General features: G+C 69.2%; 95 protein-coding genes and 7 pseudogenes. 42 read left to right on the forward strand and 60 right to left on the reverse strand.

The features are described from left to right. The 10 genes and pseudogenes from ABR737_RS03495 to ABR737_RS03535 form a co-directional block, all read right to left on the reverse strand. Window positions 1-377 (reverse strand): DUF2397 family protein (locus ABR737_RS03495; protein ID WP_350248708.1); only part of this gene is annotated, 377 nt, incomplete at its 3' end. Then, window positions 296-601 carry a hypothetical protein gene (locus tag ABR737_RS43850; RefSeq protein ID WP_502964464.1) on the reverse strand — a complete coding sequence of 102 codons (306 nt, stop codon included), beginning with the start codon at window positions 599-601 and terminating at the stop codon, window positions 296-298. The genes ABR737_RS03495 and ABR737_RS43850, both read right to left, overlap by 82 nt. An 861-nt stretch (window positions 602-1,462) precedes the next feature. Beyond that, the gene (locus ABR737_RS03500) at window positions 1,463-1,672 is read right to left on the reverse strand and encodes a hypothetical protein (RefSeq protein ID WP_350257152.1); all 210 of its coding nucleotides are present in this window, start codon (window positions 1,670-1,672) and stop codon (window positions 1,463-1,465) included. A 67-nt stretch (window positions 1,673-1,739) separates the two neighbouring features. Beyond that, window positions 1,740-2,156: a GNAT family N-acetyltransferase gene (locus ABR737_RS03505; protein ID WP_350256660.1), complete on the reverse strand. Its 417-nt coding sequence runs from the start codon at window positions 2,154-2,156 to the stop codon at window positions 1,740-1,742. Beyond that, window positions 2,047-2,391 (reverse strand): annotated as a pseudogene (locus ABR737_RS03510) (GNAT family N-acetyltransferase); the annotation flags it as partial. The pseudogene ABR737_RS03510 and the gene ABR737_RS03505, both read right to left, overlap by 110 nt. Before the next feature lie 16 nt (window positions 2,392-2,407). After that, window positions 2,408-2,956: a hypothetical protein gene (locus tag ABR737_RS03515; RefSeq protein WP_350248709.1), complete on the reverse strand. Its 549-nt coding sequence runs from the start codon at window positions 2,954-2,956 to the stop codon at window positions 2,408-2,410. 386 nt (window positions 2,957-3,342) lie between these two features. Then, entirely contained in the window at window positions 3,343-3,573 is a 231-nt protein-coding gene (locus tag ABR737_RS03520; protein WP_350248710.1) for a hypothetical protein, read from the reverse strand. A gap of 121 nt (window positions 3,574-3,694) precedes the next feature. Beyond that, the gene (locus tag ABR737_RS03525; RefSeq protein WP_350248711.1) at window positions 3,695-4,198 is read right to left on the reverse strand and encodes a hypothetical protein; all 504 of its coding nucleotides are present in this window, start codon (window positions 4,196-4,198) and stop codon (window positions 3,695-3,697) included. Window positions 4,199-4,286: 88 nt separating this feature from the next. Beyond that, window positions 4,287-5,278 (reverse strand): annotated as a pseudogene (locus tag ABR737_RS03530) (IS481 family transposase). Window positions 5,279-5,360: 82 nt separating this feature from the next. After that, a pseudogene (locus ABR737_RS03535) lies at window positions 5,361-5,731 on the reverse strand (VOC family protein). Window positions 5,732-5,909: 178 nt separating this feature from the next. On the opposite strand from ABR737_RS03535, the gene ABR737_RS43855 reads away from it, so the two are divergent. The 3 genes from ABR737_RS43855 (at window position 5,910) to ABR737_RS03545 (ending at window position 7,549) form a co-directional block, all read left to right on the forward strand. Beyond that, window positions 5,910-6,401, forward strand: a complete 492-nt coding sequence (locus ABR737_RS43855; protein ID WP_502964465.1) for a helix-turn-helix transcriptional regulator — start codon at window positions 5,910-5,912, stop codon at window positions 6,399-6,401. Continuing rightward, on the forward strand, window positions 6,295-6,798 hold the full coding sequence (locus tag ABR737_RS03540) for a WYL domain-containing protein (RefSeq protein ID WP_502964466.1): 504 nt from the start codon (window positions 6,295-6,297) through the stop codon (window positions 6,796-6,798). The genes ABR737_RS43855 and ABR737_RS03540 overlap by 107 nt, the downstream gene beginning before the upstream one ends. Window positions 6,799-7,087: 289 nt before the next feature. Further along, window positions 7,088-7,549, forward strand: coding sequence for a hypothetical protein (locus ABR737_RS03545; protein ID WP_350248713.1), 462 nt, complete (start codon window positions 7,088-7,090; stop codon window positions 7,547-7,549). Between the two features lie 1,295 nt (window positions 7,550-8,844). On the opposite strand, the gene ABR737_RS03550 is transcribed toward ABR737_RS03545, so the two are convergent. Then, window positions 8,845-9,099 (reverse strand): hypothetical protein, encoded by a 255-nt coding sequence (locus ABR737_RS03550; RefSeq protein WP_350248714.1) that lies wholly within the window; start codon window positions 9,097-9,099, stop codon window positions 8,845-8,847. A gap of 503 nt (window positions 9,100-9,602) precedes the next feature. Here ABR737_RS03550 and ABR737_RS03555 point away from each other — a divergent pair. Continuing rightward, window positions 9,603-10,628: an RICIN domain-containing protein gene (locus ABR737_RS03555; protein WP_350248715.1), complete on the forward strand. Its 1,026-nt coding sequence runs from the start codon at window positions 9,603-9,605 to the stop codon at window positions 10,626-10,628. Between the two features lie 857 nt (window positions 10,629-11,485). Here the strand turns inward: ABR737_RS03555 and ABR737_RS03560 are convergent. The 10 genes from ABR737_RS03560 to ABR737_RS03605 all read right to left on the reverse strand — a co-directional run bounded on the left by ABR737_RS03560 (window position 11,486) and on the right by ABR737_RS03605 (window position 23,543). Then, entirely contained in the window at window positions 11,486-12,439 is a 954-nt protein-coding gene (locus ABR737_RS03560; protein ID WP_350248716.1) for an aldo/keto reductase, read from the reverse strand. A gap of 108 nt (window positions 12,440-12,547) precedes the next feature. Further along, complete coding sequence (locus ABR737_RS03565) at window positions 12,548-13,690, reverse strand: DegT/DnrJ/EryC1/StrS family aminotransferase (RefSeq protein ID WP_350248717.1); 1,143 nt, start codon at window positions 13,688-13,690, stop codon at window positions 12,548-12,550. A gap of 227 nt (window positions 13,691-13,917) precedes the next feature. Beyond that, entirely contained in the window at window positions 13,918-15,342 is a 1,425-nt protein-coding gene (locus tag ABR737_RS03570; RefSeq protein WP_350248718.1) for an alkaline phosphatase, read from the reverse strand. Window positions 15,343-15,410: 68 nt separating this feature from the next. Further along, complete coding sequence (locus tag ABR737_RS03575; protein ID WP_350248719.1) at window positions 15,411-16,517, reverse strand: Gfo/Idh/MocA family oxidoreductase; 1,107 nt, start codon at window positions 16,515-16,517, stop codon at window positions 15,411-15,413. A 190-nt stretch (window positions 16,518-16,707) separates the two neighbouring features. Beyond that, the gene (locus tag ABR737_RS03580) at window positions 16,708-17,865 is read right to left on the reverse strand and encodes a dTDP-dihydrostreptose--streptidine-6-phosphate dihydrostreptosyltransferase (RefSeq protein WP_350248720.1); all 1,158 of its coding nucleotides are present in this window, start codon (window positions 17,863-17,865) and stop codon (window positions 16,708-16,710) included. Between the two features lie 228 nt (window positions 17,866-18,093). Further along, window positions 18,094-18,693 (reverse strand): streptomycin biosynthesis protein StrG, encoded by a 600-nt coding sequence (locus tag ABR737_RS03585; RefSeq protein WP_350248721.1) that lies wholly within the window; start codon window positions 18,691-18,693, stop codon window positions 18,094-18,096. A gap of 8 nt (window positions 18,694-18,701) precedes the next feature. Then, window positions 18,702-19,547: a glycosyltransferase gene (locus tag ABR737_RS03590; protein ID WP_350256661.1), complete on the reverse strand. Its 846-nt coding sequence runs from the start codon at window positions 19,545-19,547 to the stop codon at window positions 18,702-18,704. Between the two features lie 82 nt (window positions 19,548-19,629). Continuing rightward, on the reverse strand, window positions 19,630-20,676 hold the full coding sequence (locus tag ABR737_RS03595) for an inosamine-phosphate amidinotransferase 1 (RefSeq protein ID WP_350248722.1): 1,047 nt from the start codon (window positions 20,674-20,676) through the stop codon (window positions 19,630-19,632). Between the two features lie 688 nt (window positions 20,677-21,364). Then, complete coding sequence (locus ABR737_RS03600) at window positions 21,365-22,288, reverse strand: APH(6)-I family aminoglycoside O-phosphotransferase (RefSeq protein ID WP_350248723.1); 924 nt, start codon at window positions 22,286-22,288, stop codon at window positions 21,365-21,367. An 85-nt stretch (window positions 22,289-22,373) separates the two neighbouring features. Continuing rightward, window positions 22,374-23,543, reverse strand: a complete 1,170-nt coding sequence (locus ABR737_RS03605) for a ParB/RepB/Spo0J family partition protein (RefSeq protein ID WP_350248724.1) — start codon at window positions 23,541-23,543, stop codon at window positions 22,374-22,376. Between the two features lie 411 nt (window positions 23,544-23,954). Between ABR737_RS03605 and ABR737_RS03610 the strand changes: the two genes are divergently transcribed. The 3 genes from ABR737_RS03610 to rfbD all read left to right on the forward strand — a co-directional run bounded on the left by ABR737_RS03610 (window position 23,955) and on the right by rfbD (window position 27,100). Then, window positions 23,955-25,022 carry a glucose-1-phosphate thymidylyltransferase gene (locus tag ABR737_RS03610; RefSeq protein ID WP_350248725.1) on the forward strand — a complete coding sequence of 356 codons (1,068 nt, stop codon included), beginning with the start codon at window positions 23,955-23,957 and terminating at the stop codon, window positions 25,020-25,022. Between the two features lie 111 nt (window positions 25,023-25,133). Further along, on the forward strand, window positions 25,134-26,123 hold the full coding sequence (rfbB, locus tag ABR737_RS03615) for a dTDP-glucose 4,6-dehydratase (RefSeq protein WP_350248726.1): 990 nt from the start codon (window positions 25,134-25,136) through the stop codon (window positions 26,121-26,123). Between the two features lie 62 nt (window positions 26,124-26,185). Then, window positions 26,186-27,100, forward strand: coding sequence for a dTDP-4-dehydrorhamnose reductase (rfbD, locus tag ABR737_RS03620; RefSeq protein WP_350248727.1), 915 nt, complete (start codon window positions 26,186-26,188; stop codon window positions 27,098-27,100). A 96-nt stretch (window positions 27,101-27,196) separates the two neighbouring features. Here rfbD and ABR737_RS03625 read toward each other — a convergent pair whose 3' ends face one another. After that, window positions 27,197-27,799 carry a dTDP-4-dehydrorhamnose 3,5-epimerase family protein gene (locus tag ABR737_RS03625; protein ID WP_350248728.1) on the reverse strand — a complete coding sequence of 201 codons (603 nt, stop codon included), beginning with the start codon at window positions 27,797-27,799 and terminating at the stop codon, window positions 27,197-27,199. 398 nt (window positions 27,800-28,197) lie between these two features. Beyond that, window positions 28,198-29,130, reverse strand: a complete 933-nt coding sequence (locus ABR737_RS03630; protein WP_350248729.1) for a phosphotransferase — start codon at window positions 29,128-29,130, stop codon at window positions 28,198-28,200. Between the two features lie 110 nt (window positions 29,131-29,240). On the opposite strand from ABR737_RS03630, the gene ABR737_RS03635 reads away from it, so the two are divergent. After that, window positions 29,241-30,017, forward strand: coding sequence for an inositol monophosphatase family protein (locus ABR737_RS03635; protein ID WP_350256662.1), 777 nt, complete (start codon window positions 29,241-29,243; stop codon window positions 30,015-30,017). Between the two features lie 170 nt (window positions 30,018-30,187). Here the strand turns inward: ABR737_RS03635 and ABR737_RS03640 are convergent, their stop codons facing one another. After that, complete coding sequence (locus ABR737_RS03640) at window positions 30,188-31,420, reverse strand: DegT/DnrJ/EryC1/StrS aminotransferase family protein (RefSeq protein WP_350248730.1); 1,233 nt, start codon at window positions 31,418-31,420, stop codon at window positions 30,188-30,190. A 114-nt stretch (window positions 31,421-31,534) separates the two neighbouring features. Continuing rightward, window positions 31,535-33,055 (reverse strand): GMC family oxidoreductase, encoded by a 1,521-nt coding sequence (locus ABR737_RS03645; RefSeq protein WP_350248731.1) that lies wholly within the window; start codon window positions 33,053-33,055, stop codon window positions 31,535-31,537. A 225-nt stretch (window positions 33,056-33,280) separates the two neighbouring features. On the opposite strand from ABR737_RS03645, the gene ABR737_RS03650 reads away from it, so the two are divergent. Further along, window positions 33,281-34,555: a DegT/DnrJ/EryC1/StrS aminotransferase family protein gene (locus ABR737_RS03650; RefSeq protein ID WP_350248732.1), complete on the forward strand. Its 1,275-nt coding sequence runs from the start codon at window positions 33,281-33,283 to the stop codon at window positions 34,553-34,555. Between the two features lie 6 nt (window positions 34,556-34,561). Here ABR737_RS03650 and ABR737_RS03655 read toward each other — a convergent pair whose 3' ends face one another. The 6 genes from ABR737_RS03655 to ABR737_RS03680 all read right to left on the reverse strand — a co-directional run bounded on the left by ABR737_RS03655 (window position 34,562) and on the right by ABR737_RS03680 (window position 41,235). Continuing rightward, on the reverse strand, window positions 34,562-35,206 hold the full coding sequence (locus ABR737_RS03655; RefSeq protein WP_350248733.1) for an HAD family hydrolase: 645 nt from the start codon (window positions 35,204-35,206) through the stop codon (window positions 34,562-34,564). Between the two features lie 41 nt (window positions 35,207-35,247). Further along, complete coding sequence (locus tag ABR737_RS03660) at window positions 35,248-36,240, reverse strand: phosphotransferase family protein (protein WP_350248734.1); 993 nt, start codon at window positions 36,238-36,240, stop codon at window positions 35,248-35,250. Then, window positions 36,237-36,926: a StsF protein gene (locus tag ABR737_RS03665; RefSeq protein WP_350248735.1), complete on the reverse strand. Its 690-nt coding sequence runs from the start codon at window positions 36,924-36,926 to the stop codon at window positions 36,237-36,239. The genes ABR737_RS03660 and ABR737_RS03665 overlap by 4 nt, the downstream gene beginning before the upstream one ends. A 75-nt stretch (window positions 36,927-37,001) precedes the next feature. Then, on the reverse strand, window positions 37,002-37,742 hold the full coding sequence (locus ABR737_RS03670; protein ID WP_350248736.1) for an SAM-dependent methyltransferase: 741 nt from the start codon (window positions 37,740-37,742) through the stop codon (window positions 37,002-37,004). An 86-nt stretch (window positions 37,743-37,828) separates the two neighbouring features. Continuing rightward, the gene (locus ABR737_RS03675; RefSeq protein ID WP_350248737.1) at window positions 37,829-39,571 is read right to left on the reverse strand and encodes an ABC transporter ATP-binding protein; all 1,743 of its coding nucleotides are present in this window, start codon (window positions 39,569-39,571) and stop codon (window positions 37,829-37,831) included. Then, entirely contained in the window at window positions 39,568-41,235 is a 1,668-nt protein-coding gene (locus tag ABR737_RS03680) for an ABC transporter ATP-binding protein (protein WP_350248738.1), read from the reverse strand. Before ABR737_RS03680 ends, ABR737_RS03675 begins: the two co-directional genes overlap by 4 nt. Window positions 41,236-41,808: 573 nt before the next feature. Between ABR737_RS03680 and ABR737_RS03685 the strand changes: the two genes are divergently transcribed. Further along, the gene (locus ABR737_RS03685; RefSeq protein WP_350248739.1) at window positions 41,809-43,170 is read left to right on the forward strand and encodes an NAD(P)H-dependent oxidoreductase; all 1,362 of its coding nucleotides are present in this window, start codon (window positions 41,809-41,811) and stop codon (window positions 43,168-43,170) included. 626 nt (window positions 43,171-43,796) lie between these two features. On the opposite strand, the gene ABR737_RS03690 is transcribed toward ABR737_RS03685, so the two are convergent. Then, window positions 43,797-44,786, reverse strand: a complete 990-nt coding sequence (locus ABR737_RS03690) for a ParB/RepB/Spo0J family partition protein (protein WP_350248740.1) — start codon at window positions 44,784-44,786, stop codon at window positions 43,797-43,799. Window positions 44,787-45,625: 839 nt separating this feature from the next. On the opposite strand from ABR737_RS03690, the gene ABR737_RS03695 reads away from it, so the two are divergent. The 5 genes from ABR737_RS03695 to ABR737_RS03715 all read left to right on the forward strand — a co-directional run bounded on the left by ABR737_RS03695 (window position 45,626) and on the right by ABR737_RS03715 (window position 48,877). Continuing rightward, window positions 45,626-46,105 carry a helix-turn-helix domain-containing protein gene (locus ABR737_RS03695; RefSeq protein WP_350248741.1) on the forward strand — a complete coding sequence of 160 codons (480 nt, stop codon included), beginning with the start codon at window positions 45,626-45,628 and terminating at the stop codon, window positions 46,103-46,105. 95 nt (window positions 46,106-46,200) lie between these two features. Then, window positions 46,201-46,719: a hypothetical protein gene (locus ABR737_RS03700; protein WP_350248742.1), complete on the forward strand. Its 519-nt coding sequence runs from the start codon at window positions 46,201-46,203 to the stop codon at window positions 46,717-46,719. Continuing rightward, window positions 46,704-47,843 (forward strand): MAB_1171c family putative transporter, encoded by a 1,140-nt coding sequence (locus ABR737_RS03705; protein WP_350248743.1) that lies wholly within the window; start codon window positions 46,704-46,706, stop codon window positions 47,841-47,843. Before ABR737_RS03700 ends, ABR737_RS03705 begins: the two co-directional genes overlap by 16 nt. A 17-nt stretch (window positions 47,844-47,860) precedes the next feature. After that, the gene (locus ABR737_RS03710) at window positions 47,861-48,184 is read left to right on the forward strand and encodes a thiamine-binding protein (protein WP_350248744.1); all 324 of its coding nucleotides are present in this window, start codon (window positions 47,861-47,863) and stop codon (window positions 48,182-48,184) included. A gap of 543 nt (window positions 48,185-48,727) precedes the next feature. Continuing rightward, window positions 48,728-48,877, forward strand: coding sequence for a hypothetical protein (locus ABR737_RS03715; RefSeq protein ID WP_350248745.1), 150 nt, complete (start codon window positions 48,728-48,730; stop codon window positions 48,875-48,877). Between the two features lie 14 nt (window positions 48,878-48,891). Here the strand turns inward: ABR737_RS03715 and ABR737_RS03720 are convergent. Continuing rightward, a protein-coding gene (locus ABR737_RS03720; RefSeq protein ID WP_190842255.1) for an IS5 family transposase occupies window positions 48,892-49,706 on the reverse strand; the annotation gives its coding sequence in 2 pieces (ribosomal slippage) (window positions 48,892-49,349 and window positions 49,349-49,706; 816 coding nt in all). Window positions 49,707-49,810: 104 nt separating this feature from the next. On the opposite strand from ABR737_RS03720, the pseudogene ABR737_RS03725 reads away from it, so the two are divergent. After that, a pseudogene (locus ABR737_RS03725) lies at window positions 49,811-50,541 on the forward strand (Type 1 glutamine amidotransferase-like domain-containing protein). A 32-nt stretch (window positions 50,542-50,573) separates the two neighbouring features. On the opposite strand, the gene ABR737_RS03730 reads toward ABR737_RS03725, so the two are convergent. Further along, a complete protein-coding gene (locus ABR737_RS03730; RefSeq protein WP_350248746.1) occupies window positions 50,574-50,777 on the reverse strand; it encodes a hypothetical protein in 204 nt (67 codons plus the stop codon). 231 nt (window positions 50,778-51,008) lie between these two features. Between ABR737_RS03730 and ABR737_RS03735 the strand changes: the two genes are divergently transcribed. After that, a complete protein-coding gene (locus tag ABR737_RS03735; RefSeq protein WP_350248747.1) occupies window positions 51,009-51,473 on the forward strand; it encodes a hypothetical protein in 465 nt (154 codons plus the stop codon). Between the two features lie 2,257 nt (window positions 51,474-53,730). Here ABR737_RS03735 and ABR737_RS03740 read toward each other — a convergent pair. Further along, window positions 53,731-54,189: an SRPBCC family protein gene (locus ABR737_RS03740; RefSeq protein WP_350248748.1), complete on the reverse strand. Its 459-nt coding sequence runs from the start codon at window positions 54,187-54,189 to the stop codon at window positions 53,731-53,733. A 533-nt stretch (window positions 54,190-54,722) separates the two neighbouring features. Here ABR737_RS03740 and ABR737_RS03745 point away from each other — a divergent pair. Further along, window positions 54,723-55,241: an NUDIX hydrolase gene (locus ABR737_RS03745; RefSeq protein WP_350248749.1), complete on the forward strand. Its 519-nt coding sequence runs from the start codon at window positions 54,723-54,725 to the stop codon at window positions 55,239-55,241. Between the two features lie 402 nt (window positions 55,242-55,643). Here the strand turns inward: ABR737_RS03745 and ABR737_RS03750 are convergent, their stop codons facing one another. The 4 genes and pseudogenes from ABR737_RS03750 to ABR737_RS03765 form a co-directional block, all read right to left on the reverse strand. Further along, window positions 55,644-56,195, reverse strand: coding sequence for an HAD domain-containing protein (locus tag ABR737_RS03750; protein WP_350248750.1), 552 nt, complete (start codon window positions 56,193-56,195; stop codon window positions 55,644-55,646). A 322-nt stretch (window positions 56,196-56,517) separates the two neighbouring features. Continuing rightward, window positions 56,518-56,709: pseudogene (locus tag ABR737_RS03755) on the reverse strand (Imm49 family immunity protein); the annotation flags it as partial. Continuing rightward, window positions 56,627-57,106, reverse strand: coding sequence for a hypothetical protein (locus ABR737_RS03760; protein ID WP_350257153.1), 480 nt, complete (start codon window positions 57,104-57,106; stop codon window positions 56,627-56,629). The pseudogene ABR737_RS03755 and the gene ABR737_RS03760, both read right to left, overlap by 83 nt. A 119-nt stretch (window positions 57,107-57,225) precedes the next feature. Then, a pseudogene (locus ABR737_RS03765) lies at window positions 57,226-57,537 on the reverse strand (restriction endonuclease); the annotation flags it as partial. Between the two features lie 501 nt (window positions 57,538-58,038). Between ABR737_RS03765 and ABR737_RS03770 the strand changes: the two are divergent. From ABR737_RS03770 to ABR737_RS03780, 3 genes are all read left to right on the forward strand, one after another. Continuing rightward, the gene (locus ABR737_RS03770) at window positions 58,039-67,719 is read left to right on the forward strand and encodes an Ig-like domain repeat protein (protein WP_350248751.1); all 9,681 of its coding nucleotides are present in this window, start codon (window positions 58,039-58,041) and stop codon (window positions 67,717-67,719) included. Between the two features lie 375 nt (window positions 67,720-68,094). Then, the gene (locus ABR737_RS03775; RefSeq protein ID WP_350248752.1) at window positions 68,095-69,798 is read left to right on the forward strand and encodes an APC family permease; all 1,704 of its coding nucleotides are present in this window, start codon (window positions 68,095-68,097) and stop codon (window positions 69,796-69,798) included. Window positions 69,799-69,942: 144 nt separating this feature from the next. Further along, a complete protein-coding gene (locus tag ABR737_RS03780) occupies window positions 69,943-71,115 on the forward strand; it encodes an FAD-dependent oxidoreductase (protein WP_350248753.1) in 1,173 nt (390 codons plus the stop codon). 158 nt (window positions 71,116-71,273) lie between these two features. On the opposite strand, the gene ABR737_RS03785 is transcribed toward ABR737_RS03780, so the two are convergent. Beyond that, window positions 71,274-72,017 carry an alpha/beta fold hydrolase gene (locus ABR737_RS03785; RefSeq protein ID WP_350248754.1) on the reverse strand — a complete coding sequence of 248 codons (744 nt, stop codon included), beginning with the start codon at window positions 72,015-72,017 and terminating at the stop codon, window positions 71,274-71,276. Between the two features lie 83 nt (window positions 72,018-72,100). Between ABR737_RS03785 and ABR737_RS03790 the strand changes: the two genes are divergently transcribed. Continuing rightward, window positions 72,101-73,069 carry a helix-turn-helix transcriptional regulator gene (locus ABR737_RS03790; protein ID WP_350248755.1) on the forward strand — a complete coding sequence of 323 codons (969 nt, stop codon included), beginning with the start codon at window positions 72,101-72,103 and terminating at the stop codon, window positions 73,067-73,069. 128 nt (window positions 73,070-73,197) lie between these two features. On the opposite strand, the gene ABR737_RS03795 is transcribed toward ABR737_RS03790, so the two are convergent. Together ABR737_RS03795 and ABR737_RS03800 are read right to left on the reverse strand one after the other, a co-directional pair. Then, entirely contained in the window at window positions 73,198-73,386 is a 189-nt protein-coding gene (locus tag ABR737_RS03795; RefSeq protein ID WP_350248756.1) for a hypothetical protein, read from the reverse strand. 157 nt (window positions 73,387-73,543) lie between these two features. Continuing rightward, window positions 73,544-74,398 (reverse strand): alpha/beta fold hydrolase, encoded by an 855-nt coding sequence (locus tag ABR737_RS03800; protein WP_350248757.1) that lies wholly within the window; start codon window positions 74,396-74,398, stop codon window positions 73,544-73,546. A gap of 344 nt (window positions 74,399-74,742) precedes the next feature. On the opposite strand from ABR737_RS03800, the gene ABR737_RS03805 reads away from it, so the two are divergent. The 7 genes from ABR737_RS03805 (at window position 74,743) to ABR737_RS03835 (ending at window position 83,568) form a co-directional block, all read left to right on the forward strand. Beyond that, window positions 74,743-75,429 (forward strand): maleate cis-trans isomerase family protein, encoded by a 687-nt coding sequence (locus ABR737_RS03805; protein ID WP_350248758.1) that lies wholly within the window; start codon window positions 74,743-74,745, stop codon window positions 75,427-75,429. Window positions 75,430-75,656: 227 nt separating this feature from the next. After that, window positions 75,657-76,469 (forward strand): class I SAM-dependent methyltransferase, encoded by an 813-nt coding sequence (locus tag ABR737_RS03810; protein WP_350248759.1) that lies wholly within the window; start codon window positions 75,657-75,659, stop codon window positions 76,467-76,469. A gap of 113 nt (window positions 76,470-76,582) precedes the next feature. After that, window positions 76,583-79,585: a SpoIIE family protein phosphatase gene (locus ABR737_RS03815; protein WP_350248760.1), complete on the forward strand. Its 3,003-nt coding sequence runs from the start codon at window positions 76,583-76,585 to the stop codon at window positions 79,583-79,585. 517 nt (window positions 79,586-80,102) lie between these two features. After that, window positions 80,103-81,251: an ABC transporter substrate-binding protein gene (locus ABR737_RS03820; protein ID WP_502964270.1), complete on the forward strand. Its 1,149-nt coding sequence runs from the start codon at window positions 80,103-80,105 to the stop codon at window positions 81,249-81,251. A gap of 120 nt (window positions 81,252-81,371) precedes the next feature. Continuing rightward, on the forward strand, window positions 81,372-82,304 hold the full coding sequence (locus ABR737_RS03825) for an aldo/keto reductase (protein ID WP_350248761.1): 933 nt from the start codon (window positions 81,372-81,374) through the stop codon (window positions 82,302-82,304). A gap of 258 nt (window positions 82,305-82,562) precedes the next feature. After that, the gene (locus ABR737_RS03830) at window positions 82,563-82,907 is read left to right on the forward strand and encodes an STAS domain-containing protein (protein ID WP_350248762.1); all 345 of its coding nucleotides are present in this window, start codon (window positions 82,563-82,565) and stop codon (window positions 82,905-82,907) included. A 190-nt stretch (window positions 82,908-83,097) separates the two neighbouring features. Next, window positions 83,098-83,568, forward strand: coding sequence for a pyridoxamine 5'-phosphate oxidase family protein (locus tag ABR737_RS03835; protein WP_350248763.1), 471 nt, complete (start codon window positions 83,098-83,100; stop codon window positions 83,566-83,568). Between the two features lie 197 nt (window positions 83,569-83,765). Here ABR737_RS03835 and ABR737_RS03840 read toward each other — a convergent pair whose 3' ends face one another. Beyond that, entirely contained in the window at window positions 83,766-85,094 is a 1,329-nt protein-coding gene (locus ABR737_RS03840; RefSeq protein ID WP_350248764.1) for a DUF1254 domain-containing protein, read from the reverse strand. Window positions 85,095-85,339: 245 nt separating this feature from the next. Between ABR737_RS03840 and ABR737_RS03845 the strand changes: the two genes are divergently transcribed. Further along, window positions 85,340-86,404, forward strand: a complete 1,065-nt coding sequence (locus ABR737_RS03845) for an AraC family transcriptional regulator (RefSeq protein WP_350248765.1) — start codon at window positions 85,340-85,342, stop codon at window positions 86,402-86,404. 75 nt (window positions 86,405-86,479) lie between these two features. Here the strand turns inward: ABR737_RS03845 and ABR737_RS03850 are convergent, their stop codons facing one another. Beyond that, window positions 86,480-86,995, reverse strand: a complete 516-nt coding sequence (locus ABR737_RS03850) for an SMI1/KNR4 family protein (protein WP_350248766.1) — start codon at window positions 86,993-86,995, stop codon at window positions 86,480-86,482. Window positions 86,996-87,275: 280 nt separating this feature from the next. Beyond that, window positions 87,276-89,126 (reverse strand): glycoside hydrolase family 35 protein, encoded by a 1,851-nt coding sequence (locus tag ABR737_RS03855; protein WP_350248767.1) that lies wholly within the window; start codon window positions 89,124-89,126, stop codon window positions 87,276-87,278. A 349-nt stretch (window positions 89,127-89,475) separates the two neighbouring features. Between ABR737_RS03855 and ABR737_RS03860 the strand changes: the two genes are divergently transcribed. Both ABR737_RS03860 and ABR737_RS03865 read left to right on the forward strand, forming a co-directional pair. Next, the gene (locus ABR737_RS03860; RefSeq protein ID WP_350248768.1) at window positions 89,476-89,739 is read left to right on the forward strand and encodes a hypothetical protein; all 264 of its coding nucleotides are present in this window, start codon (window positions 89,476-89,478) and stop codon (window positions 89,737-89,739) included. Window positions 89,740-90,015: 276 nt separating this feature from the next. Further along, window positions 90,016-91,845 (forward strand): hypothetical protein, encoded by a 1,830-nt coding sequence (locus ABR737_RS03865; protein WP_350248769.1) that lies wholly within the window; start codon window positions 90,016-90,018, stop codon window positions 91,843-91,845. A 146-nt stretch (window positions 91,846-91,991) separates the two neighbouring features. On the opposite strand, the gene ABR737_RS03870 is transcribed toward ABR737_RS03865, so the two are convergent. Both ABR737_RS03870 and ABR737_RS03875 read right to left on the reverse strand, forming a co-directional pair. Then, window positions 91,992-92,474 carry an SDR family oxidoreductase gene (locus tag ABR737_RS03870; protein ID WP_350248770.1) on the reverse strand — a complete coding sequence of 161 codons (483 nt, stop codon included), beginning with the start codon at window positions 92,472-92,474 and terminating at the stop codon, window positions 91,992-91,994. Window positions 92,475-92,503: 29 nt separating this feature from the next. After that, the gene (locus ABR737_RS03875) at window positions 92,504-92,719 is read right to left on the reverse strand and encodes an SDR family NAD(P)-dependent oxidoreductase (RefSeq protein WP_350248771.1); all 216 of its coding nucleotides are present in this window, start codon (window positions 92,717-92,719) and stop codon (window positions 92,504-92,506) included. 153 nt (window positions 92,720-92,872) lie between these two features. Here ABR737_RS03875 and ABR737_RS03880 point away from each other — a divergent pair, with 153 nt between their 5' ends. The 4 genes and pseudogenes from ABR737_RS03880 (at window position 92,873) to ABR737_RS03900 (ending at window position 96,374) form a co-directional block, all read left to right on the forward strand. After that, a complete protein-coding gene (locus tag ABR737_RS03880) occupies window positions 92,873-93,319 on the forward strand; it encodes a winged helix-turn-helix transcriptional regulator (protein WP_502964271.1) in 447 nt (148 codons plus the stop codon). Between the two features lie 625 nt (window positions 93,320-93,944). Next, window positions 93,945-94,328, forward strand: a complete 384-nt coding sequence (locus ABR737_RS03885) for a transposase family protein (protein ID WP_350256665.1) — start codon at window positions 93,945-93,947, stop codon at window positions 94,326-94,328. Window positions 94,329-94,348: 20 nt separating this feature from the next. Beyond that, window positions 94,349-95,435, forward strand: a pseudogene (locus ABR737_RS03890) (ISL3 family transposase); the annotation flags it as partial. A 306-nt stretch (window positions 95,436-95,741) separates the two neighbouring features. Next, window positions 95,742-96,374: a LysE family transporter gene (locus ABR737_RS03900; protein ID WP_350248774.1), complete on the forward strand. Its 633-nt coding sequence runs from the start codon at window positions 95,742-95,744 to the stop codon at window positions 96,372-96,374. A gap of 63 nt (window positions 96,375-96,437) precedes the next feature. On the opposite strand, the gene ABR737_RS03905 is transcribed toward ABR737_RS03900, so the two are convergent. The 5 genes from ABR737_RS03905 to ABR737_RS03925 form a co-directional block, all read right to left on the reverse strand. Then, entirely contained in the window at window positions 96,438-97,223 is a 786-nt protein-coding gene (locus tag ABR737_RS03905) for a GNAT family N-acetyltransferase (RefSeq protein WP_350248775.1), read from the reverse strand. A 220-nt stretch (window positions 97,224-97,443) separates the two neighbouring features. Continuing rightward, entirely contained in the window at window positions 97,444-98,613 is a 1,170-nt protein-coding gene (locus tag ABR737_RS03910) for an IS110 family RNA-guided transposase (RefSeq protein WP_350248776.1), read from the reverse strand. A 384-nt stretch (window positions 98,614-98,997) separates the two neighbouring features. Further along, on the reverse strand, window positions 98,998-100,161 hold the full coding sequence (locus tag ABR737_RS03915; RefSeq protein ID WP_350248777.1) for an IS4 family transposase: 1,164 nt from the start codon (window positions 100,159-100,161) through the stop codon (window positions 98,998-99,000). A 141-nt stretch (window positions 100,162-100,302) separates the two neighbouring features. Then, on the reverse strand, window positions 100,303-101,058 hold the full coding sequence (locus tag ABR737_RS03920; RefSeq protein WP_350248778.1) for an SOS response-associated peptidase: 756 nt from the start codon (window positions 101,056-101,058) through the stop codon (window positions 100,303-100,305). Between the two features lie 277 nt (window positions 101,059-101,335). Then, a complete protein-coding gene (locus ABR737_RS03925; RefSeq protein WP_350248779.1) occupies window positions 101,336-102,286 on the reverse strand; it encodes a hypothetical protein in 951 nt (316 codons plus the stop codon). Between the two features lie 308 nt (window positions 102,287-102,594). On the opposite strand from ABR737_RS03925, the gene ABR737_RS03930 reads away from it, so the two are divergent. After that, on the forward strand, window positions 102,595-103,725 hold the full coding sequence (locus tag ABR737_RS03930; RefSeq protein ID WP_350248780.1) for a DUF4419 domain-containing protein: 1,131 nt from the start codon (window positions 102,595-102,597) through the stop codon (window positions 103,723-103,725). Window positions 103,726-103,810: 85 nt separating this feature from the next. Here ABR737_RS03930 and ABR737_RS03935 read toward each other — a convergent pair whose 3' ends face one another. The 5 genes from ABR737_RS03935 to ABR737_RS03955 form a co-directional block, all read right to left on the reverse strand. Continuing rightward, a complete protein-coding gene (locus ABR737_RS03935; RefSeq protein WP_350248781.1) occupies window positions 103,811-104,317 on the reverse strand; it encodes a hypothetical protein in 507 nt (168 codons plus the stop codon). Window positions 104,318-104,663: 346 nt separating this feature from the next. Next, window positions 104,664-105,074 carry a PPOX class F420-dependent oxidoreductase gene (locus tag ABR737_RS03940; protein ID WP_350248782.1) on the reverse strand — a complete coding sequence of 137 codons (411 nt, stop codon included), beginning with the start codon at window positions 105,072-105,074 and terminating at the stop codon, window positions 104,664-104,666. A gap of 296 nt (window positions 105,075-105,370) precedes the next feature. Further along, window positions 105,371-105,880 (reverse strand): VOC family protein, encoded by a 510-nt coding sequence (locus tag ABR737_RS03945; RefSeq protein WP_350248783.1) that lies wholly within the window; start codon window positions 105,878-105,880, stop codon window positions 105,371-105,373. 245 nt (window positions 105,881-106,125) lie between these two features. Next, entirely contained in the window at window positions 106,126-106,998 is an 873-nt protein-coding gene (locus ABR737_RS03950; RefSeq protein WP_350248784.1) for an IS3 family transposase, read from the reverse strand. Then, the gene (locus tag ABR737_RS03955; protein ID WP_502964272.1) at window positions 106,995-107,303 is read right to left on the reverse strand and encodes a transposase; all 309 of its coding nucleotides are present in this window, start codon (window positions 107,301-107,303) and stop codon (window positions 106,995-106,997) included. Before ABR737_RS03955 ends, ABR737_RS03950 begins: the two co-directional genes overlap by 4 nt. A gap of 116 nt (window positions 107,304-107,419) precedes the next feature. Here ABR737_RS03955 and ABR737_RS03960 point away from each other — a divergent pair, with 116 nt between their 5' ends. After that, complete coding sequence (locus ABR737_RS03960; RefSeq protein WP_350248785.1) at window positions 107,420-107,710, forward strand: putative quinol monooxygenase; 291 nt, start codon at window positions 107,420-107,422, stop codon at window positions 107,708-107,710. 265 nt (window positions 107,711-107,975) lie between these two features. Here the strand turns inward: ABR737_RS03960 and ABR737_RS03965 are convergent, their stop codons facing one another. Further along, the gene (locus ABR737_RS03965) at window positions 107,976-108,524 is read right to left on the reverse strand and encodes a GNAT family N-acetyltransferase (RefSeq protein ID WP_350248786.1); all 549 of its coding nucleotides are present in this window, start codon (window positions 108,522-108,524) and stop codon (window positions 107,976-107,978) included. Window positions 108,525-108,589: 65 nt separating this feature from the next. Here ABR737_RS03965 and ABR737_RS43860 point away from each other — a divergent pair, with 65 nt between their 5' ends. The 4 genes from ABR737_RS43860 to ABR737_RS03980 all read left to right on the forward strand — a co-directional run bounded on the left by ABR737_RS43860 (window position 108,590) and on the right by ABR737_RS03980 (window position 111,800). After that, on the forward strand, window positions 108,590-108,820 hold the full coding sequence (locus ABR737_RS43860; RefSeq protein WP_502964273.1) for a transposase: 231 nt from the start codon (window positions 108,590-108,592) through the stop codon (window positions 108,818-108,820). Then, window positions 108,817-109,269 carry a transposase family protein gene (locus tag ABR737_RS43865; RefSeq protein ID WP_502964274.1) on the forward strand — a complete coding sequence of 151 codons (453 nt, stop codon included), beginning with the start codon at window positions 108,817-108,819 and terminating at the stop codon, window positions 109,267-109,269. Before ABR737_RS43860 ends, ABR737_RS43865 begins: the two co-directional genes overlap by 4 nt. Before the next feature lie 392 nt (window positions 109,270-109,661). Continuing rightward, window positions 109,662-110,945 carry an MFS transporter gene (locus ABR737_RS03975; RefSeq protein WP_350248787.1) on the forward strand — a complete coding sequence of 428 codons (1,284 nt, stop codon included), beginning with the start codon at window positions 109,662-109,664 and terminating at the stop codon, window positions 110,943-110,945. 285 nt (window positions 110,946-111,230) lie between these two features. Continuing rightward, window positions 111,231-111,800 carry a S1 RNA-binding domain-containing protein gene (locus ABR737_RS03980; RefSeq protein WP_350248788.1) on the forward strand — a complete coding sequence of 190 codons (570 nt, stop codon included), beginning with the start codon at window positions 111,231-111,233 and terminating at the stop codon, window positions 111,798-111,800. Between the two features lie 164 nt (window positions 111,801-111,964). Here ABR737_RS03980 and ABR737_RS03985 read toward each other — a convergent pair whose 3' ends face one another. Further along, entirely contained in the window at window positions 111,965-113,908 is a 1,944-nt protein-coding gene (locus ABR737_RS03985; protein ID WP_350248789.1) for a YhgE/Pip family protein, read from the reverse strand. After that, complete coding sequence (locus tag ABR737_RS03990; RefSeq protein WP_350248790.1) at window positions 113,905-114,612, reverse strand: ATP-binding cassette domain-containing protein; 708 nt, start codon at window positions 114,610-114,612, stop codon at window positions 113,905-113,907. Before ABR737_RS03990 ends, ABR737_RS03985 begins: the two co-directional genes overlap by 4 nt. Window positions 114,613-115,343: the final 731 nt, after the last annotated feature.

A 115,343-nucleotide genomic window follows, 5' to 3' on the forward strand; every position in this document is an offset into this window, starting at 1 on the left:
AACCATGGCCGCAACACCGTCAGTGCCGCTGCCGCTCGCGCCGAGCCGGAGTTGAGTTCGGCGGCGACGCGGGTGGCATAGTCGACCAGCAGGCCCTTGATGTTCTTGGCGCGTTCCTCGTCCAGGTTGAACCGGTCGGCCAAGCTCATCAGCGCATCCTCGGCACCGACCAGGGCCGCGTCCAGGTCATCGTGACTGGTGAACACGGCGCTCACTGCATCGACGCCTGCGGCCTCCAGATGACCGGCGGCCGGCTCCCTCGTGCCCAGCGACTCGGCGAGCTTCTCAAGGTGGGTCACGATGCGGCTGAGCGACACGATCGGGATCTCCCGCACGGTCGGCGTGCCGGCCAGGACCTGCCGGTAGAAGCGCTGCACGTGGCGGCCCGCAGGACTGGCGGTGTAGCGCCGGTGCCGTCGAGGATCTCGGCATACCGCCGCGCCCGGCTGGTGTCCGACCGTACTGAGACCGCTCCCATGTCCTTCAGGGCATCCAAGCGTGTTTCGACCAGCCGCGCTTCCATACCGAGCCGGGTGACCGACAGCGCTGCTGCGACTTCGGTAACTGTCATGTCGGTCACCGACCCCTCAAGCACATCCATGATCGCGATGTAGTCAGCAGATTCCGGACGCACCAGATACCCCACGACCTGCCGGGCGTCGCCCACGCCATCAACCGCAGCACGGTCCGACTCTTCCGCCACCACTCCCCCTTCCGCGCGCCCCTGGCCCAGCCTGTTGTGGGCCTTGTTTTGGAAAGTAGATGCAGCCACTGACAACGCCGCCGAGAATCGGCAAATTCGAGTAACTTTCTCCCGCACCCCACATGACTCGAATCCACCACCGCAACCAGCCGCAAGTCGCAGACGACGAACCGATACTGCCCGTGTCAACACCTCATTCCATGACCGAGGCCGCAGGCCTCAAAAGCTGGTTTGATCTGCAGCTTTGGGATCCCGAGCAGACGTCTCGATCGCTGGCGAGGCCTTCCGAGGCACAATGAAACCGAGGCGGCGCACGCTGCACCCAGCGGGCGGCATTCGGCCAGATTGATGCCCGAAGCCGCAAGCACCGAATGCGCGGACCCCACCGCCGTCTCCCCACTCAAACAATTCGCCAATTCGTTCGATAATCGGGGTATCCAAGACCCACGACTAATCCAAGGACGGCGCAGGCCCTATTCAGCGTCAGAACGAAGCCTGCGGTGGCTGCCGAAGCGGCCAAGGCCCAGCTCCAGAAACAGCCTCAGAGCGGTGCCGCTGTTCCAAAGCTCATCATGTTGACGTCGATCAAGCACAGGCTCGTCGTGCGGCGAAAGCGCGGGGCCGGGAAGCACCGGCCGTCGGTCGACGGCATGACCCGGAACTGCATACCGGCTCGTCGCAGCTGTCCGGATCGCGTTGTTCGCCGCTCCGGCGGCAGCGGGCGTTGTGCTAATGCTCTGGCAGTCCGTTGCCGACGGCTCACCGCGACAGTACGACGTGATGCCAGGGAGACGTCATGTCAAGGGAGTTGCAGGTCCTCCACTTCGACACCAACGAGGTGCGCCGGACCCCAGCGACCAGGTCGGGGTGGTCTCGGAACTGCTGCTCGCGTGCCCAATCGGCGAGGTCGGCTTTGTGAGCAGCCCGCACGGCGTCGGGGCTGATGCCGGTGAGGGTGGCGATGCCCATGTTGATGTCGTCGAGGCCGTGGTATCGGTTGGCGGGCGCGTAGATGCCAGCGGCGTCGGCGGCGTACTCACATCCGGCCGCGGCGAATTTCTCGAACAGCCATCGCCGGAAGGGTGTCCTGGGGTTCCCCAGGCGGAGTCGTAGTTGTCGACTCGGGGTCGTCGTAGCCGGGACCGATGATGGGCATGAGGTCTGATTTCCCGTCGGTGATCAGCAGTAATGGAGTGGAGCTCCGGGCAACGGCAGTGCATACACCTGGTACGGCACGGCGGTTGCGTCGTCGGCGGGCCGGTCGGAAGTGCCGGTGCGGGTGAACCGGCTTTGGCCAGGACTCGGCCGGAGGCCGGATTGTCGGGGTGTGCATGGCCTCCCGGCGCTCCAGGCCGGCGGTGGCGATGGCGAAGGCGGTGACGTGCTCGACCGCTTCGGTGGCGTAGCCGTTGCCCCAGGTGTCCTCGCGGAGGATGTAGCTGAGGGTGCCCAGGGACGGGGCCCGTCGCCGCAGGGCGACTCAGGCCGATCATCTCGTCGGTGGCGAGGATGCCCCAGCTCCACTGTGCGCGCGGTGTCTCGGCGGCTCTGGCGAGGGCTGTGCGGATCTTCTCGTGGGCCTGGTCGAGGGTAAGGGGCTTGCCGGTGGTGTGCCGGATGGAGGCGCCGCTGTAGATGCGGGTGAGAGCTGGTGCATCGTCGGGGCCCAGGGCGCGCAGGGTCACCATGAGGCAGTCAGCTCCTTCACGGTGGGGCGGTCGGCGGGGTCGGGGCCAGGCACGCGGTGATGGCGTCCTCGGGGTTCGGGAACGGGCCGCGGCCGGACGTCGCGCAGCGCTGTGGTGGTGCCCTTGGCGATGGCGGCCGGCTTCTCCAGCCGGTCGGTGGTGTCGTCGTAGGCGACGCGGCGGTGGCCGGTCCAGCACCAGAACAGGGAGGCGCCCAGGCTCCAGATGCCGGCGGGCGGCTGGGCGGGAATGTGGGTGTCGGCGGGGGTGGAGAGGATCGCGGTGGCGACTCGGGGCGGTGGTGCGGGTGGAGGGCGCCCCGGTAGGGGACGCGGCGGTCGGTGGCGGGGCCGCAGGCGAGGGCGTAGTCGATGACGGCGGCGTGGCCGTCGTGGGTGACGAGGGTGTCGGCGGGCTGGACGTCGGCGTGGGCCCAGCCGGCGGCGTGCAGGCGGGCGAGGCGCTCGGTCCAGGTGCGTGCGATGCCCGCGAGCCAGGGGCGGACTGCGGCACGGTCTCCTTCGGGGCCGCGGGCGAGGGTGAGGGCCCGCCACAGGGGTCGCATCCAGGCCACGGCCAGCCACCGGCCGCCCTTCCTCGACGCTCCCGGCGCTCACCCGGTAGTCGGGGCTGAGGGCGCCGGTGGCGGCGAGGCGAAGGAGGTGGTCGTCCTCCTGGGCCATCTCGGCGGCCTTGTCGCGGGCGCCGTCGCCGTCGGGGTCGTTGGCTTTCCACGCGACGGCTCCCTGGGCCTTGGATTTTCCAGGCCGGGAGCCGCGCCGATCGCTCAAAGGATCAGCGCAGCACAAGAGCGCCGGCACCTGTCGAAGTCCCGACCAACCAGTCGAAGACCGTCGGACCCTCGCCGGCACGCGCCGCGGCAAGATCTTTGCGGGACTGTCGGTCGGATGGTCGGCGACCGGAGCGAATTGGTCTTCCCAGTGCGGGGGATCAGCTGCTGAGGTCGAACACGCCCCACGTGGTGAACGGGTCGGCCTGGACGTAGATCCTGCTTCCTCTGCTGACAACCCGCCGGCGGCCGGGGGCGGCGCCCTCGGGCAGGGTGAGCAGGCCGACGTCCGTTGGCTCGACTGATGTTTCGGTGAGCTCTCCGCGGGCGAGTCGGTCCCGCTCCTCGCCGCAGCCGCCGACGAAGGCGACCTGCTCGCCGTGGACAGCCACCGCATGGGCGCCCCGTACGCGGTTCGCCCACACTCTCACGGGCCGGTCACGGCGGTCGGGGCACATCTCGACGAGTGGGAAGCCGTGTACGGGCACGCCCAGGCGGCGGTGCCCGACACGTTCAGGGCGTAGCAGTCGAAGAGACCGGGGATGGGGGCGCCGTTCTACGTCCAGGTAAGCGGCCCGTGGCGCTCCAGCGGCGGATTCCGGCCGGGTTCTCGTCGAAGTGCCCGACCCAGATATGGCCGGACTCGTCCACGAGCAGGTGCTCGATGGCGTCCCCGACGGAGAAGGACGAGGTCTCGCGGCCGAGCGCGTGAAGACCTTGGACTTCGCCCTTGTACTGGGGGGCGAGACCAGCGACGACGAACCCGCCGTCGGGCAGGCGGTCCAGGTGCGGCCAGCGGGCCCGTACGGCGCTCAGCTCGGTGAGTTCGACGTTGCCGCCCGGATCGACGGAAACGACCAGCGCGTTGAAGGGCAGGACATCGCCGCCGGGCTGCGGAGCGCGTTCGGCGAGCAGCCAGTGGGCGGCGCCGAAGACGTCGGCGGTACTGGTCAGGACGTGGCGGTCGTGGTGCGCTCGGGGCAGGTGGGCGTAGGGAACGAGGGCGGTCTTCTGCACGGGCGGGCTCTCCTGGGGTGGGCGGTCACGGCCATCGGGCACTGCGGCAGTCGGTGGCGCGCGAGCGGTGGAGAGCGGAGCAGGGCGCCTAGATGTACTGATCGGGGAGGTTGATCAACCGTGAGAACGGGGGCTGGTTGCCGCAAGCGCTGTGCGGACGGTGCTGGTTGTACTGGTGCAGCCACGGTGGCAGAGCGTCTCGGCGTTGTCGCTCGCTGGTGTAGCAGCGGGCGTAGGCCCAGCCGTCGGCCATGGTGCGGTGGAAGCGTTCGACCTTGCCGTTGGTCTGCGGACGGTAAGGGCGCGTGTACTTCGGTGTGATCGAGAGGGTGTCGCACGTGTCGCGCCACAGGTAGGACCGGTAGGCGCCGCCGTTGTCGGAGAGAATCCTCTCGATGGTGACGCCGCGCTCGGCGAACCACTCCACCGCGCGATGCAGCACGCCGACTGCGGTCACGGCCGTCTCGTCATCGTGGACCTCGGTGTAGGCGACGCGGGAGTGGTCGTCGATGACGGTGTGCACGAACGCACTATCCGAGCTTCGGGCCGCCGTAGGCGTTGCGTGACTTGCCCGGTGTCGCGACGCGGTGCTTCTCGCCTTGGCGGCGACCGACGTACCGCCAACCGCCTCCATCGGGGATGTTCCCGAGCTTCTTCACATCCACGTGCACGAGCGATCCCGGGTGGTCGTGCACGTACCGGCGGACGGGTTCACCTGTCGCTCGATCGACGTAGGCGAGTCGGGCTCCAGTCGGACCCGATCGCAGGATTCGGTGCACTGTCGACGGGGCGATGTCGAGTCTCGCGGCGAGCTGGACGGGCCCTTCTCGCAGGCGCAGTCGCAGGCTGACGCATCACTTCGTCACGTTCTTGGGTATTTTGGTCGGAGATCTCCGGGGTCGTGAGGATCGGTCCTGCATGGACTCGCCTGCAAGGTAGCGATCGGCCCAGCGCTGTACGGTTGGCCAGGACACCTGGAATCGGGCCGCGACTTCGCTGGTCGGCCAGCCGTCGTCAACGACGAGTCGAGCGACTTTCAGAACGGTGGCGCGGGGTGAGGACGGCGTTCGGATGTGACATGTCTGAGCTCCTGGACAGCCTGAAGGGCCGACCATGGGGTGCGGGCGGCCCTTCGACAACGTGTGGGTAGAGGGCGTGAAGATCAGTCCACCGGGGAGACCCGGATGAGGTTGCCGTCGGGGTCCGTGATGACGAACGTGCGACCGAAGACAGCGTCGTGTGGCTCCTCCGCGACATGGACTCCCTTCGAGACCCAGCTCGTGAAGATCTCGTCAATCCCGGTCGCTCCTCCTCCTGGGACCATCAGTCCGACTTCGCTCGTTCGAGGGGTGTTCGGGACCAGCGCCGCTCGCTGTAGCCCGTCCACAGCGCGAACAGGACGCCGGGAGCAACCTCGAAAGCTACGTAGTGGGGACTGATGAAGGTCGGTTCGATCTCGAACAGGTCGCTGTAGAAGGCGGTAGCGGTCTCGGCGTCGCGGACGCCGATCAGGAACAGGTTGGGTGCGGGCATAGTGCGCTCCTCAGATCGTTGAATTCTCGGTACTGCTCCAGTTGACCGCCGCATCGCGACAGAACCTGTCACCTTTTCTGCAAAGGTTGGTCAGTATGAAGGCTTCGAGGCTGTTGCATTCTCTCTGCTGCTCCTGCAGGCCCGTCAGCGCATCACCACCACCGAGCTCGCCGGACGTCTGGAAGTGTCTCGGCGGACCGTGCTGCGGGATGTCGAGGCGCTCTCGACAGCAGGTGTGCCTGTCTATGCCGAACGCGGGCGGAACGGCGGGATCGTCTTGCTCCCCAGTGCGCGGCTCAACGCATCGCATCTGGAACCATCAGAGCTGGAGGCACTCTCCGTAGCCGGTTTGGACAGCGCGCAACTTGAGCGTATGGGTCTGTCTGCGGTGTGGGAGTCGGCCGCGCGCAAGATCGCCGCTCGGCAGGCTGCAGCACCTGGATCGCCGAGCCTGCTGCAACTGGCGGACCTGGTGCTGGTAGACAGCACCGCGTGGTTTGCTGACTCAGAGGCAGGGGTCGACGTATCGGATCTGGCCTCGGCACTGCGACACCGCCCGCCGGCTGCGAATCCAATACCGGCGCAGCGCCGAGAATCAGGCCTCAACGCGGGTGGTCGACCCGTACGGGATCGTCGCGAAATCCGGTCGCTGGTATCTCATCGCCGATGACCAGGGGAACGGTCGGCCTGCTCCCGCTCTGGAACGACTCTCGTCCTACGAACAACTCGACGCGCCAGCTGCTCTCCGACCAAGCGAAACCCTCCGCACCAGATGGGCCGCGTTGAAGGAACGCACAGAGGGGCAAGGTCGCGTGAGCGTGACCGTCCGCCTGCCAGAAAATGGACTCGACCTGGCGCGGCGCATCCTCGGCAACCGCATCCACGACGTCTCCGACGCGGAAAACGGCTGGTGCACCGTCGTCGTCCGCTACCCCGACATCGAGTCAGTGCGTCAGCTCCTCCAGTTCGGCGACCACATCGAGATACTCACCCCAGAGACAGCCCGCGAACGCATCAGTCAGCTCGCCAGAGACCTGGTTGAAAGGCACTCAACCCCGGCCTCGTGACTGCCGAGCGGAACGCCCTGCTCTCAATCAACGTCTCCGGTCAGTACACCGGCATGGCCCTTTCTGGTCGTCATGAGGTGATCAACGTCGACATCCGACCTCGTGACAAACCTTTTCGGCGCGCCACCCCAACCGAGACCACCTCCCTCTGGAGGGGACGTCGAGCTGAGCTCTCGATCTACCGGGCAGTCCCAACTGCAGTGCTCAGTCACAGCGGTTACCGTGACTGAGCACTCCAGCCGGCCGGCGCAGGGCGAGGGGCGCGCGGGACTTACGGCAGAATCACGCTGTGACGTCCATGGGGCTCCTGGCCGAGCTGGAAGCCGGCATGGCAGAGCTGTCCACACCGATGCGGGTGTACGTGGCCGCGGGACGCTTCACCGAGCCGGAAGCCGACCTGCCACAGTTGGCGGCCCGGATCCGCACACTGCTGGTCGCGATCACGACGGACGAGGCCTGGCGGCGCTTCCTACCCGGGTACGCCCCACCGTCCGTCCCTGAGATCTGCGCTGCTCTGGAACCGGTGGACACGCACAGGGCCGCCCCGTTCCTGGCCCAGGTCGCGGCCGTCGACCTGCTCTGGCCGAGCCACCGGCACCTGCCCGCCGAGAGCGCCGAACCCGCGGCGGACCGAGTGGTGTCCCTGCTCGGATCAAAGGCCAGCTGGTGGACCAGACCACGACGCCGAATGCGGCGCAGTGAACGGGCTCACCCCTCTGTTCGACAGTCTGCTCGCAGGAACGGACGGTGAGCACTTCGCGCTGGCCCTGCAGATCGCCGACGACTGAGCGCCCCATCTGGGCGGGCGCACGGCCAACCGTCAACAATGCCCGCATTCCTCCTCATCGACGCCGCAGCGCACTCAGCCCAGCTGGCGACTCGCCGCAGCCGTTCGCCTCACCGATCCCAATCCCTGCATCCGCCAAACGGGTCGGGTGGCCTGGTGATGAGCCGCGGTTCAGGCGTCGTCGGCTGCCTCGGCAAGAAGACCTGAGCCGTGTTCCGCACGCTGTTGACCGCGCTGGACACCGCGCTGGCGCGATCACTGTGCGGGCTAGTTGGTGCAGGTGTCGAGCATGGAGGTCAGCGCGGTCTTCTCGCTGTCGGTGGTGGTGAGTTTGCACACGGACTTCACATGGGTGCAGTCCTCGGCGTAGGTGCACCACAAGGCGTGCTTGGCCGGCTTCCAGTCGGCTGGGCCGCTGTCGCTCTTGGAGCTGTTGGAGGACTCGGAGGCGACGACGAGCTGGGGTCTTCGAGGTCGTTGCCGAAGGCTTCGCGCTGGTCCGTGGTCCAGGCGTCGGCGCCGGAGCGCCGGGCTTTGGGCGAGGGGACCATGTGGTCGATGGTGGCCTGGGCGACGTTGGTGACGGTGGCGTCGTCGTATACGGAGTACCACTTGCCACTGGCCAGCTGACGACACTTGTCGGACTCGTCGACGACCTCCTTGCCGCCGCGGGCGGCGTCAGCCCCCTGGGTCCACCCGCAGCGCCGGGCACATCATCCTTGGGCCGGTGACCGGTCCCCTTCTGCCGCAGTCGGTGCGGAGCCCGGCTCATGGCGTTCGTGTCTGTCCGAGGCCAGGTCTGAGGTGCGGCGGTGAGCTTGTCGAGGACGTGCGGGAGCAGGGCGTTGGCGTAGGCGCGGTGTGGCAGGTCGTGGATGGTGATGCGGCTCGAATGGGTGGAGAGCGGACGGTGGCGTCGTCGGCGGCTTCGCGGACATTGGCCAGGCGTTGAACGGAGGCCCTGTCCGTCTTCCCCAGGACGTCCTTCGACCACGTGGTCGAAGGACCGGTGCCCGAAGGCCGGTGGGATATGGCCGAGGATCGCGCGCAGCAGCATGTGGCAGGCGTAGGTGCGCTGTGCGGTGTAGTTGGCGTTGAGCTCGCGGGCGAGGCGGGCAGCTTGTCCAGCTGCCCGGTGGTGCGGGCGGCTTCGAGGCCGCCGATCAGGCCTTCGTCGATGTAGGGCCGAAGGCGGGCTCGGCAGCCGGGCGGCGGTCCGCCCCTTCTTACGGAGGGACGGACCGTTTGAAGTACCTGGATCAGCGCAGCAGCAGGTACAGGTGGAAACTCCTGGACGAGGTCCAGTCGCAGCGCCACCGTATGACGTTGGTGTGGTTGTCCTTCCACCACTGACCGCTGCGCTCGCACGCGGCGCTCTTGTTGAATGTCTCTTTGGTGTCGTACCAGGACGAAGAGACCGTTGACGGAGCAGCAGTCGCCGTCGCTGGCACGGCGACAGCGGCAGTAGCAGTAGCACCCAGAACAGCCGCCGCGACGGCCAAACGCATTCTCATAGGTGGACTCCCCTTGCAGTGAGGGACGTGGGACGGTTACCCGTGCTCGGGATTCCCGTCGGGCCGGATGTTGCGAGCTTGCTCCCTCGGTCTGGGGATGTCAGCACACAACCTGTCCGGGACATGTTCGGAACAGGTGCCGGACATGTCCGGGCTGATCAGCCGGGCAAGTCGGACTGTTGTCCGCGTTCACTGTCGACGACCGGCGCGTCGGCACAGTCCCCACCGCTCCTGTTCTTCACCATCCGTACGCCGGTCCAGTGGTCACCCGTCTTGCGGTTGACACCGACGTCTCGGCACGCGGCGAGAGGGCGCAAACCAGAGAATCTTCCCTCAGGCGTCGAAGACCGCCCCTGCGGTCCCAGTACGGGCAACCCACCCTCCCCGCCCCGATTTGCGATCCCGCGCCCCGAACAGCTCGATTTGCTCTTGTGTGTCCAGCTCACGCTTGCGAGCCTGTCCGGTGTTCCGAACACGGGGGAAAGCGGAGGGAGTGGGCGGACATGCCCGACGAGCAGCCACCCGATCCCCGGCGAGCCAGGACTCCGGCGGAGTTCGTCGTGGTGATGCGGCTCATGAAGGACCGTTCAGGCCTGACGTACCGGCAGCTGGCCGTGCACGCCGAAGAACGCGGGGACGCGCTCCCGGCCAGCACCCTTGCCGGTACCCTCAGCCGCGGTTCCCTTCCCCGCCCCGAGGTCGTGGAGGCTTTCGTCCGCGCCTGCGGTGGTTCTCCGCGCGACGTTGAACGCTGGCTGAGGGCCCACCGCGACCTGACCCGCAGCAGCCCCCATACCACCGCCCCCGAGGACACCACGGCGGCGGGCGACACCGACACAAGCGGCACTCACCAGGGAAAGCCGTCCCCTGAACAGGGGACGACTCCGGGACCGAGGAGGCCGGCACACGGTCGCCTCATCGGCAGCGTCTCCTTGGCCCTGCTGGCCGTGACCGGCGGCTCCCTGGCGCTCACGCGCCTCACCCGGGAGGAAACAGCCCCGGCACATATCATCGGTGCGGCTCCGGCCTCCGCCACGCCCCGCGCCGCGCTCCCCGGACCCCAGCCGGGCATCTACCGCATCCGTTCCGCTGCCTCGTCGCTCTGCCTGTCCGAACGAGAAGAGGAGAGCAGCGGCCGCATCTACCAGGCCACCTGCGCCAAAGCCGTCCCGGTCTACTCCGTCGAGCCGATGGAAGACGGCACCTACCGGCTCCGCTCCCTCCACCCGGTCTTCGGCAACGGCTGCCTCGGCGTGACGGGCGGGAGCACACACACAGGCGCCCAACTGACGAACGACTACTGCGGCCACCGCGGAAACGCCGAACACTTCCAGCTCCAACCCGCCGGCCACGCCCGCTACCGACTCGTCCCCACCCACACCGGCGCCTGCACCTCGATCCACGGAAGCCCACCGACGCAATGGACCCCCGTGATCCAGCTTCCCTGCCGCACAAAGGACCCAAAGCAGCTTTTCCTCCTCGACAGCCGCCCCCCACCGACACCCGCACCCTCCATCACCAACAACTGACCCAACCGCACCAACCCCACCACAACGCCACAGCGCCACAGCGCCACAGGCACCACAAAACAGCCAAAAACAGTTGCGGTCACCCACTGCGCCCGCCGGTCCCCGCCGAACTCCCGGGCCAGCAGCGCGGCCAGCACGATCCCTGTCGCGGTGGCCAGGATCGCCGGGAGTCGCAGCCCGCACAGTGTCCCCGGAGCGAGGGTGTCGGCCAGCAGCGCCAGCAGCGGCACGCCGGGGGCTGGTCGGCATACCCCCAATCCAGGTGGCGGCCGGCCGTGATGAAGTACAGCTCGTCGCCGTCGTAGCCGTAGCGGCCGGCCAGCACGAGCAGCAGCACCGTGGTGCCGGACGCGATGCCCAGTACCGGTAACAGCGCCAGTGGCGCCAACGGCCGGCCCGTGCACGGGTCGGCCGGTGATCCTTGGCAGGTCCCTCTCCCCGACGGTGGCAGGGGGCGGGACCGCAGGGGCAGCGGCAGTTTGCCGATTCCGCGCAGCGCACGCGAGGGCGGTCGAGCCCCGTGAAACGGAGTCGTCACGATTGCTCCCTCAAGGAAGGGAATCCTGCAGACAGTTGCGCGATGAACGTGCTGAAAATCGCTCCAGAGTTCGCTTTCTTCCGGTAGTGATCCAGTGTTCAACCGCGTACGACGTCAGCCCGAATGCCCCGGCCTTCCCCGCACATCCGATGTGGGAGGAAAACGGCGGGCGGATTTCGGATGCGCCCTGTCGCATGCAGGAATTGCACAGGGAACCGGGGGTTGCGAGGTTTCAGCCGCCAGGTCCTGGTCGACGCCGACGGCCGTGGGCCGCCTGCCGGCGATGCGCCGGATCGCCGGCAGGCCGGTGTTGCGGAGGTCAGCTGGTGGGGAGGTCATCCCCGCCGGTCTCCAGCCAGTCACGCTCGGCGTCGGTGAGCCGATGTGCCGCGGCGGCCAGTGAGTCACGGACCTCTTCGGGCTGCCGGGGCCCGATGAGAGCGACGACCGGGAAGGGCTGGGAAAGCGTCCAGGCGAGGGCGATGCCGGTGGCGGATATGCCGGTGCGCTCGGCCAGCAGACGGGCGCGGTGGATCCGGGCGGCGTTGGTCCGGCTGTACCAGCTCTCCGCGAGCGGACCGGTGCGCAGCTCATCGGGGTGAGCGAGGGCGTGTGCACCGCGGCCCTGGCTCGCCCAGGGGTACAGCCGGACGCTGCCCTCGGCCAGCCAGGCGCGCCAGACGGGGTCGTTGGAGGTCTCGGTGCCCGGATAGATGGGGTGGACCATGTTGATCAGGCTGTACTGGTTGCTGATGCCGGCGGGCAGCGGCAGACCGTGTGCGCGGGCGTAGGCGAGGGCCTCGGTGACGCGTTCGAGGGTCCAGTTGGACATGCCGTACGCGCCAATGAGGCCGCGGTCCACGAGGTCGGCGAGGACGGTGACGAACTCGCCGACGGGGATGTCGGTGTTGTCGCGGTGAAGCATGTAGAGCGCGGCAGCGTCCCGGCCCATCCGCTCGAAGCTCTCGGTGAGCTGGCGCTCGACCCGGTCAGGCAGGCATTCCGGGGTGTGTGCGCCCTTGGCCAGTACCCAGACGTCCTTGTCAACGCCGCGCGACTGGGCCCAGGCGCCGAAGGTGCGTTCGCAACACCCGGGGCCGTAGGCGTGGCCGTAGAGCCAGGCGGTGTCGAAGGCCCGGCCGCCGCCCTCCCAGTAGGCGTCGAACACGGGGAAGCCGAGTTCGTTCTGGCCGAAGGCTGAGGTACCGAGGAGCAGCGGGGGGCCCTCGGGACCGGGTGGCAGGGCGGGGGCGGGCAGCGGGGCGGGGGTCATAGCGGCCCTCCTGGTGGTGTGGGCTGGTCGGGAGGAGCGGGCTCCGCGTTCCGGTCGTGTGTGACCGGTGCGCGGTGCCCCTGTGTCAGGCGTGGTGCAGGAGGCGCGTCATGCGGTGACGGCGACGGCCCTGCGGAACTCGTCGGCGATGTGGTCCAGATGGCCCTTCGTGAGCCCCGGGTGCGACGGCAGCGCCAGCAGCTCCTGGGACAGCCGCTCGGCGACCGGCAGGCACGCCCCCTGGTGCTCGGCGAACGCGGGCTGCTTGTGCAGCGGGAACGGGTAGCGCAGCAGCACCGGGACGCCCCGCGAACGCAGGTCGGCGGCGATGTCCGCGGCCGGGCGGCGACCGCCGCCCGGCACCACGCGCACCGCGTACTTCCAAAACGCGTGGGTGGTGCCCGGCGGCTCCACCGGCAGTTCCAGTCCCTCGGCACCGGCCAGTCGCTGTGAGAGGTGGGCGGCGTTGCGGCGGCGGGCCTCGACCATCTCGCCGAGCCGCTTGTGCTGGGCGATGCCGATGGCCGCCTGGACCGAGGTGAGGCGGTAGTTGTAACCGACCTCGTGCGCCCAGATCATCCCGGGGCTACCCACGACGGGGCCTTCGCCGTGGCTGCGCAGTCGGCGCACCCGCTCCGCGTAGACCGGGTTGTTGGTGAGCACGGCGCCGCCCTCGCCGCCGGAGGTGATCACTTTCTGCTCGAAGAGGCTGACGCAGGCCAGGTCCCCGAAGCTGCCGACGGGCAGGCCGCCGATCTCGGTGCCCAGCGCTTGCGCTGCGTCCTCGATGACCGGGACGCCCGCCTCGGCGGCGACGGTGGTCAGGGCGGCCATGTCGGCGGCGATGCCGTTGATGTGGACCGCCACGATGGCCTTGGTGCGCTGCGTGATCAGTGACTTGACCGAGACGGGGTCCAGGCAGTGGGTGTCCCGTGTGACGTCGGCGAAGACCGGCCGGGCGCCGAGGTACACAACGGGGCTCGCCGAGCCGATGAACGTGTGGGTGGGCACGATGACCTCGTCGCCCGGGCCGACGTCGAGGGCGTGCAGTGCCAGGTGTACCGCCGCCGTGCCGGTGGACACGGCGACCGCGTGCTCGACTCCCTGGCCGGCGGCGAGCACTGCCTCGAACTCTTCGATAGTGCTGTTCCCGTGCCCCACCAGTCGGTTGGAGCGCAGGGCCGCGACCGCCGCCTCGATGTCGTCTTCCGTCAGCTGGGGCCACCGCGGTAATTCCTGGGAGGAGTTCAACTCTTCACGCCTTTCAACTCGGTGGATGCATTTATGGGTTCTTGGGGAGCGGGGATCGGCGTATGGCGATCCGCTTTCTGTCGGGCCATGCTGGGGGGCGGCCCGAAATTCTTCAACGGCCGCCCCGGAACACCCTGGAACGCTCCGGATCATGTCCGGGATGCCTGGAATTCTCCGGGGCCGGGGAATTCCCAGGAGGTTCGGGGCACGACCGTAGCGGCGGCGGTTCAGCGCAGTCCGAGGGCCGCTCTCACTGTGCCGAACAGGTCGGTGTTCTCGCGGACTCCGAGTACCCGGCGCGCGAGCGGCCCTTGGGCAGCAACCGGTACCGGGGCCCCGGTGTGGTCCTGCATCTCGCCGGGCATGGCCGTGGCGTATCCGAGCTGCACGCGGCCGCCCTCGTCGGTGACGAGCGTGGCGGACAGCCCTGCCGGTCGGGCGTCCTCGGGCAGTACCTGGGTCGCGTGGCCGTGGTCGGCGGTGACGATCACGAGAGTGCGGGGGTGTTGTTCGGCGTACGCGAGGGCGGTGGCCACTGCCCGGTCGAAGGCCACGGTCTCGCCGATCTGGCCACACGGGTCGGCTTCGTGTGCCCGGTCGTCGATGGAGGCACCCTCAACCTGCAGGAAGAATCCCTTGCCAGTCGCCCTTGCCCGGTCGCGCCGGGCTGTCAGCAGGTCGAGTGCGGCGCGGGTGGACTCGGCCAGGGTGGGCGTGCCGGCGGGCCGGGCGGGGTTGTGGGAGGCGCACCGCCGGGGCGTGGTCCCGCCGGGTGCGGCCAGTGTTCCAGTCCATTCCACGGGTATCTGGTCGGGGGCGAACAGCCCGAGCACGGGCCGGTCGGGGCGGGCCGCTGTCAGCTCCGCTTGGTCGCGCACCACCTGGTAGCCGGTGGCGCGGGCCTGTTCCAGCACCGTTCGGCCGCGGTGCGGGCCGTCCGTGACCGTCTGTGCGAAGTGGTCGGCCCCGCCGCCGAGCAGGACGTCGGGGCGGGCGGTGACCGTCTGCTCCACGATGGAGCCCGCGCCGCCCGCGGTCCGGGCGTCGGCCGGGCATGCGGCCATGTCCGCGGGGCCTTTGCAGGACCGGTCCGTGACGTGCGACGTCAATGCGGCGGGGGTCGCGTCGGCGATCGAGGCCGTGGTGACGCTGCCGGTCGCGTAGCCCTGGTGGTGGGCTTTCTCCAGCAGAGTGGGCAATGGCTGGTTGGTGCCGGGGGTTTTGGAGACCCGTCCGTTGACCGTGCGCCGGCCCGTCGCCCAGGCGGTGGCGCCTGCTGCGGAGTCGGTGACGTATACCGGTCGGCCCCGCCCGTCCACCGAGAACGTGGTGCGCCGGCCCTCTGCGTCCAGGGTGTCCATGGCCAGTCTGCCGGCCGCGCCCACGGAGTAGTTGCGTGCTGCGGTGATCTCCGCGTCGCCCATGCCGTCGCCGATCAGCAGGATGACGTTGTCCGCCGGACCTGGGTCCGGTGCGCCCGCTCCGGTCGCGGTGCCGGCGGCGGGCCCTGTGGCGAGGGCCAGCAGGACGGTGCCCACAACGGCGTGCCGCCGCGGGGCGGGTCTGTTTCTGCCGAGGTGGCGGCGGGTCCCGGTCGTCCGTTCTGGGGCCGTGTACCGCGTGCCGTCGGTCCGGTGGCCGGTGTCGTTCATGGTTAGTCGGATCGTCACGTTCCTCGCCCGGTTCACGTCGGTCTCGTTCGGTTCGTTCGGTCCGCTGTTCAGGCGTGCGGCGCGCCCTGTGCGAGGGTGCCGTGCTGTGCTTGGTGTGCCGTCACCGCGTCCGGTCGGGCCCGGCTGCGCGCGGGTGTTACGGGGGCGCCGGACGGGGCCGGGCCGAGTTGGACGTGGCTGCCGGTGCGGGCGGCGTGGCCTGCGGCTGCGGCTACTTCCTGCGCACGCAGCGCCTCCTGTGCGGTGCAGGGGCTGGGGGCATCCTGTGTCACCATGCGGAGGAATGCGTGGATCTCCTGCCGGTAGGCGGTCGCGAAGCGGTCGGTGAAGTCCTGGTAGGGGTGCTGCCGGGGAGCGGGCGGGAAGCTTGTGCCGTCCTGGCCGAGCAGGCGCAGCGGGGTTCGTGCGTCGAGCCCCACCGAGAGTGAGCTCTTGGTGCCCAGCACCTCGATGCGGTGGTCGTATCCGTGCGGGTCGAGCCGGGAGGCGCAGAGCACTGCTCGCGCTCCGTCGGTGAGGGTGAGGACGGCGGTGGCCACGTCGTACCCGGCGCCGCCGAGCAATCGCGCCCCGTTCGCCTGGACGGCGATCGTGCGCTGTCCGGTCAGCCAGTGCACGGCGTCGATATCGTGGATGAGGCAGTCCGTGAAGATGTCGCCCGCCGTCTGTTCGTACGCGTCGGCCGGCGGCTCGTGGTCGAAGGCGGTGCACCGCACCAGCAGGATCCGGCCGAGTCCGCCCGAGAGGATTCGTTCGCGCAGCCCCCGGTACTCGGTGTCGCAGCGCCGTTGGAAGCCGACGTGTATGCGCGTGTGTGCCAGTGCCTCGGCCAGTTCGCGGGCTTCGGTGTCGTCGGAGGTCAGCGGTTTCTCGCAGAACACCGGCAAAGACGTCTGTGCGGCGGCCAGCAGCGGGGCTCGCCGCTGCGTCGCGGGGGTGGCCACGATGAGCGCGTCCACCTCGGCGACAACGTCGGTGAGCGCTTGGCGGGCCGTCACATCGGCGCCGGTTTCAGCCGCCAGGGCGCCGGCCAGACGATCTGCGGCGTCGAGGTCGACATCGTGCACCACCAAGGCGGGTGGGTCCGGTAGTTCGAGCAGTGTGCGCGCGTGCAGTCGGCCCATGCGGCCGGCCCCGACGATTCCCACTCTCATCGAAAGTCTCCGTAATTGCCTGTCGGCGCCGCTCGGGGCGCCGGGATGAGGTCGTCCCGCGGTGCGTGATGGCCGGGCCCGGGCCCGACTGTCGCCTGCGGTTGCCATGGCGGTGTGTGGTGGGTCGTGCGTGGTGGTGCGGAGCGTTGGGGTTGTCCCAGCGGGCCGGCCGACGGGGGCTGCCGGATCGTCAGCTGAGGATGACGGCCCACCGGGGGTCGGTCACGTCCACTCCGGAGGAGATGAGCTTGGTGCGCAGCTCGTCGCGCAGCTGGGCCAGGTCCACTTTGGACTGGCGCAGATTCGCGGTGAGCCGGGTGCTGCGGGTGCGGTAGCTGGCGGGGGTGTCCGGCCGCTTGTTGAAGTCCTCCAGCAGCAACGCGTCGATATGCGCCGACCAGGGCAGTTCATGGATTCCGGCGGCGATCTCGCTGGGGCGCAGCCGGTGCCAGTACGAGATGCCGCCCGCGTGGACCAGCTGCGGGGCGAAGACCTTGGTGCCGGGGAACCTGTGGAAGTGGGAGATCCGTAGCCCCGCCGCGAGCGCCATCAGCTGATAGAGCATCAGGCCGTCGAAGACAACTCGGATCACCTCGTTGCCGTTGTGGAGGTGGTGGTAGCGCTCGTGGCTGCGTACCTCGCGGCCGTCGTCGAGTATGTCCACCAGTCCGCCTTGGGGGAACGGCAGTTGCGGGCCCTCCAGCGTCATCACGCGGGCCAGTGCCTGTTCGTGGTGCGGTTCGATGAGCCGCACCATGGCTGCGTCGATCTCCTTCTCCGGCCCGGGAGGGGTGTAGGAGTAGGCGGCGGGGGTGACGGGGCCGCCGATGGCGCGCTCGATGCCGGGACGTACCCGCGGGTCGAGGGCCAGGAGCGGCGGTGCGGCCAGTGGGATCGGGCCGTAGCTGAGCGGGCCGCTGACGGCCGCGCCCGGCTCCAGGCCGTCTGTGCAGCGGTCGAACCAGTCGGTGTCGGTCACGAAGCAGTCGACGTCGACGATGCCGAACGGCTGGTCCAGGTTGCGCATCAGGAACTCGAAGATCTCGTGGCTGCCGACCCGGTCGTCCATGTCGAAGGCGGGCAGCTTGCCGGTCATATGGTCCCGTAGCGCGGTCTCCTGTGCGTTCAGTCCGGAGCAGATGAACACACAGTTCAGCGGCTCGGGAACAAATCGCAGGAAGTGGTGGAGAACATGCAGCAGCCCGGATGAGAAGAAGCAGAACCACGTGGGGCGGTCTGCCAGCAGGCCCGCCAGGAATTGTTGGAATCGGTTGTCGAGGTGCAGCAGGGGTTCGTCAGGCTGTCGGTCGCCCGGGGGCTTCTTGGTCGGACCGGAGGTCATCATCATGTCGAGGCCGTTTCCGTGCTAGCCGCCGTGTCGCCGGGGGCGTGGCTGTTCTTTGTGGCTCGCCCGCTGCGCCGCGCGTTCTTCGGGAGCTGTCCCGGGTTCTTCCCTCGGGGTTTTCGGCGTGCTCTCGGGGGGCTGTCGCGCGGGCTTGGTGGGCCGGGTGCCGGCACGCGGGCGGCGGGGCGTTCGCGCCGCGCCGCCCGTCGTGGCGCGGATGCCGGCAGGGGTTCAGACGGTGTCCCAGTACTCGCCGAGCAGGAAGGGCAGTCCGTAGGAGACCGACGTCCTGTCGTTGGGTCGGTAGGCGGCCCGGGGCAGGGTGCGGAAATCGATGCTGACCCGGCTGATTTCGGTGTCATTGACAACGTTTCCGTGCCAGGAGTTCGCACCGTCGAACACGATGACCTCTCCGTACTCGGCGTGCACCGGTTCCTTGTCGATCCACAACGTGTTGTTGCCGAATGCCCGGGTGAGCGGGACCCAGTAGTTGACCTCGGCGGGGTCGTGCCCGAAGTCACGGTCACGGTGCCAGGAGCCCACGGCGACGGAGTTGCGCAGGTGCACCCGGAAGGTGGGGATGCGCTGGAGGTAGACGTCGTCGGCCGTGTCGCCGAGCAGGTGCCGTACCAGCGTGCGGTACGCGGGCGAGATGACGTCGATGTTGTCGTAGAACCGCTTGTGATAGGGCGTGCTCTGATCGGTCTCCCGGGTGGCGAGCCACTCGCTGGCTGCCAGACCCTCCAGGTCGTCCACGTCCATCACCTCGCGTACGAGGTCGGCGAGGGGGACCTTGGCCACGTCATAGCGCAGCCTTGTGTATGTCGTCATGTGTCTCCTCACACCAGCATGCGGCCGCGCAGGCGCTTGCACCGCCGGTACCAGCCGCCGACCAGCTCGTCGATCACCGGGTCGCCCGTCTCCCCGTCGCTGACCTGGTGGGCCCGGCCGGCTGCGCGCATCGCCAGCCGTCGGGCGGCAAGCCGCAGCGGGACGGTGGGGACGGTGAGGCGCTCCAGATGGTTGCCCACTCGCTCCAGCGGGCTGAGGTCGAAGTACTCGCGCTGCCAGCGCAGTTCGTTGTGGCGCCAGTCCTTCAGGCCGTTGAAGCCGCGGCCGTCGTTGTGGTGCATGACGTCCTGCAGGTCCTGGACCAGCACGCGTTTGCCGGCGGCGCGCACCAGGGTGGCGAGGATGACGCCGAGCCCCTCGAAGCCGCGGTAGTGCCCCTCGGGAAAGCGGACGTTCTCGATGGTCCAGCGGTTCACGCACAGGATGACGTCGTCCACGGCATGTACCTCGTAGCGGTCCGAGCCGTAGTCGTGCACCTTGTCGTAGTCGGTGACCCGGCCGCGCCTGGTCTCCTTCTCGTTCCACCAGGCCAGCGACACGGTGTCGGAGCCGCCGACCGAGCCGAGCATGCCCACGGAGTCGTCCTCGAACACCGCCTGTGCCACTTCGGCCGGGTTCTTCCGCAGCTCGACGTCGTCGTGAAGCATCACGAGGCCGGTGATGTCGGAGTTGGCGGCCGCCTGGTCGAACATGGCGTTGTACGCCGAGAACAGCGAACGCTGGTTGCGCATGGTGAACACCGGGCTTCCCGGTGTCCGGACGCGCTCGATGCCCGGCAGGCACGTGCGCTCGAACAATGTGTTCGGGCCGACGCAAACGCCGTAACCTATCACGTGGGACAACCTCCCGTAATGGTTGTGGACTTGGACGCGACTGCGCGGCGGTTGCAGGCCGTCGCGCGGCGGGCGAGGCCCGTCAGAACTGGTAGGTCTGCAGGGTGCCGGTGCGCCGGACGTCGAGCGTGGCGCAGTGGAAGCCGCCGCCGAGGGTGCGCGAGTGGGTCAGCTGGAGCGGCAGCACGTTCATCCCGTGCTTCTCCAGCAGCTTGATCAGCTCGGTCTGCCGGCGGTCCACCACGGCCAGGTCCGGTCGGACCACCAGCAGGTTCATGCCGATCCACACCGAGCAGTGCGGCTTGTCGCCGGTGAAGCCGATGTCCACCAACTCGGGGCAGGTGATGGTCTTCCACGAACGCAGGAAGTCGGGCATGTTCCGGTCGTTCACCCGTGAGGGGTTGGTCAGTACGAGGCCGGGCCGCAGCGGCACGATGGTGGAGTCCACGTGGGTGGAGGCGTACAGCCTGCGGCACGGGTGCACGGTGTAGGTGTCGCCGACCGCCGACTGCAGCCACTTGGCGCCGAGTTCATTGCCGCTGTCGGATACCAGGTACAGCAGGTCGGTGCCGAAACGCAGAATGTTGGCGGCGTCGAAGACCGGTTCCATGTCGGTCAGTCGCTCACCGGCCGGGGCGTGCGGGGCATAGGAGGCGTCGGTCAGTTGCGGCTTGGGCGCGGACAGCCATCGGGAGCCGCTGTCGAAGTACTCCAGCAGGATGTCCTTATAGGCGAGCGACTCCAGGGAGCGGGCTCGCAACGCCATCGGGGTCTCGATGATGGTCTGCCCGATGGACAGCAGCCCGTCGCGCGGGCAGTAGTCGTGGAACCCGTCCGTCTCCCAGTCCGGGGTCTTGATCAGGGCTGCGTTGTCGCGGGTCCTGGGCCGACGGACCGTGACCCCGAGCTTGGTCAGCTCCTCCGCCAGTACGTGGAGTTCCTCCTCGGTCTCCTTGACCACCCGGTCGGGGTAGGCGCCGGAAGGTATCTGGTCCTGGCTGTCGTAATCCCCCGCGTACTCCACGGCGAAGACGCTGCGGTCGGCGCGGGGTACCCGGGCACCTACCGCTGTGCCGATGATGATCTCCTCCAGCGGGTCCCATTCGTTGTGCACGTTGACAAGGCTCATGGTTCTCCTTATGAGAGTGGGCTGTGGTCGACGGCCGGGGCGCTGCAGCGGGCCGGCCGTGACGGGTGTCGCCGGGCTCAGTGGGCGAGGCGGTGGACGCGTCCGCCGCTGCGGGCGGGCACGTCGGCTACGGGGCCGGATGTGCCGTCCGCCGCGAAGGGACTCGGCAGGCTCGCGGTGTACGACGCGGCGGTGCGGGCACCGGGCGTACCGGACGGGTGCTCGGGTGGGGCGCGGCGGATCCCGGTGTGCGCACTGGAATCCGACGGCCTGGACCACATACGAAGGGACAGGAAGGGCAGGACGACCTGGACGACGCCGGTGGGCTGCAGGGACTCCGGTCCTGGCCCGGCGCACTGCCCGGATCTCCGGTTCGACCCTGCGGACCCGTGTGGTCCCGGACCGCCGGAGTCCCGGCCGGACGGTGGAGGCGCGGGACGGGACTTTCGGTGCTTCGTCGTTGCCTGTGCCCCGGACCCACTGAACGTTAGCAGCGCTGCCTCGCTCCGCGCATGCGTCTGTCGTCGCGGTCCACCGTGCCACCAGCGCTTTCACGCCCGGTCGCCGGCTGCCGTGGAGGATGACGGCTCCGGGGCCGGTGTCAGACCGTTCGACTGCGTGCGGTGGACAGTCGAACGTCCTCGGACGGGTCGTACGGGACGGCTCTGTATGGGGTAGGTGCCACGCGTCAGCGCTCCAGCAGCGCGTCAGCCACAGCGATCTGGGACGGGGCGATCGTGGTCCGCCCGTCCTCGATGTCCCAGAGTGTGTTCTGCAGCAGCCGGCCCAGGGTCCAGCCGGTCGCGCGCCCACGGTCCAGCTCCAGCGCCTCGGTCAGCAGATCGAAGCGCCGCCGGACCACCCGCAGGGCGTCACCGGTCGCTGCGATCTGCTCCCAGCCGGTGTCCAGGGCGGGCCACAGGTCGAAACCCGGGTCACCGACCAGTGGTTCGGGGTCAATGGCCACCCACGGTTCGCGCTCGGCGGCCAGCACGTTGTCGTAGTGCAGGTCCCAGTGCAGCATCCGGTCACCGGGCTCACCCGCCAGCTCGTCGACGGCCGACGCCCACCTGTGCAGCCGCTGTCGGTCGGTCGGGTCCGTCAACGAGGCGACGGCCTGCGGCACCTCCTTCAGCATGTCGCCCGCGATGTCACCGAGGCCGCGCAGTCCCCCGGGTACCGGGACGGAGTGCAGCCGGGCCAACAGCCCGGCCAGGATGCACATGGCCACATCGTCGTCCTCGACGGACGCCAGGGTGCGCGAACCGTCCAGGCGTTCCAGCAGCATGGTGCTGCTCTCCGGGTCGTGATCGAGCAGCCGCACCATGCCGTTCCCGTTCCAGGTGCGCAGCCCGATCAGCGCGGCGGTTGTCTCCTCCCGGGGTCTTTGGAGCTTGAGCACGGCCCGGGTGCCGTCCACGCGCACCACCGGCACCACGAGCGAGGCCTCACCGGAGCTGAGGTCGCCGTCCCGCTTCAGTTCCCAGCGGTCGAGGAACTCCGTGACCAGTGCGGGCAGTCCTGCGACCCAGGCCTGTTCCTCTTCACCACCGTTCCTCGTGTACGACCGGGCCAGGGCGTCGGGGATGTCGATTCTTTCCGACGGACTCATGGGGGCTTTCCTTCAGGGAGTGGAGTTTCCCGCCGCGGCCGGCCGCCGGGACCCGAACGGGCCCGGCCGGCGAGGCCGGGCGGCCTTACCAGGGTTGAGCGGCCTTGCCGAGCTCGTGCAGGGTCCGCTCGTCCGGCCGGGCGACCGGAACATCGACGGCACGCCTCAGGCCCGACCGCAGAGCGGCCCGGTGCGGTGGCGCGTCGGCGTCGTGCAGGGCCTGACCGTCCGACTCGTCGGCGTCGGCCTGCCCCAGTTGCTCGGCCACCCGCTGCCATATCTCGGCGCAGCCACGGGCGAGTTCGGCGATGACCTGGACACGATGCGGCGGCACGTTGCCCAGCAGCCGGTCCCATTCCTGGCTGCGCACGGCCACCACGTTGAGCCAGCGCAGCAGCACCCGGCCGTCCTCGGTGAGCCGTACGGAGGGGTCGCGGCTGAGGTGACGCAGCATCATGGCGCGTGACGGGCCGTTCGCCTCCGCCCGGTCGGCACGGACCCGTGATTGTTGGGCGGTCGTCGGCTGCCCCTGTTCGCGGCCGCGTTCGGGCAGCGGGCTTTCGCCATGACGCAGCCGCTTGCGGACGTCGGAGGCGGTACTCAGGGACACCCCGGCCTGTGCGGCGATCTGGCGCAGCGATGCCGAGGGGTTCTCCTGGATCAGACGTCCTGCCAGCTTTCGCCCCTCGGTGGGGTCCAAAGGCCGGGCCCGCCCGTCGCGGCCGATGCGCACGTTCGACTGCGTATGCCCCGCAGTCGAACAGGACCGCAGGGTTCTGACCGTCTTCGCCGAGATTCCGGTCGCCAGTCCGACGGCCCGGTCGGACCAGAGCGGATGGCTGTCGAGGACACGGGTCGCCGCGGCCTTGCGGTCGTCGAGGGAGAGCGGCAGGCCATGGGTGATGTTGGATTTCACCGCGAAGACGAATGCCTCCTTCTCCTCGCCCTCGAAGTACCGGACCGCGATCTCGGGGGCACCGCGGAGTTCGGTGGCTCGCAGTCTGTGCATTCCGTCGATGACGCGCTTCGTGGAAGACATCACGACAATGGGTGGAAGTTCCGCTTCGGATTCCGCGAGAGTACGGATGTGCTCGGCGTCCTCACCGGCGCTTCGTGGGGAGTCTGATGGCAGCAGCGAACCTATCGGCACCATGATCACGTCCGACAATTTCAAGTTGCCCTCGTCCGATTCCCCCGGGCACTCCATTGGCCGCTCGAGAGCTTCAACGGGACTATTACCTAAATTGGGCTCCATTACCTACCCTTCGGTCATCAGACATTCATGGCAGCACAGAGCGGTTCCTTAACATTTGCATCTGTCATATGCTTAGCATCCATGAGCGCTTAAGTAAAGCGACTGAAAAGCGATCCTAAAAACAGAATGAGTGTCCGGTTCTTCCCGGCCGCCATGGGGGCGGGGAAGGCAGAAGAGGCGGTACCGGGCGAGTTCGTGAAGCCGGCTGCGCCCTGCGGCGCCCCTTTCCGGCCACTGCGGACAATCAATTGACCGTCGGGGCCTCACGCTTCATAAACGAACGGATCGGCCGCGCGGCGGGAACGCGCCACACACCGGCCGGATGGCTTCCACCGAGCCAGCCTGCGGCACGGCCGCCCCCTCCCCCGCAGCCCGACGCCCGTGTTTCCGAGACCACGCAGGGAGAACGACATGAAAGCGCTTGTATTAGCAGGCGGCGCGGGCACTCGCCTCAGGCCCATCACACATACGTCCGCAAAGCAACTGGTCCCGGTCGCCAACAAACCCGTCCTGTTCTATGGACTGGAGGCGATCGCCGCAGCCGGCATCACCGATGTCGGTATCGTCGTCGGCGATACTTTCGGCGAAATCAGCGAGGCCGTGGGGGACGGCTCGAAATTCGGTCTCGATGTGAGTTACATCCCGCAGCCGAAACCACTGGGACTCGCACACGCCGTGCTGGTCGCCCGCGATTTCCTGGGCGAGGACGACTTCATCATGTACCTCGGTGACAACTTCGTGGTGGGGGGCATCGAGGGCCCCATACGGGAGTTCCGCGCCGTCCGGCCGGACGCGCATCTGCTGCTCACCCATGTGTCCGACCCCCGGTCCTTCGGCGTGGCCGAACTGGGCGCGTCGGGCCGGGTGCGTGGGCTGGAGGAGAAGCCCACCCACCCGAAGAGCGACCTTGCCCTGGTCGGGGTGTACCTCTTCTCCTCCGCGATCCACGAGGCCGTGCGGGCCGTCAAGCCTTCCTGGCGCGGGGAGCTGGAGATCACCGACGCGGTGCAGTGGCTGATCGACACCGATCGGGACGTACGCTCCACACAGATCACCGGCTACTGGAAGGACACCGGCAATGTGGCCGACATGCTGGAGGTGAACCGACTCGTGCTGGAGGCCGTCGAGCCGCGCTGCGACGGCCTGGTGGACGAGCACAGCGACCTGATCGGCCGGGTCCGGATCGAGGAGGGCGCCGAGGTGCGCAACTCCCGTGTGGTGGGCCCCGCGGTGATCGGTGCGGGCGCGGTCGTGACCGGCTCCTACGTGGGGCCGTTCACCTCCATCGCCGAGGAGTGCCTCGTCGAGGACAGCGAGGTCGAGTTCTCCATCGTGCTGCGCGGCTCCTCGATCCGCGGGGTGCGGCGTATCGAAGCGTCGCTCATCGGCCGGCACGTGCGGGTGACGTCCGCGCCGCCGGTGCCGTACGCCCATCGGCTGGTGCTCGGCGACCACAGCAAAGCGCAGATCTCCTCGTGATGTCCCTCGCCCCGGACCGTCCTGTCCCGGCGCCTCGCCGGCACCCGTCGCGCCGTCGACAGCGCCCGTTCCCACCCGACCCGTTCCGACCGGAAAGCGGAGCCCGTTGCCATGACCACACACCTGCTCGTCACCGGAGGGGCCGGTTTCATCGGTTCCCGCTATGTCCGCGCCCTGCTCGGCCCCGACGGGCCGCCCGATGTGGTGGTGACCGTCCTTGACGCCCTGACCTACGCGGGCAACCCCGCCAATCTGGCCGTCGTGCGCGATCACCCCCGGTACCGGTTCGTCCAAGGCGACATCTGCGACCTGGTCCTGGTCGACCGGGTGATGGCCGACCAGGACCAGGTCGTGCACTTCGCCGCCGAGTCCCATGTGGACCGCTCACTGCTCGACGCCTCCGCCTTTGTGCGTACCAATGTGCACGGCACCCAGACCCTGCTGGACGCGGCCCGGCGGCACGGGGTGGCGCCCTTCGTCCAGGTGTCCACCGACGAGGTCTACGGTTCCATCGAGCACGGCTCGTGGACCGAGGACGAACCACTGCGGCCCAACAGCCCCTACTCCGCGTCCAAGGCATCGGCCGAACTGCTCGCCCTGGCCCACCACGTCAGCCACGGCCTCGACGTGCGGGTGACCCGCTGCTCCAACAACTATGGTCCGCACCAGTTCCCGGAGAAGCTCATCCCCCGGTTCATCACCCTGTTGATGGACGGGCACCGGGTCCCGCTGTACGGGGACGGACTGCACGTGCGGGAATGGCTGCATGTCGACGACCACGTACGGGGCATCGAGGCGGTCCGCACCCGCGGCCGGACCGGTCGTGTGTACAACATCGGAGGGGGCGCCGCACTGAGCAACAAGGAGTTGGTGGGACTGCTGCTGGAGGCGTGCGGTGCCGACTGGAGCAGTGTGGAGCAGGTCGAGGACCGCAAGGGGCACGACCGGCGTTACTCGGTGGACTCCACCCGGATCCAACGGGAGCTGGACTTCGTGCCGACCACCGGCCTGGCCGACGGGCTGGCCGCCACCGTCGCCTGGTACCGCGCGCACCGCTCCTGGTGGGAACCACTGCTCCCGGCCGGCTCGCTGCCCGCCTGAACGGGGCGTCCCCATCCCGTCCGCCGCACGAGGCCGGCACGTACCTCTCGGAGACCGACACCATGTCCCCGTACCCTCGCCCGCGTTGGCTCGTCACCGGTGCGTCCGGCATGCTGGGGCGCGAGCTCACCACCCTGCTGGTCCGTCGGGGAGCCGCGGTGACCGCGCTCGGCCGCAGCGCCCTGGACCTCACGAACGGCGCTGCCGTGCGGTCCGCCCTGGCGCACCACCGGCCGGCGGTGGTGGTCAATTGCGCGGCGTGGACCGCGGTCGACGCGGCCGAGTCGGAGCCGTCCCGGGCCATGGCGGTCAACGGCGACGGGCCGCGTCATCTGGCGCAGGCATGCCGCGCCCTGGGCGCCGTACTTCTCCAGTTGTCGACCGACTACGTGTTCGCCGGATCAGCCGGGCGGCCGTACCGGGAAGACGACCCCACCGGTCCGCGCACGGTGTACGGCCGCACCAAACGGGCCGGGGAGCGGGCGGTGCTGGACATCCTTCCGGAGGCCGGTTACGTGGTCCGCACGGCGTGGTTGTACGGGGCGAGCGGGCCCAACTTCGTGGCCACGATGATCCGGCTCGAGGCCGGGCAGGAGGCCGTGCCGGTCGTGGACGACCAGCACGGCCAGCCGACCTGGACCGCGGACCTCGCCGACCGGCTGGCGGCACTGGGCTCGGCAGCGCTGGCAGGAACGGCACCGGCCGGGATCTACCACGCGACCAACACGGGCGGCGCCACGTGGTACACGCTGGCCCGGGAGACGTTCCGACTGCTGGGCGCCGACCCCGACCGGGTCCGGCCCACCACCAGCCTGGCGCTGGCCCGGCCGGCCACCCGGCCCGGGTACAGCGTGCTGGACCAGCCCCGCTGGCGGGAGGCGGGGCTCGCGCCGCTGCGGAACTGGCACACGGCCCTGGCGGAGGCGTTCCCCGCACTCTGTGAGGCCGTCGGGCGTCCGGTGCCTCGGCTGCTGTGACCTGCCGGCCCGTGTGCCGGGGAGCACCGCCCGTACCAGGACCCAGGCATACGAAGGCCCACCGTGAGAGTCACGGTGGGCCGTTACCTCGGGTGCTCAGACCACGTTCCGCTTGCGCAGGGAGCGGTGGAAGGCGGCGCATTCGTCGTAGGACGGCAGCAGGCCACGCCGCTCCATCTCCGCGATGCCCGGGGCCTGTTGGTCCTTCTCGGAGAGCACCGGCTCGATGGGCTCGGGCCACGCGATGGCGAGGTCGGGGTCGAGGGGGTGGACCCCGTGCTCCCGCCCCGAGGCGTAGCCCTGCGAGGTGAGGTAGACGACGGTTGCGTCGTCGGTGAGGGCCATGAAGGCGTGGCCGAGCCCTGCCTCGACGTACAGGCTGCGGTGCGGGTCGTCGAGTCGGACGGCCTCCCAGGAGCGGTACGTGGGCGAGCCGGTCCGGATGTCCACCACCACGTCCAGCACGGCGCCGCTGAGACAGGTGACGTACTTGGCCTGGCCGGGCGGGACCTGTGCGAAGTGCACCCCGCGCAGCACCCCTTGCCGCGAGACGGACCGGTTGACCTGAGCGACCCCGGGTTCGTAGCCGAGCACAGCACTCAGCGGCCGGGCGCTGTACAGCTCCTGGAACTCGCCCCGGCCGTCGGCGAACGCACGGGTCTCCGACAGCCAGGCGCCCTGCACACTGAGCGGACGCATGTGCGCCTCCTCTCACAATGGTTCAGTCGATGTGTGACGGCGCCGTCGGTGGCCGTGGGGCTCCGCAGCAACCGACGACGTGGGGACGGCGGGACCGTCGGGGTCAGAAGCGGTGGGTCTCCGGGCTCCGGTTCTGCGGATGACGGGGGATGCCGTGGAAGCTCCGCGAGCATCCAGGAGCGGGTCAGCCGCAGCAGCACGTCCACGCCGTGGTCGCTCCAGCACCCGCATCAGCGTCGTGTTTGCGGTCCACGGGGACCGGGCCGGAGACCCGGCAGGCTCATCCCGATCCAGGACGAGGGTGGAGCACGGGTCCTTCGTTGTGGACACTGCCCAGGCTCACGGCTGACCCTTCGGTACGAGGTGGTCACGGGAAGGATGCGGCGGGGTAGGCGGGTTCAGGTCTGCGGGAGGTAGTGCGCCAGTCGGCCCCACATGGCGTCGTCGTCGGCATCTCCGGCGTGGGGGCCGGTGAACCGGGTGGCGTACTCGGCGATCTCGGCGAGCGTCCAGCGGAGTTCATAGAACCGCAGGAACACCGGGCGGCCCTGGGGGGCGATGCCGAACACCCGGGTCAGGGCGGCCCAGTCGCGCTCCGGCGGGGCCCACATTGCCCCGCCCCAGTCGATGATGTCCACGCCCTGTCCGAACAGGACGTTGGTCAAGCTGGGGTCGCCATGGGTCAGCGCGGGGCGTTCGCCGTGCCACCGCGCGGTGCACCGGTCGGCCACCCGGGCGGCCTCCTCGCGCAGCGCGGTGAGGCGGCCCCACCGCCGGGCCACCAGGTCGGCCAGCCGGCCGCCGTAGGGTCCGCACTGGGCGGCGGCGCCGTTCAGCGCGGCCTGCAGCGCCTTGTCGAGGTCGTTGTCGAAGAGGAACCGGAAGTCCTCTGTGGGCAGCTCGACAGTCCGGGAGGCGGGCGGTTCAAAAGTGTGCACCTCATGCAACTGGCGTATCAGCAGGTCGAGCTGGCCGGGGGTGGGGGGTGCGGAGGAGGCAGTGGCACGCTCGACGTAGGGGAACGTCACGACGGGGAAGTCCGCGATCCGGTGGACCACCCGTCCGTCGTTCCCGGCGAGCGGGGCCAGGACGAACTCCTTCCCGCTCTCGCGCAGCATCAGCGGCACTTCGTAAGCCCCGGGGAAATGGCCGTCCAAATCGCGGCGGATGCTGATCCACAGCGGTCCGCAGCGGTATGACCAGCTGTCCTCGCCGAGTGGGAAGAACTCCAGCTCAGGCAATTCTCGGCCGCTCGGGAAGAAATCCTGGAAGTTTTCCTCGACAAGCCGGAGAAGGCTCCGGCGTTCCACGAACGTGTTCTCCAAGAGCATGCCAGAGACTAACACCGTGGGCGGCCATGAGGCTTTTCCCGGAAAGGCGTTCAACTGACTGCCGGGCACATGCGGACAATCGCCGGGCAACGGCCCACGGATATGGTGGGCTGATGGCTGATGACAGCGATGTGCGCCTCGCGCACCGACTGGCGGAAATGGCTGGCGAATTGGCTCTGGGATTCTTTGGACGGCAGCCGACCGCGCGGCGCAAGAGCGACGGAAGCCCGGTCAGCGAGGCCGATCTCGCCGTGGAGAGAGCCTTGTTGGCGGTACTGGCGGCGGAACGGCCCGGGGACGCGGTGCTGAGCGAGGAGAGCGGCGCGCTCGGGACCGCGTCCGGGCGCCGTTGGATCCTGGATCCCATCGACGGCACGATCCCCTTCCTGGCCGGAGAGCACGGATGGGGTACCCATGTGGCCCTGGAGGTCGATGGGGAGCTGCGGGCCGCCGTGCTGAGCCGACCCACCGAAGGTGCCAAGTGGTGGGCGGTTCGGGATGGGGGCGCGTTCGCGTCCACCGGTGGCGCTGCGCTGTCGGCGGCACGTGCACTGCGCATACCGGAGGCGGGCGTACCACTTCGGACGGCCCGGGTGGGTGGCTTCCTGATGCCGGACTCCCCCGTCGAGCCGGTGCGCGGCCGGATGAGCTGGATCGAGTCCTCGGTGTGCCTGGTTGCCGATCTGCTGGAGGGCCGTGCCGACGCGGTGGTCGACGAGGGCGGCCACGTCTGGGATCGGGCGCCGGGCGCCCTGCTGGTGCGGGAGGCCGGTGGTCGGGTTGACGACCTGCGCGGGGGCAGCCGGCTGGACGGGCGCTGGCTGGTGTACGCGGCGGAAGGGGTCGCGGACGAACTGACCGGGCTGCTGCATGACGCGGGTGCGTAACGGCTTGGGTGGCGCCGGGCCGGGCCGGCGCCACCGTAGCGCGTCCCGCAGCGTCCTGGGCACACCGGCCACGGGGCGGCCGTCCCGCCCGGTGTGCCGGGTGCCCGGCAGTTCCTGCCGGGATGCTGCCGTGCCGGTCGTGCGGACTGCTGCCGTGTCTGACGGTGCCTTCAGGGCAGCGCCTCGCCCTTGACCGCACGGCGGAAGGTGTCGGCGGCGTGGTCAATCTCGGCGTTCGAGGAGTCGGCGTGGACGCCGGTTCCGGGGCCGAGGTAGCCGTCGGAGAGGCCGGTGGCGAGGGCGAGGGAGCGGGCGAGGATGCTGTCCGTGCGGGGCAGCGCGCCAGGTTCGAAGGGATGCGCGGGGCGCCCGCCCGGGGCGCGGAACGGCACGGTGGAGCGGTCGCCGCGGCCGAATGCGGTGAGCGCCGGCAGCCCGGCGTAGTAGTGCGTCGGCGAGTCGAGGAGTGTTCGGGTTCCGAGCCGGTCGGCGACGTCCTGGGCGTGCGCGGCGTCCTCGAAGACGTACACGGCGACGGTGCCGCACTCCCCCGCAGGGTCGTGCAGGGTCCTGCCGCGCACCCCGGGCAGTTCACCGACCGCCTCGACCAGTCGGCGTTTGACATCGCGGATGCGGCCGAGGATCAGGTCGAGCTTGTTGAGCTGCGCGAGCGCCACGGCGGCGTTCAGTTCGCCGAGGCCCAGGTTCATACCGAGCAGCAGGTCGCCCTCGCCGCGGTCCTGGCGGTAGGGGAACCAGCCCTGGTCGTGGAAGGAGTAGGCCCGCTGGAAGACCAGCGGGGCGTCGCTGAGCACGAACCCGCCCTGCAGCGAGGTGATCACCTTGTAGTGGTTGAGGGAGAATGCACCGGCGCTGCCCAGGGTGCCGAGCGGCCGACCCCGGTAGCTGCCGCCGGCGCTTTGCGCGCAGTCTTCCAGCAGTTGCAGTCCGTGCTTGTCGGCGAGGTCGCGCAGCGCGGTCATGTCGGCGGGTGCGCCCAGCATGTGCACGGGCATGATCGCCCGAGTGCGGGGGGTGATCCTGGCCCGTACGTCGGCCGGGTCCAGGGTGAGGGACTCGTCGACCTCGGCGAGCACCACATCGGCACCGCAGTGCAGTACTGCCGCGATCGAGGCGACGAACATGTAGCCGGGCACGATGACCTCGTCCCCCGGTCCGATGCCGAGTCCCACGAGGGCCGCGACGAGCGCGGAGGTGCCGCTGTTAACGCCGAGGCAGTGGGCGGTGCCGAAGCGTTCGGCCGCCGCTCGTTCGAAGCGGCGGACCCACTCCCCCTCACCGGGGTCGTCGAACGCCTCGCGGCGGGCGTACCAGCGGTCGAGCACAGCCATGACATTGGCTCGCTCCTCGTCGCCGAAGAAGCGGTATCCCGGTCCCGGCACTGTAGTTCCTCCCTGGGTGTGACGCGGTGGGCTCATGGGGCGCCGGCGGACGTCGGGGCCTCGGTATGCGGGCGCCGGTGCACCTGAGGGTGCTGCTGTGCGCAGCGCCGGCATTCAGGCGCCGGCCAGTAGGGCGGCAAGCCGGCGGGAGAGCGCAATGGTGGTCAGGGACGGGTTGGCGGCGCCCAGGCGGGGGAAGACGGCCGGGCCCGCGGCGTAGAGACCGGGCAGCGCGGTGAAGGCGTGGCGCGCATCGAGCAGCCGGCCGAGCGGCAGGCTGCCGCCCTCGTGGTCCTCGGTGCCGAGCAGGCTCGTCCAGGTCTCGGGCCTGCCGGCCGGCTGGCGGCGGGTGCGGTCGGGCAGCACCCGGGTGTTGTCGCGGTCGGCGTCGCCGAAGTCGGTGAACTCCAGGGGGGTGGCGGGCGCCCCCAGTTCGGCGGCGGCCACCGCCCAGAAGTCGCGCAGCAGGTCGCGCTGCCCGCTGATCATCTTGCGGTCCTCGGGGAGCAGTTCGGTGTGGACGCGGGCCTGCCAGGGCGGTTCGTCGGAGGGCCGGCACTCCACCGCGCTGTGTTCGTTGGGGAGTTGCTCGCCGGTGACCCGTACATCCAGCAGTGCCCGGCCGGGCCCGTCGTCGTGGATGTCCATCCGTAGGTAGGAGCGCAGCGCCGGGTCGGTGGGCAGGTGGTACGAGCCGGGTGCGGGCAGACGGTCGGCCGGAAGCCGGGCCACAAAGCCCTGCACGATGTGGTCGGCGAGGCCGCCGAGCCGGGGTTGGGGCAGGGCGTCCGCCTCGGTGAGGGCATGCACGGCCAGCCGGGTGCTCTCCACGGTGCCTGCGCACAGCACCACGGTGTCGGCGGCGATCGTCGTCAGGGTGCCGTAGGCGGTGCGTGCCAGGACCCCTCGGGCCCGTCCGTCGCGCACGTCCACGGCGAGCACCTCGGTGTCGCAGTGCACCTGGACGCCGGGCGGCGGGGCGGGCCGGCCGGCGGGCCGGCGCCAGGCGTCCAGGGCGGTGTACGCCTCCCAGCGGTCGCCGGGCAGACGCCGGCAGGCGCGGGGCAACGGGCGGAACTCGTGGCCTCCGAGGACGGTCCGGGCGGGTTGGGCGGGGTCCCACAGCCTGCCGCCGCTCCAGGCGGTCAGGTCGGCGGTGACCCGCGCGTACCAGGAGGGCTTGTCGGCGACACCGGTGGTCAGGTCGGCGACGACCTCGGCCGGCCACCCGGGCGGGTGCAGCGCCCAGTCCTCCAGTGGCAGCACCACCCCGTGCCAGTACAGGGACCGGCCGCCCAGTCGGCGGCGCAGCCCGGAGATACCGGTGTAGTGCGGGGGTGTCTCGGACCGCCAGGGCCGGTGGAAGTGCGGGTCGTGCTGCGGCGCGAAGACGATCTCGGTGGCGGTCTTCTGATGGTGCGTCATGTGAATGTGTGCCAGATCCTCGCCGGGCCCCGCCTCCAGCAGCAGCACGTCCTGGACGCCGTGGCCGGCCAGCGCGGCGGCGAGTTCGACGCCGGCGAGCCCGCCGCCGACGATCACGGTCCGGGCATGGGTCGGGATGGGCCGGGAGGAGCCCGGCCCGCCGGTCCGTGGTCGGGCCGCGTCGTGCTTCGGTGCGGGGTGGCCGGACATCTCTGACTCCTCGCCTGATGTTTTCCCGCCTCTGGCCGCGAAGAGGCGACCTGATTTCCAGGCGGCCGGTTCGCTGCAGCGTACCCATCTGTTCGACTGCGTGCGTTCCTCGGTCGAACGCCTCAGCTGTTCACGGACCGCGCGTCGTCGGGACTGTGGCGTACGACTGACGGAGGTGCGTAAATTCCGACTTCATCCGTCGCATTCTCGAAAGTGAGGGCAATCATGGGAAATTCACTGGCGATCTCCGGTGGACCGCGTCTGTCCGACCGCGAGTGGCCGCGTTGGCCGCAGCCGGGCGAACGTGCGCTGAAAAGCCTCGAAGACGTATTGATGAGCGGCCGTTGGACGATTAGCTGCGCCTATCAGGGGCGGCAATCCTACGAGCGTCAATTCGCGGCCGCATTCGCAGACTACTGCCGTTCGGCGATGTGCGTGCCGATGGCGACGGGAACCGCCTCGCTGGCCATCGCGCTGGAGGCGTGCGGGGTCGGTGCCGGGGACGAGGTGATCGTGCCCGGGCTGAGCTGGGTGGCGTCCGCGTCGGCCGTGCTCGGCATCAACGCCGTACCGGTGCTGGTGGACATCGACCCGGACACTTACTGCCTGGACCCGGCGGCCGTGGAGGCGGCGATCACCGAGCGGACCCAGGCCATCACCGTGGTGCACGCCTACTCGGCCGTCGCGGACCTGGACTCACTGCTGGACATCGCCCAGCGCCACGGTCTGCCGGTGATCGAGGACTGCGCGCACGCACACGGCGCCAGTTACGGCAACTGGCCGGTAGGTGCGTTCGGCATGGCCGGGGTCTTCAGCATGCAGGGCAGCAAGTTGCTGACGTGCGGCGAGGGCGGTGCGCTGGTGACCGACGACGCGGACATCGCGATGCGCGCGGAGCATCTGCGCGCGGACGGGCGGGTGGTGCGCCGCGATCCGGTGGAGGTGGGCGAGATGGAGCTGGAGGAGACCGGTCAGCTGATGGGCAGCAACGCCTGTCTGTCGGAGTTCCACGCGGCGGTGCTGCTGGATCAGCTGGCCCTGCTCGACGGGCAGAACGCCCGCCGGGTGCGGGCCGCGGACCACCTCTCCGACCGGCTCGGCGAAATAGGGATGGTGGTGCAGAACACCTCCCCGGGGACCACCGACCGTAGCTACTACCGCTACATGGTGCGGCTGCCCGACGAGGTGCTGGCCGTGGCACCGGTGGAGCGGATCGCCCGCGCACTCACCGCCGAATTGGGTTTCGCGGTGACGCAGACCCATCGGCCGCTGAACGACAATCCGCTTCACCGGCCTGCCTCACGCCGGCGGTTCGCCACCGATGCGCAGTTCCTGGAGAGGGTGGCCCCGTCGCGGTTCGATCTCCCGGTGGCCAAGCGCATCTACGGAAGCGTGGTGAGCTTCGGTCACGAGGTGCTCCTGGCCCCGCTCGACGCCATCGACGACATCGCGCGGGCGTTCAGGAAGGTCCTGGACAACGTCCGGGAGGTCGCCCGCTGACGGACGTCACGGCATGGACGGCAGCACGTCGCCCCGCACCGCCCGGCCGAGCCGGTGGGCGAAGACCTCCGGGGTGGACACGTGCAGGGTGTGCATCCCCAGCTCGGCCCCCACTCGCAGCACCGTGGCGCGGTCGTCGATGAGCAGCGTCTCGGCGGCCGTCGCACGGCACCCGTGCAGTGCCGCGGTGAAGAACGACAGTGCCGGTTTCACGCGGCCCACGCGCCAGGACGAGCACAGCATGTCGAACAGCGCGAAGTGTCCGTAGGTCTCGTCCTTCAGGCGGTCCCAGTGCTCGGCCTCGTTGTTGGTGAGGACCACCGTCACCTCCGGCCGCTCCTGGCGTAGTTCGCGCAGCGCGCGGAAGCTGTCGTGGTATGGGCGGACGCTGCCCAGGTAGGCGCGGTCCAGCCAGCGCGTTTCTGTGGGTGTGTCGGCCGAGAGTCTGTGTCCGTCCGCGACGAGGCGGGCGAGCACTTGGTGCACATGACGCTCGCCGCTCTCGTATTCGGGCGCCGACGCCTCGACGCGCCGGGCGATTTCCGCCCGGTCCGCGCCGTAGCGATCGGCAAGCCGTGCAAGGAAGTCCGTCTCTTCGTTGATGTTGTTGTAGAGCACGCCGCCGACGTCCACGAACAGCGTTCGAATCATCGCAAGTCCTCTCTGCCCGCAGGGCCGGTGACGGCCTCGGCTCAGCGCTCCAGCAGCGGGGCGCAGCAGCCGCCGTCCGTGTGCGCCCAGGCGACGAGCATCCGGTAGGGCTCCCCTTGCCGGTACGCCTGTCTGCCGGGTTTGGCCAGCTCGCGCTCCAGGCCCCAGGTCTCCAGCTGGATCGAGTAGCCGGTGAGCAGGTCGATGTCGGCTTCGGTGTGCAGCAGGGGGCGAGCCAGGTCAGCCACCGCTTCCTGCAGCAGTGTCCGGTCGGCCTGCTCCTCGGCGGTCGGCTGCGCGTCTGCCTGCACGGGTGCGTAGGCCATTTTGACCAGTTCGTTCAGGTCCAGTTGCACCGGCGCGAGGACCGCGAACTCGAAGTCCAGCAGGGACACCACGTCAGTGCCGTCCCACAGCGCGTTGACCGGGGAGAGATCGCCGTGATTGAGCACGGAGGCGGCATCGGCCAGGGCCGCCCAGTGGCGGTCGAGCGCGGCGCTCAGCCGTTCGTGTTCGGTGTCGGTGAGCACCCCGGCCGTGTGCAGCCGCAGCAGGCCGTCCTCGGCCTCGTTGGGGGATTGCGCGTAGAAGGGGTTGCGGGTGCGGGCCACGGGCGCGGCGGAGGCCGGGTCGACGCGGTGCACCGCCCGGGCCCGCTCCCACAGTTGCCGGGTCGCGGTCACGCGCCGTTCACCATCGAGCGTAGGCCAGGCCTCGTCCAGGCTGGTCGCGGGGATCTCCCGGGTGACCACCCATTCGCAGCCGCGGGTCGTGCCGAAGTCCAGCACCGCCGGATAGCCCACCTCAGGGGGCAGCAGCCGGGCCAGCCGGGTCTCACGCACCAGGTCCTGGGCTGCGGTTGAGCCCGCGACGCGTACGGCGAGTCCGCCGCCCAGCCAGGTGGCGTTGGTCCAGCCGGCCGCGCGGCGGGCGGTCGCGAAGTCCACGCCGTGGCGCCGGAAGATCTCGGCTGCTACGGCGGCGGTCTGTGCGGCGCGCGCCGCGCGTTCGCGGCCGGTCGTGGTGCCGGTCACCGATGTGCCATCAGCCGCAGCGAGACGACCAGGCGAAGGGGGTCCGGTGCGTCGGGCAGCCGGAGCAGTGGCGGTACTTCGTGCCACATACGTGGGCCGAGCAGCCGGGCGTCGCCGTCGCGGTCGTAGAGCGGCTCCAGGTAGCCCTGGCGCAGGATGCGCATGGTGCCGACGGCGTCGTAGCACAGCGGGAACTGCAGGTTGAAGCGGTTGAGGTCGGTGTCCTCCTCGGCACCGTGCGGGCCGATGTAGTCGCCTTCTCGGTAGGCCAGCAGGAACACCCGCTCGTAGTGCAGTTGGCGGCCGGTGATGGCCTCGACCACGGGCAGCAGGTGACGGGCCGCGTGTTCGGCCCAGTCGAGCAGCCCGTGGTGGCGGAAGACGGTGGTGACGCGTTCGGCGTGGGCGGGTGAGTCTGACTTGGCGTCGATGCGCAGCAGTCGGAAGCCGTAGCCGAGCGAACCGTCGCCGGCCGCGTGTTCCTGAGCGTCGAGCACGGGCTCGTCGCTCAGCTGCCGGTAGATCGACAGAGCCGCCTCCTTGAGTGCGGTGACGTCGGCGACCTGCGGGATCTGGGCGCACCGGTGGGCGGTGTAGAAGGTGCGGAGAGAGTCGATGTCGAGGTCGGCGCCGGAGGTGCGCAACCGGTCGATCGGGGCCTTGGGACGGACGGAGTTGGCGTCCACAGAAACCTCTTTCGCGGATGGTCGTCACGGTGGCTGTCTTGGGGACGGTCGGGCCCGGGGGGATGCGCGGGCGGCTCAGGCGGTGCCGAGCACCACCAGGCGGCGGCTGCTGACGGTGAAGGGTGCGCCGGTCCCGTCCATGACCCGGGTGTGGGAGAACCCGGCAGAGCGGAACCACTCGCTGATTTCGGGGGCGGTGAACATGCGGACGCTGTAGCGGGCGCGTTCCACCTTGTTGTCGCGAATGGTGGTCTTCTCCGCGTAGTAGCGGCTGGCCTCGGCGTCGAGTTCCTGGACGTCGATGGCCATGTCCTGTCCGCGGCGCAGGATGTCGACGTGCATGTCGTGATTGGCCAGCACGCTCGGAATGTGCCGGTAGGGAGAATGCATATCGAGCAGGAACCGGCCGCCGGGGCGAAGTGCGCGGCGATAGCGTCGCAGAATGTCCCGGTCGGTCTCATCGTCGAAGTAGCCGAAGGAACTGTACCAGGAGACGGCTGCGTCGAATTCGGCGGCAAAGGACATCTCGCGCAGATCGACGTGCCGGTAATCGACCTGGACCCCCGTTTTCTCGGCTTCGTCTCGGGCCATCGCGAGGAACCGCTCGTCGCGGTCGATGCCGACCACCCGATAACCCCGGGAGGCCAGCACGTTGGCGTGGCGGCCGTGCCCGCAGGGTGCGTCAAGGAGATCCATTCCCGGCTCGAATCCGCCGAGTTCGACCATGCTCGACGCTTCTTTCTCGCTCAGTTCCGGAGTGAGATCGGGGAGATCGAAATAGTCGTAGTCGCCGCCGAAAAGGCTGTCCCAATCCACATGCGGTTTCCTTGGGTTCATATGCTCAGGCTAGAACTGGAGCCGCATTTGCCGCAATGATTTGATTCACCGTGCGGGCGGGGGATTCATTCACCGTGCCAGGCTCGCCACAATGCGGCATAGGCGCCGCTCGCTGCCAGCAGTTCGTGGTGGCTGCCCAGTTCGGTGACACGGCCCTGCTCGACGACCGCGATCCGGTCGGCGTCCTCGGCGGTGTGCAGCCGGTGCGCGATGGCGATGACGGTGCGGTCGTTCAGCACGGCGGCCATGGCCCGCTCGGTGTGCCGGGCCGTGGCGGGGTCGAGCAGTGCGGTGGCCTCGTCGAGGACCAGGGTGTGTGGGTTGGCGAGCACCAGCCGGGCCAGTGCGACCTGTTGGGCCTGTGCGGCGGTGAGCTCGTGCCCGGTGGAACCGATGAGGGTGTCGAGGCCGTCGGGCAGCGCCGCTGCCCAGTCGTCGGCGCCGACCACTTCCAGGGCGCGGCGCACCTCGGTGCCGTCGGCGCCCGGTCGGGCGAGGGTGAGGTTTTCCTGCAGGGTGCCGCGGAAGACGTGCTGTTCCTGGGTGACCAGCGCGATGCGGCCGCGCAGTTCCCCGGTGCTCAGTTCGACCAGTGGCACCCCACCGAGCCGGACCGTGCCGGAGCCGGGGTGGTAGATGCCCGCGAGCAGCTTGCCGAGGGTGGACTTGCCGGAGCCGGAGGGGCCGACGACGGCGAGCCGTTCGCCCGGTGCGAGGTCGAGGTCGATGTCGTGCAGAACGGTGAGTCCGGGCACGTAGGAGTAGGTGACGGCGCAGGCGGTGAGGTCTTGTCCTGAGGGCAGGGCGCCGGTGGGTGCGCGGTCGGCCGGCAGCTTGCTCACGCCGAGCACCCGGGCCAGCGAGGCCGAGCCGATCTGCAGTTCGTCCGTCCAGCTCAGTACGTCGTCCAGCGGGAAGATCAACTGCCGTACATAGAGGGTGGCAGCGACCACTTGGCCCAGCGAGGCCAGGTCACGTGTGTAGAGCAGCCCGCCGATGGCGAGGGTGGCCACCAGCGGGACGGCGTAGCTGAGCTCAACCAGCAGGTACCAGGAGCTGCGCAGCCACATCGTGTGGCGTTCGGCCTGGTATGCCTGCACCAGGTCGCGGTCGAGCGCCCGGCGGCGCCAGTGCTGGAGACCGAATGCCTCGGTGGTGCGGGCGCCGGGTACAGTCTCGGCGAGGCTGTCGCCGAGCGCCACGTAGCTGGCCCCGCGCCTGCGGTAGGCGGCGCCGGAGCGGCGCAGATACCAGCGGGTGCCGGCCCACAGCAGCGGTATCACCAGAAGGCTCGGCAGCGCGGTGAGTGGGCCGACCAGCAGCAGGGCGCCGAATGTGAACAGGCAGGTCAGCGAGGCGATGAGGGTCTCGGGGGCGGCGTAGCGGACAGTGTTGGTGAGGGCGTCGGTGTCGCGTGAGGCGCGGGTGATCAAATCGCCGGGTTCGGCGTCCTCCACGGTGGACAGCGGCAAGCCCACCACCCGGTCGACGAAGTCTTCGCGCACCTCGGCGGTGATCTTCTCGCCGAACCGGCAGGAGCGCTGGACCGCCCAGTAGGTGAGCGCGGCCTGGGAGATCAGTGAGACCAGCAGGCCGAGGCCGAGCAGATTGACCGTGTCGGCGGTGGTGGTACCGGCCACTTCGTCGATCAGTCGGCCGATCAGCCAGGGAGCAAGCAGTGCGCACACCGCGGCCAGTCCGTGCAGTGTCAGCATCCAGCCGAGGTCGCGGGTGTGGCGCCGGGCCAGGACGCGGGCGTGCTTGCGCACCTCGGCCGTGTCGGCGACCGGCAGCGTTGTCCTGCTCATTGCGCGGGCCCCCGGGTGACGAAGCTGGTGGTGGGCGTGTCCCCGGTAGGGTCCTCGCCGGTTTCGCGCTGGATGAGCAGGCGGTAGTGCGCGCTGGTGGCCAGCAGATCACGGTGGCTGCCGGTGGCGGCGACCCGCCCGCCGTGGAGGAAGGCGACCTGTTCGGCGTGGTCGAGCAGCAGCGGGCTGGAGCTGACCAGGACGGTGGTGCGGCCCTGGCGGGCGGCGCGCAGCCTGCGGCCGACCCGGTCCTCGGTGTGCGCGTCAACGGCCGAGGTGGGGTCGACCACGACGAGGATGCCGGGGTCGGCGAGTATGGCTCGGGCGAGCACCAGTCGCTGCCGCTGGCCGCCGGAGAATCGTGACCCGTCGGCGGTGATCTCGGTGTCCAGGCCGTTGGGCAGTGCCTCGACGAGGTCCTCCGCGGCGGCCACCCGCAGCGCGGCATGCACGTCGTCGTCGCAGGCGGCGCGGTGCGGGTCGAGGCTGTCGCGCAGAGGGCCCCGAAGGAGCCGGGAATGGTTGTCGACCACGAGGATGTGGTCGCGCAGCTGCTCGGTGCGCAGCTCGGTCAGCGGCAGTCCGGCGTAGTGGACGGGCCCGTCGGTGTAGCCGCCGAGCCGGTCGGCGAGCTGTACGCCCTCGGTCGGCGGCGCCACCACCGCGAGGAACGAGCCGGGGGTGACGACCAGTCCGGTGCGCTGGTCGACCAGGTCGTGCCCGCCGGCGGGCAGCGGGGTGCGCCCGCGCTCGGTGTCCGGGGAGGCGGCGGGCAGCGAGAGCACGGCTATGGCGCGGCGTGCGGCGACATGGGCGCGGGCGAACCGGTCGGCGGTGTCGGTGAAGATGGCCAGCGGCTCGACGAGGAAGGCGGCGTATGCGTAGAAGGCCACGAGTTCGCCGGGTGTGACCGAGCCGTTCAGCGCGGCGCGCGCGCCGATCCAGGTGACGATGGCGACCAGCAGACCGGGCAGCAGCACCTGGGTTGCACGGATGAGGGCCTCGGCGCCGGCGACCCTGGAGCCGGCGGCGCGTACGCGCTGGGAGCGCTCGCGGTACGAGCGGGCGAAGGAGGTCTCACCGCCGACGCCGCGCAGGACCCGTAGCCCGGTCACCACGTCGGTGAGCCGGGAGGTCAGTTCGCCCTGGAGATCCCTGTAGGCGCCCTGTCTGCGGTGCAGCGGGCGCAGGGTGTAGCCCATGGTGAGGATGATGGCGGGCAGGGCGACGATCAGCAGGAGGCCGAGCGAGGGGGACTGATCGAGCAGCACCACGGCCACCAGCAGCGTGGAGACGACGGCGCCGAAGGCCCGGCCGACGACGTCGAAGGCGTTGCCGATGGTGGCCATGTCCGAGGTGCCGATGCTGACGAGTTCACCGTCGTCCACGCGGCGTTCGAGGCCGGCACCGAGCCGGTCCGCGTGGCCGACCACGAGTTGCACCGTGCGGAAGCCGGCGGCCAGCGCGTTGTGCATGCTCAGCCGGCGGCGGATCGTACCTGAGGCCGCCTGGACCACGCCGAGGCCCAGGAGCGCGGCGGACCACACAAGGACGGCGTCCATGTCGCCGGGGACGAGCCCGTGGTCGATGGCCTCGCGCACGACGACCGGAACGAGTGCCTGCGAGCCGAGCCAGAGCAGGCCCAGGAGGGCTGCCGCACTCAATGGCCAGGCGACGCGGCCCGCAAGCCACAATAAGTACCGGGAAGCGCAGCGAATATCGGGGTTACCTGGATCTGCGACGGGGAGCGGACGCATTGCGCGAAGATACCGAGTGCGCCGGGCAGACCGTCAACTCGCTCAGCCGGCAGCCGTCTTGTCTGTTCGACTGCGTAAGGTAAGCAGTCGAAAGCCTTGCACCGCGGTCCGCGGTGCTTTGCCGGCTGTGCGCGAGGGCTTTCGGCATCGATGCGGTGTGCTTTCGCGACGGTTGTGCGGTGTGCGCCTTCTCGCACGCACGGACGCACGCGACCGATCGGGGCAGTGTTGCCCAGCTTCGTGCCATCGACCTAGCCTCGCGCTTCCATGATGCTTCGACAGGTATCGGAGATTCGCCATGCTGGTGCACGCCACTTTGCCGAAGGGTGCGGCGCTCATCGGGCAAGAACGGCCGGAGGCTGACCGTGGATCGCCCGGCCGCTCCGTCCGCCGGTTCCGGTCCTCGAAGTGCGCGTCTCCTGTGCACGGGCCCGCGGCCGGGGCGTCGGGGTCGAAACCGGCGGTCGAACGGTGCGGCGCATGGTCCGGCCGCCGCGCGAGCGCCTCGTACGCGCTGCGCCGGCCCTGGTCGGCCGCGATTTCGGCAGGCCGCCGATGATCATCGTCGATAGCGTGCTGCGCCGACGCGCGCAAGAGGGCCGGCCGATCCGGGTCGGCATGGTCGGCGCCGGCTATATGGGACGCGGCCTGGTGCGGCACATCTCCAACTCGGTGGCCGGCATGCGGGTGGCAGCGATCTCCAACCGTCATGCGGCCAACGCCGAACGTGCCTACGCCGAGGCGGGGTTGGTCCACGTGCGGGCCGATACTGCGGGCGCGATCTCGGCGGCGGTGGCCGGGGGCCGGCCGGTGGTCACCGAGGACGCGTTCGCCCTGATCGCCGCGGAGGGCATCGACTGTCTGGTGGACGTCACCGGCGCGGTGGAGTTCGGTGCCCGGGTGACCGTCGCCGCCATCGAGCGGGGGCTGCCTGTGGTAACGATGAACGCCGAACTGGACTGTACGGTGGGCCCGTTGCTCGCGCACCGTGCCCGTTCGGCCGGGGTGGTGCTCACCGGGGCGGACGGTGACCAGCCCGCGGTGCAGGCCAATCTGCTGCGGTTCGTGCGCAGTCTGGGGGTGAGCCCCCTGGTCGCCGGCAACGTCAAGGGCTTTCAGGACGAGTACCGCACACCCACCACCCAGCAGCCGTTCGCCAAGCGGTGGGGCCAGAACGTCCGCATGATCACCAGCTTCACAGACGGGACGAAGGTCTCCTTCGAGCAGGCGATCGTGGCCAACGCCTTCGGCTTCACCGTGCCCCGGCGCGGCATGTACGGACGCGACCACAGCGGCCATGTGGATGAGTTGACCGGGATGTACGACATCGACGAACTGCGTGAGTTCGGTGGCATCGTGGACTACGTGGTGGGCGCCAAACCCGCCCCCGGTGTGTATGTGCTGGGCACCCACGACGACCCGGCGCAGCGCCAGTACCTGGAGCTGTACAAGCTCGGAGGCGGTCCACTGTACAGCTTTTACACGCCCTACCACCTGTGCCACTTCGAGGTGCCGCACACCGTGGTGCGTGCCGTGGACTTCGGCGATGCGGCACTGACCCCGCCCGCAGGCCCCCGGGTCGACGTGGTGGCCACCGCCAAGCGGGACCTGCCCGCCGGCACGGTGCTGGACGGAATCGGCGGCTACGACAGCTACGGGGTAGCCGAGTCCCACGCTGTGACGCGCGCCGACGGCCTGCTGCCGATGGGCATCTCCGAGGGTTGTGTGCTCCACCGCGCTGTCGCCAGAGACACCGTGCTCAGCTACGCCGATGTGTCCCTGCCGCCGGGCCGACTCGTCGATGCGCTGCGCGACGAGCAGGACAATCTGTTCGCCGTCTGACGCGGGGCTTGGCGCGGGCGACGCCCGGCGGCGGGACTGTAATGCCGGTCCCCCGCGGCCGCGCCGTTACCGGCCACGGCGTTGTTCGCCGACCGCGGCGACGACTTCGGCAAAGTACCGCCCTGCTGCGGAACGCGGTGGCAAGCCCGTCGTCGCCCGGCGCACAACACCGCCCGGTTGCGGGCTCGGCACCGCAGTACCGGTCCGCGTGTTCGCAGCAGCTGCCGCACGGCCGGTGTGGAGACGGTGGGCAGCTGCGCAGACAACGCCGCCGCGGGAAACAGGAAGCGGGAAGCGGGACTCCACATGGAGACGTTCCCCGGCACAAGAGCTGGTCAAGCACTCCCGCCTGGCAGATCGCTCTGCGATCGCCTGCAAGAAGACCTTCAGCGAAGTCGATTACCTGACACAAGCCGGATGAGCTCGCGTTCGGGGCTCGGGCACCGGGAAGAAACACCCATGGTCAGCAGCGCACAGACGTTCACCGCGTGTACGCGGCGAACGCTGCTGCGGCTCGGCCGCTTGCTGGAAGGAAGCGGCTGCAGACACGGCCGGTTTCGGGGCAATACCGGCCAGGCTGCCGGGAAGGCGAGTGGTGTATGGCGATCGCGGCTCCGCCGGACTCCTCATGCCGGCGCTTCTTGACCGCCGGCTTCAACCTCCCTCGCAAGACGCAGCCACTGCTCGGCACAGACCCGCGCAGCTTGGGCCACCGCTGCAGCACGATGTCCCGGCACTCCGGCAGCCAGCTTGCACCACTTGGTCTCGTCCACGAGGGCATGGGTCCTCAACAACTGCGCCAGGCAACGGCCCGCTTCTGTCCGCATGGAGGGGTCCTTCGCGATCTGGCGCAGTACGAAGCCGAGGTCGGGCGGTGAAGTGCGCAAAACGTCGTGGCCAGGACCTGCCGGCCTCTTGTCAATGCCGGTTGGCCCGGGTTGAGTCCGCGCGGCACTACGCAGCCTCGGTGGCAACGGGTCCTTTCCAGCACGCACCCGGTCTCGCACATCCTTCGCCGTGGCGATGCTGACCCCGGATTCTTCGGCAACCTCCTTGAGGGTGCTGCCAGGCTTGGCGGCAAGCAGCCGGCTGGCACGTATGCGGCCTTCGGCCGGGTCGAGAGGCCGGGAGCGTCCGTCCCTGCCCACCCGTTTGGTCAACTGCTCAGGTTTTTCCGTTGAACGGGGCCGCATGGCTGCGACGCTGCTGGCTGCGAGACCGGTGACGGCAGCGATACGCCGGTCCGACCACTGCGGGTGAGAGGTGATGATCCGTGCTGCTGCGTCGGCACGGTCGGCTCGGCTCAACGGCAGGCCATGCGCCGAATTCAGCTGCACCGCCAGGACGAAGGCGTCTTCCTCATTGCCTTCGAAGAACTGAACCGCGATGCGCTCTTGGCTTCTGAGCGCGGCAGCCCGCAGGCGGTGCATGCCGTCGACAACGCGCATCGTCGACCGGTGCACGATGATGGGCGGAAGCGGTGCATCCGACTCGGCAAGCGCCTCGACATGCCTTTCGTCCTCTCCCGCAATCCTGGGCGAGTGAGAGGGAAGCAACGAGGAGGTGGGCACCATCGCTGCCGGTTTGCAGGCTGCAGCATTTCTGTGATCAGACATGGTCAATCCGTCAGCGAGCACTGTGGTCCCCCTTGAGGGGCAGGTATGACATATCGTCACCTCACCCGAGAGCGCGTCCTGTTGCCCGCCTGCGTGACCTGAGGTCCGGCAGTGAGCCCTGGCTCATACCGAGAGGGAGACAGGACAGTCCGGCGAGCACGACCGGCGGCGGGGAGACGGAAGAACATAATCGGACCGTCGGCAAGGCAAAAAATCCCTTCGTCGCGGATTCTCGATGTACGTGGAGATGTACATGCAGGGAGGAACACCACTGGTTTGGTGAGAGCGGGTCCCGTGCCCGCAGCGGAGCACTCAGCCGGTCGTCGCGGACACACGCTCACGGCCGGCACCGAAGAGGCGAGCCCTGCGTGCTTTCCGCTCCGGACAACCGGATGCGGGCCAGGCGGGGAGGCCCCCCTTCCGGGCTCCGTCACAGCGGGCAATCGGCCGACCGCGACGCCATCGGGCCTGCATGCTGACGTGGGATCCGCAACGTGCCGTGGCGTCCCGGGACTTGGCCTGTCTGTGTCACGCCGTGGAAGCTATCGACGGCCCAGCGCGGCCGTCAACTGATATGACACCAGGAACCAGCCATTCGTTCATGCCAGTTGTCGAAGGGGGTCGGGACGTCTCCCTGCCGGCGGTTGCGCCCGCGGTCCGGGGACTTTGGGGTGACTGCAGCACCACCGGCCGCTGGCAGAATGCCTCCTCACATGCACAGCAGACCGTTCGCCGGCAGCCGGGGCGAGCACCCGGAGGGGGTGTGCCACTTCTCGCGCATGCCGTCTTCGGGCACGATGAGGAAGCCCAACACAGGTGCCTTGCATAGGGAGTCGGCGATGAGCGGCCAGGAGGGCATCACGCCCCGGCAGCGTTTGACAGTTGCGCACAAGCTCGATCACTTGCTCAAGCTGCACGCCAAACCGGGCAATGATGACAAGCCGTCCTACAAGACGATGGCAACGGAAATCGCCGCGCAGTCGGGCGAGACGTTCTCCGGCGCGTACCTGTGGCAACTGCACCGCGGAGAGCGCACCAACCCGACCCTGCGGCATCTCAGCGCTCTGGCAGCGTACTTCGGTGTGCCAGTGTCGTACTTCACCGACGATGATGTGGCCCGAAGCGTGATCGACGAGGAAGACCTGGCCCGCCGTGAACTGGACAGGTCCATGGCCGAGGCCGGAGTGAGCGCGGTATATCTGCGCGGCGACCTCACGGCGCTGTCCCCAGAGGGGAAACGGATGGCCGCGGACATGATTCGCCAGATCCGTGCGCTGGAGCAAGGTACGAAAAAACCTCCGTCCCCGCCACGCGCATGAGCCCGCCCTGCTACAGGATGCGGCTCGGTTACAAGGTCATATGCCCTCCTGCCCCGACGAACCCTGGAGACTCGACTGAGATGCGCTGGAGGCGTATGCGCCGCCGTTGCCGCAAGGTGATCGGCGGCATCCCCTTGCCAGAGCCTTTTTCTGCAGAGGAATTATGTAGCCGGCTCGCGGGGGAACGAGACCGGCCGCTGCATCTGCTTCCGTTGCCGACGCCAACGGCCCCCGGCACCCCGTCGGGCATGTGGCTGGTCGCCGAGCACGGCGATTACATCTTCTACGACTCGCAGACCAGCCTTCTGCACCAAGAGCACATCATCGTGCACGAGATCGGACACATGGTGTGCGGCCACCGGTCAGCGGGTGATGACCAGCAGCTTTACCGGATGATCGACATCGCGGACCCGGAGTCCATCCGGCAAGCACTACCCCGCATCCGGTACTCCGATGAGCAGGAGCAAGAAGCAGAGATGATGGCCAGCCTCATCCTGGAGGCTGCCGGCCGCGTTCCCGCCCCCACGCTCCTTTCCGGAATGCTGGGCGGGTTGGAATCTGCCATGGGCTTGCGCAAATCCCGGCATTCGGGAGCGTCATGCCACCGTGGATAGAGGCTGCCGGCATATCCGCTCTGTGGGGCGTAGCACTCGCCCGGGCACCACAAGGGGTCCGTGACCGGGAGCAACGGACCTTATGGTTCGCGATACTCATGATCGCTCTCGCGATGTCGACGCACCTCGAGCCCGTCACCACGGCGCTGGCGCACGTAGCCCCAGATGCGCACTGGATCGACATGACCACGCACCTCTTCGGCATCATCGACGCAGCTGCAGTGCTGTGGTTCATCTGCGGAGCCGCAGGACGGCACCGTCATACCGCCCTGGTGTTCAGCGCCGCCATCACGGTCGTGACCACTCTGGTGATTCTGGATTCCAACGCTCCCCCGCACGCCCGTAACGCGATCATCCCCTCGCCGGCGACCCCAAGCGTTCCGGACATCTACTGGTGGATCTTCTTCTCCTTTCACCTGGTCGCGGACAGTACCTGCGGGTTCGTATGCTGGAGCTACAGCCGATCCGATGCTCCACGACTGTTGCGCTATGGGTTGCGCCTGTTCGGCACCAGCATGCTTCTGGCGGACCTGCTGTGGGTTCTCAAACTTGCGTATGTGCAGACGCGCTCGGCAGCCTTCGTACCATTGTTCTCACCCGTCACCGGCATCGAAGCCCTGTTTATGGCAGTGGGGATGGCGCTTCCTGTCCTGGCGCAGGTACGCGACCGCTGGCGCGACGGGAGATCCTACCGAGAACTAGCCCCTTTATGGCTGGACCTCACCACCGCCACCCCGGACGTCGTCCTCGGGCCGGGCCAGCGCTTCCAGAGCATGCTTGTCCCCCTCCAGCTCCGCCTGTACCGGAGAGTGATCGAGATCAGAGACGCGATGATCGTACTGCGGAACTACGTCACCCCGTCTGCCCTTGATCTGGCACACCAGCACATCACCGATCAAGCCATCCCGTCGCCGTTGGGCCAGGCTCACATAACTGCCTGCTGGCTCACTGCTGCTCTGCAGGCAATGAGCAGCGGTACGGCTCCTCAGTCCCAGACTGCCAACCTCGCCGGTCCCAGCACGAACGATCTCACCGAAGAGATTAACCACCTGCTTCAGATCGCAGAAGCCTACAAGTCACCAACTGTCCATGCCTATAGAGAATCCCTGACAGGCACGATCTAGCGAAAGGAAGAACAACTATGCTCGTCGCCTTTTCCCTGACCCCCATGGGCGTAGAAGCAGGCGTCGCTGAGTACATCGCTGACGCAGTGAAAATCATTCGTGAATCCGGCCTCCCGAACCGGTCAGACTCCATGTACACGATGATCGAGGGTGAATGGGAAGAAGTCATGGACGTGATCAAGCGGGCAAAGGACGCCGTTGCCGCTAAAGCACCCCGGGTCCAGCTCGTTATCCAGGCAGACTTCTGGCCCGGCATGCCCAACCCTCTTGATGGAAAGATCGGACTTCTCGAGCAGCGAATCGCGGACGCTACCCCGGGCTCACCCTCACCCACCACGTAGCGCAACAGCCGATCCGCCGGATGCGCCAAGGGGCGACCACCAAGAACGGGGAGCACCCGGATTGGGCCTGTGCCACCGGACCGAACTCACGGTCTCCACAATCGTGCACGTGCCTCACGCAGCCCGGGTAGTTCGACCGTGCTGATCAACCGTCGCTCGCCCACTTTACCTTTGGGGGAGCGAGGCCGGGCAGTGCAGGTCGGGAACAGACCCCACGAAGGCTTGCGTGACAAGTTGCCGGCGCCGTACGGCTTTCGTGTGTTGCAGACTGGGACAAGGAGCTCATCCGACGCTGATGACACGATCAGCTCGCCGCATGGCCGGTGCTTCACGAGCGGAAGACAGTGACCGCCACGGCGCACCGACGATCCCGCAGTGCTGCCGATCGTGCTGCGCAAGGCTTTGCCGTCCTGGAGGAGGCGGCAGCAGCCGGGCACCTGAGCACGTACGGCATCGCCACCTGGTTCGGCTTCACCGAGGCTGACCGTCGAGGAACTGGACCGCCTGGCCACCGAAGCCGCAGGCTCCCCGACCACCAACTGCGTGCGTGCTGTGCAGCTGCCGGTCAGCCTGGTCGAGACAGACGCGCTCGAACTGGCCCTCGACGGCCGCGGACCGATCGGTGCAGCAGCCGAGCGTGGCTGGCAGGTCTTCGCCTCCGCGCCCCCTGCACGGAGACGAACTCTTCTCTGAACTAAGAGCGTGTCCTACATGGTCAGTTTGAGGAACCGCTTGTAGCAGCAGAGAGCGGATGCCAGTCCGAGAAAGGCCAGGTAGTTGCCTGGTTTCCGCTCGTAGCGGTGGTTGAGGCGGCGGTAGCCGGTCAGCCAGGACATGGTGCGTTCGATGACCCACCTGCGACGGCCGAGCCGCTCGCTGGAGTCGATGCCCTTGCGGGCGATACGGATGCCGATGCGTTTGCCCCACAGCCAACGCCGCAGGTGAGGGATGTCGTACGCCTTGTCTGCATGAAGGCGCGCGGGTTTGGAGTCGGCCGCGTGGGATTCGTGTCCCATGTGGAAATGGGACAGCATCGGCTTCAGAGCGAGGCTGTCGTGGATGTTGGCCGCGGAGAGCGCGACCCGTAGGGGCAGTCCGTTCGCGTCGGACAGGACATGCATCTTGGAACCGGGCTTACCTCGGTCCACGGGGCTCGGACCTGCAAGTGCGCCCCCTTTTTAGCCCTCACGTGGGCGGAATCGAGGACCGCACGGGACAGGTCGACCAGGTTCTGCTCATCCAGAAGCTGGAGAACCTTCTGATGCAGTCGGCCCCAGACCCCGGCACGAGACCAGATGGCGAAGCGGCGGTGCACGGTCGACTTCGACGCTCCGAAGCACGGCGGCAACGCCCGCCAGGCACAGCCGCTGACCAGGACGTAGATGATCGCGGCAAACACCGCCTCATCATCGATGTTCGCGACCCCGCCGCCCTGCGGACGAACCCGCGCCGCCGGCAGCAACGGTCTTGCCAACTCCCACAAGCCGTCCGGAACGATCCATCCCCACCGTCCACTCCCCATGTCCAGCACAACCGCCAACTGACCATGTAGGACACGCTCTAAGTGCGTGCTTCCGGACACAGGTGGCCGAGGGCCCCCACTAGGTGGCCACTATGATCACGGCCATGACGTCAGCCGAACCGACTATCGTCGCCACATCTGGTGGGCACCGAGTCGGAACGCGTACCAGGGTGATGTTCGATGCTTTGGTGCATCACGCTGTTGACCTTTCCGGGGTTCACGGTCGACGCCCGCGCGTTATGTACGTGGGCACCGCGATAGGAGATGCGGAGCACTTCACGGCCCGTATGACAGAGGCTGGCGGATAGCGGGGTTCGATCTGAGACCTCTGCATCTGTTTCCGATGCCCAACGTGGAGGACATCGAGGAGACAGTGCTCGATCAGGATGTCGTTTGGGTCATGGGCGGCTCAGTGGCCAACCTGCTGGCAGTGTGGCGAGTCCATGAGCTGGACCACGTCATGCGCCGCGCCTGGCAGGCCGGCATTGTACTGAGCGGGGTGAGCGCGGGATCTATCTGCTGGTTCGAAGGGGGACCCACCGACTCATTCGGACCGGAGCTGCGCCCGCTTACGAACGCCCTCGGTTTCCTCCCCTATGGTAACGACGTGGATGAGGGGCGACGGCCGCTGGTTCACCGCCTTGTCGCGGACGGAACCTTGCCGACGGCCCATTGCACCGATGACGGAGTCGGTCTGGTCTACCGCGGAACAAAGCTGGTAGAGGCAGTGACCGAGATCCCTGGCAAGGGGGCGTACCTCGTCAGGCGTGAGGGAGACAAGGCGGTGGAGGAGCGTATCGAGCCTCGCAGGCTTCTTACTGTCTCCCAGAGCTAGGCTGCCGCGCAGTAAGCAGACCCGCCGCAGGCTCAGTGTGTAGGACTCGTTGCCGTGCTGATTCGTGTCGCGATCTGGCTGAAGCGGGGCATGCCGAGATCGATCACTTGGCGTTGACGGACTTGCTCTGCGTCGAGCTGGGTGAGCTTCTCCTCTGCGCCGGCGAGGCTGACTTGGAGTCCTTCGATCTCACCAAGCCATCCCTCCAGTTCTGCTTCGGTGATTCGGGCGATCAAGTTGTCACGGATCTCGACGAGGCGGTGTCTCTGAGCCGGATCCGGTCGGAGCATGGAGCATCGAATACACGCGTGTTCGTGGATGCAGGGAGTTCCGAATGCGCGAGCGCAGCTTCCGATGGACAGTTTGCGTCGCTCGAAGTGTCCGAGGAAGGCATCCCATTCCTCGTTGGTGGGGGTTCGATACTCCTCGCTGGGCCGAAGTGCTCGGCGCCGGGCGATGAACGTGCGATGGGCTTCGATAGCCTCGCCGCGGTAGTTCCGGCACACCGGGAGGCCGCTCGCGCCGCCCTCGACCAGGCGGCCATCTCGCCCCGGACCTGCGGAAGGTGTGCGATGTACTCGCCCACCACCCCGGCAGACGAACACCGCGCACTCGCCGCACAGCAGGAGGCGAGCGCCGCACTCGGCGTCACGGTCGAGGGGCGGCGGCTGTGGGGCTACCAGGCCCGCACCCTCGGACAGAAGGCGCACCTCCCTGACCAGGGAGCCTGCTGGTTGCGGCTGATCTCCGCGCCGGCCGAGCTGGCGACGGGGAAGCCGTGGGAGGGCACCACAGAGGCAGCCGCCGCCTTCCCCGGGGTGCGCAAGCCGGCCCTGCACGGCATCCACGACGGCACCGAGCGCGACGGCACCGCCTACCGCCGAACTCACCGCATGCATCGACTCCCCCACCTGCGCCGGAGCCCGTGCTGACCGGTGAGCTGGAGCTGCCGGAGACCTGGCGGAAATCCCTGCACACCGGCCTGGAGACCATCACAGCCACACCCACCGAGCGGGTCGCGGTGCGCCGGCAGCGGATCGACCGCGCACTCCCCCAGCACGCAGGCTTCCCCCGGCCGAGATCGACTGAGCCACCGCCCACGGCGACTGCCACTTCGCCAACCTGACTGTGAGCGGGCCGACGTTGCTGGACTTCGAAGGGTTCGGGCCGGCACCAGTGGGCTACGACCCAGCTTTGCCGGATGCCCACTCCCTCCTCGCCCCGCCGCCCGCATTCGTGCCGAAATCCCCATCCTGGACAGTCCTGCCGGCCACACCGCACTCCTCATCGCCGCAGCCGACCTCCTCCAGTCCGCCTCCCGCGGCGACCACCCCGAACTCACCGAACCCCTGCGCACCCTCGCAGCTTCCGTGACGCACCAGCCAGGAGCACAGACAACCCGACGGCGAGCACGTCGCGCTGCATCCCGGTGGCGAGCCGTTGCGGCCGACGGCTGCGTAGCCAGATCCGGTCATCCGCAACCGGCTCGTCGTTCCCCTCGAACGCGCGACACGTGCCCGTCGTCGGCGCTCTTGCGTGCTCATGTAGACGACGTCGGCGGGTGCTGTCTCGAAAGTGCACAACTGGCGGGCAGGCCGGACGGTGTGGGAGACCAGAGGCTACGGACCGCAGGAAGCCGGCCCTGCCGGCTCGCTGCTTGGAGACCGGCCCCGGGAGAGATCGCGCAGGGGTTGGTGTGTGGTGCGTAGCCGGCCCGTTCCCTCAAGCGCCCAGGCTCACCTACGGTTTCTGCCGGCTGCGGACCAGACTCCGCCCCAAGGCCGGCCATCGTGCCGGGGTGTCGCAGCGCACCATGGCGCGGTGGGTGACGCTGAACAGTTTCTGGTGGGCGGCCGCATACACGTCCCAGCTCTCGACCCCTCCGACGGCGCCACGAACTGCCGCTGCCGTGTCGGGTCCGCGCGGGTCTCGCGCCGGCTGTGCAACTGGACGATGAATGGCTACGGCGCGGTGCCAAGACCTTTCGGACAGTGCACGGCCGCGGCGGTCTCGACCGGATTCCCGGTCCCCGGCAGCCGATAGGTCTGATCACCCAGGTTGTAGACGACGGCAGCGACGCCCCGCAGGCGGTCCTGGGGCTAAGCGTCAAGGGCACGGCAGACGCGAGGCTTCCCGCCACGGCCTGCCGCAGGAAAAGGGCCACCGTGGACACGGCGGGTGTGCAGACTCGAAGCAGGAGGCGAGGAGTGCAGGCGTGTTGTTGTGCTTCGCAGATGATCTCCACGGGCGTTGAACGGTGGCGCCGGCGGGCAGCTGCCAGGCGCCGGACGGTGCCTTCTCAGTCCGGCGACACCCGACGAGGCCGAGATTACCCGGCCCACGGATCCGATGGATCCGGGCTCTCACCTCCCCCTCCCACACGACACACCACGGCCGCGACCGTCTCTCTCGCGCACCGCACGTCCGCCAACCGCTACGCTCACCGGACCTCAGAGCGTCTGACGCCGCTGACCAGCGGTGTAGCCGCTAAGCCGCATCAGACTCGATGCGACGTGGCGGCGGCCGGATCAAGTGCTGCGCTCAATGGTCTTCCCGGACCCAGCCCGCGCAGGCGAGCACGTCGGCGTAAAAGCCCAGTCCGGCCGAGCACACGAGCCCCAGGGCGCCGGGCCTGAGGTGACTCCGATGAACTCCCACCCCCATGGCTGTCATTCCGGAGTTGTGCTCCACCGGACCCCCCATAGCACGCGCCATGGCCTTAGGCACGCCGCTGACCGTGCACAACCGGGTCCGGTGCCGTGTGGAGCACGGCCAGTTGGGGGTGCCAGCTGTTCAGCGGCGGCAGGCGAAGTCGTCGAGGACCCTCGCCGTCCCTGGACGAAGTAGTGCACGCATTGTCCCCACAGCCCGTCCGTGTCCCCGTGCCGTGTTGTCTGCGGTTCGGACCGAACCGGCCGGCCCGCGGAGCCGGTGGGGCCTTGGCGGCGAACGGCCGAGAGCTCGGGCCTCGGTTGCCCAGTTCAGCTGGTGTGGCTTCGGTGGATGCCGTGGCGCGCGTCGCTCCGGTCCAAGAGGCCCCTGCCCGGCGGCTACTGCGGGAGCCGGGTTCACCGCACGCACTGACGCCATGGCGCCTTCGACCCGCTCCTCCCGGTTGGCTCTCGTAGTCCACGGGGAGGGGCGGGTCGGGCGGCTTCGTCGTGGTGGCAGCCGGGCTACCGGGTTGGGTCAGCCGGGCTGGATCCGGCCGCGCCAGGCTCCGGATTCGGCGCCGCGGTGCTCGATGTAGTGCTTGAAGCGCCGCATATCTCCCTTGACTCGCCGTTCGATGGTTCCCGAGACGTCGGCGGCCTTCTCCGCCACACCCGAAGGCTCGATGTCCATCACCAGCTCCACCCGGGTGTGCGTCTCATCCAGGCGCTGGAAGCTGACCAGGCCCTTCTGCCGCGTGTCGCCGGTGGTGGTCCGCCAGGCGATACGGTCGTCCGGGAGCTGGTCAATGATCTCGGTGTCGAACTCCCGCTGCACGCCGCCGATTTTGACGGTCCAGCGGTTGCGCTCGTCATCGAGCTGGGTGATCTTCTCGACACCCTCCATGAACTTCGGGAACTCCTCGAATTGCGTCCACTGGTTGTAGGCGGTGTGGACCGGGACCTCGACGTCCACCGTTTCCTTCACGGTGCTCATTGCTACGCCTCCTCAGTGGTGGCTTGAGTGGTGGCTTGCGCGGGTGATGAAGCCCGCGACGCGTATCTCGCGCAGTCCGGCGGGTGCCCGGTAACCGGCGTCTTAGACAGCGGCCACACGGCTTTTCGGTCTTGCGCGCGCACCGCAGCCGGCCGCCCTGACTGTGAGGTGCCCGCCGCCCGGAGGATTGACGCCTGGTGCCGGTGGGTGGCGTCAACATCCGTGCTGGACACGACACTGCCCACTCCCCAGTTTGTGAGCGCGGTGCTCGTCGAAGGCGCGCGGGAGGTTGGTTTGCCCGGCTCCACCCGTCCATGGCTGACCGTCCGCTCATTCGGCGGCCCGGCGCACGCCTCCGGGATACGCTTCACGACGGTGCCGCCGCCGAGGGCTGCCGTGGCGTCCGCCTGGTGGTCGTCTGGTGCACGGCGGCACGATGGAGCTCCCGTATGACACCGCGGGCAGGACCGCAGCCTCGCGGACGCGTAGGTCGCGGCTATCACCAAGGTCGCCCTCAACCACAAGGATGTGCCGTGACTCCTGCTGCCCGTGCTGAGCTGATCAACGACCTCTTGGCGGCGGCTGACCGGGACGCCATCGCCAAGCATGTCGTCGGGGCTGTCATCCCCGACGACGACGGCCACGTGCTGCTCATGCACCGTGCGGCCGACGACTTCATGGGAGGCCTGTGGGAACTTCCCTCCGGCGACGTGGGCCCCGGGGAGAGTCTGCTCGACGCTCTCCATCGCGAAGTGAGGGAGGAGACCGGCCTCGCTCTGGTCTCCGTCGACGACTACCTCGGTCACTTCGACTACACCTCCGGCTCCGGAAGGCGTGCCCGCCAGTTCACCTTCGCCGCCTCGGCGGACCTCAGCCTGCCCGTTCGGCTCTCCCCGGACGAGCACGACGCCTATCTGTGGGCTGACGCAGCGGGGCAGGAGCAGGTGTCACCGGCCGTGAAGGCGGTCCTTGACGCTTGGAAGGCCTCCGTCGAGCCGCCGGTGATGAACCCACACGTCGATGCCCGCCGCAACGGCGAGCAGGTCACGTAGTCGGCCTACTGTCCTCACGGAACCGGCGAGGGTAGCTCCTCGTACACGGCTGTGCTCTCCGTGCAGGCAGGCATGGTCCCTTCACCCGGTCGAACTCGCTCTCTGGACTCCGGCTGCTCCCCGCGCCCGCGGGGGTAGCCGCTGATCGTGCCTGCTGCGGCGTTATCCAGTTCGTCGACCGTCTCGCCTTCGACGGCACCCTTGTCGAGACCGGCACCGACCGACTCCTATCGGCTCGCCGGCACATGAGTCCGAGCCGAGGAGCCGGCCAAGGCCGGCTGAGCACTCCCGGCTTCCGCTCGACAGGGCCGTCGCCTCCGGCAACCGGCGTCGGCCTCCGGGAGCTGGGGGCCCGGAGCCGGGAGCCGGGAGCCAGGAGCCAGGGAGACCTAAGCAAGGCAGTCACCCTGCGCTGCTACCGGCCTCCTCCGACACGAACGGCTGGCGCAGCCACGAGCCGAGAGCCGCATAGTCGCCATCGGTCAGACCAAGGCGGGCGTCTACGCGGTGCAGCAGGGCGTGTCCCGGGTGGTGGGCGGCGACCCAGGCCCGGTCGGTGTCGGTGATCTCGTCATCGACCCAGACGAACGACCGCCCCGCCGCCCATTCGACGAGGGCGCGGGTCTTCCAGTGCAGTCCGGCGCGTTCGTCCTGGTCATCGATGGCGGACGGCTCCGGCCAGACCACCACGGCCAACGGCGGGAGACCGATCATGGGAGCGATGCACTCGTTCGCGTCAGCCATCCATGTCGTGGCCCATACGACCTCGCACGGGAGCGCGGCCAGCTTGGGCCCGTGCGCAGGATTGATCCTGGTCAGGAGCGGATTCACGTCGCCCGCAGGTGAATTGAGGGCTGTCGCATAGGTCGGATAGTGCTGCGGCTCCGCGCCGAAGGGGATGAGCGGACCGTCGACATCGAGGAACAGCAGCGGACGCCGCACAGAGCCAGTCACAGCAGGAGAGGATAGCGATGGGCACCGAGCGACAGGAACCGAGCGATGGGCACCACCCCTCGGTCGCGTCGATGAGGAGGCTGACCGCTGATCGCCGATCGCCAACGGCTGACGGCTGACGGCTGACCATGTTGCCGGTCCCCGCTCGTGTGGGAGGGGGCGGGTCCTGTTCAGCGCCCGGTTCACCGTCACCGCGGCGGGCGGCCCGTTTGTGCACGGGGTGCCGGCCAGAAGGGTTCTGCCGCCTGGAGCAGCCGCTGCGGCACATAGGGGACGCAACCCGGATCGCCCAGCCCCTGCGGCGGGCATGGCAGGTCAGCGCCAGGATGTCGAGGTTGAGCGCTGCGTCGCAGTCGTCCGCGCGGTCGGCGACGTGGTAGCGATCACGGTGGGCTTCGAGGGCGTCGGCCAGGGCCAAGTTGAAGCTCTCCTCATCGCCCTCGACGAGCTGGGAGAAGAGGACGACGGGTGGTGGGAAGAAGCCCCAGTCCTTGGCCCGTTCGACGTCGTGCAGGGCACGCTGCGTCGCCGGGCGGGGGGCCGCGCCCCTCAGATAGTTGTTGGAGGGCTTCGCGGTACGAGGCGAATGGCGAGTCGTCCTTGTGGGCGTGGGTCGGACCAGTCTGCACTTGCGGGGCAAGGTCCTCGCGTACGTCGGTGACCAGGGCGAAGTTCGTGGCGGTCTGCCAGTGGCCTGGGCTCATGTTCTCGTCACGAGCGGCCGTGTAGGCGACCGTACGACCGTCGATGGTCACCTCGGCCTCGGTGCCGGGTTCGGCGAGGGCTATTCGGAACAGGGCCGCTCCCAGCTGGGAGGCCAGGCGCAGGTTCGCCAGTTGGACGTCCGTGACATCGGCGGAGTGCGAGGCGCGCGCCTTGAAGAGGATCTCCTGGTGACGCTTGATCTGCACGCCCTGACGCCTTGATCGCTGAGTTGGCTTGCAGCGTAGACAAGGGGCGGAGACAAAGGCTGCGTAGGCGAGGGAGCGTAAGCAAGGGGGGCGTATGAAGTGTCCGACCTGCCTCCCGCCTACCGCCTACCGCCTACCGCAGCCTCACCCCAAGGGGCCCTGCCGCCGGAGGCCCAGCGGGCGAGGCCGCGGCCGTCGATGAGGCGCAGTGCCTTGGGCAGCATGGCGTTGGTGCGCTCGGCGTCTGCGGTGAAGGCGCTGGTGGTAATGATGGCCGCGCCGACACAGCCGTAAATGTCCCGGTAGGTTCCATTGATCTTCATGACCTCTTCGGAGCCGACGCGGCCTTTCCAGCGCTTGCACTGGAGGAGGTAGCGGTCGCCGCTGTGGAGATGGACCAGGACGTCGAGGCCGCGGTCGTTCTTTCCGCCGGAGACGTCGGTGCTGCGGACGGCGGGGTCGCTTGCACCACCACCGCGCCACGACTACGCAACCACCGCGCCACTCGATCGGCCTTTCGGGTGACCTCGCACTCGGAGTGTTGCCTTCGCCGTCACCGGAATGGGTTACTTGCTCCGTCCGATTCCGGTGGGCCGCCCATCCTTTCCGGGGGAGTGAAAGGCGTCCTGCCCGTGTCGGAGTCTCGTTCGTCATGACGAGGCATCCGAGCGCGCTCCTCCGTTGAGGCATGCAGGTAACGGCCGTGTCGGCGCCGCAGGGCGCGCCACATCGTGCGGCCGGCCCGCGAACTGGTCTGGAGCCGTTATGCATGCTGTCCGTCCTGTTCGCCCCGGGCACCTCACCGCCCCGCGCCCCGCGGTCGGAAGAGCGCGCCCGCTCCCGTCCCCGGCCGCCCTGCCTCCCTCGATGTGCCGCCATGCGGGAGCCGTCGATGCGGTCATCCACAGCACGACGCGAGCGAGGACGGTCTCATGCTGACTCCGGAGCGCCCGAGCGGGCCCTTTCTGATCACCGACCGGGACGGGAACTGCATCGCCGTCATCGACCCGGTCTCCGGCAAGGTCGTGCCCACCCTGAGCGCCCCGGTCCCGCACGTGGCGCGGGAGGCGGGGGACGACCTGGTGCTCCGTACCGCAGTGGACCGCGCGGACCTGCCGAGGGCGCTCGGCAGCGGCTCGCTGCTGCACGCCCTGCCCGGCGCACTGGCCCGGGCGGTCGGCGCATCGGGGCTGCCCGGCACATCAGGGCTGCCGGGCACACCGGGGCTGCTTCGGCGGACCAGCCTCGCCGACCGGGCCGGCCGGGCCGATGTACCCGGGCTGCTGAGCATTTCCGGGGTCTTCCCCGACCAGGGCTCCTACAGCGGCGGCACCCTGGTGACGATCGTCGGGCGCCACTTCACCGGCGCCACCGCGGTGTATTTCGGCGCCCGGGCGGCGGCCGGCTTCTCCGTCCTGGACGACCGGACCATCGTGGCGGTGGCCCCCGGGGGCAGCGGGGCGGTTCCGGTCACCGTCACCACACCCGGCGGCAGCGCCCGCGTCGGGTACTTCTTCTACCTGTACTGGCCCAGCATTTCGCGGCTCATCCCCTCCGCAGGTCCGGTCGGCGGGGGCAATGTGGTGGAGTTGGTGGGCGCCAACCTGAGCACCGCGCTGCTGGTGCACTTCGGTGAGGCGATCGCCTTCCCCACCGCGGTCTCCGGCGAGCAGTTGCTGGTGACCGCTCCCCCGGTCGCGGGGGCCGGTACCGTCCCGGTCTACGTCACCACCATCGGCGGAGTGAGCAACCGCCTGCTCTACTCGTATGCCGCGCTGCCGTCGGTGAGCGGTGTCAGCCCGGCCACCGGGCCGATCGCGGGCGGTACCACCCTGGTGGTGAGGGGCACCGGGCTCAGCCAGGTCACCGCCGTCACCGTCGGCGGTCTGCCCGCGGTGTCCTTCCGTCCGTACTCCGACACCCTGCTGCTGGTGGTGACGCCCCCGGGGACGCCGGGACCGGCCGACCTCGTCATCACCACCCCGGGCGGCAGCGTGACCGTGTCCGGCAGTTTCGGCTACCAGGCGCCCACGGAGACGGCCGTCAGTTCCGCGCCCGACCCCTCCGTCGTGGGGAAACCGGTCGCCTTCACCGCCGTGGTAACGGGAGTTCCGCCCACCACCGGCACCCCGTCGGGCACCGTCACCTTCGACTTCGGTGACGGCTCGGCGCCCGTGCCGGCGGCCCTCACCGACGGCACGGCGACGGTCAGCCACGTCTACACCGCTCCGTCCGGGACCCCGTACGAGGTCACCGTCTCCTACGGCGGCGACGTCTTCTTCATCCCGTCCGGCGGGACGGACACCCAGGTGGTCGGGGCGGCCTCGACCACCACCACCGTGCTGTCCGCCCCCGACCCCTCGGTGGCGGGGCAGGACGTCACCCTCGTCGCGCGGGTCGCCCCCGTAGCGCCGGGGGACGGGGCGCCGAGCGGCACGGTGACCTTCGACTTCGGCGACGGCACCCCCACCGTCACCGCCCCCTTGACGGGAGGTGCCGCAACGATCAGCCACGCCTACGGCGACGCCGCCGTGGACCCCTACGCGATCACCGCCGACTACAGCGGGGACGGCAACTTCACCGCCTCGACCGGCACCGACACCCAGACCGTCCAACAGGCCACCTCCAGCACGGACGTGAACCTGGCGCCGAACCCGTCGGTGGCCGGCCAGCCGGTCACGGTCACCGCGACGGTCACCACCGTCGCGCCGGGGGCCGGCACCCCCACCGGCACCGCCACCTTCGACTTCGGCGACGGCACCCCTACCGTCACCGCCCCGCTGACGGACGGCGTGGCGGCCGTGGACCACGCCTACGCCGAGGCGGCGGAGACCTCGTACACCGTCACCGCCACCTACAACGGCGACGGCAACGTCGCCTCCTCGACGGGAACGGCCGCGCTGACGGTCGGTCAGGCCGCGTCCACGACCGCCGTCACCGCCTCGCCCGGCCCCGCGGCGGTGGGTGAACCGGTGACGTTCGGTGCGACGGTCACCACCGTCCCGCCCGGCGCGGGCACCCCCACCGGCACCGTCACCTTCGACTTCGGCGACGGTTCGGCACCGGTCACCGTCCCCCTCACCGACGGGGCCGCCGCCACCTCGCACACCTTCACCGGCGCCGCGCAGAGCCCGTATACGGTCACCGTCACCTACAACGGCGACGGCGACACCATCACGTCCGTGGGCACCTTCACCCAGACCGTGCAGCCGGCCGGCACCACCACCGCCGTGGTCTCCGCGCCCGACCCCTCCACGGTGGGGCAGGAGGTGACGTTCAGTGCGGCGGTCACCACCGTCCCGCCGGGAGCCGGCACCCCCACCGGCACCGTCACCTTCGACTTCGGCGACGGCTCCCCCACCGACACCGCGGCCCTCGCCGACGGCACCGCCGAGACCACGCACGTCTACACCGACGTGGCCGAAACCCCTTACGTGGTCACCGCCGTCTACAACGGCGACGCCGACTTCACCGCGTCCGCCGGCACCGGGGCCCAGACCGTGCAGCCGGCCGACACCACCACCGACCTGACCTCTACGCCCGACCCCTCCACGGTGGGGCAGTCGACGACCTTCGTCGCCAAGGTCGTCCCCGAGGAGCCGGCCGGCGGTTCCCCGACGGGCACCGTGACCTTCGAGTTCAGCGACGGCGGCCCGCCGGTCACGGTGCCGGTCGAGGGCGGCACGGCGGTGGCCAGCCACGCCAATCCGGAGGTGTCGGACAGTCCGTACACGGTCGCCGCGACCTACAGCGGCGACGGCAATTTCAACCCCTCGGCCGGGGCCGACAGTCAGGGGGTCACCCAGGCCTCCTCGATGACGACCGTGAGCACCACCCCCTCCCCCTCGGTGACGGGGCAGCCCGTCACCTTCAGCGCCACGGTGGAAGGCGTCCCGGCGTCCTCGATCACCCCGACCGGCACCGTCACCTTCGACTTCGGCGACGGCACGGCGCCGGCCACCACCCCGCTCAGCGCCGGCTCCGCCGGCACCACCCACGCCTACGCCAACGCCTCGCAGAGCCCGTACGCGGTCACCGTCACCTACAGCGGAGACGCCAACTTCAGCGATTCCAGCTGGAGTTCACTGCACAGCGTCGAGCAGGCCGCCACGGTCACCACGGTCACCGCCGCACCGGACCCGACGGTGACCGGCGAGGCCGTAACGGTCACCGTGACCCCCGTCGCGCCCGCGGCGGGCGTCCCGACCGGCGACTCCACCTTCGACTTCGGCGACGGCAGTCCGGTCCTCACCGCCCGGCTCGTCGACGGCTCGGCCACCGTCACCCACGTCTACACCAGCGCCTCCGGCAGCCCCTACACGATCACCGCCCACTACAGCGGGGACGGCAACTTCGCCCCGTCCGACGACACCATCGTGCACACCGTCGCACCGGCCGAGACCACCACCACGGTGATCTCGTCAGCCACGCCCGCAGCGGTGGGCCAGACCGTGACGCTGATCGCGCGGGTGACGCCCGTTCCGCCGGGTGCGGGCACCCCGACGGGGACGGTCACCTTCGACTTCGGGGACGGCACCCCGACTGTCACCGCACCGGTCTCCGGCAACCTGGCGACGGTGACCCACGCCTGGACCACCACCGCGGGCAGCCCCTACACCGTCACCGCGTCCTATGCCGGGGACGGGGACTTCGCGGCGTCGGTGGGGACGGCCGCGCAGAGCGTGGCGACGAGTGTGTCGACCACCTCGACGACGGTGAGCTCGGCGCCCGATCCGTCCGTCGTCGGCGGCACGGTGACCTTCACCGCTGCGGTCGCGGTCCTCCCGCCGGCCTCCGGCACCCCGACGGGCACCGTCACCTTCGCGTTCGGCGACGGCTCCCCGACGGTCGTGGTGCCGCTGGCCGGTGGCGCGGCGACGGCCACCCACACCTACACGGCCGCCGGTCCCTACTCGGTGACCGCGGTCTACAGCGGTGACATCGACTTCGCGGGGTCGTCCGGGGTCGACAGCCAGACGGTCGACCAGGCCGGTTCGACGACGACGCTGCTCTCCGCGCCGGACCCCTCGGTGACCGGCGAACCGGTCACCTGCACGGCCACCGTCGCGTCCGGAGCGGCCGGCGCCGGCACCCCCGGCGGGTATGTCACCTTCGACTTCGGCGACGGCTCGGAGGCCGTGCTGGTCCCGGTCGCCGACGGGGCCGCGATCGCCGTCCACCCGTACACCGGCACCGCCGGCAGCCCCTACACCGTCAGCGCCGTCTACAGCGGCGATGCGAACTTCACCGGTTCCTCGGACACCGACACCCAGGCCGTGAACCCGGCGGCCACGTCCACCCTCGTGATCGCCTCGCCCCAGCCGTCGTCGGCCGGCCAGCCGGTCACCCTGACCGCGGCGATCGCGACGGTGCCCCCGGCTACGGGCGCGCCGGTCGGCACGGTCACCTTCGACTTCGGCGACGGCACCCCGGCCGTGACCACCGACGCGGTCGAGGGACTGGCGACGGTGGTGCACGCGTACACCACCACGGGCGGCAGCCCGTACACCGTGACGGCCTCCTACAGCGGCGACGACGACTTCAGCGCCTCCGCGGGCAGCACGACGCAGACCGTGGTGCAGGCCGCAACCGTACTCACGGTCACCGCCGGCGGCGGTCCGTCGGTGGTGGGTGAACCGGTGACCGTCGCGGTGACGGCCGCCGCGGTGCCGCCGGGAGCGGGGGTGCCGGACGGCACGGTCACCGTCGACTTCGGGGACGGCTCGGCTCCCACGACGGTGGCGCTGGCGGGCGGGGCCGCGTTGCTCACCCACGCCTACGCCACCAGCCAGGGCAGCCCCTACGCGATCAGCGCCGTCTACAACGGCAGCGGCGACTTCACCACCGCGGCGGCCACCGCCGGCCAGACGGTGCTGCCGGACGCCACGACGACCGCGGTAAGCGGCGCGCCGGAGCCGTCCGTGGCCGGTCAGCCGGTCACCTTCACCGCGACGGCGGCGCCGGCGGCTCCGGGTGCCGGTGCCCTGACGGGCACCATGACGTTCGACTTCGGCGACGGCACCGGAACGGTGGACGCGCCCGTGGTGGCCGGCGTGGCCACCGCCGAGCACGCCTTCGCCGGCACCGCCGGCAGCCCCTACGCCGTCACCGCGACGTACGGAGGCGATGCCGACTTCACCGCCTCCGCGGGCACCACCGGCCACTTCGTGGACCGTGCGACGTCCGACGTGGTGATCACGGTGGCGCCCGGCACGTCGGTGTCGGGCCAGCCGGTGACCGTGACCGCGACGGTCACCGCGACCGCACCGGGCGCCGGCACGCCGACCGGCACGATCACCGTGGACTTCGGTGACGGCACGGCACCGGTGGCGGTGCCGCTCGTCGGCGGGGCGGCGACCCTGACCCACACCTGGGCCGGCACCACGGGCAGCCCGTACGTCCTCACCGCGGCGTACAGCGGGGATGCCGACTTCGCTCCCACGTCGGCCACCGGTTCGCACACCGTCACCGCGGCCGCGAGCAGCCTTTCCGTCAGCGCCGTCCCGGACCCGGCGGTGCCGGGCGAGCCGGTCACCGTCACCGCCACGGTCTCCGCCGTCAGCCCCGGGGCCGGCACCCCGACCGGCGCCGTCACTTTCGACTTCGGCGACGGCACCCCGCCGGTCACCACCTCCGTGACGGACGGCACCGCCACCGTCACCCACGCCTGGACCGGCACGGCCGGCAGTCCCTACACCCTGACCACCGCCTACCTCGGTGACACCGACTTCGCTCCCGCCGGCAGCACCACCACCCAGACCGTCACCCCGGGCGCGAGCACCACCACCGTCAGCGGCCTTCCCGAGCCGTCGGTGACGGGCGAGCCGGTGACGTTCTTCGCACGGGTGACGCCGGACGCCCCGGGGGACGGCACCCCGACCGGGACGGTGACGTTCGACTTCGGCGACGGCACCGCACCGGTCACCACGGCCGTGACCCAGGGCTTGGCGACGGCCGTGCACGCCTTCACCGGGGCGGCCGGCCCATACACGGTCTCCATCGGCTACAGCGGCGACGACGACTTCATCGCCTCGGTGGGCTCGGCCGGCCACACCGTGCAGCCGGCGTCGACGACGACCGCGGTCGGCTCCTCGCCCGACCCGTCGGCGGCGGGGCAGGCGGTGACCGTGACCGCCACGGTCTCGGCGGTGGCACCGGGCGCCGGGACGCCGACCGGGACGGTGACCTTCGACTTCGGCGACGGCACCGATGCGGTGGCGGTGCCGCTGACCGACGGCACCGCGACCGCCCCCCACACCTGGACCACCGCCGGCAGCCCCTTCCCCGTCACGGCCTCCTACAGCGGGGACCCGGGATTCTCCGCGTCCACGGGCACCGGGACGCACACCGTCACGCCGGCGGCGACCAGCACCACCCTCGTCTCCTCCCCCGACCCCTCGGTGCCCGGCCAGTCCGTCGACCTCACCGCCACGGTGGTGCCCGTCGACCCGGGGGCGGGCACCCCCACCGGCACGGTCACCTTCGACTTCGGCGACGGCAGCGTACCGGCCGGCGTGCCGCTGACCGGCGGCACCGCGGCCGCCTCCCATACCTGGACCACCACCGCCGGCAGCCCCTACTCCCTCACCGCCACGTACCAGGGTGACCGCGACTTCGACCCATCCACCGGCAGCGACACCCAGACCGTGGGCCCGGCCACCGCGGAGATGACGCTGGTCTCCTCCCCGGAACCGTCCACCGCCGGACAGAACGTCACCTTCACCGCGCGGATCTCGGCGGTTCCCCCGGGGGCCGGCACCCCCACCGGAACGGTCACCTTCGACTTCGGCGACGGCACCGCACCGGTCACCGCTCCGGTCCTGGGCGGGGTCGCGACGACCGGCCACGCCTATGCGACCACGACGGGCAGCCCGTACACCGTCACCGCGGCCTACAGCGGGGACGCCGACTTCACCACTGCCACCGCCATCGCCCCGCACACCGTGACGGCAGGGGCCGCCACCACCGCGACGACGGTGATCTCCTCGCCCGACCCCACGGTGACCGGCCAGCCGGTGACCGTCACCGCCACCGTGGTCCCCATGCCGGCCGGCGCCGGGGTGCCCACCGGCACCGTCACCTTTGACTTCGGCGACGGGACGGCGGCCATCACGGCGCCGCTGTCCGGCGGCGCCGTGACCGTCGCGCACACCTACACGAGCGCGACCGGCAGCCCGTACAGCATCAGCGCCGGCTACAGCGGGGACACCAACTTCAGCTCCTCGTCGGGCAGCGACACCCAGACCGTGCTGCCGGCAGTGACCACCACCACGCTGGTCACCTCCCCCGACCCGTCGGTGACCGGCCAGCCGGTGACCCTCATCGCGACGGTGGCACCGGTCGGTCCGGGCGCCGGGGTGCCGACCGGCAACGTCACCTTCGACTTCGGCGACGGGACACCGGCCGCATCGGCGTCGCTCTCCGGCGGGGTGGCCCGGATCAGCCACGCGTACACCGGCGCGGGCGGCCCGTACACCGCGACCGCAAGCTACGACGGGGACACCGGTTTCAGCGCGTCGAGCGGCACCGACACCCAGACCGTCGGCAAGGCCACCACGACCACCGCCGTGGTCTCCTCCCCCGACCCCACGGTGGCCGGCCAGCCCACCACCGTGACCGCCACGGTCGCCGCCCAGGCACCGGGGGCAGGCACTCCCACCGGCACCGTCACCTTCGACTTCGGGGACGGCAGCCCCACGGTGACCGCGCCCCTCAGCAACGGCCTTGCCACCACCACTCACACCTACACCGACACCTCCGGCAGCCCCTACCTCCTCACGGGCACCTACAACGGCGACACCGACTACACGGCATCGAGCGGCACCGACACTCAGACCGTCGGCAAGGCCACCACAACCACCGCCGTGGCCTCCTCCCCCGACCCCACCGTGGCCGGCCGGCCCACCACCCTCACCGCCACGGTCGCCTCTGTCGCCCCCGGGGCGGGCACCCCCACCGGCAGCGTCACCTTCGACTTCGGCGACGGGACGAGCCCGGCCACGGTCGCCCTCTCCGGCGGCACCGCCACCGTCGCCCACACCTACACCGGCACCTCCGGCAGCCCGTACACCCTCACCGGCACCTACAACGGCGACACCAACTACGCGTCGTCCCACGGCTCCGACACCCAGACGGTCGGCAAGGCCACCACCACGACGTCCCTGGCCTCCGCCCCCGACGCCAGTGTGGTGGGCCAGCCCATCACCCTCACCGCCACCGTGGCGCCGGTCGCCCCCGGGGCGGGCACCCCCACCGGAACGGTTACCTTCACCTTCGGCGACGGCACCGGCTCCGCCACGGCCACCCTCTCCGGGGGCATCGCCACCGTCACCCACACCTGGGCCACCCGCACCGGCAGCCCGTACACCCTGACGGCCACCTACAACGGCGACACCGACTTCACCGCCTCCAGCGGTACCGACACGCAGACGGTCAACAAGGCCGCCACCACGACCACCGTGACCTCCGCCCCCGACCCCTCCGCCACCGGCCAGAGCGTCACCCTCACCGCCACCGTGACACCCCTCGCCCCCGGAACAGGCACCCCCACCGGCACCGTCACCTTCACCTTCGGCGACGGCACCACCGCCACCACAGCCACCCTCTTCGGCGGCACCGCCACCACCACCCACACCTGGACCACCCGCACCGGCAGCCCGTACACCGTCACGGCCGCCTACAACGGGGGCACCAATTACGCGACATCGAGCGGCACCGACACCCAGACGGTCAACAAGGCCGCCACCACGACCACCGTGACCTCCGCCCCCGACCCCTCCGCCACCGGCCAGAGCGTCACCCTCACCGCCACCGTGACACCCCTCGCCCCCGGAACAGGCACCCCCACCGGCACCGTCACCTTCACCTTCGGCGACGGCACCACCGCCACCACAGCCACCCTCTTCGGCGGCACCGCCACCACCACCCACACCTGGACCACCCGCACCGGCAGCCCGTTCCCGGTCACCGCCACCTACAACGGCGACTCCAACTTCACCGCCTCCACCGGCAGCGACACCCAGACCCTCAGCAAGAGCATGACCATGACGACGGTGACCTCGACGCCGGATCCCTCCGTGTCCGGCCAGTCGGTCACCATCGGGGCAACGGTGTCCGCCGCATCCGGCACGCCCACCGGCACCGTCACCTTCACCTTCGGCGACGGGACCGGCTCCGTCACCGCACCGGTATCCGGCGGGGTCGCAACCGTCACCCACGCCTACACCGGCACCACGGGCAGTCCGTTCACCATCTCGGCCGCCTACGGCGGGAACGACAGCTACGCGGCGTCCAGCGGCACCGATACCCAGAGCGTCGGCAAGGCGTCCACCTCCACGGTCGTGGTCTCCACGCCGAACCCCTCGACGACAGGTGACCAGGTGACCGTCACCGCGACGGTCACCACGGTCGCCCCCGGAACGGGCACCCCCACCGGGACCGTCACCCTCGCCATCACCGGGCGCACCCCCCAGACCGTGCCCCTGGTCAACGGCAAGGCCAGCGCAGTCTTCAACCCCCTGCCGAAGGGAACCCACCTCGTCACCGGCAACTACAACGGTGACGTGGGCTACGCACTGTCCAGCGGGACCACCATCCAGGTGGTCAACAACTGAGGTACCGCGGACGGCCGTCGGCCATGTGGCCCGTGTCACCCGGCCGACTGGCCGACGAGCCCCACCTGCGGCGACGGGCCTTCGAAGCGCTCGTCACCGTCCTCACGGACAGGCACCCGCTCCCCCTTTCGCTGTGACGTGTCTCATGCCGGGACCTCCCGGGCTGCCGAGGCGCAGCGGGCGAAGGGTGAACAGGCCGCCGGCCCGGGCCCGTTGGTCCCCATCCCGTGGTCTGCCGGGGCGGGTCCACGCGGTGTTTGCGCAGCGCAGCGGCATTCCCGGCACCGGGCCGGAAATAGGGTGGTCGGCAGCAGAGGACAGCGGCCCCTCGGCAGTGCGGGGGCCCGCGCAACACCAGGACGGACATCACCTCCCATGGACATGAGCGCCGGCGAGCGCAAGGGGCTCAGCCTCTTCGCCCTCATCATGATCGGGATCGGCTCCATCTTCGGCTCCGGATGGCTCTTCGGAGCCGGCTCGGCCGCCCAGGTGGCGGGCCCCGCGGCGCTGGTCGCGTGGGTGATCGGCGTGATCTTCATCGGCATGATCGCGATGTCGTACGCGGAGGTCGGCTCGGCCTACCCGATCCCCGGCGGCATGGCCCGCTACGGGCACCTCTCGCACGGTCCGGTCCTGGGCTTCCTCACCGGCTGGGCGGTGTGGATCGCGACCGCGTCGCTGATCCCGATCGAGTCGATCGCGGCCACCCAGTACATGACCTCCTGGAGCTTCGACTGGGCGAAGGGCCTGGTCGATCCGGGCACCCACCAGCTGACCCTCTCCGGCACGGCGGTGGCGCTGGTCCTGACCCTCGCGCTCTGGCTGACCTGCTTCTGGTCGGTGCAGCTGCTGGCCCGCGCCAACACCGTGCTCACCCTGGTCAAGTTCGCCATCCCGGTGCTGGCGGTACTCGCCCTGGTCGGGTCCGGCTTCCACACCTCGAACTTCACCGCCCACGGCGGCTTCGCCCCGTACGGCTGGCCGGCCGTGCTCACCGCCGTGACGACCTGCGGTGTGGTCTTCGCCTTCAACGGGTTCCAGGCCGTGGTCAACCTCGGCGGCGCGGCCAAGAACCCGGGCCGGGCCATCCCGCTCGCCCTGGTCGGCGCGCTCGCGCTGGGCCTGGTGATCTACCTGGCGCTGCAGGTCTCCTACCTCGGCGCGGTGCCGCCGGAGCTGCTGGAGCGGTCCGGCGGCTGGCAGGGCGTGGACCTCAGCTCGCCGTTCGCCGACCTGGCGGGGTTGCTGATGCTGCACTGGGTGGTCACGATGCTGCAGTTCGGCGCGTTCATCTCGCCGGCCGGGTCCAACATCGCCAATGTCGCCTCGGCCGCGTACATGGTCACCAACCTCGCCGAGACCGGGTTCTTCCCCCGGAAGCTGGCCGCCGTGCACCCCCGCTACGGCACCGCCCGCCCTGCGATGTGGCTCAACCTCGGCTTCTCCGTGGTGCTGCTGGTCACCGTCGGCCGCAGCTGGCAGGCGCTGGCCGGCGTGGTGTCGGCGGCCATGGTCATCTCGTATCTGATCGGTCCGGTCGCGGTGGGGGTGCTGCGGCGGACCCGTCCGGACCTGCCCCGTCCGTTCCGGCTGCCGGCCGCCGGAGTGCTGTGCCCGGTCACCTTCGCCTTCGCCGCCTGCGCGCTGTACTGGTCGAAGTGGCCGGAGACCGGCAAGATCACCCTGCTGACGCTGGTGTCCGCGCCGGTCGCGGCGCTGGTGCTGTGGCGCCGGGGCGAGCTCGGAGGCAGCCGCGAGGCGGGGTCCGGCAAGGACGAGGGCAGGGGCGGCGCGAGCCTGCTGCGGCAGTTCGCTCCGGCCTGGTGGATGATCACCTTCCTGGTGTGGACGGCCACGGTCTCCGCGCTGGGCGGCCGCGATTTCGGCGGCCGGGGCGTCCTCCCCGGTGAGCTGGGCACCGTCCTGATCGCGGTCACCGCCCCGGTCTTCTACTTCTGGGCGGTGCGCTCCGGGGTCAGGGCCCATGAACGGGGCCTGACCAGCGCTCCGTCCGTCGCCGAGACCGCCCCGCAAGCCGCCGCGGCCCTCGACGACGCACGCCCGAAGGCCACCGTCTGAGGACATCCATCCGAGGGCATCCGCCCGAGGCCGCCCCGGAGCGTGCGCGAGCCATTGGCCGCAGATTCCGGAAACGCCGGGCCGACCGGGTACATCATTTACCCGGAGGCCCGAGGGGACCTGCGCACACGAATGGAGCGGCACGTGACACGCATACTGGTCATCGGCGGCGGGATCGCCGGTACGGCGACGGCACTGGCCCTGCACAAGGCAGGGTTCGACGTCGCCGTACACGAGGCGCATCCCGACACGGCCGAGGACATCGGGGCGTTTCTGACCCTGGCGAGCAACGGAATGCGCGCGCTGGCACAGCTCGACGCCACGGATGCAGTTACCGCGCTCGGCTTTCCGCTGCGCTCGATGCATGTGCTCGACGGCCAGGGTGGTGAGATGGCCCATGTGCCGCTCGGGGAGGCCGACGACGCGTCCCTGCGGTACCGGTGCCTGCGCCGTGGCGAGTTGAACGCCGCGTTGCAGGCCGAGGTCTTCCGCCGGGGAATCGAGCTGTCACACGGGGCGCGGCTGGTATCCGTCGAGAACGGCCCGAGCAATGTGACCGTGCGTTTTGCCGACGGCGGCGTCGCGACCGGTGATCTGCTCATCGGTGCCGACGGCCTGAACTCGACTGTCCGGCAAGCGATCGCGCCCGGCGCGGACCCCGTCTACGCGGGGCAGAGCGTCTTCTACGGCTACACGCACAGCGCCCCGGCGGCGGAGGACACGGGGCACATCACCATGGTGCGGGGCAGCAGCGCCGCCTTCGGCTATGCGGTCTCGCCGGACGGAGAGACGTACTGGTTCACGCGCGTCGCCGGTCAGGCCCTCTCCGCCGAGGAACTCGCACACCCCGCGCCCTCCCGTTGGCGGCAGCAACTCGTCGAGCTGCTGGGCCAGGACGCCACCCCCGCCGCGGGCATCGTCGCGGCCTCCACCGACGGCATCATGGCCACCAACGCCACCGAGATCCCGCCCGGCACCCCCTGGCGCTCCGGGCGGACCCTGATCATCGGTGATGCCGCGCACGCGGCGTCGCCCGCGACCGGGCAAGGGGCCTCGATGGCGCTGGAGGACGCCGTCATCCTCGCCAAGTCCCTGCGGGACGCGCCCGACCCGGACAGCGCGCTCTCCCTCTACGAGGCGTGCCGCCGCCCCCGCGTGGAGCACAACATCACCGCCAGCGGAGAGATCTCCCGCGGCACCCGCACCCCCGCGCGCACCGGCCGGGCACCCTCCCCTCAGCGTCCCGGCGACGACACGCTGGCCCGCCAACTGGACTGGGACCTCGACATGAACGCCGTCTCCGGCGACGCGGGCTGAGCCCGGCAGCCGGGTCGCGCTGCGCTGCCCTGCGGGCCCGAAGGCCCGGATCTATCAAGGCACTTGAGGGCGAGGACGCGCGACAGGCGATCCGCACAGCGCAGGGCAGGCAGGCATGCAGGCATGCAGGCATGCAGGCATGCAGCAGACCATGGCCGTCATTCCCCGGAAGCGACGACCGCGTCGAGGGTCCGGGCGAGTTCGACAGGCGTGGAGAGCATGGGCCAATGCCCGGTGGGCAGGTGGAAGCGCCGCCACGGTGCCTGGTTGAGGAACGCCAGCTCCGGCACCCCGGCGTCCAGCAGAGCCTGGGCATCGTTGCAGGCGACCACCACCTGGTCGACGCCGGGGCCGAGCTCACCGGGGCAGGGCAGCCCCTGTTGGAAGGTGCGGAAGGGCTGGGGCGTGGCCCGGGTGCGCATGAGGTCGAGGCGGTCCTCGTCGAGCCCTTCGAGGGAGCTGAGCATGCCGAGAAGTCCGGCGGGCGGCAGGGGCAGCAGCCATCCGTCTCCGTGCTCGGCAACCTCCTGGTGCAGCCGGTGGACCACGTCTTCCGGCATGACGTCGAGCAGACCCATGCCCTCGGCAAAGGGAGCACTGTCCAGATAGACGACACGTTCCAGGCGCGTCCCGAGGCGGGCCGCGGCGGCGGTGACGGGGACCGAGGCGTAGCTGTGCGCGACGAGGGTGACCTCGCGCAGGTCCTGCTCCACGACGAACGCGGTGATGTCGTCGATGTGCGTCTCCAGGCCCACCTCCGGGGTGGCGAGGGCGGATCGTTCGCCCAGGCCGGTCAGCGTCACCGGCAGCGCCTTGTGGCCGCGCTCCCGCAGCGCCTGCGCGGTGTCCTCCCACGCCCAGGCTCCGAGCCAGGCGCCGGGGACGAGTACGAAGGTAGCCATACGGTTTCTCCTTGGATTTCAGGGGTTGCGGCGAGAGTAGAGTCCATACAGGACAGTTTCCGCCCTGAAATGCCGAGTGATCCATGTCATATCCCTTGACGCGTGTGCTGGCCCTGCTGGAACTCCTCCAGTCCCAGCCGGGCCTGACCGGTGCACAACTGGCGGACCGCCTGGGGACCGATGTGCGTACGGTGCGGCGCTACGCGGCCCGCCTGCGCGAGCTGGGCCTCCCGGTGGAATCGGACCGGGGCCGCTTCGGCGGTTACCGGCTGGCCCGCGGCTACCGGATGCCGCCGCTGATGCTCACCAACGAAGAAGCCCTCGTGATCATGCTGGGCCTGCTGGCCGGGGACCGGCTGGGCATGAGCACCACCGCTCCGGCCGGCGCCGGCGCCCTTGCCAAGATCGAACGAGTACTCCCGGACCCGCTGCGTGCACCGCTGGCCGCCATGCGGGACACCTTGTCGTTCACCACCGACACCGTGCTTGCGCAGGCCCCCGAGACAGGCGTCCTGCTGACCCTGGCGCAGGCATGCCACTCCGGTCACACGGTCGGCCTGCGCTACCGCTCCTGGCACCGGGAACACACGGAGCGCGAGGTCGACCCGTACGGCGTGGTGTTCCATTCCGGGTGCTGGTACCTCGTCGGCCACGACCATCTCCGGGACGGCCTGCGTACCTTTCGCATCGACCGGATCGCCTCCGCCACGCCCGGTGCGGCAACGTTCACCGCCCCCGAGGGCTTCGACCCGGTGACCCACCTCACCGCATCTCTGGCCCGGACTCCCGCGCCGTGGCAGGTCGAGGTACTGATCGAGGGCCCCCTCGACGAGATCGCGCGCCGGCTGCCCCGCACGATCGTCACCCTCACCGCCACACCCACCGGCGTGCTGATGCGCGCGCAGGCCGCACGGCTGGACAGTGTGGCCCGCCTGCTCGCCTCCCTGGAATGGCCCTTCACCGTCCACAGCCCCGACCAGCTGCGCCACTCTCTCAAAGACCTGGCCCGGCAACTCACGGCCGCCGCCGAACAGCCGGCCGGGGACGCCTAGAAGTAGCCAGCGCCTCTTGGAGTCCCTGCGCGTGGCGGGCCGGCCGGTCCGATCCGCGAGCCGGCCGGGCGGCCGCCCCTGTCAGCCGTGGTCGCCGATCCGTGAGGGCGCGCGGTGAAGAAGAGGCATCACGCCTCGATGAAGGCACGCACCCTGCCGCCGTCCATCCGCTCGAAGCTCTTTCGGGTGATCGGCAGCAGCCCCACCGGACGCAGCAACCAGGCCGGCTCTGAACTGGCCTCTGGAAACGGCCGGTTGCCCGCCCGATGCATACCACCGGGCCGAGGCTGCTGAAGGACGAGGCTGCTGAAGAGCATCGGCGCCGCGCGTCACGCGTCACGCGCAGGCAAGCGAGCTCATGGCACACAGCCCCGTTGATCTGTGCCACACACAGGTCAACGGGGCTTCGTCACGTCCGCATGCCGGCAGCAGGAAACCGGGCGGAAGCGGGGTTGGTGAACCGTGCCGGATGCGTCAGCCGGGCAGTCCTCGAACGAACCCGGCGACCACCGTCGCCACCGCTTCCGGAGTCTCCATGGTCATGGGGTGGGTGGCGTCGATCCGGTCGACACTGACCGTCGGCCGGGTGCGGGAGAGCACGGCCAGCTCGTCGGAAACCTCTTGTGCGAACCGGGCCCTGAATTCGCCGAACCACTCCATACCAGGCGCAGGCGGTAGCTCCCGGCCGGCCTGTACCACCAGCAGTGGGCGGCCGACTCCGTCCAGCCATGCGGTGACACCGAGCGCGCCGAGCCTGTGGAGTTCGTCGACGATCTCCCGCGCCGCCGCCCGTTCCGGCAGTGTCTGCCACCTGCCGTCGGGCAACGGGCGGGCGGCCGCGCGGGCAGCGGCCTCCGCGCGGTCCGCGGGAATCCCGAACCGGGCGCAGTTGAGGACCTGCTCCTCGATGTACTCGGGTGGCGCGATGACCCCGACTGACGCCAGCAGCCCCTCATTCGCCTTTTCGGCGCCGGGGTAGTCGCGTCCCCACCAGAAGCCGTCGAGATTCACGGCGGCACGGGTACGGTCCGGGTTCGCCCGGGCGTATTCGACGGCGACCAGGCCGCCGAGGGAATGGCCCACCGCTACGGCCTCCGGCACGCCCCGCGCGTCGAGTGTGTCCGCGATGTCCTGCACCACGGTGGGGATGGTCCAGGGGGAGATACCGGGAGAGCGGCCGTGCCCGGGAAGGTCGACGGCGAGGACACGGTGGCCGGAGGAGAGCAGCGCGGCTGAGGCGTCCCAGTCGGTGAGCGACCTTCCGTAAGCGTGCAGGAGAACCAGTTGAGGGCCATCGCCCCCGTAGTCATGAACGTGTAGGAGTGTCATCGGACCTCACTGTAGAGGGCACACAGCAAGGCGAACACCGGATTAAAGTTCCCCGTCGAGCGTGAAGTGCGCTCTTTGCAGGCCAACTTGAGCTGTTCCCCTTTCGCGCAAATGGGCAGGGGTGGTGGGGGCCGGAGGTCTGCTCCGGCCCCCACCGCGCTACGGCGAGCGGATCAGCGACACCACTTGTGAGGATGACCATGGCGGATGTGACAGACCCCGACTACACAGATGTGACAGAACTCGACTGTGCGGAAGGGCCAGGCCCCGACTGTGCTGATGTGACAGACCCGAATGATGCACAGGGTGCGCGCGTCTCGCACCCCCGGTCCAGGGTGGGGGTGGTGGCTTCGTTCGACTTCGACCGGGACCGGGAGATCTGGCGCTGGGCACCGGAGACGGTGTCGCTGTTCATCGCGCGAACCGATCCTGTGACGTTCTCCGACAACCTCGAACTGGTCTCGTCCCTCAACCGCCCCGGCTGCGTGGACCGGCCCACCCGTGAGGTCTGTGCGATCGGCTCCCAGGTCGTCACCTACCTCTGCACCGCCTGCAGTTTTGTCGGGGGTGCCGCCGGCGAACGGGCACTTCGCCAGGCCATGCGCACCGCAGGTGCCCCCCAGGCGCTGACCTCGGCCGGGTCGGTGGTGGCGGCCCTGCGCGCGTTGGAGGCGCGGCGTATCGCCGTGGTGCATCCCTACGAGCCGCCGGTGGGCAGGCGGCTGCACGAGTACCTGACCGGTGAGGGACTGGAGGTGCTGTCCCTCACCGACCTCGGCCTGGGCTCCGTCCACGAGATCTACGACGTGTCCTACGAGCAGGTGACCGCGGCGGTCCGGTCCGGCGTCCACCCAGAGGCCGACGCCGTGTTCATCAGCTGCACGGCGCTGCCGACCTACGACCTCATCGCCCCCTTGGAGGAGGAGTTCGGCAAGCCCGTCGTCACGGTCAACCAGGCCACCATCTGGGCGGCCCTGCGCGCGGTGGGCGAGCGCGCCATCGGGCCCCGCCAACAACTACTGACCGTGTGACCCGGGACCGCAGGGCCGCCCCGGCGCCCGCCGCCCGGGGCCGACGCAGGCCGGTCGGCGGCCCTGCGCCGCCGGCTCCGGAGGCGACGCAGTTACTGCCTCCGGCCTCACCACGTCCGGCCGACGTCACGACCACAACCGGGCCACTCGCACGAGCCCGAGCCCGAGCCCGAGCCCGAGCACAAACACAAGCCCGAGCACGACCGAGGGCACGAGAGAGGGCACCCATGACACAGCAGCCTGCCACCAGCCCCTACCACAGCGGCCTGTTGAGCAACGACGCCCACCGGGAACGCGACCGCTTGGAGTCCATCCAACGCAGCGTCGACGCTTTCACCACCGGCATTCTCAATGGCCTTCCCATCGAAGCGTCCTGGAACTGCCTGGAACTGGGCGCGGGCACGGGCTCCATCGCCTACTGGCTCGCCGGACGCTGTCCGGACGGACGCATAGTCGCCGCCGACCTCGACGCCCGCCACCTCGATGCGGACCGGGCCGTGAATCTGGAGATCCAGGAAGCCGACATCACACGGGAGGGCTACGCACCCGGCAGCTTCGACCTCATCCACGCCCGCTACCTCTTCTGCCATCTCGCGGAACGCGACCACATGGTCGCGCGGGCCGCCCGCTGGCTCTCCCCCGGTGGCTGGCTCGTCATCGAAGAGCCCTATCACCTGCCGGCCGGCACCTCGCCCTTCCCTGTGGTCCAGCGCATCCTCGACGCCTACCAGCGCACCTACCGCGAACACGGCGCCGACATGACCTGGGCCCGGGCTCTGCCTGCCCTCCTCGCCCGGAACACACTGACCGAGGTGGCCTTCGCCGGAAACCTCGGCTGCATGGGCGGACTCGACCAGGACCGCTGGCTCCCGCTCATCACCCAAGCGGCCCCCACCCTGCTCGCCGGCGGCCTCATCACCGAGGCCGACCTGACCGAGTTCGCCACCCTGCTGAAAGACCCGGCGTTCATCGACATCCCGCAAGTCACCATCTCCGCATGGGGCCGCCGCCCCGGCGCCACCCCGGACACGCCGGCCTGAGCAGGACGACGAGGGGCGGTGCGGCCACAGCCGGGCGGCCTCTCGCCCTCCCGTGGGGCAACTGCCGTAGCGCGCCTTGCCAGCACTCATGCAAAGCAGGATAAATAGGAAGCATGAGCGGAAATCCGGGCCGATTCCGGCGTTGGCTGAGTCGCGCGCCCGGCCGTTCCGCCATTCCGGGCATTCCTCCTGCCGGGAGCAGCACCGGCAACCAGCAGGGGGAACGCCCAACGGAGACCCGAGGCCCTGCGGGGGCCAGCAGTCATGCAGGGACCGCCGGCCCTGCGGATACCGGAGATCCCGCAGAGGACGGCGGCCCCGCGGAGACCGGCAGCCCTGCGGAGGACGGCGGTCCCGCGGAGGACCAACGCCCCCCGGAGGAAGAACGCCCCGCGAGTACCGGAGGTCCGCGGCACATACGGCCCTCCGTGACCACGCGCAGCGTCGCCAGGGAAGTCTTCCTCCTGCAGCTGGTGCTCGTGGTGCTGCTGGTCGCGGCGGCGGTGGTGGCCCTCGTCGTCCAGGCCCGGCGGGACACCATGACCGACGCCCAGCACCGGACGCTCGCCGCCGCCGAGTCCTTCGCACACTCCTGGGGGCTCCAGGAGGCGCTGAACAGCGACAATCCGACCGCGAAACTCCAGCCGCTCGCCGAGGCGGCCCGGAAGGCCTCCGGCGTCGACGCCCTCATCGTCTACAAACTCGACGGGATCACCCTCACCCACAGCGACCCGCGGCAGATCGGCAAGCACGTCATCGGCCCGTATGCCGAGGCCGCCCGGGGCAAACCCTTCACCCGGACCTTCCAGGGTGCCCTGGGCCTCTCCGTGGTTTCCGCGGCCCCCGTCAAGGACGCCTCGGGCAGGGTCGTCGCCCTTGTCGCCGCACCGGTCACGGTGGAGAAGGTGCAGAAGTCGGTGAACCGGCAGCTGCCCATGTTCCTGGGCACCGCGGTCGTGGCGCTGGCTCTCGCCGGAGGGGGCGCGTGGCTGGTGAGCCGTCGGCTGCGCCGGCAGACCCACGGTCTGGGACCGGCCGAGATGACCCGGATGTACGAGCACCACGATGCGGTCCTGCACGCGGTACGGGAGGGTGTCCTCATCGTCGGGCGCGACGGGCGGCTACTGCTGGCCAACGACGAGGCACGGCGGCTGCTGGACCTGCCGGCGGAAGCGGAGGGACGCCATGTCGGCGACCTGGGGCTGGACCCCCGTACCGCCGCACTCCTGGCGTCGGACCGCACCGCCACCGACGAGGTGCACCTGGCCCGGGACAGACTGCTGGCCCTCAGCAAGCGGTCCACCACCACCCACGGAGCCCACCAGGGAAGCGTGGTGACCCTGCGTGACACCACCGAACTGAGGTGGCTGTCGGGGCGCGCCGAGGTGGCCCGGGAGCGGCTGAGACTCCTCTACGACGCCGGGGTACGGATCGGCTCCACGCTCAATGTCGTGCGCACGGCCGAGGAACTGGCGCAGGTGGCGGTCCCCCGGTTCGCCGACATCGTCACCGTCGAGCTGCTGGACCCGGTCCTGAAGGGCGAGGAGCCGGCCGTGGCGGGTACCGGGCTGCACCGGGCGGCCCTCGCCGGCCTGGCTCCGGACCATCCGCTCCACCCCGTCGGCGAGCTGGTCCGGTTCGCCCCGGACGCCGCGTTGGGTGCGCATATGGACCGGGCCCGCTCCATGGTGGAGCCGGACCTGGCCGGTTCCACCGCCTGGCGGTCCCAGGACCCGGAGCGCACCCGGCGGATCCTGGACCACGGGGTGCATTCCCTGGCGGTCGTACCGCTGCGCGCCCGGGGCGTGGTGCTGGGACTGGTGGACTTCTGGCGGTCGGGGAGCACTCCGCCCTTCGACGACGAGGACCTGTCCTTCGCCGAGGAGCTGGCGGGGCGGGCCGCGGTGGGCATCGACAACGCCCGGCGCTACACCCGCGAGCGCACGATGGCGATGACGCTCCAGCGCAGCCTGATGCCCCGCGGCCTGCCCGACCAGGACATCCTGGAGGTGGCGCACCGCTACCTTCCGGCCCGGGCCGGAGTGGGCGGTGACTGGTTCGACGTCATCCCGCTGCCCGGCGCCCGGGTGGCGCTGGTCGTCGGCGACGTGGTCGGCCACGGGCTGCATGCGGCGGCCACCATGGGCCGGCTGCGCATCGCCGTGCACAACTTCTCGGCCCTGGACATCTCGCCCGACGAGCTGCTGGGCCACCTGGACGAGCTGGTGACCCGCCTCGACGTCCAGGACGAGGACGGCGACGAGGGACCGGCGATCACCGGCGCCACTTGTCTGTACGTCATCTACGACTCCGTCTCGGGGCGGGTCACCGCCGCCACGGCCGGTCATCCGCCGCCGGCCGTGGCCTACCCCGACGGGACCGTGGAGTTCCTGCACCCTCCCGTCTCCCCGCCGTTGGGCCTGAGCACCGGCCTGCCCTTCGAGGCCACCGAGCTGTCGTTGCCGGAGGGCTGCCGGCTGGTGCTCTACACCGACGGGCTGATCGAGAACCGCAGCCGCGACCTGGACGCGGGGCTGGAGGCACTGCGTGCGGCCCTCGCCGGCCCGGACCGTACACCGGAGGACACCTGCGCCACCGTCATGCAATCGCTGCTGCCCACCAGGTCCACCGATGACGTCGCGCTGCTGGTGGCCCGGCCCCGGCGGCTGGACCCGGCCGACGTCGCCGAGTGGGACGTACCCCGCGACCCGGCGGCGGTGGGCCCGGTCCGCAACGCCTGCGTCCGCCAATTGGAGGACTGGGGTCTGCAGCACATCGCCTACGGCACCGAGCTCGTCCTCAGCGAACTGATCACCAACGCCGTTCGCTACGGCGCCGAGCCCATCCATGTGCGGCTCCTGCACACCCGCAGCACCCTGATCTCCGAGGTCTCCGACGGCAGCAGCACCTCCCCGCACATCCGCCAGGCGAAGGCCACCGACGAGGACGGCCGCGGCCTCTTCCTCGTCGCGCAGTTCGCCGAACACTGGGGCACCCGCTACTCCCCCAGGGGCAAGACGATCTGGGCCTCTCAGTCGATCGACCCCGACGCGCTGCCCCCGGAGGAGGAGTCACCGGAGGACCTTCTGAGCCGTTGGGAGCAGCCCGGAGAGTAGTGAGAAGGCCGGGGGCGCCGCGCCTGCGCCCACGGAAGGGGACGCCGCCATACGTGCGGGGTACCTCCTCGCCGCGCCCGCTGAGAGCGGGCCGCGAGCCGCTCCGTACGCGCGTGGCGTGGCATAGCGGGTGGGCGCCGCGCTCCTGCCGCCTACTCGCCGCTATGACCTGGCCGATCACCACCCTGACGGGTACACACAAAGGGGCAGAGTAGGCTGATTCGGACCATTCCTGCAGAGAGAAGCTTCGGGCGGTGACCGTCGCGGCGGGGTGGCGCCAGGACCGCCCGCGTGGCAAGGCGCCGGCGGCCTGCCGGAGTGCCGGAGGCGTCGTCCGCCCGGTGAGCCTTCGAGGCCCCCGGCGGCCGTTCCGCCTCACCTCTCCTGGCGTGCGCCGTCGTCGACCGCGGAGGCCGCTGTACGAGCCATGCGAACGCACTCGGTCAAGGCGTTCCCTGGTCCGCGTCCGCCACCCGCCCGGCGGACCGTTCCCCCACCCGGCCCTGTTGGAGGCGCAGTGGCTACACATCATCGGGTCCGCGCAGGCGCCCTCCTGCGCTGTCTCGGTCTCGGCCTTGCGGTGCTCGGTCTCGGTGCATGCCAGGAATCGGGACCCACCCGGCCGGTCGAGCCCTCCCGGGCCGAGTCCGCCGCGGAGGCGGGCGGGACGGCGGCACTGATCAAGGCGGCGAAGAAGGAGGGCAGGCTCAACACGATCGCGCTGCCACGCGAGTGGGCCAACTACGGCGGGCTGATCGACGGCTTCGAGAAGAAGTACGGCATCAAGGTCGTCGTCGACAAGCCGTACGACCACAGCCGCCAGGAGATCGACGCCATCAGGCGCTACCGCGGCCAAAAGCGCGCCCCCGACGTGGTCGACGTCGGGGATTCCTTCGCCCAGACCGCGGTGCGGCAGAACCTGCTGGCTCCCTACCGGGTCGCGCAGTTCGACCAGCTCCCGCCCGAGCAGAAAGACGCCGAAGCCCGCTGGTACAACAACTACGGCGGCTACATCTCCATCGGCTGCGATGCCGCCCGCGTCCGTACCTGCCCCGAGTCCTTCGCGGATCTGCTGCAGCCGGAGTACAAGGGCCTGGTCGCGATGCACGGCGATCCCACGGACGCGGGATCGGCCTTCGCCGCCGTATACGCGGCGGCACTCGCCAACGGAGGGTCGTTCGACAACATCCGGCCGGGCATCGACTTCTTCGCCCGGCTCGACAAGAGCGGCAACTACAGCCGGGCCGACCCCAGCCCGGCCGCGATCGCCAAGGGCAGGACACCGATCAGCATCGAGTGGGACTACCTCAACCTGCAGCACATCGACCAGCTCCGCGGTACGCGCGTGAAGTGGAAGGTCTCCATTCCCTTCGACGGCAGTTTCTCCCAGTACTACGCGCAGGCGATCAACAAGGACGCCCCCCACCCGGCCGCGGCGCGCCTGTGGGAGGAATACCTCTTCAGCCCGGAAGGCCAGAACCTCCGCCTCGTGGACTACGCCCGCCCGGTGCTGATGGCCGTCATGGCAAAGAACGGCACCCTGGACAAGGCCCTGGCCGCACGGCTGCCGACCGTCGAGGGCACACCCCAGTTCCCGACCGAGGCCCAGCTGAACAAGGCCCTGCGCACCGTCCGTGAGAACTGGGCCAAGGCCGTCGGCAGCTGATCCGCCATCGCGGGCCGGACCGCTGCCGCTGCCGACGCGGACCCTGGGCATACTCCAGCCTGCCGCCTCGCCTCGAACCGCCATGGGGCGAGGGCCGCGCCAAGGGAGCTGAGGGAAGAAATGACGTGGGAGACAGTGCGTGCCGGGACCGCAGGCACCTGGTTGCTCGGAGACTGCACGGTCAACCGGATCGGTTTGGGGGCCATGCGCCTGACCGGCAGCGCCGCCTTCCACCAGGGCACCCCGCGCGACCGCAGCCAGGCGATCGGCGTACTGCGCCGGGCGGTCGACCTCGGCGTCAATCACCTGGACACCGCGGCATTCTACTTCTCCCGGCTGCGCTCCGCCAACGAGCTGATCAACTCCGCACTGGCCCCGTACCCGGACGACCTGGTCATCGCCACCAAGGTCGGCCCCGCACGAGACGCGTCCGGTGAGTGGAGCGCCCCGGCCCGGCCCGACCAGCTGCGCGGCCAGGTCGAGGAGAACCTGCGCCAGCTCGGCCGCGACCACCTCGACGTGGTCAACCTCCGTGTTATGGGCCAGGCCTCGATCAGCGAGGACTTCGGGGCCCTCGCCGAGCTGCGTGCCGCCGGGCTCATCCGCCACCTCGGCGTCTCCAACGCCCGCCCCGCCCACCTGGCCGAGGCCCAGGCGATCGCCCCCGTGGTGTGCGTCCAGAACCGCTACGGCATCGACGCACGCGCCGGCGAAGAGATGCTCCACGCATGCGCCGCACACGGCCTCGCGTTCGTGCCCTTCTTCTCCCTCGCCGGTGAGGGACGCGAGGCAGGCGCCGTCCGCGCCGAGCACGCACAGATACTCACCGTCGCCCGCGCGCATGGGGTATCGCCGTCCCAAGTACGCCTGGCCTGGACCCTGCGGCAGGGCAAGCACGTCCTCGCCATCCCAGGAACGGGCAACCCGGACCACCTCCTCGACAACCTGGCGGCAGGCGCACTGCACCTCACCGAGGAAGAACTCGAACTCCTCGACGCGATCGACGGCACTGGACCCGCACCTGCACCTGCACCTGCACCGCCTGTGCCCTGACACCGACTACCAACGGGCACCCTTGAGCATCGATCGACACCGCCAACTTCACCTCATGACACAGACGTTGGCAGATGGTGTGGCGAACCGTCGCGACCTCCGGACACCGGCCCTGTCGGTGGGCCACGGCCTACCGCCGCACGGCGTGGGACGACGGGCCCGCGACGCGGCACGCGCCATCGGGCAGCTGCTTGGCGAATGAGGCACATTCGTCGAGACTACGGAGGAACGTCCTTGACGTGCTGCCAGGAGGTCGACGTGCCAGCCCTGCCCCCTCAGTCCGCCCAGCCGGAACGCGTACCGGTCGCGCTCACCGAGTCCGACGAGCAGCATGCTGTCCTGACGTTCTCCGGCATCCTGGACGCACAGGCTCTGCCCGGGCTGGAAGAGCTGCTCAACGACCGGCGCCTGCGGCAGGCAGGCACCTGGGTATGGAACATGAGCGGCCTCGAGCGCATCGGCCTCGCGTGCGCCTACGCCCTCCTCCGCGCTATCACCCACGCGCCGGAATCCGTCACCGTCACCGCCCGCGGTGCCCGCCGTGCCGTTCAGCGCACCCTCCGGCATGCCGGTCTCGACACCGTCGTCACGATCGAGGAGTAGCCGAGCCCGGCATACAGCGGGTGCTGCGGCCGGACGGACGGCGTCAGCGCTACCACTCCGCTCGACGCGCCTACTACAGAACGCCCGGGGAACCCCGTGAACGGCCCTCCGCGCACGAGCACGTCCTCCGCCTTGCGCCCTAGTTCCACCGCCCGATGTGGCCAAGGGCATCACCTCATAACCTCGCCACATGACATCAGTTGACTCTCGCCCCAGTGGACCCCGCAGCCCGGAGCAGCGCAAGCGCGAGGCGCTGGCACGGCTCGCGCGGGACAACGATGTATGGGTCGCCACGGCCGACAGCACCGGCGAGCCCTGCCTCGTTCCACTTGCCTTCTGGTGGGATGGGGAGATGGTGTGGCTGTCCACCCGCGACACCAATCCGACCGGGCGAAACCTGTGTGCCTCGGGCCGGGTTCGGCTCTCCTTCGGCCATACCCGGGATCTGGTCCTGGTCCACGGCACCGCGCGCATGCTGACCCGCGACGAGCTTCCGGCCGAGGTGGGCGACGCCTTTGCCGCGAAGGACGGCTGGGACCCTCGCAAGGACCACCCGTCGTACGTCTTCTTCCAGGTCACCCCGAAGGTGCTGCAGGCGTGGGGAACGGTTCCCGAGATGGCCGGACGGACCCTGATGCGTGACGGGAAGTGGCTGGTCTAGGACGTATCCCTAACTGGCCACTCGTTGATGGCCGCGACCAGCACGGTCGCGTGATGGCGGCCCGCCGCACGCCGCTCCGCGACGTCTTGCCAGGGCGCCCGGACGGGGGCCGGTCCACCCCCGCCCAGGCCCGCCACCATCCAGGCCCGGCCGCCGTCCAGGTGCGCCACTGCCCGAGCCCGGCCTCGCTTCTGGAGTCAGGAGACGCGGCGGACGGCCGGCGGGAGCCAGCTGCGGTCGAGGACGGACTGCAGGGGGCCGAACAGGCGCAGCATCAGGTTGAACGAACCGGCGGGCGCGGGGAGCCAGTTGGCCTCCAGTTCCGATCCCGGGGACTCGTGCTGGATGACCAGGTCCAGCGAGCCGTCCGGGTTGAACCGCAGGGCGTCGCGGTCTCCGATGGTGTACCGGTCCAGCGGGTTGTCGACGAAGAACTGCCGGTCGTTGTACATGGTCAGCGACCAGAAGGCGTCGACCGGCGGGGTGGTGCCCGCATCGAAGTGCAGGACGTAGCGATGGCGGCCGTCCAGCGGCTCACCATCGCCGTCGGTCCGGGCCATCGGGTAGATCGCGTCCTGCGGCAGGTTGGCGCCGAGACCGATCATGGTGATGGCGGCCCGCCGCAGGTAGTCGGTGCCGTACTCGCCGTTGCCGTACGTGAGGACCCAGCCGTTGTGGGCGACCCCCTGCGGGCTCCGGCCTTCGGCCTCGATCCGGGCGAGGCCTTCGGACATTCCCGCAGCAACGGCCTGTTGACCCTCGGGAGAGAGACCGTCCCAGTCGAACGGCTTCCCGGGGACCACACCGAGTCGTGCGATGCGCTGCAGGACGGGAGCGTCGGCGGGCCGTGCCGGGTTGGCCGCCATGAGATGAGCAGCCATCGCGAGGAACGTCGACGGATCCAGCTGTGCGACCTGGTCCACCGGTGCGGTCACCAGATCCACCGGCCCCGGGGCTGCGTCCGCGGGAGCAACAGGGGTGGTGTCGAGGGGCAGGACACGGTATCCGGCCTGCACGGCGTGTACCGCGGGGCAGTCGTCCCGGCCGTTCACCTGGGTGCGGCCGATGATGGCCACGAGGTTGGTGGGGGCGTCGATGCGCTCCACCCCGTCCGGCACCTCGCTGTGCCCATCCGGTCCGACGATCACGAACTCGGCGGCTCCGCTACCGGTCGTCCTGGTTCCCGGAACGGCGAAGACATTGGTCCACGCGTCATACATCGGCAGCAGGTAGTACCGCTCATGCGTCTCGGGCACGGCGAGTGTGACGGGACCGGCCGACAGGTCCAGCCAGGCGAGCGAGTACAGAGTGTCGGCGTTCGGGCTCACCACGCCCTCGAAGGAAGCGTCCGGGGTGACCGGCATGTGCGCAAAGGTGTTGAACGGAGCACCGCCGACCGCGGTGGAACCGGGAGTAGTCATCTGGCGCTTGGTCAACTCCATGGTCACCAGGGGGTACGCGAAGATGTACGCCTCGGCGGCCAGTGCAGCAAGTTCCTCGGCCGTCAGATTCTCACTGTGGGACACGGTGTTTCTCCTGAGGTGGCGGGGTGGGTGGTTGGTCGTACGGCCGCCGACCCGCCAACGCCGCCAACGCCGGTGGCAACGGCAGCGAATGCAGCCGGTACCTGCCCGCGGAGTCCAGGCGCCTGCCGAGCGGGTGAACCGAACGCCGGGCGGCGACGGTAACAGCGCAGGAGAGCGGCGTGCTTCACTCTGGACGACAGATCAGTTGTCATTTCACGACACATGGACGACCACACGGAGGTGGGATGGAATTGCTCGTACGGAGCACCAACCTGAACGGCTACCTCGGCCTCGTCCGCTCCCTGGATGCCGACCCCGTATCACTGGTGCGATCGGTCGGACTGGACCCGGCAGACCTTGCGGACCAGGACAGTTGGGTTCCCATATCCGCGGCCGCCGAACTCCTCGAGCGCACCGCGCAGGCAACCCGCTGTCACGATTTCGGCCTGCGCCTCGCCGAGGTGAGCCGCTTTTCCAACATCGGCCCTGTAGGCCTCGCGGCGCGCGAGGAACCGGACGTCCGCAGCGCCCTCGCACTGCTCATCCAGTACCTGCACCTCTACAACGAAGCCCTGCAGGCTCACATCACCGAGACCAACGGTCTGGCGAAGGTTTCCATGAGCCTCGATCTCGACACATCCGCCACGCGACGCCGCCAGGCGATGGAATTGCTGGTGGGTGTGTGCCATCACCTCCTCCGCAATCTGATCGCCCCGGAATGGAACCCCGTCTCCGTCCACTTCACCCATGCCGCCCCGGCGGACCTCACCACCCACCACCGGGCCCTGGGCCCCACCATCGCCTTCGAGCAGGACGTCACCGCCGTATCCCTGTACGCCACCGACCTCGACGCCCCCAACCGCCTGTCCGATCCCCAACTGGCGCTCTACACACGCCAGTTGCTGCGGGATATCCCGACGCGCCATACCGCCCCGCTACCGGACCGGGCCCGGCGGATCATCGAAGCGCTCCTTCCCACCGGACGCTGCTCCATCGGACAACTCGCCCGGGCCCTCGACGTCGATGCCCGCACCGTCCAACGCCACCTCGCGCGTACGGGCGACACCTACTGCTCGCTCCTCGACGCGGTACGCACCGACCTCGCACGCCGCCATGTCGCACGACGGAACCACCCCCTCACCGAGGTCGCCGGCCTGCTCGGCTTCTCCGGCCCCGCTGCCTTCTCCCGTTGGTTCCACACCCGATTCGGAACCAGCCCCAGCACCTGGCGCACCGCCATCCGAACCACCGGAGCCCCGCCACCGCCAGAGGTTCGGCCTGCTGCTCGCGACTGTCGCACCCGCGGCTGAGAACCTGCTGCATCCGGCTCTCGCGGCCGGGCGCACCCACTCCCCCACGCCCGCCCCGAGCTCGTTTTTCTGACGTCAGGGGGCGGGGATGAAGGACGCCCCCTTTTCCTGAAGGTCGTCGGGAAAGCCGGGGACGACGACCTCGTTGGTGCAGAAGCCGAGCAGGAACGCAGTGACGTGGCCATCGAAGATGAACCAATCGTCACCGTTGATGTCCTTCACCGTGACCTTCCACCTGTCAGGCTTCTCCGGAGGATCCAGCAGCCAGAAGATGTCATCGCCATTGCTCGTGACAGCGACGGGCTGGAGCAGACGAGGCGGGCAGGGCGGTTCGACCCACTGGCTCAGCTCCTCTACCGCGCTGCGTGCACTTGGTGTCACCTTCACGATGTCGAGAGCTTCGTGCGCGGCGTGGGGCCGGAGGACGCTGAGGAAATCCTTGAAGCTGCCGGCTCCATAGCGTTCGACGAGTTCTTTGTAGTCCCTGGGCAGCTGAGTGCCCAGCGCGTATTCGACAGCGGTCCATTCGAGAGGTGAGTGACCAGGCTCCGGTGGGGGACAGATCTGCTGGAGGCGATCGAGGTCGTTCATCAAGGCTCCTGTGGCCGGGCGGGTCTCGTCAGCCCGTAGTCCGGGCGACGCCGGGTGCGATGCTGCCGCCATCGGCCCCGCGGGCTCGATGGATTGGCGGGCGGAAGCGTAGCCCTGAAGCACCCGCGACCGCGCGGGTGAGCCGGACGAGCCCGTCACCGATCACCAATCGCCAATCGCCAATCGCCGACCAGGCAACTCCACCCACCGATCACCGCCCACCCACCCCGCCCGCAGATCCCCGATCTCTGACGCTGATCGCCGGTCAAGGAGGCAGAACCTAACCGATGTCCGGCTCGGACCGTAGCTCGATCCGGTCCGCCGTCCGCTCCATTTCCAGGACGACGAGCTCGTTCCGCCCCCGCCGCCACAGGTGGCTGGGCGCATACAGGGTGATCTGCGGTCCGAGGGACCAGTACCGGCCGAGCGCGAACCCGTTGAGCCACACCATGCCCTTGTCCCAGCCCGGAAAGGCGAGGAAGCCGTCCGCAGGGGTGTCGACATGGATCCGGGCGTGGTGGAACGCGGGGCCGGTCGGCGTGTTGGTGCTGCCGAACTTCAGCGCCGAGAGGTTGTCGAGAGGCAACCGGCGGATCTCCCAGTCGGTCAGTTCCTCGTCGCCGAGGAGAACCTTGCCGCTGATTCCCTTGGGGTCGTTGAGTCCCTGGCCGAAGTTGATCCGCCCGGTGGGATCAACCATGAGGTCAAGGGTGGCGGACCCGCCGGCCACGGCGAAGTCGACGGTGTGGTCCGGCTGATTGCGGTCGAAGGTGCCGATGCGCTTGCCGTCGCCGAACACCAGCGCACGGTCGCCCAGGCCCGTGATCCTCAAGCCCTTGGTCTCCTGCGGCCCCCGCACCCGAGTGCGGTAGTGGATCAGCCCGTACGGCTGCCCGAGCGCCTCCATGTGGACGGGAGTGGTACGCCGTAGCGGGGTGCCCAGCACGTCGAGCGCGTCCATCAACGGCACCGACCCGCGGACGGACACGCTCTGGGACGGCATACGGCGCGGCGTGGCCGGCAGGGGCGTGTTCGGCACGGTGGTGTACTTGGCCAGCACCTCGCGCACCTTGTGGAACTTCTCGGTGAGTTCACCGGACTCGCTGATCGGGGAGTCGTAGTCGTAGCTGGTGACGGTGGGCTGGTAGTGGCTGCCGGTCAGGTTGGCGCCCGCGGACCAGCCGAAGTTCGTGCCGCCCACGGCCATATAGAAGTTGATGGACGCTCCCGCCTCGAGAAGCCTCTCCACGTCGGCGGCGGTCTGCGCCGGGTCGGTGGTGTGGTGCGGCTCTCCCCAGTGGTCGAACCAGCCGTCCCAGAACTCCGTACAGAACAACGGCTTGTCCGGCTGGAATCTGCGGAGCTCCGCGAAGGGTCCGGTGGGGTCCCCGGCGAAGTTGACGGTGGACAGGAGGTCGGGAAGGCTGCCGTCCCTCAGCGCCTCCTGCGTGGCTCCATTGGAACAGAACAGCAGACTGTCCACGCCCTGGGCCCGCATGGTGTCCCGTAGATGTGCCAGGTGGGCATGGTCGTCGCCGTAACTGCCGTATTCGTTCTCGACCTGCATGGCGATGATGGGCCCGCCACGGGTGGCCTGCAGGTCCACGAACCGGGGCAGCAGTTCGGCGAACCAGGCGTCGACCGCCCGCTCGTAGGCGGGGTCGGAACGGCGCAGCGGCGCGTCCTTGTCCTTGAGCAGCCAGGCCGGCAGGCCGCCGAAGTCCCATTCCGCGCAGATGTACGGCCCCGGTCGCACGATCACCTTGAGGCCGGCCTCGTCCGCGGTCCGTACGAAGGCGGCGACATCGCGCCAACCGCTGAAGTCGGCCTTCTTCTCGTACGGTTGGTGAAAGTTCCAGGCGACGTAGGTCTCCACCGTGTTCAGGCCCATGGCCCGCATCCGCAGCAACCGGTCACGCCAGTCCTTGGGGTGCGTACGGAAGTAGTGGAAGGCACCCGACAGGATCCGGAACGGCTCGCCGTCCAGCAGGAATTCCTTCCCGCGCATGGTCAGCCCCCGCGGGCTGTCGGCCTGGGCGAGGGTCGTACGACCGCCGCCGAGGGCGATACCCACGGATGCACCCCCCACCACGGCCGCGCTCAGAAATCTACGTCGGCTGAACTGCGTCATGTCTGCTCTCCTCGATCCGACCGACCGTCACTCAAGGTTCGAACATGTTCAGTGATGCGCGCTTCTGTGCATTGAGAGTGTTGTATAGAACAGAATCGAGCACAAGGGTTCGTGACGGAGCATGGTGAACCCGGCGGGCGGGCGAACTGTTCATGGTGACGGCGGCCCTGTACTCGTGGGTCGATGAGGATGACGGTTGCCCGCAGTGACCAGGGAACGGGAAAATGCGGGGGTGACGCCCCTGTCTGTGAACCCGCGACCGCTGAACGGCCATGAAACGGCGGTGCTCCGCCACATCCTCTCGGCAGAGTTCGAAGGGGCACCCGAGCTCAGAACACAGGTCAGCCTGATGGAGGTTGTCGCAGTGTGGGGGCTCGGATCCGTGAGCGTCGACTTCCGTCTGCGGGAACGGACTGCTTCACCATCCGCTCAGCGAACGGGCCGCCTCCCTGTGCACGCCGAGGTGATGAACGAGGCCGGGCAGTACGTCGGTGAACTGCTCGTATGGCTGCACGAGGGGGTTCTCGCCGCGCTGGAGTACGCATGGGTGACGGATGACATGCCTACCGCTCTCCCGCCCGTGGAGAGCATCCGGCTTCGCGGTCGGGAGTGACGCACAACGGTACGCGGCGGTGCGAGGCGTTGGGCAACGTCGCGAGGCGTTGCGCGACAGGCATCACTGGCACTCTCCGGTGCTCCCTTCATGACCTACCTGCACACTGCGCGGCCTGCCCGGCACCCTCTGGACACACCACGCCCCCCGAAGCGGACGCCGTTCACGTAACCCCGGAGCAGCTGCATCTCGCCCGCCGCTCATTCCCTCGACAGAGCGCGAACCGGGCTGGCAGGCGGCGTGCATGACCTACGGAATCGAGTTCCACCCCGCCCGGTGAGCGCCCAGGAAGAGCGCAACGCGCTCACCCTCCCGCCCGCTCTGTACCACTACGCTCTGCATTTGCTGCATGAGTCTCCCGACGGGGTCCCGCCACGGCGTGGTTTCCCCCTCCCCCAACAGCCCGAACCGGCTGAGAGCACGCTGTCCCTCGAAGAGTCGCAGGACGCCGTCCGGGACGCGCTGAACCCGCTACCGGACGACTCGGCCACCCTGCACCGCCGCTTCGCGCGGCTGGGCATCCGGGACTGCCATATGCATCTGACGCTGATCCGGTCTGCCGTCGCCGGGCTGCCCTTGCCGACCGAGCAGCGGGACGCGGCCCGGTCCCTCGGCCGGCAGCTCACGCGGACCGGCACCACCGCGCCCGCCGTCACCGCAGGTCTGGCCCTGCTCACCCGCCTCGGCACGCCCGAGGACATCCCGTATCTCTCCGTTCTCGGCCTGCTCCGGAAGTTCATCCACCCGGCTGTCGAAACCCTCGACGCCCTGGACCCCCAGAGCGCGGCCGTCGTCTGGCTCTCCTTCTACGCGCGCCCTGATGAGCTGCGGCCACTCGTCCGCGCCCTGCGGAGGGGCGAACAGAGCGCCATCCGTGCGGAGTTGCTTGCGTTCCCTGCTGAGCCCCGGCTCCTCAACACCGCGGTCGCCCGCAGGATCGCAGAGGCGGGCCGGCTGCCCGACTTGCTCGGCCGGCATCCCTCCGACACGGCCCTGCTCGCCCGGGCGGGCAGGCTCCTGGTCCGGACGGCGTGCTCGCGCGACGCCCCGAACGACCTCCTCGCCTACCGCGACGCGCTCGCCGTGTACGAGAGCGTCGTGACACGAGCCGGCCTCCTGCCACCCACCCTCGACAACCACGCCACCCTGCTCTCGCTCGCCCTGGACCTGAGCAGCGGCCCCGGCGTACTGCTGGACTGGCCCCCTGGACGACGTATGGCGCTGTTGGATGCACTGGGACGGCTGCTGGCCGAGCCCCGGTGGGCCTCGCTGCCGGACACCGAAGCAGACGGGGCGGGCCGGCGGCTGCGGACCGGGTGGATCCGGCGCACCGGCCGGCAACCTTTCAGGCACCCGACGACCCCCGGCAGGTTGCGCGTCGAGGTGGTGGCCGGCGATCCCGTCGACCGGCAACCCGTCGAGACCCGCATCCTCCTCGACGGGCGTCCCGTGGTCCCGGCGCTCTTCGACAGTGGTCCCGCCCACAGCCCCGAATACCTGCTGGACGAAGGCAGGCTCCGGGCCGGCTCTGAGCCCAGCGAGGTACAGCTCGCGGAGGCATCCTGCACCGAGGGATGCTGCGGCGCGCTCTACGTCACGATCCGACGCGACGGAGACCAGGTGGTGTGGGAGAACTGGCAGCGGCCGTCCACCATGCCGGGTTCCCGGTCACCGGCACCCGAACCGGCTGCCTACCGGTTCGACGCCGCGGCTTACGACACCGAGATCGCCCGCGCCGAGACCGACCGCTCCTGGTCCTGGCCGGCCCGCACCACGGCCCGCCTGATCAAGGCCGGACTGAGGGAACGGCCGGACCTCCTGAGCCGGTGGGACGCGAAACGGGGCTGGGTCGGCAGCGGTTTCGATGCCCCGGACACCACCGAGGTGACCTTCGCCTACGCGCCGGGGCTCGGCTCCGGCAAACCGGACGGCACTTCCCTCCGGTTCCGTTGGGTCATTCCGGACGACGGCACCCCACCTGAGGAACAGGCGGCGGCCGCCCTGAACCGGCTGACCGAGGAGGACCCGAAACCCTACGCCCAGGTGTGCGGCGGCACCCGCGAGCGCGCCGAAGAACTCGGATTCCCCTGGCCCGAAAGGGACTGAGCCGTCGGGCCGCAACCGCCCTCGGATCCAGCGGCACACACGGCTGCGTTGTGGAACCGCAGGCGCCCCTTGGCCGACTGCCACCGGCCAAGGTGCCTTGCGGCTTGGGCAGTCGACGTGCATGACCGTAGGACTGCGGGCGAAGGTCACCAGGCCGACGGCCCCGGTCGGCCGTTCCCGTCGGCCTGCTCGGCGACGAGGGTGCGGAACGCCTCCGGGTCGCTGATGATCTCTTCCACGCGGTCCCGCTGCCGATACAGGTTGTAGTAGCGGGTGCCGATGACATCAGGGTCCGTCACCTTGTCGCCGGGAACGATGCTGGAGGCGATCGTCACGGTTGCCGCGTGGATTCCCTGGGGGCGCAGTTCGGCGTACAGGGCGTGTGCCCAGTTGCGCAAGCCCGCCATCGCCAGCCCCACGTTGGCCAGGAACGGCGCGGCGATGGTGGCGGACACACCGGTGGTCAGCAGCAGCGTCCCCTCGCCGCGGGCGCGCATCTGCGGCAACACCTGACCCACGGCCATCACCGCACCCAGCAGGTGCAACTCGATCTGCGCCACGGCGGACGCGACCCTGGTCTCGCCGGCACCGGTAATCGGCCCGGTCGGGCTGGGACTGTACTCCAGCACGCCGACCGGTCCAAGAGTCTCCCCCGTCCTCATGATTGCCGAGGCCAACGCGTCACGGTCACGGGATCCGCTGGAAACGCCGCAGCGATGACGCCCAGCTCGGTCAGCTCACCGACCAGAGCGTCCAGGGTGTCCTTGCTCCGGGCGATCAGCCCTACTCGGAAGCCGTGACGGCCGAAGGCCCTGGCCACACCCATCCCCAGCCCCGGTCCTGCACCGACAACAACAAGCGTCTTCGCCGCCACGACATCATCCTCTCCGGCCCGCAGCGGTCGCACCACGTACGTTCGCGACTCACCACCAGGCAGTTACTGTTTGTGCGTAGCAGCATGGTTTGTCACTGGACCGGTGGTGACAAGACGGCACATTGATGTCGGTGTCGCACATGGAGGTAACCCTTGACGTCCCGCAGGAGCACCTCGCCGACCGGCCGGCACGCGCCGGATCAACCGCAGCCTGACGATGAACCGGCCGGTGAGCCGAGTGAAGAGGTCTGCCGACAGGTGTTGCGCATCCTCGCCCTGATCGGCGACAAGTGGAGCATCCTGGTCATCGGGCAACTCCGAGACCAGACTCTGCGCTTCAGCCAACTCCACCGCGCGGTAACGGGCATCTCACAGCGCATGCTCACCTTGACCCTGCGGCAGCTCGAACGCGACGGACTCCTCACCCGCACCGTGCACCCAAGCGTTCCCCCACGCGTCGACTATGCGCTCACCCAGCTCGGTTCGACACTGCTGGACTCCATGGTGGCCCTGGGCGAATGGGCCACCACGCACCGGCAGGAAATCAACGACAACCGTCGCCGCTACGATGCCGCCGTCTCACCACGATCACAGCCCTGATGTCCCACTCACACCGTCCACGGAATGGGCAGTCCTCAACGGTGGGCGCGGGGTTGTACATGCGGGCGACGACTTCGACGGCGCAGCGAGACCGGTATCACTGCCCCGCCGCCAGCAGCCGTGGAGGACTTGCCGCCTGGTGGAGGTGGCACAGGGGATGAGGTCCTGGGCCGCTCGCGGGGGGGTGCCTCTATGTCTTCCGTCAAGGCTGAGCGGGGCATGTGGGGGCGGTTTGCGGGGTGCGGGGTTCGTAGAAGGTGCCGTCGCGGAGCATGCGAACAGGACGCTGATGCGTTGGCGGGCGAGGCGGAGGAGGGCTTGGGTGGCTTTATCGAGCAGTAGTGACGTCACTTGTCGATGGGTTCGGGAGGCACCCTGAACGACGGTCGGGTGATGTTGATGCGTTTGGGTTCTGGATCAATTTCTGTGGAGCGCACACTCTGCGTGGCTGTTGATCTTGATATTGGCTCGGCGGAGGTCGCCCGAAAACAGCCGTCTGCGATCACGACTTGGCTGACAGTGCTGGGCCGTGAACGAGGTCATGCTCCGTCTGGACGAGTTGCTGTTCCTGTCGGCTCCGGAGGTTGCCGTGGTGTCGGCGGAAGACGACGGCGAGGTGATCCGTATGGGGATCAGATGCCGGGCAGCCGGCGCCCTGTGTCCGGGCTGTGGAGCCTGGTCGATCCGAGTGCACGGCTCCTACCTGCGGTTCCCTTCCGATCTGCCCAGCGCGGGACGGCGCGTGGTGCTGTCTCTGCATGTCCGGCGGTCCGTCTGCACGACTACTTCGTGCAAACGGCGGACGTTCGCCGAACAGATCCCGGGGCTAACCCGCCGATACAGCCGGTGGACCGAACGGCTGCGGTCGGCACTGGCCGAGATCGGTCTCGCGCTCGCTGGCCGAGCCGGCGCCCGCATCGCAGAGGTCTTCGGTTCTCGGTCAGCCGCGACACCGTGCTGCGGCTGGTCGACGCTCTCCCAGAGCCACAGCCACGGACTCCGCGGGTAGTTGGCGTCGACGAATACGCGATGCGCAAGGGCCGGGTCTACGGAACCGTGCTGGTCGACGTCGAGACCGGCAGACCAGTGGATCTGTTGCCTGACCGCGAATCGGCAACGCTCGCAGCCTGGCTCAGCGAACGTCCAGGGATCGAAGTGATCTGTCGCGACCGTGCCCCGTTCTTTGCCGAAGGCGCCCGAGCCGGGGCGCCGACGGCCCTCCAGGTCGCCGACCGCTTTCACCTCTGGCACAACCTCGGCGAGGCCGCCGAGCGATGCGTATCGCGGCATCGGGCCTGCCTGCGGGCACCGTTCACCCTGCCGCGTCAGGAGCCCGCCAAGGTTCCTCAGGCGGCCGATGGATCGACCGCGTCACCGTGGCCAACAGGGCACCGGTTCGCCGACCGCACCCGCGAGAAACACGCAATCGTCCACGCGCTGCTGGCCAAGGGCTACAGCAGGCGGGCCATCGGCCGCCAGCTCCACATGACTCACCGGACGGTCAAACGCCTCGCCGACGCCGCAGCCCCGGAAGATCTCTTTCAAGGCCAATGGCAGAACCGGCCCACGAAGCTCGACGACTTCAAGCCTACCTGCACGAACGTTGGGCCGAGGGCTGCACGAACGCGTGGACCCTCTGGGAGGAGTCAAGGCTCACGGATTCGCCAGCGGATACGGAACCGTGCGCGCTTACCTCCGCCCCTTCCGCGAATCCGCGCCGACAGGCGCTCGCCCACCAACTCCTCGGACGGTCACCAGGTGGATCCTGACCCACCCCGATGCTCTCCAGGAGAATGACCGGCTCAAACTCAAGTCCATTCTGGTGCACTGCCCGGAACTGGACGCCCTGACCAGGCACATCCGTGCCTTCGCGCAGATTCTCACCCAGCTCCAGGGTGACCGACTCCTTGAATGGATCACGGCAGTCCGAGCTGACGACTTACCGAGCATGCACACCTTCGTCAACGGCCTCGAACGTGATCTCGACGCTGTCATTGCGGGCCTCACGCTGCCCTGGAACTCGGGAATCGTCGAAGGTCATGTCAACCGCATCAAAATGATCAAACGTCAAATGTATGGCCGAGCCGGCTTCGCACTGCTACGGAAACGCGTTCTCCTCGCCTGAAACCAGGCACGGAGCACGACCGACCACAGCAGGTGAGCCAGAACCAACTCGGGAACGTACTGTCCCCGGCGGCCAGGTACCTCCTGAACCGCTGTCGAAGTGCTGTCCCACGGCTGGTGAACAAAGCCAGCCTCCCCACAATTGCGCTCTCGAAAATAAGTTGCCCGGACAGCCGCGATCCCGTCAAGATCTGCCCATGACCACGACTATCGACTTTCTGCCGCTGACATCCACCGTCCGATCGGTGCGAGTGCAGCAGCAGCTGGACCGACTGCGAAGGCCGACGCTCGCGCACTCGTGATCGCCACCCTGGTCGCGGGCATCCTCGCTGGCTACGGCATCGCCGTGCCGGTGGGACCGGTGGCGACATATCTCGTCGCCCTGACAGCCCGGACCTCTCTGAAGATCGGCGCTTGTGCCGCACTGGGTGTCGCAACCGCCGACGGCCTCTACGCACTGATCGCCGTACTCGGAGGCTCCGCGCTCATCCCTGCAATCGAAACGATCACGGTTCCCCTGCGATGGGTCTCGGCCTTGGCGCTCATCGCGCTGGCGGCCCGCAGCGGCGTCACGGCGATCAGCCAGTACCGCACTCGGCAGACGACAAACCGGGCTGACGAGATCCCCCTCAACCCTGCACGGGCCTACATGGGGATGCTGGGGATCACGATGATGAACCCCATGACCGTGATCTACTTCGCGGCGCTCGTGCTCGGCAGTCAGTTCACAGCGGCTCCAGACCACCTCGAACAGGCCGTGTTCGTCTTCGCGGCCTTCGCAGCATCCGCCAGCTGGCAGCTGCTTCTCGCAGGCGGCGGAGCACTGCTCGGCCGGACTTTGACCAGCAGTCGAGGGCGGCTCGTCACCGCCATAGCCTCCAGCGCCCTGATCGCCGTACTCGCCGCTCACCTGCTCATCTCAGCGCCATGACAAGGTCAGGCCGTCCACCGGGTGTTCGCCTCCTGCGGGCAGACCGGTCAAGGCAGGCTGAACTCAGGGCGACCAGACATACGGTGTCGTCGTGGTGACCGCGTGTAGGCCGAGGCGGGTGAGGATCGGGGCGCTGTCGGCTGACGCGTCGACGTAGACGTAGGGGACCTCGCGGGCAGCAGCGAGCTGGGCTCGGTGGGCGACCATGGCCCGGTAGATGCCCTGCCCGCGCCATTCCTCAAGCGTGGAGCCGCCCCAGAGGCCCCCGAAGTCGACGCCGTCCTTGAACACCAGCCAGGCGGCGCAGACGACTTCGGTGCGTGCCTCAGCGACGAGGACGATGGTGTTCTCTGGGGCGTTCTCGATCCGCGCGGTCAGGTCGTCGGCGAGCCAACTCCAGTCCTCGCCCCAGACGATGCTCTCCATATCGGCGATGCGCTGGAGGTCTGATCTGGCGGTGACACGGCGGAGGGTCACGCCGTCGGGCAGGACGGGGTCGGCGGCAAGGTCTGCGGACTGCCCGATGAGCACGGTCTCGCTGTCCTCGGCGACGAAGCCGGCCGCCATGAGTCGGTCGGTGAGGTCAGCGGGAAGATCATGGGCGCGCGTCTTCCATTCGACCGCCTCACCACGGGCAGCGTAGAAGTCACGCTGCCGCGCTATGAGCGCGTCGAGCTCTGCCCCGCACACACCGAGGTCACGTGGGCCCGTGACGAAGCCACGGCGCCAACCCACGACACGGGTCAATGGGCCGTCCTTCTCGATGCGAGCGTTGCCGCCAGGCGGGGTGACACCACGGAGTTGGGCATCATACGCGGTGCGGAGCTCGTTGATCAGAATGTCCTTCACTGGAACACCGTACGGACCAGGTCAAGTGATTAAACGCCGGTCGGACCCGCGCGAACATCAAGGGCTGCACTCTCTCGCCCGGCCACCGGAGATCAGAAACAGGTACTGGCCTCTGCCGCCACCTGCCCCGATGGCCAGCCGCCCTTCGGGCGGCTGGCCATCGGCACGCTCGCATCCACGCAGCGCCGTCATTTCTCATCCACATTCCAGAGCCGGTTGATCACCAACTGCCTCCTAAAACAGTCGACAAACGCTGTCCTCGGAGATCAACGAAGCCAGCTTGGGTGTGGGTCTTCCCGCGGGCCCGGCAGCGGTCGTAGTAGGTGCGGGAGGCGGCGTCGGCGTTCATGCAGGCGAAGGCGGAGAGGAACATGGTGCGTTTGAGCTGCCGGTTTCCGCCTCTGGGGGCGTGTTCGCCGTGGATGGAGGTGCCGGACGATTTGGTTGTCGGAGCGAGTCCGGCGTAGGAGGCGAGGTGGGCGGCGGTGGGGAAGCTGGTGCCGTCGCCGACGGTGGCCAGCAGGACAGCGGCGGTCCTGACTCCGACTCCCGGCATCGAAGACAGGACCGGGGAAAGAGGGTGGGCCTCCAGCAGGGCGGCGATCTGCGCTTCCAGGGCCCGGCGCCGGCCGTGGACGGCGGCGAGGGAGGCGGCCAGGGACGGCACGACGATGTCGAGGGTGCCGGTGCCGGGCACGATGACGGTCTGTTCGTCGAGTGCGTCGAAGACGTCGTCGATCAGCCGGGTGGCCATACGCGGGACTTTGGGGCGGATCACCTCGATGAGTCTGCGGCGGCCTGCTTTGCGCAGTGCGAACGGGGAGCCGTGGCGTTCGAGGAGCCAGGTGACGGCTTGGTGGTCGAGGCGGGGTCCCAGGACGCGTTCCAGCGACGGGTGGAACTGGGTGAGCAGGCCGCGTATCCGGTTGCTGGTGCGGGTTGCCTCGGCAGCCAGGTCCTGGTCGAAGCCGACGAGCACGGTCAGCTCGGCGGTGATCTCGTCGGTGAGTTCCAGCGAGCGCAGGGTGTGGGGCATCGTGCGGGCCGCGTCCGCGATCACCGCCGCGTCCTTCGCGTCGGTCTTGGCCTCGCCGGGATACAGGTCGGCGATCCGGCGCATGGCGAGTCCGGGCAGGTAGGCGACCTTGCAGCCCGCGTCGCGGGCGACGGTCAGCGGGAGGGCGCCGATGGAGGCCGGCTGGTCCACGATCACCAGCACGGTGCCGAATTTCGCGATCAGTCTGTCGAAGACGGCCCGCAGTTTCGGTTCGCTGTTGGGCATGGGCTTGTCGAAGACCTTCTTGCCGGCCGGGGTGAGCCCGTGGCCGTGGTGGGTGGTCTTGCCGACGTCCATGCCGAGGAAGACGCCTACGTTGTCGGTGTCGAACATCGCACCCTTCCGGGGAAGTTGACCGTTCCGGCCTTGGAGCCGGTGTCGTACGCGCGCATCCACGTTATGCAGACCTGCCGCCCGCGAGCTGCCTGGCATTGCGCCGGGCCGGGCGGTGGCCGGACCTCTCATCAGCGTCTCCGACGGCACCTTCCGAGCCCGGTGACACCACCCCCCAGGTCATGCCTTCCAATGCCGTTGCTTTAGTGGTCGTGCCATCGGTGGTTCAGGGCGACGACGACCGGTGAACGGCGGTGGCTGGCAGGCTCTCCGGGGGCCTTGCTGCCGTAGCCGGTGATGCACGACCGAATTTTGCGGGGACAGTCACGGGGTCGGCGCCGGGGCAGCAGGCTGTGCCCGATCTCGTTGAGACCCAGGCGACGGTCACGTCTGCGGGCGGAGGGGGGAAAAGCCGCTCGGTGAGATCACCGTGCGGCGGACGACGTGCAGGGCCCGGGTGAACGAGGTCCGCTCGGCGATGCTCTGGTGCAGGCGGGCGGCCTCGTCCAGCAGTTCTCTGGTGGCGTGGTGGACGACCAGGTGTGCGTAGATCTCCTGCCGCACCCCGTCCGGCGTCTGCGACCGCAGGACCGGTCGGCCGCGTTGATGGGTCTTGATCTCATCGAAGACCAACTCGATCTCCCAACGCCGCGCATAGAGCGCGGCAAGCTCGGCGGCCGGGTACTTCTCGTGATCGGTCAGACTGGTGATCAGCCGGACGATGTCGGCCTGGCCGTCGACGCGGTACTCGATCACCCTGACCAGAGCCGGCGGAGCCTTGAGGGTCCCGGCCGCCTTGCTGTGCTTGTTCGCCTCGATCCGTGCCAGGTAACTGCCGTCGGGCAGGACGTCCTGGACCCGACGGGCCTTGCGCCGCTCGATCCGCCACAACAGGTGAGTGCCCTGGTCCCGCAGCCGGTGCCAGCGGGCCAGGCCCCACAGCCCCCGGTCGGCCAGCAGTAGCGTGCCGGTCCCGACATGGGCGTCCAGGGCGTCGGAAACGATGCGCTCGGAGTCCTTGAACCCGCCGATCACAGCGTCGAGGACGGCGTGGGTCGAGCACTCGGCCACCGCGACCACCCGGGCCTGCGGATAACCCATCGGACTGCGCTGCGAACCCGACTTGCCGAAGGCGTCGTTGTTCGCCGTCGAGTCCGGCACGGCCAGCAGCATCCCGTCCAGAGCAAGCACCCGCAGCCCGTGGAAGAGATTGTCTTCCCTGCCCAGCGGCCGGGCCACAGCCCGGAACAGGTCCCGCAGCACTGTCCACCCGAGCCTTTGCCGGGCCCTGGTCAGCGAGGACTTGTTCACCCCGGTCCAGGACCGCAGCCCCGGATCGCCGGTCTTCACCAGGCGCAGAACTTCCAGGTAGTCAGCCTGCGGGAACAGGCACATCGCCAGGACGAAGTACACCGTGAACCGGGCGGACAGCAAGCGCCGACGCTTCTCCGAGCGTCCAGCCTCGCCGACCACACAGTCCACCAGTTCAAGCGGGCATGACCGGGTCAGCACTCCCAGCCCCAGCCTCTCCAGACGGGATATCAGCACACCGACTCAACCGGCCGAGAGCCGCAAAAGCAACGGCATTGTCATGCCTTCGACAGGGGGACACAGACATGCCGGGCCCGGAGGCCAGCGGCCCTCTTGCAGGACCACGAAGAACATAACGGGGGCACCAGGGCGGGGCTGTCATCCGTCGGACGGGGCGTCGGGGATCTGGTCCAGAAGGTGTGGCCCGTTGTTGCGTACATCGTTGACCGCGGTGGAGACGGCGCGGGCGTCCAGGTGTCCCGCGGCGGGGGCGGTGAGCAGGGCGCGGAGTTCGCCGGGGTCCTGGGCGGGGTCGAGCCAGGCGTTCCAGTCGTCGCGGGCGATGGTCAGCGGCATGCGGGGGTGGACGCGCCCCGCGGCGTCGGTGGCATCGGTGGTGATGATCGTGCAGGTGGTCCACCATGCCCCCGGAGCATCGACATCGGAGGCATCGGAGACGTCGGGGGCGCGCCAGAACTCGTACAGGCCGGCAAACGCCATGGCCTGGCCGTCCTCGGAGCTGATGAAGTACGGCTGCTTGCGGGCCTTGGCCGTCCCGGTCGCCTCGACGGCCTGCCATTCGTAGAAGCCGTCCGCCGGCAGCAGGCATCTGCGCTTGGCGAAGGCTCGGCGGTAGGCCGGCTTCTCCGCGACCGTCTCCACCCGGGCATTGATCATCTTCGCACCGACGCTCAGGCTCTTCGCCCAGGACGGCACCAGCCCCCAGCGCAGCGGCCGCAACCGCCGGGTGACCTCGCCGGTGTCGTGGTCGACGCGTTCGAGCACCGACCACACATCATCGGTCGGGGCCACATTCCAGCTCGGTCCGAGCACCTGGCCGGGATCCCAGCGCGTCACGTCGAACTGGTCGACCAGATCCTGCGGACGGCGGGTGGAGACATATCGACCGCACATACCGTCCACCTTGCCACGCGACCGCCCATTTGCCCGGTCACCCACGCCTTCGCCCGACATGCGGGCCTGCGTGCCGGGCCGGGGCCGCTGGTCCCCCAGCCGTGCAGGAGCAGCAGCGCCGGGCCCGCCTCGTCACCCTCGTGGTGGAGCGGGGTGTCGTTGGCGTCAAGGCTGGGCGTGTGGCTCAGCCTCTGCCTCGTGAGTCCTTACGGGCCGTGCGGTGGATGGACGACGGGCGGAGTACGCGGAGGGGAGGTGCGGCGACGACCGGCTGTCGCTATTGGATGTTCAGCAAATGGGGGTGTGTCGGGTCGATGGGGCAGAAGAAGATCCGTAGTGCACCCCATCGGCCAGGAGTCAATCCTGTTGGCCCGCACGCGCCCACTTCGTTCGCCTCGGAATCCTCGACGGAGCGCCAGCTCTTCGAGCCACCGTCCCATTCGCTGCTGTCGAAGCTGAGCAGGAGGTCCATCGGCGCTCCGCACCGGCAGTTGACGGACGCCGGATCGGTCAGATGCCAGGATGCCCAGCCACCGGCCTTGCAGCCGGGTGCGATGGACAGGTCGTACTGGTAATTGAAATCAGTCTCTTCCAGCCACCGCTCGTCCTGCGCGTCAAGCCGTTCGCGGAGCGCGTCGGGCAACAGGTCCGCATACTGATATTCCGTCACCTGCTCAGGGTGCAGCACGCACGGGGTGGGCAGGTAGGCGTCGTGGGTATCCCGGGGCTGCGGCGGCACGATGCCTGGCACAGAGGAGACATCGGACGCGCGCCGCCAGACAAGGTGTACGGACGGGCCCCCGTAAAAGCGGGGCTGGCCGGGCAGGTCCTGGTGCGTGGTGGGACACCACAGCACTTGGAGGAGGTCGGTCCCTGAGGGGAAGCGAACGGTCGGGATATCGCCGGCGTGCAACTGGGCGACGGCCACCAGGGGGTTCGGCTCCTCATGTGCCTCGGACTCGTACCAGTGAGTGGTGTAGCTGATGAGGTCGATGCCCGCGCCACTGCGGCTCATTGCTTTGTCGAGCAGAGCAATCTCCTCCGGGCTGCGCCGGCCCCTGCTGCTCCCCTGCTGTGCCTCCCGTTTGGCCTGAGCTTGCTGCAATGCGGTGACGAGCGCGGGGTTTATCGGCTCTGCGGTAGAGCAGGTGCGCGGCCCCGCCTCATCAGCGATGCGGGTGCACAGATGCACGCCTGCACTGTCGGGCAGTACGGACGCGGTGATCACTCCGGGCTCGCCGGCAGAGGTAGTCCAACGTGTTCTTCAGGACCGGGGGTGCTCGCCGATTCACTGCCGATTCGCTCGCTGAGCCAGGTGGCGCGGTGGAGGAAATGCATGAGGTCACCTCTCGGGGCTGGGGTGCTCCCCGTACACAGGCCGAGGCGAACCCGGACGATCCCGGACGCCCGGGGACGTTGTGGCCGGCGAACCCAACACCCGCTCACGACCACTCCTCATGCCACGGGTGGGCCAGCGCCTCGGTCTTCGTACGCCCTTCTAGGATCAAAACTCGATCACTGTCCCTGGAGGTGCGGATGCCTTTCGAGATAGACCTGCCGCTCGACGAAGACTCCGAGGCAACGCGGCTCGCCGCCGATCTCACCGAACTCGGCAATGAGCGCTTCCTGCAGGCCGTGCTCCGCGACTCGGCCCGCTTCCACCACCGCAGCACCAGCCGCCTCCTCGGCTGGTCCGCTGACGCCCCCGAGAGCACCGAGCCCGCCTCCAGCCTCCTGCTACGCGCCGTCCACCTCTGTTTCACCGCCCACCTTCCGCTGAGCCTGTCGCCCGATCTCCTCTGGTACGCGGTCGTGCACGAGGTGGCCGTGCACGTCCGACTGAACTCCCGCACGTACGAGGGGCTTTTCACTGACACGCCCGGGCAGCAGCAGACCATCACCGTCCGCGACGACCTGGCCCCGTGGGACTGGGAGCGCTCGATCAACCTGGTTCAACGACCTCTGCGCGACCGGATCGGAGACGAGGTGGCTGATCTGTTCCAGCCCACCTTCTCCACCACCACCCCCACCGATGCCACGACCACGCTGGTGGCGCTGATGGACGTGGTCAGCCCGTACTACCGCTTTCGGTGGGAAACGCTCTGCGGCATTCCCCGGATCCGGCTGGAGGGCACAGACCGGGACTGGCGTCTGCTTGCGGCACGGGTGCGGGAGCTCGAGGAGTGGTTCGAGGGCCTGCGACCGTGGTTCACCGCCCTGCACCCGGTGCTGGACTCGATCTGGGCGGCAGCCTCGGGGTGGGGTGTCGACCACCCATTCTGGCGCTCGCTCTACAAGTGGGAGTCGGACTCCGGCGGCGACCGGGTCACGGGATGGATCACCGCTTTCTTCGCCCACCATTACTCCGACGACGGTCCGATCCCGAATCAGTCGTTCGGTGTCGGCACCATCGCCGACGAGGAGTTTCCCTCCCACATCTCCCGTGTCCCCTTTCGCTGGAAGACTCCTGCCGGGACCCTTGAGATGGCTTTCCTCGGAGGCGTACTCGGCATCGAACGCGACGGCGAGTGGATCCGGCCCCAACTCGGCCATGCCGTGGTCGAATTCCTTCCGACAGCCGAGCGCCGCGCTGAGCACGGCGATGAACAGGGCGATGAGCAGGGCGATGAGCAGGGCGATGAGCACCTGCCCGGACAGCACACCTAGATGTATGGACGGCCTGATCGGCGACTCGGGGAGGTCAGGGACCAAAGGCCGCGAGGCCGCGCTCACGGCCGGCGAGGGCACGTGATCAGAGGCCGGCGCGTTGCCGCATTTCCGCGGCATCGGTGACGTACGTGCCGGGCGCGAACCGCTCGATGGCGGCAGCGATGCTCTGGCAGCGTTCGGCGCGGCGGGCCCGGCCGAGCCACCGCATCTCGTAGTGGATGTAGTGCAGCGTCGCCTTGTCTTCTTCTTCCGGAGAGCCGGACGTCTTCGGGTGAAGCCACACTGCGAGCACCGCATCATGGAAAACAGTCGCGAAGCCGATCTCACTCCAGGGAAGCTTTCGGCTGCCGGCCACGATCCCACCGGCATCGATCCGCAGAGGTGCCAAGCGCACGATCGACAGCACAGGCAGGAATCCGAACACCACGCCCGTCGACAAAGCGCCCCACAGCAGGTTGCTCAACGGACGATCGCTCAGAAATACCAGCCACACCGCCGCAAACACCAAGGCCGGTATCGCCGTTCCCACCAAGAGCCATATGACCCGCCGCTTCCACTCGGCCGGCAAGTCCACTGGGTCTTCGCTCACGTCTCCCCCTTTGACGATCAACGATGACCGTAGCAGCGCGCGATGACCGCGGCCGCGCGCTGCCGACCGCCGGCATTGACCGGCTGGTCCCGCAGCGCACAGAAATCACCCCGCCTACAACACCATCCGTTCGAAGCCGGCGCAGACACAGGCACAGACGCAGACGTAGGCACACACGTAGGCGCAGACGTAGGCCGCAGACGTAGGCGCAAGCATGGGCAGAGACATAGACGTTGGGAGCAGGCTGGCTGCTGCCGGGTAGATAGCGAACTCCGCTTGAACCACGGCGGGTTGTGTGCTCAACCAAGTTTGATTGGACCGAGCATGGATCGTGACATCTCCCCTGTCACCCGATGTCGCGAGCGACTGTTCCCCGTCCCTCCAGGTTCCAGGTGATGACCCGCCGGGGGTGGACGCGGATGATGTCCGTGCTGAAGTAGTCAGGCGCCACGGGTGGCACGTCGACAGTCAGTACCTCGGCCCGGCCCCTGATCTCGATGCCGCGCCCCCACCCGCCCGCGACTGGGTCATCGGCCGGGGACATGTCGTCCACCAGCACGGAGACATCGGGGCGGGTCTGGGCGTTGCGGTATTTCCGACTGCGGGCCATGGCCGGTCCGCCGATGTCGACGGTTCCGTCGTCGTTGAGCCGGAAGCCCACCGGGCGGACCTGCGGACCGCCGTCGGGACCGGTGGTGGCCAGGCGGGCCAGTGACTGGGCGGTGAGGTACTCGTGCTCTCTCTTGGTGAAGATCATGCGGCCGACCCTAGAAGCTCAAGCACAGTTGAGGTCAAGGTGGCTGAGGTCGAGGCCAGTTCCCTTGCGGGGTGGTGTCGCGGTTCGGACCATGGAAAACCCGCTACGAGCGACACGGGCAACGGCTAGGAGGCGGCGGCCGGGGAACCCACGTCGACCCTCCAGTTCGATTGGACAGGTCACTACCCAGCACCATCCCGCAGTCCCACCATCCCTCCGTCCCACCACCCCGCCATCCCGCCATCCCGCCATCCCGCGGCAGACAGATCGGCGATAGACGAAGCGCTCGGGCACGGCTACGGGGTGTGGCCTTCCAGTTCCTCTGCGAGAGACGTCTGCACATAATCCATGGCTCGCTGATAGGAGGGCTCGGCGAACCGCTTGGCCATCTCTTCGGCGGAGACCTCTTCCAGTCGCTGGAAGACCCACCACAAGTGGCCTTGGGGGTCGCGGATACGTGCGGCTATTTGCCCGAACGCCAGCTCGGTCGGCTGCGTCACCAGTCGGGCTCCGCAGGCGAGGGCCTTCTCCACGGTCGTGCGGGCGTCCTCGACGTAGATCCTCAGGTGCGCGGGGAGGTCCGGCCAACCGGACTGTCGGTCGAACATCAACACCACCGCACCCGCCACGTCCACCTCGGCGTGCCCCACGGACCCGTCCTCGTTGAAAACGCGGGACCCACGCTCTGTGGCCCCGAAGACCTGGCTCAGAAACTCAATCTCCGCACCTGTGTCCTTCGATATCACCCAAGGGTCGATCCGCGAGTAGCCATCGGGAACAGGTCTCAGTTCATCCTTGATCGTCATATACCGACCCTGCCACAGATCACACCGCCTTCGGCGAAAAACCCTCATGATGCGGTGGCAGTACGGTCGGTCGATTCTTCCGCTTCAATAAAACGACGGCATATCAAGGGTATTGACATGTGCTCAGGTCGATCTTCGCTCGCGCTCCGAACGTGCGTGAGCGAACGAAGAGGTCGCACCAAACCGGCCCTGCCGACCTCAGATGTGAGCTTGTTCCGCTTTGACGGACACCATTGGTGTGGTGGTCAGGCTGCGAGTGCGGTCTCATATTCGGCGGGACTGCGGTAGCCGAGGCTGCTGTGTAGTCGGTGCAAGTTGTACCAGCCCTCGATGAAATCAAAGATCGCGGTGCGGGCGGCGGCCCGGCTGGGCCAGGCGGCAGTGCCGAGCAACTCTCGCTTGATGGTGGCGAAGAACGACTCGGCGAGCGCGTTGTCCCAGCACTGGCCGGTGCGGCCGACCGACAGCCGGATGCCGAACTGGTCAGCCAGGGAGGCGAATTGCTGACTGGTGTACTGGCACCCGCGATCGGAGTGGAAGATCACCGGACGGGTGGGGCGACGCTGCCGGCAGGCGGCCTTGAGAGCATCGGCGACCAGATCGGTCCGCAGGTGATCGGCTGTCGCCCAGCCCACCACCCGGCGCGAGGCGATGTCGATGACAGTGGCCAGGTAGAGCCAGCCCTCCTCGGTCGGGATGTACGTGATGTCGCCGCACCAGCGAGCGTCGAGGGCCGCTGCGTCGGGCCGGAAGTCCCGGACAACGAGGTCGGGCCGCACGGCAGCTCGTGGATCGGGGATCGTGGTCGGGTGCCGCCGTCTGCGGTGCCGGCCCTGCAGCCCGGCGGCCCGCATCAGCCGGGCGACGCGGCGACGGCCGCATCTGGAGCCCTCACGCTTCAGTGCGGCGTGGATGCGTGGGGAGCCGTAGGTGCCGCGCGAGTGCTCATGGACTTGCGTGATCTGTTCGGTCAGCTCGGCGTCGCGGGCTGCCCGCGGGCCGGGAGTACCGGTGCGGCGGGCGTAGAAGGCGGTTCTGGAGACCCTCAGCAGTTCACACGCTCGTTTGACGTTGTGGCCGCTCTGCTTCTCCGCCTCGATGAACGGGTGCACCGTCACCGGGTCTCCTTCGCGAAGAAAGCCGTGGCTCGCTTGAGGATGTCGACGTCCTCGCGCAGTCGGCGGTTCTCTCGCCGCAGCGCGGCCAGTTCCTCGCGTTCGCTGCTGGTCAGGCCTTCGCGCTCGCCCGCGTCGACCTCGGCCTGGCTGACCCACAGCCGTACTGCCGTCTCGGTCAGATCGAAGTCCTTGGCGATCTGACCGGCCGAGCGGTCACCGCGCCGGCACAGCTCGACGATCTCCGCCTTGAACTCCGGCGTGAACGAACGGCGAGGGCGAGGCTTCTTCTTCCCCATGCTCTCCATGATGGACATCCTCCCGGGGCAGAACCCCTGATCTCTGATGTCCGTCAAAGCGGATCAAGCCCAGATGTAGCCTGTCTGCCACTAACTGGCACGCATGCATGTATCAAGGAGGAGCGATGTTCGACCTCATCGTCATCGCGCACGTCCCCAAGGCCGAAGACATCACTCCGGTCGCTGACGCCCTGGCCCGAATGCGCCCGCTGTGCCTTGCCGAGGACGGCTGCGTCAGTTGGGAGGCTTACCACTCGCACGAGGATCCGGCACGCTTCGTCCTGGTCGAGCGCTGGGCGACTCGGGAGCGCTGGGAGACCCACGATGCCGGCGAAGCCATCCAGAAGATCTACGTGCCCGAGATCATGCCGCGCATCGAGCGTGAGGTGCACCCGAGCACTCCGGTACGACTCTGAAGCCAGGGGCTGCCTTGAGCCGTGAACAAGCTGTTCGACGACTCTTCCGGCGTGCGTTCGGCGGCTGGTAGGAGCAAGTCTGGCATGATGCGGCCCCTTAACTCATGGCCGGTGAGGGAGAGTTGAGGGAGTTGTCGAGCTGTTCGGGCCGGGAGGCATGGCCTGGCCTGGCCCCACCAGCAGGCCCGGCCGGCCCGTATCCGGAGCATCTGCGGGAGCAGAAGGCGCGCAGTCGGGTGTGTTTTCATGAGCGGCGCCGTGCGACTCAGACCTCGGGAAGGGATGGATCGGGTGTCCAGGGGTTTGGTGCGCTGATGGACCAGCGTTCGTGGTCTCGCCAGTCCCCGTCGATGTAGAGGTAGGCGGGCGACACCCCTTCGTAGCGGAATCCCAGCCGCTGGACCAAGGCCAGGGACGCTTTGTTCGCCGGCTGAATGCTGGCCTCCAGCCGGTGGAGCCGCAGGTCGGTAAAGGCGTGCTGCAGGGTGGCAGCGAGCCCTTCGGTCATGTACCCGTGCCCTGCGGACGGGGCGAAGGCCGCATAGCCGAGGGACGCGCCCTGGTACCGGCCCCGGATGATCGAGTTGATGTTGACCGTGCCGGCGGCTGCGCCGGTCTCCCGGACACGGACCAGAAAGCCCAGGTTGCTGCCGTCGTCAAAGCGGCGCATCCAGACCTGGAACTCCTCCGCGGTCGCGGGTAGCTGCATCCATGGCAGGTGCAGCTCGGAGCTGGCCTGCACGAGCGAGCAGAACTCGTCTTGATCGGAGAGGGTGAGCGGGCGTAGTTCGACCCGTGACGGCATCTTGAGCATGGACCAACGTTAGGACCTGTGAGCAGTGGGTCACCCGAGGGATCTACTACTGGGACGATCTTGGCGTGGGTCGTGATGATTTGACCGGCGCGCAGTGGCCGGTGCCGGAGCCGTTGATGTCGGTCGGGAACAAGCGGGGTCGGCCACCGAAGTGGACGAAACAGCAGCTCATCAATGGGGTCCGGGGGCGGACCGGGGATCCGTGGCGGGACGTGCCCGAGCGGTACGGCAAGTGGGAAACCGTGTACGGGTTGTTGCCGCCGGCAACAACGATGGAACCTGGGCGCGGATCGTGACCGATCTGCAGGCCCGGGCCGACACCGAGGGCCTGATCACCTGGGATGTCTCGGTCGACTCGACCATCTCCCGTGCACATCAGCACGCCGCCAGTGCGCGGAAAAGGCGGGACGAGCAGAAAGAACGCCGGGCGGCGGGGCGACTCACCGCGGTTCACACCGGTGCTGGCGAGCATCCGGGTGCCTCGGCCTGGTGGCGGCCGTTCGCGTACCCGGCCGGGCCGGTACGGGCGGACAACCCCACTCCTCGCACGCCAACCGTGCCTACGTGCAGACGCGGCATCCGGCACACCATCCCGAAGAAGAAAGACCACAAGGCTGCCCGCCTGCACAGGAGTTCACGCGGCGGACTGCCTCCGGGCTTTGACGAGGTCCGCGACAAAGAGCGCAACACGGTGGAGCGAGCCATTGGCAAGCTCAAGCCGTTCAGAGCCGTCGCCACGCGATAGGACAAGCGAGGGTGCGTCTACCTCGGCACCATCGCCGCCGCTCTCTTCATCGGGATCCGCTCGTGACAGGCCTCTATGAGAGGGAAGCACCACTACCCATAACCGGGCGTGCTGCGCGCAGATTCCCGTTTTCGCTGTGACATTCCCCCAACCCTGGGCGCCTTCTCAACATGGCTCTCACCTGGGCATACTCCACGCCTGCCACGTCTCAAACACGCCCGGTGCGGCGGTTAGTGGGAGGGCGCCTCCGTGATCGCTCAGCCTCAATGATCGGCTCACACCCTCGCTGTCCTCGCCACAAGGCCATGTGGCACATCGGCTTCACATGCACATCTCTGATCTCGGCAAGGCACGGAACAGCACGGCACGATCGACAGACATTGGAGTACAGGGTGACTCAAGCCCCCACCACGTCAACCGACAGCGTCTCTGGGGAAATCGGTGACGCACGCCCCTGGCTGGTACGGCTAGGGCTGCTGCTGGAGTCCGGACCTCAACGGGAACTGGCTCTCGCCGGCTTCGTCAACCAGCTCGGCACCGCGGCCTTCCTGGCGACCGTGCCGCTGTACGCCCTGCGGGTGATCCATCTGTCCATCGGGCAAGTCGGCCTCGGCCTCAGTGTCGCGGGGGTGGTCGGTCTGATCGCCGGCATCCCGGTAGGTCATCTCGCCGACCGCCGCGGCCCGAAGGCCATCTTTCTGATCACTCTGTTGATCCAGGCCCTTTCCATGACGTCGTTGCTGTTCGCCGACTCGTTATGGCCGTTCGTCCTCGCTGTGGCCGTGACGGACCTCGCCGGCTCGTCCGGCGGTGCGGCACGTGGCCCGATGATCCGCCGCTTCGGCGGTGACGAGGTACCGAAGTTCCGCTCCTACCTGAGATCGGTGGCCATGCTCGCCAGCACATTCGGCGCGCTGGCGGCCGGTGCGGTGGTACAGATCGGCAGCGACTTCGCCTACCGCGCCCTCATCTTCGCCAACGCGCTGACATTCATCGGCAGTGCCGCCGTCCTGGTCAAGCTGCCGAAGCTCGAACCCCTGCCGTCCCCGCGCAAGGAGGACCGGTGGATCGCGCTCAAGGACAAGCCGTACGTGGTTTTCGTCGTGCTCGATGGCATCATGTGGATCCAGAGCGAGGTGCTGTCGTTCGCCCTGCCACTGTGGGTGGTCCTGCACACGGACGCACCACGGTGGTTCGCCGGTCTGGCGATCGCCGTCAACACCGTGATGGTGGTGTTCCTGCAGATCCGGACCAGTCACGGGATCAAGGGCGGCACGGTCGCCGGCCGGGCCATCCGCCGCGCAGGGCTGGCGTTCCTGATCGGCATGGCGGTCATCGCCGCAGCCTCCGGAGTACCCGGCTGGGTCGCGGTGACGATCATGATGGTCGGCGTCGCCATTCACACGGTGGGCTCACTGTGGCATGCGGCCGGATCGCTGGAGCTGCGGTTCCGGCTGGCTCCCGCACACGCCCAGGGCCAGTACTCCGGAGTGTTCGGCATGGGCATGGGCCTGTGCTACGTCGTCGCACCGAGCCTGCTGGGCCTGCTCTGTGTGACCTGGGGGGCGCCCGGCTGGCTCGTGATGGGTGGTGTGTTCGTCGCAGCTGGTCTCGCCATGCCGTACGTGATCCAGTGGGCGGGCCGCAGCCGCGAGATAGTGGGCATCGCTGACTGAGCTGCCGCGCAGGACCCGGAAATCCCTCGATTCGATCGGTCACGCATCACGCTGGCGTCGACTGTCCCGGATCGCCCTGGAGTAGAAGCAGGAGTGACTCTCGATCGGGGAGGCAGGGCCTAGTCATTCCTCGTCCTCGAAACTCCAGCGGAGGGCGACTTGTGCGGCGGGAGCAAGTGCACGCACGGTGTCGTGAGTCCCCTGTTCGATCTGGTCGGACCAGCGGCCAAAGCCGGACACAATGGCACTCCCCCGTGAGCAGTCCGTCATGAAAGGCTGATCGGCATGGTCGGGCCGTCCGAGAACCCAGAGCTCTGGGCGTTTCTGAAATCACTGCGTTACGGCGACATCCTTCGGGGCACCGTCGCTGCGATCGAACCGTTCGGTGTGTTCGTGGCACTGGACGACGGACCTGACCACCCGGTCTTCCCCGGCGTCGGGTTCATCGGGATACCCGAACTGTCCTGGCGACGCTTCGAAGCGGCCTCGGATGTCGTTCGGGTCGGACAGCGCGTTTCGTGTGCGTTCCTCCAATTCGACACATGGAACGCAGAGGCCAGGCTGTCCTTGCGAGCGACGCAGCCTGACCCCTTCCAGATATTCGCCGACGGCATTGCCGTGGGCCAGGAACTACAGGGACGGGTCACCAAACTGGTGCCGTTCGGCGTCTTCGTTCAGGTCGCCGAGGCAATCGAGGGGCTTGTCCACCTGCGAGAGCTCACCTGCACCCCCGTGGATGCTCCAGAGGATGTCGTCCAAGTCGGTGAGGACGTTACGGTCGTCGTCACGGAGATCGACCGAGAATGCCGCAGACTGTTCCTGTCCCGGCGACAGAGTCCATCCGGCCTCCGGTGACGCCACCCTGCTGCCTTGGTCAGCCATCGGTCTGCACTCAGGAATCAGGGCTCCGGACTCCGGACTCCGGACTCCGGACTCCGCCGGAGAACCTCGGTTTTCGCGGGCCCCGGATGGAGGTGAGACGGGCGGAGAGCCTGGCACGCACGGCGATGGCCCGGCGCTCATAAGGATACGTCGGGGTGGAGGCGTCCGATGGTCCACACCCGTTGGCGTCGTACGGCGAGGGCGGTTATGGCGAGGAAGCCGGCCGTGAAGAGGAAGAGGACGACGAAGTCGCGCAGCAGGTTGGCGGTGAGTCCGCCCGATACGGTGACCCGCAATCCGTCGACCAGGTAGGTCATCGGGAGCAGCGGGTTCAGCACCTGGAAGAAGGCCGGCTCGGTGGGCAGCGGATAGAGTCCGCCGGAGGCCGTGAGCTGGAGGATGAGCAGGACCAGCGACAGGACATCGCCCGGCACCCCGAAGACGGTCCGCAGGCAGTGATCGACGGCGACGAAGGCCGCTGCCGCGGTGACCAGGAGCGCAATCATCGCGAAGGGGTGGACAGGACTGAGCCCGAGGGTGAGGTCGACGACCCCGTAGAGCACCAGGGCCCCCACGGCGCCGAGCACCGCCGCCGGAAGCCATCCCGCGACAGCGGTGGTGAACGCACCGACCCGGCCGGCCAGGGCACGGGTATTGAGCGGGCGCAGCAACAGGTAGGCGAAGAGGCCGAACACCCATAGGGCGATGCCGAAGAAGAACGGGGCCAGGCCACGTCCGTAGACCCCCGCCGGGTGCAGGTTGCCGCGGTCGATGTGTACGGGCGTGCCCAGTACTTCGGCGGCGTGGGCGACCTGGTCGGGGCTGGTACGGGGAATCTTGTGCAGTCCCTGGTCCACGGTGCGGGAGACGTCGGAGGCGCCGTCGTGCGCCTGGTCTGCGGCGGAGCGCAGGGTTCCGGAGCCCTTTTCCAGGGTGCCCAGCCCGTCGACCAGGCCGCGCGCGCCATCGGCGGCGCTGTGGGAACCGGTGTCGACGAGGCGGAGCGGGGTGTGCAAGGCCAGGACATCACTCCGGAGTGAGCCGATGTCGCCCTGGAGGCGTTCGGCGTCGCGAAGGGCGCGGCGGGCGTTGTTCTCGGCGGCGGCGGCCCGGCCGTCGAGTTCGGTGGCGGTGGAATCCAGTTCGCGGGCGTGGCTGAGGGCGCCCCGGTAGGCGGGGTCGTTCCGTAGTTCGGGGTGGGAATCGGCGAGATCGGTGAGGTCGCCCACGGCGCGGGAAGTGCCGTTGCGGGTGGCGCCGGTGGCGGTGTGCACCGCGTCCAGGCCGTCGGTGGTCAGCCGGGCGGTGGTCACCAGGGCGGAGACGGCTCCGGGCAGGCGGTCGGCCGCGGCCCGGTCGAGACGGCCCGAGAGGTCGTCGATCTGGCCGGCGGCACGGGCGATCTGCCGCGCTCCGGCGGAGACACCGTCGGCGCCGTCGTGCAGGGTGGACGTCGCCGACGCGACCGTGGAAGTGCCCTGCTGTGCCACGCGGGTGGCCCCTACCAGCCGGTGTGCGCCATCAGCCGCGGTGGCCAGCTTGCCCCGCACGTCCGACAACTCCCCGTAGACGCTGCGCACATAGGCGGCGTGGGTGGCGGAGTTGACCTGCTCCTGCAGCTTGTTCTGCACCACCTCGGTCATGATGCCGGCGATGTAGTTGTGGGCATCGTTGAGTTCGATGTGGATGCCCGCCTGTTGCGGGCGGGTGTCGGCACCGGTGGCGAGTTTGCTGCTGAAGTCGGGCGGGATGGCGATGGTGAAGAAGTAGCGGCCGTGCTCCAGGCCGTCCCGGGCCTCGCCGGGGCCGACGAAGTGCCAGTCGAAGGTGCCGGACGCCTTGAGCTGTTGGACCAGTTGGTCTCCGGCGTTCACCCGGCGGCCCTGCTGCGCATGTGCCAGGTGGTCCTGGTTGACGACGGCGACCGGCATGCGGTCGGTCTTGCCGTACGGATCCCAGTTCGCCCAGAGGTACATGGCGCCGTACAGCAACGGCACCAGGCAGAGCAGGACGGGGACCAGTCGGCGCATCGGGCCGCGGAAGCGCCGGAGTTCCAGGAGCGCCAGCTTGACGGCTTTCATATGTCGGCGTCCTCTCGGACAGCGGCCGTCCCGGCCGGGAAGCGGTCACGGCTCCGTTGCGGCAGTGACAGCGCGATCAGGCCGGGGGTGGTGGGAGTGGGCGGGAGCGGGGGCGGGCGGAGGCAGCCGGCCAGCACCGTGGGTCCGTGGTCCTGGACCCGGTGCAGGGCCTCCCACACGGGACCGTGCGCTTCGGGCGGCAGGCCGTCGTCTACGTCGTCGATCACGAGGGCGCGGGGCTGTTCGGCGAGGGCCAGGGCGGTCGCCAGCAGCAGCCCGTCGGCGGGGCCGAGGTCCTCGACCAGGTCTGCCCCGCGTGGGGCGAGGTCCAGGGTCTCGCATGCCTGGCGGATACGGCGCTCCGTCACACCGGGGCTGGTCAGGCAGCGTTCGGCCATCACCTCTCGCACCCGCAGCCGTCCTTCGAGATCGATCGCGGGCGCGGCCCGGGCGATGGCGACCAGCCTGCGTACCCGGCGCCCCTCGGCGGGCAGGACGTGCCCGCCGACCCGGATGGCTCCGCCGGAGAGCCGCATCCGCCCGGCGAGCGCGAGCAGCAGAGAGGTACGCCCGGATCCGGCCGGGCCGTGAGCGACCAGCAGTCCGCCCGCCGGCACGTCCAGGTCCACTCCCTCGAACACCGGGCCTCTCGGCCCCCGCACACTCGCCCCGCGGGCCACCACGTCCACTCCAGCAGCTGTCATACAGCAACTTGTAGCCGGGGCTGAGCCGGCCAACCCACGCCTGTAGCAGGAGAGTTGTGATGCTCTTCACGTGTGTTGGCGGTAGCCCCGGGACCCAAGGGGGATGAGCGGATCCAGGTCCCGGCGGCCGCCCTGGGGCAGCTGCCTGCGAGCCAGCCCGGTCCTGGTCCTGGTCCTGGTCCTGGTCCGTGAAGCGGAACTCGGGCCCGTGCCCGGCCTGACTGCGAGGCGGCGGGAACCACCGGTGGGGCAGGTATCGCTGTGCACCCTCAAGTCTGACTCAGATAGCTGCGCTCTCCCCCTGCGTTCCGTACGTTGGAAATACCGAATGCTCGGAGTGCCGAATGATCGAGGTACCGGGTACTCGATGTACCAGAAGCTCGATGTACTGAATGCTACGAACGGAGACCGATGAAGACTCGCCTCAGCCGTCTGGCCTCACGCGCCGCATCATTCCTGCTGCACGGACGCCGGCCCCGGTTCGACCATTCCGAAGCTCACCGCGCCGCCCGGCCCCACCGCGACGCAGGACTGATCGACCACTACTGCCCCTCTTCCCCGGTGCAAGGCCCCATGTGACCACACGCCTCGGAGGAGGCGGGGCATTCCTGGATCCTGCGATCGGTCCGGTGTCGTCCTCTGCGGGGCAAGGAGCTCCACACCTTGGGCACCGGCCTCCTCCGCGCCCTTGGCGACACCCGCACCGTTCGCCGTCCCCCGCGCCTACGACG

The sequence above is a fragment of the Streptomyces sp. Edi2 genome (assembly GCF_040253635.1).
Lineage (GTDB): Bacteria > Actinomycetota > Actinomycetes > Streptomycetales > Streptomycetaceae > Streptomyces.

Excerpts from the sequence above, each read along its gene's own strand:
- ABR737_RS43850 (WP_502964464.1), bottom strand. The coding sequence starts at position 601 with ATGGATGTGCTTGAGGGGTCGGTGACCGACATGACAGTTACCGAAGTC.
- ABR737_RS03500 (WP_350257152.1), bottom strand. The coding sequence starts at position 1,672 with ATGGGCATCGCCACCCTCACCGGCATCAGCCCCGACGCCGTGCGGGCT.
- ABR737_RS03515 (WP_350248709.1), bottom strand. The coding sequence starts at position 2,956 with ATGCGACCCCTGTGGCGGGCCCTCACCCTCGCCCGCGGCCCCGAAGGA.
- ABR737_RS03550 (WP_350248714.1), bottom strand. The coding sequence starts at position 9,099 with ATGAGAATGCGTTTGGCCGTCGCGGCGGCTGTTCTGGGTGCTACTGCT.
- ABR737_RS03555 (WP_350248715.1), top strand. The coding sequence starts at position 9,603 with ATGCCCGACGAGCAGCCACCCGATCCCCGGCGAGCCAGGACTCCGGCG.
- ABR737_RS03560 (WP_350248716.1), bottom strand. The coding sequence starts at position 12,439 with ATGACCCCCGCCCCGCTGCCCGCCCCCGCCCTGCCACCCGGTCCCGAG.
- ABR737_RS03570 (WP_350248718.1), bottom strand. The coding sequence starts at position 15,342 with ATGAACGACACCGGCCACCGGACCGACGGCACGCGGTACACGGCCCCA.
- ABR737_RS03575 (WP_350248719.1), bottom strand. The coding sequence starts at position 16,517 with ATGAGAGTGGGAATCGTCGGGGCCGGCCGCATGGGCCGACTGCACGCG.
- ABR737_RS03580 (WP_350248720.1), bottom strand. The coding sequence starts at position 17,865 with ATGATGATGACCTCCGGTCCGACCAAGAAGCCCCCGGGCGACCGACAG.
- ABR737_RS03585 (WP_350248721.1), bottom strand. The coding sequence starts at position 18,693 with ATGACGACATACACAAGGCTGCGCTATGACGTGGCCAAGGTCCCCCTC.
- ABR737_RS03595 (WP_350248722.1), bottom strand. The coding sequence starts at position 20,676 with ATGAGCCTTGTCAACGTGCACAACGAATGGGACCCGCTGGAGGAGATC.
- ABR737_RS03600 (WP_350248723.1), bottom strand. The coding sequence starts at position 22,288 with ATGAGTCCGTCGGAAAGAATCGACATCCCCGACGCCCTGGCCCGGTCG.
- ABR737_RS03605 (WP_350248724.1), bottom strand. The coding sequence starts at position 23,543 with ATGGAGCCCAATTTAGGTAATAGTCCCGTTGAAGCTCTCGAGCGGCCA.
- ABR737_RS03610 (WP_350248725.1), top strand. The coding sequence starts at position 23,955 with ATGAAAGCGCTTGTATTAGCAGGCGGCGCGGGCACTCGCCTCAGGCCC.
- rfbB (WP_350248726.1), top strand. The coding sequence starts at position 25,134 with ATGACCACACACCTGCTCGTCACCGGAGGGGCCGGTTTCATCGGTTCC.
- rfbD (WP_350248727.1), top strand. The coding sequence starts at position 26,186 with ATGTCCCCGTACCCTCGCCCGCGTTGGCTCGTCACCGGTGCGTCCGGC.
- ABR737_RS03625 (WP_350248728.1), bottom strand. The coding sequence starts at position 27,799 with ATGCGTCCGCTCAGTGTGCAGGGCGCCTGGCTGTCGGAGACCCGTGCG.
- ABR737_RS03630 (WP_350248729.1), bottom strand. The coding sequence starts at position 29,130 with ATGCTCTTGGAGAACACGTTCGTGGAACGCCGGAGCCTTCTCCGGCTT.
- ABR737_RS03645 (WP_350248731.1), bottom strand. The coding sequence starts at position 33,055 with ATGTCCGGCCACCCCGCACCGAAGCACGACGCGGCCCGACCACGGACC.
- ABR737_RS03650 (WP_350248732.1), top strand. The coding sequence starts at position 33,281 with ATGGGAAATTCACTGGCGATCTCCGGTGGACCGCGTCTGTCCGACCGC.
- ABR737_RS03655 (WP_350248733.1), bottom strand. The coding sequence starts at position 35,206 with ATGATTCGAACGCTGTTCGTGGACGTCGGCGGCGTGCTCTACAACAAC.
- ABR737_RS03675 (WP_350248737.1), bottom strand. The coding sequence starts at position 39,571 with ATGAGCAGGACAACGCTGCCGGTCGCCGACACGGCCGAGGTGCGCAAG.
- ABR737_RS03685 (WP_350248739.1), top strand. The coding sequence starts at position 41,809 with ATGGTCCGGCCGCCGCGCGAGCGCCTCGTACGCGCTGCGCCGGCCCTG.
- ABR737_RS03690 (WP_350248740.1), bottom strand. The coding sequence starts at position 44,786 with ATGTCTGATCACAGAAATGCTGCAGCCTGCAAACCGGCAGCGATGGTG.
- ABR737_RS03695 (WP_350248741.1), top strand. The coding sequence starts at position 45,626 with ATGAGCGGCCAGGAGGGCATCACGCCCCGGCAGCGTTTGACAGTTGCG.
- ABR737_RS03700 (WP_350248742.1), top strand. The coding sequence starts at position 46,201 with ATGCGCCGCCGTTGCCGCAAGGTGATCGGCGGCATCCCCTTGCCAGAG.
- ABR737_RS03705 (WP_350248743.1), top strand. The coding sequence starts at position 46,704 with ATGCCACCGTGGATAGAGGCTGCCGGCATATCCGCTCTGTGGGGCGTA.
- ABR737_RS03710 (WP_350248744.1), top strand. The coding sequence starts at position 47,861 with ATGCTCGTCGCCTTTTCCCTGACCCCCATGGGCGTAGAAGCAGGCGTC.
- ABR737_RS03735 (WP_350248747.1), top strand. The coding sequence starts at position 51,009 with ATGGGCTTCGATAGCCTCGCCGCGGTAGTTCCGGCACACCGGGAGGCC.
- ABR737_RS03740 (WP_350248748.1), bottom strand. The coding sequence starts at position 54,189 with ATGAGCACCGTGAAGGAAACGGTGGACGTCGAGGTCCCGGTCCACACC.
- ABR737_RS03770 (WP_350248751.1), top strand. The coding sequence starts at position 58,039 with ATGCTGACTCCGGAGCGCCCGAGCGGGCCCTTTCTGATCACCGACCGG.
- ABR737_RS03775 (WP_350248752.1), top strand. The coding sequence starts at position 68,095 with ATGGACATGAGCGCCGGCGAGCGCAAGGGGCTCAGCCTCTTCGCCCTC.
- ABR737_RS03785 (WP_350248754.1), bottom strand. The coding sequence starts at position 72,017 with ATGGCTACCTTCGTACTCGTCCCCGGCGCCTGGCTCGGAGCCTGGGCG.
- ABR737_RS03790 (WP_350248755.1), top strand. The coding sequence starts at position 72,101 with ATGTCATATCCCTTGACGCGTGTGCTGGCCCTGCTGGAACTCCTCCAG.
- ABR737_RS03795 (WP_350248756.1), bottom strand. The coding sequence starts at position 73,386 with ATGCTCTTCAGCAGCCTCGTCCTTCAGCAGCCTCGGCCCGGTGGTATG.
- ABR737_RS03800 (WP_350248757.1), bottom strand. The coding sequence starts at position 74,398 with ATGACACTCCTACACGTTCATGACTACGGGGGCGATGGCCCTCAACTG.
- ABR737_RS03810 (WP_350248759.1), top strand. The coding sequence starts at position 75,657 with ATGACACAGCAGCCTGCCACCAGCCCCTACCACAGCGGCCTGTTGAGC.
- ABR737_RS03815 (WP_350248760.1), top strand. The coding sequence starts at position 76,583 with ATGAGCGGAAATCCGGGCCGATTCCGGCGTTGGCTGAGTCGCGCGCCC.
- ABR737_RS03825 (WP_350248761.1), top strand. The coding sequence starts at position 81,372 with ATGACGTGGGAGACAGTGCGTGCCGGGACCGCAGGCACCTGGTTGCTC.
- ABR737_RS03835 (WP_350248763.1), top strand. The coding sequence starts at position 83,098 with ATGACATCAGTTGACTCTCGCCCCAGTGGACCCCGCAGCCCGGAGCAG.
- ABR737_RS03845 (WP_350248765.1), top strand. The coding sequence starts at position 85,340 with ATGGAATTGCTCGTACGGAGCACCAACCTGAACGGCTACCTCGGCCTC.
- ABR737_RS03850 (WP_350248766.1), bottom strand. The coding sequence starts at position 86,995 with ATGAACGACCTCGATCGCCTCCAGCAGATCTGTCCCCCACCGGAGCCT.
- ABR737_RS03855 (WP_350248767.1), bottom strand. The coding sequence starts at position 89,126 with ATGACGCAGTTCAGCCGACGTAGATTTCTGAGCGCGGCCGTGGTGGGG.
- ABR737_RS03860 (WP_350248768.1), top strand. The coding sequence starts at position 89,476 with ATGGAGGTTGTCGCAGTGTGGGGGCTCGGATCCGTGAGCGTCGACTTC.
- ABR737_RS03885 (WP_350256665.1), top strand. The coding sequence starts at position 93,945 with ATGGGGATCAGATGCCGGGCAGCCGGCGCCCTGTGTCCGGGCTGTGGA.
- ABR737_RS03910 (WP_350248776.1), bottom strand. The coding sequence starts at position 98,613 with ATGTTCGACACCGACAACGTAGGCGTCTTCCTCGGCATGGACGTCGGC.
- ABR737_RS03920 (WP_350248778.1), bottom strand. The coding sequence starts at position 101,058 with ATGTGCGGTCGATATGTCTCCACCCGCCGTCCGCAGGATCTGGTCGAC.
- ABR737_RS03930 (WP_350248780.1), top strand. The coding sequence starts at position 102,595 with ATGCCTTTCGAGATAGACCTGCCGCTCGACGAAGACTCCGAGGCAACG.
- ABR737_RS03940 (WP_350248782.1), bottom strand. The coding sequence starts at position 105,074 with ATGATCTTCACCAAGAGAGAGCACGAGTACCTCACCGCCCAGTCACTG.
- ABR737_RS03945 (WP_350248783.1), bottom strand. The coding sequence starts at position 105,880 with ATGACGATCAAGGATGAACTGAGACCTGTTCCCGATGGCTACTCGCGG.
- ABR737_RS03955 (WP_502964272.1), bottom strand. The coding sequence starts at position 107,303 with ATGGAGAGCATGGGGAAGAAGAAGCCTCGCCCTCGCCGTTCGTTCACG.
- ABR737_RS03960 (WP_350248785.1), top strand. The coding sequence starts at position 107,420 with ATGTTCGACCTCATCGTCATCGCGCACGTCCCCAAGGCCGAAGACATC.
- ABR737_RS03965 (WP_350248786.1), bottom strand. The coding sequence starts at position 108,524 with ATGCTCAAGATGCCGTCACGGGTCGAACTACGCCCGCTCACCCTCTCC.
- ABR737_RS03980 (WP_350248788.1), top strand. The coding sequence starts at position 111,231 with ATGGTCGGGCCGTCCGAGAACCCAGAGCTCTGGGCGTTTCTGAAATCA.
- ABR737_RS03985 (WP_350248789.1), bottom strand. The coding sequence starts at position 113,908 with ATGAAAGCCGTCAAGCTGGCGCTCCTGGAACTCCGGCGCTTCCGCGGC.
- ABR737_RS03990 (WP_350248790.1), bottom strand. The coding sequence starts at position 114,612 with ATGACAGCTGCTGGAGTGGACGTGGTGGCCCGCGGGGCGAGTGTGCGG.